Source organism: Mycolicibacterium arcueilense (assembly GCF_058536225.1).
Genome location: NZ_JBZTYL010000006.1, coordinates 1 through 111,421 on the forward strand (window position 1 = coordinate 1; position 111,421 = coordinate 111,421).

Here is a 111,421-nt window from a genome sequence, read left to right on the forward strand (position 1 = left end):
ATGTACCCGACGATAAATACGCAGTTCAACACGCATTGTGCGCCCACATTGTGTAGTTAACTACTGATAATCGGGGCAGGTGTTGCTTCATGTCGGCCGGGACGGCGCCGGGCGGCGCAGGCTCTCCGAGATCGCGGTGCTGCGCCGCGCGGCCCGGGGTGAGCTCGAGGTGGTGACGGCATGGGACGCCGACACCGGGTTGGGCTGCGGTGCAGAGATTCTCGATGCTCTGGTGGACCGGCGGGTATCGCCGTGACGGCGAGTGCACTGGCCTTGGCTGCCGCACTTCTGCTGTGGCCGGTCACGCCCCGCCGAGCTGCGGCGCTGCGGGCGGAGGCTCCTCGGCGGCGCGTTCGGGCAGCACCCATCGTCGTGGTGGTGGGAGTTGTTCTGGCCTGGCTGGTTTCGCCGCCGGTCGCGGTGGCCACGGCACTGGTATCGGGGACGGTCTTCGCACGCCGGCGGCGTCACCATGCATGGCGGCGGCAGCTGGAGGAATCGGCGTCACTGCAGGCCGCCTTGGACGTGTTGGTGGGTGAACTGCGTACCGGCGTCCATCCGGTGAGCGCCTTCGGCACTGCGGCCGGCGAGGTGTCGGGGGCAGTACGCGAGGGCATGGGCGCTGTCGCCGCCCGGGCCCGCCTGGGCGCCGATGTCGCGGCGGGCCTGGAGGATGTCGCGGCGACTTCGCAATTGCCGATGCACTGGGAACGGCTCGCGGTCTGCTGGCGACTGGCTCACACATACGGCCTTTCGATCGCCACGCTGATGCGCACCGCACAGCGCGACATCGTTGAGCGCGAACGGTTTTCCTCTCACGTCGAAGCGGCGATGGCGGGCCCCCGGGCGACGGCAGCGGTGCTGGCCGGGCTGCCGGTGGCCGGGATTGCACTGGGACAGTTGATCGGCGCGCAGCCCCTGGCGTTTCTGTGCGGGCCAGGGGCAGGCGGTTGGCTACTGGTGATCGGGGTCCTGCTGGCCTGCGCCGGACTGACGTGGTCGGACCGGATCACCGAACGGGCACTGAGATGAGTTGGGCAGCAGTATTTCTCGCTGTGGCACTGTTGGTCGGTGCAGATCCGGCGCGGGTGCGGTCGCGCGCCGCGCCCGCACCGCGTCTGCGGGCGGACCCGCGGCGGGTGCGCACCGATGATCCGCTCGCGGCAGCCTCGACGTTCGACCTGTTCTCCGCATGTCTGGCCGCAGGGATGGCGGTATCGACCGCGGCGGCGGCCGCCACCGCATCGGCCCCACCGTCACTGGCGCCGATGTTGCGGCGCGCGGCCGAGCTCCTGGCGCTCGGCGCGGATCCGGCCACGGCCTGGTCCGGTGGCAATGACGCGGTGCCGCAGGACAAGAACGCCGAGGCCCTGTTGCGGCTGGCCCGCCGCTCGGCGGCCTCGGGCAGCGCTCTGGCCGACGGCGTGGCCGAGCTGGCCGCTCAGTCTCGACACGATGCCACTGCCGCGGCCGACGCGGTGGCAGAACGGGCCTCGGTACTGGTCGCCGGACCGTTGGGGCTGTGTTATCTGCCGGCGTTCGTGTGCCTGGGTGTGATTCCTGTGGTCGCCGGCCTGGCCGGTGACGTACTGGGGTCAGGTTTGTTGTGAGTGCACATCGCAGAGGGAGGAAATATCATGGCGGGAAGCATGTTTCAGCGGGTGAATGCCAGGGCGGCACTGCTGATGCTCGACGAATCGGGGATGAGCACCGTCGAATACGCGATCGGCACGATCGCCGCCGCGGCGTTCGGAGCGATCCTGTACACCGTGGTCACGGGGGATTCGATCGTGAGCGCGCTGACGAACATCATCAGCCGGGCGCTGAATACCAACGTCTAGATGACCGGCTGGATGACCGGGGTGCGGTCACCGTCGAGGCGGCCTTTGCCATCGCATCACTGGTGGCTGTCCTGGTGTTGTGTGTCGGTGGCCTCGGTGCGGTGGGCATGCAGATCCGGTGTATCGACGCGGCCCGCGAAGCCGCCCGCCTGGCGGCCCGAGGTGAGGGCGATACGGCCACGGCCGCCGCTCGGCGTATCGCCCCGTCCGGCGCGGTGGTGCATCTCGGCCGCGACGGCGGTCTGGTGGTCGCCCGGGTCAGCGCCGCGACGGCACTGCCGGGGTTCACGGTGTCCGCCGAGGCAGCCGCGGTGCCCGAACCCGGAATCGGGTGAGCGCGGTTCGGCCACGCTGTTGGCCGCGGCGATGATCGCGATGGTGATCGCATTCGCGGCGGGTGGCGTCTACCTCGGTGCCGCCGTCACGGCCCGGCACCGGGCCCAGGCCACAGCGGATCTGGCCGCCCTCGGCGCTGCCGGCGCCGTGGTCTCCGGACCGGACGCGGCGTGCGCGCAGGCCACCCAGATTGCGGTACGACTGCGTTCGGCCCTGGGCGCTTGCCGGATCGACGGCCTCGACGTGGTGCTGGAGGTATCGGTCCCGGTGCGCCTCGGCCGATGGGGCGTCGGCCCGGCCCGCGCAGCCGCTCGTGCCGGACCGGTGGACACCGTCGCCTAGCCGAGGTTGCTTAGTCGAGCCGGTCGAGATCCGCTGCGGCGACCTCGTCGTCGGTCGGGAGCCGCAGGGCGATCAGGCCGGCGAACGTGTCCTCGTCGAGTTCGATCCGGTTGATCGTCATGTGGACCGGCTGCCAGCCGCCTTCTTCGGCGCGCATCCGCAGCACCGCCGTGGTGACACCGTCGGTGAAATCGGTGGTCATCCGGGCCATGTGCCGGGCGTCGGCCGGGTGGATGCGGGCCGGGCCGCCGTCGCGGTGACGCCAGTCGAAGAACGGTGCGGGCTCGTCGAGCCACTTCAACAACTTCCAGTCGTCGAGGCCGACCAGGGCCCGGTGTACACCGGGGCAGGCAAGTCCGTTGAGGATGCGCTGGGCCAGGTTGTCGACGGGTGTCACCGGGGTGTCGCGTTCGCTGCGCCAGTTCATGGCCCGGCAGACCATGCGGTCGGCGCCGTCGTCGTGCGGCTCCAGGGTCACCCGGGCCACGAATCCCACCGTGATGGTCTCCCCGCGATGGTCGGTGACATCCCAGGTGGTGCACAGGGTGTTGCCGACCACGGGCTTGACGGTCATGGCCAGCACCTTGGCCTCGCTGCCGTTGAGGTCCCGGGCGGGCAGATCGTCGGCGAACGTCCGGTCGTGGGTGGCTTCGGTTTCCGGGTTCATTCCGCTGTTGCGCAGCGATTCGGGGGTATCGGTGGCCACGCCTGCGGTGAGGTCCCAGATCAGCGGGCCGGGAACGGGCCGCTGGGGTGGGTCGACGTCGGTCGGCCCGATCCAGACGTGGACGCCGTGGATGTGTCCGTCGGACATCCGCACCACCTCGGTGCGGATTACGCGGTCATTCTTGGGTGTGATGCTGCTGAGACCCTGGCCGGCTTGGACGGTTTCCCTGATGGCGCTCTGAATTGCCATCAGATGCGGATTTCGTCGTAGAAACACACTGATCGGGACGAGGTTCTTCGTCTGCAGACCTCGCGCGACCACGGCAGGCTCGCTACCCAGTGTCTCCACGAGCAGCCAGTCGTGGGTCATGCGCGGCATTTTACCGGGGGTGTGGGTAGCTGCATTACGCCTGCGACGACGACGTGATCCGCAGGAGAAAACTGCGGATTACGGTCGCGGATACCCGAAGCCGGGTCTGTCGGGTTGCAAACATGAGTGAGTTCACGTAATTTGCCACTGCGCCCGGCCTCCGGGATTGGGAACGGATCGCGTTGTCCGACCGTTCGTCGCACCGTCTGTGTGTTCGGCGTGGCCGAATGCAGCCACGCAGTTGTAGATCCGCGTAGTCGGCCGTCGAGGGGTCGGTCGTCAACGCGGTCGGGGGTCCGCTGAGGACGTACTCAGCGCGCCGAGCACCAGGCGGAGCACTTGTATCGCGCCCGATTTGTCCAGCGGTTCGTTCCCGTTGCCGCATTTCGGTGACTGCACGCACGAGGGACAACCCTGCGGGCACTCACAAGCCTCGATGGCGTCGGCGGTCGCGCCCCACCACGTACTCAGATTGCGGAATCCGCGGTCGGCGAAACCCGCCCCGCCGGGATAGCCGTCGTAGACGAAGATCGACGGCAGGCCGTCCACCGGTCCGACGGCCGTCGAGACGCCGCCGATGTCGCCGCGGTCGCAACTGGCCACCAGTGGCAGCAGGCCGATCGCTGCGTGTTCGGCGGCATGCAGACTCCCAGGCATGGTCAGCAGATCAATGCCGTTGTCCTGTAACGCTTCCGGAGTGATCGTGCACATCACGGCCATGGTGTCCAGGGTGCTGGGTGGCATGTCGAGCTCGACGAAATCGATGACCTCACCGTCGATGCGGCGGCGCAGGTAGCCGACCACGGTGTTGGTCACCGACACCGGGACCAGGCCCACGGTGACCGGGCCGAACGTCCTGCGCTCGCCGGGACCGGTGACCGCGATGTCGGTGAGTTCCCTGGCGAACGTGCTGTAGCCGGGATCGGCGGGATGCACGAACGCCACACCGTCCTCGAAGGACAACGAGTCGACCAGAAAGGTCTCGCCCTGGTGCAGATATACCGCGCCAGGATGCAACGACGCCGCCGCCTGCCCGGCGCCGGTGCTGCCCAGCATCCTGCCGGTGTCCACCTCCAGGATCGCGATCTGGCCGCCGCTGGAGCCGCGGATGTCCACGGCCGGGTGCGGATCCACCCCGGGCGCGGGGAAATAGCCGCTGGGACGTTTTCGGAGCAGGCCGTCGTCGACCAGGGTTTCGGCCACCGCCTCGGCGTTCCACAACCGGACCTCGGCCGCAGTGAGCGGCAGCTCGGCTGCGGCGCAGAGCAACTGCGGGCCCAGCACGTGCGGATTCGTCGGGTCGATGACCACCCGCTCGATCGGCTTGTCCAAGAGTGCCGCGGGATGGTGCACCAGATAGGTGTCGAGGGGATCGTCGCGGGCGATCAACACGATCAGCGCGCCCTGCCCGCGCCGGCCGGACCGCCCGGCCTGCTGCCAGAACGAGGTGACGGTGCCGGGGAACCCCGCCATCACCACCGCATCGAGTCCGGCGATGTCGATACCGAGCTCCAGCGCGTTGGTGGTGGCCAGCCCGCGCAGCCGGCCGTCGGTCAGGGCGTGTTCCAGTTCGCGGCGGTCCTCGGCGAGAAAACCGGCCCGGTAGGACGCCACCTGATCGGCCAGCTCGGGTGCGGTGTCCTCCAACCGGGCCCGGGTTCCCAGCGCGGTGAGCTCGGCGCCGCGCCGGGACCGGACGAAGGTCAACGTGCGTGCGCCCTCGGACATCAGGTCCGCCATCACCCGGGCGGCCTCGGCGCCGGCCGAACGCCGCACCGGCGCGCCGTTCTCACCGGTGAGCTCGTCGAGCAGGGCCGGTTCCCACAACGCGATCGTGCGCGCGCCCTGCGGTGAGCCGTCCTCGGTCACCTCGGCCACCGTCTGCCCGATCAACTCCGCGGCAGTCTCGGCCGGTGACGCCGTCGTGGCACTCGCGAAGATCACCGTCGGTATAGAAGGCTCAGCGCCGTCGGCCGCATATCGTTCGCACAATCGCAACAGGCGCCTCAGTACCATCGCCACGTTGGAACCGAAAATGCCACGGTAGTAATGACACTCGTCGACCACGACGTACTTGAGGTGACGCAGGAACACCGCCCACCGGGCATGGTTGCGCAGCAGCGACAGATGGATCATGTCCGGATTGGAGAAAATCCATCTCGACCGTTCCCGGGCGAACCGGCGCACCTCGGTCGGGCTGTCACCGTCATACGGTGCCGGCGCCACGTCACGCAGAGCGGCGACGGTCTCCGTCAGGGTCTGTGCCGTACGCAGTTGGTCGTGCCCGAGCGCCTTCGTCGGGGACAGGTACAGCACCCGGGTCTGCCGGTCCTCGGCCAATGCCGACAGGATCGGTAGTTGGTAGGCCAAGGACTTACCCGATGCGGTGCCGGTGGAGACCACCACATGTCGGCCGGCGCGGGCCAGTTCGGCGGCGGCGAGCTGATGTGACCACGGTGCGGTGACGCCGCGGTCCTGCAAAGCCTGAACGACCTCCGGATGGGCCCATTGCGGCCATCGATCTGGTTTGCCGGGTCGTGCCGGTATATCCGCAACATGTCGTAGCGGATCTTCCCCGGATGGGGTGCCGTCGACAGCGCAAGCCAGCAGCTCACGGCCGAAATCCGACCCCTGATCCAGCACTGTCTGTCCTCCTACGATCTACCCCGCCGACAACCGCTCGGATTTGTAAACGAATTGTTCACCACGCGCCGAATACCGAGACTGTCGCAGCAGCCTCGAACATGGTTGACTGATCACGGTCGCAGCTTCTGTGTTTGTACTCGCACTCGCAGGATCGTCGTTGCGATCGCGGTTCCTGCGAGGGTTGTAGGTCGGGTCAGTTCCGGTCGACTCGCGCGTTGGTATGGCGGTCGGAACGGGCCCGGTGCACCGGAAGTAGGTGGACCGCACCCGGTTGAAAGAGAAGGAAAGAACAAAAGATGCCACAGGGAACTGTGAAGTGGTTCAACGCGGAGAAGGGCTTCGGCTTCATTGCTCCGGAGGACGGCTCTGCCGACGTGTTTGTCCACTACACGGAAATCCAGGGCAGCGGATTCCGCACCCTGGAGGAGAACCAGAAGGTTGAGTTCGAGGTCGGCCAGAGCCCCAAGGGGCCGCAGGCCACGGGTGTTCGGGCCATCTGAGCCAAACAAACCCAAAGAGACACCCCCGTGTGAGTCCAAAATCGGACACCGCGGGGGTGTTCTCGTTTTTGCAGCCTGCGCTGGCCTAGTGTCGGTTTGTGAGCCAGCTGTCCTTCTTCTCGGCTGAGTCGGTGCCGCCTGCGGTGGCCGACCTGACCGGGCTGCTTGCCGGGCCGGGACAGATCGTTCTGGCGGGCAACAGTGGTCGGCAGGCGGCCCGGTTCTCGGTGGTCGTCGCCGAGCTGTGGCGTGCCCAGGGCCTGGCCGACATGATCACCGAGGTCGGGCTGGTTCCGGAGATCTCCCGGACCGACGAGAACAACCCGCTGGTGCGTACGGCGCTGGATCCGCAGTTGATGCTGATCGCGGAGGAGTGGACCAGGGGCGCGGTCAAGACAGTGCCGCCCCGATGGCTGCCCGGCGCCCGCGAGTTGCGGGCCTGGACGCTGGCCGCGGGCACGCCCGAGGCCGACGACCGTTACCTGCTAGGGCTGGACCCGCATGCGCCCGACACCTACGCGGCGCTGGCAGCGGCCTTGATGCGGGTGGGAATCGCCCCGACCCTGATCGGGACCAGGGGCTCCCATCCGGCGCTGCGGATCAGTGGGCGCCGACGCCTGTCACGCCTGGTAGAGAATGTCGGGGAACCGCCCGGGGATACCTCCGCGTTGGCGCATTGGCCACGTATTTAATGATGCATACGCGGAGAGCCGGTTTGCGTAGGCTCGCGCGTAATGCGAAATTGTCAGTTGCCGGGCGTGGCGCGGCAACTATAGGAGTGGAGCGTAAGCACAGTTGGCTGGCGATAGCGGCAGCGGTAGCAAGGGGAATGTCCGGCGACTCGTGATTGTCGAGTCGCCGACGAAGGCGCGCAAAATCGCCGGCTACCTGGGCTCCAATTACGTGGTCGAATCCTCCCGCGGGCACATTCGTGACCTGCCGCGCAATGCCGCTGACGTGCCGGCCAAGTACAAATCCGAGCCGTGGGCGCGCCTCGGGGTCAATGTCGACGACAACTTCGAACCGCTCTACATCGTCAGCCCGGAGAAGAAGAGCACGGTCACCGAGCTCAAAGACCTGCTCAAGGGTGTCGACGAGCTCTACCTCGCAACGGACGGTGACCGCGAGGGTGAGGCGATCGCCTGGCATCTGCTGGAGACGCTGAAGCCCAAGGTGCCGGTCCGGCGGATGGTGTTCCACGAGATCACCGAACCCGCGATCCGGGCCGCCGCGGAAAACCCCCGCGACCTGGACATCGCGCTGGTCGACGCGCAGGAAACCCGCCGCATCCTCGACCGGCTCTACGGCTACGAAGTGTCGCCCGTGCTGTGGAAGAAGGTCGCGCCGAAGCTGTCGGCAGGCCGGGTGCAGTCGGTGGCCACGCGCATCATCGTGCAGCGTGAGCGGGAGCGCATGGCGTTCCGCAGCGCCGGGTACTGGGACGTCAGCGCCGAGTTGGACGCGTCGGTCTCCGACCCGCAGGCCACGCCGCCCAAGTTCACCGCCAAGCTCAACACCGTCGACGGCCGCCGCGTCGCCGCCGGTCGTGATTTCGACTCGCTGGGCCAGCTGAAGAAGCCCGACGAGGTGCTGGTGCTCGACGAGGCCAGCGCCGGGGCCCTGGCTGCCGGTCTGCGCGGCGCCCAGTTGGCCGTCAGCTCCGTCGAGCAGAAGCCGTACACGCGCAAGCCCTACGCGCCGTTCATGACCTCCACGCTGCAGCAGGAGGCCGCCCGCAAGCTGCGGTTCTCCTCGGAGCGCACCATGAGCATCGCGCAGCGGTTGTACGAGAACGGCTACATCACCTATATGCGTACCGACTCGACGACTTTGTCGGCCAGCGCCATTGATGCTGCGCGCAACCAGGCGCGGCAGCTCTACGGTGACGAGTACGTGCATCCGTCACCGCGGCAGTACACCCGCAAGGTCAAGAACGCCCAGGAGGCGCACGAGGCGATCCGCCCCTCCGGTGACGTGTTCCAGACCCCGGGGCAGCTGCACGCGCAGCTCGACACCGACGAGTTCCGGCTCTACGAGCTGATCTGGCAGCGCACCGTGGCCTCGCAGATGGCCGACGCGCGCGGCACCACGCTGTCGCTGCGGATTGCCGGGACGGCTGCGGGCGGCGAGCAGGTCGTCTTCAACGCGTCCGGCCGCACCATCACGTTCGCGGGCTTCCTGAAGGCCTACGTCGAGAGCCTCGACGAGCAGGCCGGCGGTGAGGCCGACGACGCCGAGAGCCGGCTGCCGAACCTGACCCAGGGTCAGCGCGTCGACGCCGCCGATCTGACCGCCGACGGGCACACCACCAGCCCGCCGGCCCGCTACACCGAGGCGTCGCTGATCAAGGCCCTCGAAGAACTCGGTATCGGCCGTCCGTCGACGTACAGCTCGATCATCAAGACCATCCAGGACCGCGGCTACGTGGTCAAAAAGGGCAGTGCGCTGGTCCCGTCGTGGGTCGCCTTCGCCGTCATCGGACTGCTGGAGCAGCACTTCGGCCGGCTGGTGGATTACGACTTCACCGCGGCCATGGAAGACGAGCTTGACGAGATCGCAAACGGCCAGGAACAACGCACCAACTGGCTGTCGAACTTCTACTTCGGCGGTGAGCACGGCGTCGAGGGATCGATCGCCCGCGCCGGTGGCCTCAAGCACCTCGTCGGCGGCAACCTCGAAGGCATCGACGCGCGAGAAGTCAACTCCATCAAGCTCTTCGATGACGACGAAGGTCGCGCGGTGGTGGTCCGGGTCGGTCGCAACGGACCGTACCTGGAGCGGATGATTGCCGATCCGGACAATCCGGGGGAGCTCAAGCCGCAGCGCGCCAACCTCAAAGATGAGCTGACGCCCGACGAGCTGACCCTCGAGTTGGCCGAGAAGGCTTTCGCCACACCGCAAGAGGGCCGCGTGCTGGGTGTCGACCCGGTGTCCGGACACGAGATCGTCGCCAAGGATGGACGATTCGGCCCCTACGTCACCGAGATTCTCCCGGAACCCCCCGAAGATCCCGATGCGGGAACGACGGCCAAGAAGGGCAAGAAGCCCACCGGACCCAAGCCGCGCACCGGATCTCTGTTGCGCACAATGGATCTGGAGACCGTGACGCTGGACGACGCGCTCAAGCTGCTGTCGTTGCCCCGGGTGGTCGGTGTCGACCCGTCGAACAACGAGGAGATCACCGCGCAGAACGGCCGCTACGGTCCGTATCTCAAGCGCGGCACCGACTCTCGTTCGCTGGCCACCGAGGAGCAGATGTTCACCATCACCCTCGAAGAGGCTCTCAAGATCTACGCCGAGCCGAAACGCCGTGGGCGCCAGGCCGCTGCGGCCCCGCCGCTGCGTGAGCTGGGCACCGACCCGGCCTCGGGTAAGCCGATGGTGATCAAGGACGGGCGATTCGGTCCGTACGTCACCGACGGTGAGACCAATGCCAGCCTGCGCAAGGGCGACGACGTCGCCTCGATCACCGACGAGCGTGCCTCGGAACTGCTGGCTGATCGCCGGGCCCGCGGTCCGGTGAAGAAGGCTGCCAAGAAGGCTCCGGCGAAGAAGGCTGCCGCCAAGAAAACCGCTGCCAAGAAGGCGCCGGCGAAGAAGGCCGCCGCCAAGAAGGCCTGACCTTCTCTAGCCGTTGTTGTGCAACGAGTGGCCAGTTATGTCACGCACTTCGCGAAAAGGCGTGCAATAACCGGCCATTCGGCGGTGGGGTGCGACTAGGTCGAGCTTCGCACGTCGTCGTCGGTGACGTTGCTTTCGGCTTCGCGCTCCAGATCCCGGGGCAGGACCAGGTTCATCGGGCGGGCCAGCTGGGTGGGCACGGTGCGTCCGCGCAGTTCGACGATCTCGCCGACATCCCAGCTCAGAGCCTCGGCGTCCAGGGCGCCGCTGACCGCGATCGCCGAGGCCAGCACATGGCCTTCCTCCAGTTTGGCGAGCTCGGTGAGGCGGGCGGCCTCGTTCACCGGGTCGCCGATCACGGTGTACTCGAACCGGGCCTGAGCACCGATGTGGCCGGCGATCGCGCGTCCGGCGGAGACACCGATACCGAACTCGGTGTCGGTGCCCAGCACGCTGAGCAACTCGTCGTGCAGTTCTCGGGATGCGGCCAGCGCACCGCCGGAGGCGTCGGGATGCTCGATCGGGGCGCCGAAGATGGCCAGGGCCGCGTCACCCTGGAACTTGTTGACGAACCCGCCGTGCCGGTTGACCGTGTCGACGATGACCCGGAAGAACTCGTTGAGCAGGTTGACCACGTCGCCGGCCGGGATCGTCGATGCCAGATGCGTCGACCCCACCAGGTCCACGAACAGCACCGCCACATCGCGTTCCTGGCCGCCCAGCTCGGTGCCGCGTTCCAGGGCGCGTCGGGCCACGTCCTCACCCACATAGCGGCCGAACAGGTCACGTAGGCGTTGCCGCTCGGCCAGCTCGCGCACCATGTCGTTGAACCCGGCCTGCAGCAGGCCCAGCTCGCTGGCGTCGTAGATCTGCATGTGCGCGTTGTAGTTTCCGCGCTGCACCTCGCCCAACGCCCAGCGCAGCTGGCGCAGCGGATCGGCGATCGACATCGCCACCAGCACGGTGCCGGACAGGCCGATCACCAGCGCGGCCACAGCCAACAGCAACAGCGGGGTGATCAGCCGATCTGCAGAGGCGGTCAGGATCGAGAACTTGCTGGCCACCAGCGCCAGGACGATGGCCAGGACGGGCACGCCCGTCGAGAGCACCCAGGTCAGCACCTGGCGCAGGATCACCCCGGGGGCGCGGAAGTTCTCCGGAACCCCGCCGCGCAGCGCGGCCACCGCGACCGGCCGCAGTACCCGCTCGGACTGCAGGTAGCCGATGATCGCCGTGGCCGTCGCCCCGAGGGCGGTGGCGACGAGAACCACGGGAGCCGACTTACTGGCCACCGGCCAGCTGGCCACGATGAACACGATGGAGCCCAGCAGCCAGTTCGTGACGCTGATCAGGGTGCGGTAGAAGGGCATCTTCAGCGCCCGTACGCGGGCCAACTCGGTGATGCCGGGGTCCGACTTCGACAGCAGGGTGTCGCGGCGCTGCCACCGGATCACCGGGATCAGCAGCCGCAGGGCCAGGTACGCGCCGACGGTGAACGACACGAACAGATACCCCAGGAAGATCGCCAGGTTGAGCACCGGCAGATCCTGGAGCTGGATGCGGTCCTCGGGAGGCAGACCGAACCGCAGGAAGCCGAGCACGAACAGCGCGCCGATGATGTCGGCCTGCAGCATGCCCAGCGTGAACACCGGCCACGGGGTACGCGCCACCCATCGGACGAATGCATTGATTCGCCTTACGGGTAAAGCCTGCGCGGTCACCCGTTCACCGTATCGGGCGCCGGGGACGTTGAGCGCCTGCTGTGACGTGGTTGTGTCGGCTTGACCACTACTGTTGGGGACGATGAGCGGGGTCTTTTCGCGGCTGGTGGGCCAGCATGCGGTGGAACAGGAGCTGGTGGCGGCCGCGTCGGCGGCCCGAGGTGATTCGCCACACAGTGGCATCACCGTCGGGACCATGACACATGCCTGGCTGATCACCGGCCCGCCTGGATCGGGGCGTTCGGTGGCCGCACTGTGCTTTGCGGCGGCCTTGCAGTGCACGTCACAAGGGACGCCGGGGTGCGGTGAATGCCGCGCCTGTACGACGACGATGGCCGGAACCCACGCCGATGTGCGCCGCATCGTGCCCGAGGGACTGTCGATTGCGGTCAAGGAGATGCGCGAGATCGTCCAGATCGCCTCGCGTCGGCCCGGAACCGGGCGCTGGCAGGTCGTGGTGATCGAGGATGCCGACCGGCTCACCGAGGGCGCGGCCAATGCCCTGCTCAAGGTGGTGGAGGAGCCGCCCGCGTCGACAGTGTTCCTGCTCTGTGCGCCGTCGGTGGACCCCGAGGACATCGCGATCACGCTGCGCTCCCGCTGCCGGCACGTGGCGCTGACCACGCCGTCGGTCGACGCCATCGCCGACGTGCTGATCTCCGGTGACGGGCTGCCCGAGGCGGACGCACGCTGGGCGGCGTCGGTCAGCGGCGGCCATGTGGGGCGGGCCCGGCGGTTGGCGACCGATCCCGAGGCCAGGGACCGTCGGAAAAGGGCGCTCGGGCTGGCCCGGGACGCTGCGACGCCGGCGCGGGCGTTCGCGGCGGCCGAGGAGATGGTGGCCGTCGCCGAGTCCGAGGCACTGGCGTTGACCGCGGGACGCAATGAGGCCGAGACCGAGGAGCTCAAGACGGCGCTGGGCGCCGGCGGGACCGGCAAGGGCACCGCCGCCACCACCCGGGGAACGGCCGGCGTGCTCAAGCAGCTGGAGAATCGGCAGAAGTCGCGACGGACGCGGGCTAATCGCGATGCGTTGGACCGGGCCCTGATCGACCTGGCCACCTACTTCCGCGATGCCCTGCTGGTGTCGTCGGGTGCCGGCGGCGTCACCGCGAACCACCCGGACATGGCCGAGAAAGTGGAGGCCATGGCCGCCCACGTGCCGCCGGACCGGCTGCTGCGCTGCATCGAGGCGGTGCTGGAATGCCGCGAGGCGCTGGCGATCAACGTCAAACCGAAGTTCGCCGTCGACGCCATGGTGGCTACCGTCGGGCAGGCGCTACGTGGGTGAGTTGGGTCCTGGGCGGCGTCTGCCGTAAAGTGGTGCCGCCCGGTTCGCCCGGGTGCGCCACCCTAGCTCAGTCGGTAGAGCAATTCACTCGTAATGAATAGGTCAGGGGTTCGATTCCCCTGGGTGGCTCCACGCGTGTTCGCCTGGGCTGCTGCACTCGCTAGTGCAGCAGCCCGATGGCAATGGTCATGCCGACAAATAGCACTAGTTGATACGCGCTATTGATCACGGTGAGCCGTGCCGGCTTCAACTCGAAAGCGTTGTGCTGTGCCAACGTAGACAGCGACAGCCCGAGCCAGGCCGCAGCTCCGACCGCCAGGGCGAGCCAGAGGGAATTACTGCCGAAGAACCCGAAGGTAATAGAGCAGGCGGCGGTGAGCGCGATCGCCGTCACGAGTAGCGACACCAGTAGAACGACGAAGGGGCGCTTGCCCACTCGCTCCGAGTCCTCCTTGGTCACCCCGGTCAGCTGTCGCCAGGCGCTGCCGACCAGGCCCCAATCGCTGTACCAGACCCACGCGATCGCCATTCCGACCGCGGTGGCCACGACTACTGCCAACCAACTGATGCTCAGCACCATTCGAAATCACCCCTCCTCGTCCGACATCCTCCCAACCTGATTGATAAAATCAAGTATGGTTGAAAATATCAATCAAACTGGAAAAGTTTCCCGCTCCTACGGGCAGTTCTGCGCTCTCGCTCGGTCGCTGGATGTTGTGGGTGACCGCTGGACGCTGCTGATCGTGCGGGAGTTGCTTCCCGGTGCGATGCGGTACGGCGAGCTGAAGGCCTCGCTCGCAGGGATCGCCACCAATCTCCTGGCGGAGCGGCTTCGCACCATGGAGACGAACGGAATCGTCGAACGACGCCTCGATGACACCGGGGTCGTCTACGGACTCACGCCCTGGGGTGCGGCGCTCCGCGAGCCGATGGAGGCGCTCGGAAGGTGGGGCGTTCCGCTGCTGGCGACGGGGCGTGGCGAAGATGAATTCCGGCCTCGCTGGCTCACCCTCGCCCTGCCTGCCCTACTTCTCGGCGTCACGGCCACCCCGGCCGTCGAACTCGGGATCGAGACCGACGGCTTTCTGATGACCTTGCGCATCGATGAGCACGGTCCGAGTGCCTTCGTCCCGAAGGAGCGGCCCGGCACGGTCCTCACCGCCTCGCCGGACAGCGTCGTAGGACTCGCCGTCGGCGCGATCACCGTGGACCAGGCCCTCGCCGACGGAGCTTTCCAGGGCGACGTGAAATTGCTGCATTCGGCGTTCCCGCCGGGCCGATAAGCTCACCGCTATGCGGCGGATGGTGGTGGGTGCGGCTCTCGCAGCAGCGGTTTCACTGACATCGCCGGTGGCCGGGGCCGGCCCGGGGCAGATCCCGGATCTCGGTGGTTACACCGCGGTGGATGTTCACCCCTACAACACGTACTACAACTACCCGACGACGAACGGCGCGCAGTTCGCCACCCCGGGCGGGTACCGCTGCCGAATTTCGTACACCGGCCGTGCCAATCCACCCATGAAGCAGGCCAGTTGCTGGGGTGAGCTGCCCGGTACCTCGAGCAACCTCGTCAACGTCTTCGCGGCCATGTCGGTCGATCCGGCGAGGTTTTCCACCGGCGATCTGGCGGGCATGGAGAAGTACACGGACTACAAGGAGCCGCGCGACCGCACGGTTGATCCAGCTGACTACAAGTTGCTTCCCGCGGGCAGCAAGCTCGTCTACCCCGACACCGGGACGTGTGCCGCCACCGAGGTGAGCACGGTGTGCGTGGTCGGCGACCACGGCTTCGAGCTGTCGGAGAAGGGCAGCCGGGTCTTCTAGTCCTTGGCCAGCGCTGCACGCGCCACGTTGCGGGCGGTGTTCGCAGCGGGGAATCCCGCGTAACCGCTGGCGTGGTAGATGACCTCGGCGATCTCGTCCTCGGTGAGGCCGTTTCGGAGGCCGATCCTGACGTGCGACTCGAACTCATCGGTGGCCCGCAGGGCGATCAAGATGCCCATCGTGACCAGGCTGCGGTCACGCCGGCTCAACCCGTCACGGCTCCACAACCGGCCGAAGACGTTGTCGACACCGATGGCCATCAGCTCATCGCCGAACCTGCCGTCCGGCTCGACGACGTCTGCCGGCAGATGCGGCACCATCTCCTGGAGGACCCGCAGACCCTGTTCGCGTACGTCAGTCATGCCTGCCAGCTTGGCACGGGCTCCGCATCACTCGTCGACCGATCGCATGACGAGCGTGTTCGACCCGTCGTGGAGGGGTGCCGCGAGATTCAGCGACGAGTCCATTGATCTCATCAGGGCAACGGGCTCAGTCGGGCTCGTGGATTGCTCCCATTGTCGGCAGGGCACGCCCACCAACTAACTGTCCGATGCGATCTGCATCGGGAAGGCGGTGCCATCACGCGCGATGGTCCCCGGGGAGCAAGGCGAGATTGCATTGACGGTGGGCGGGAAATTTGTCGGTGACGCAGAAACGATCTGTACGCGGTAGCCATCAGGGCCATATCCGAACTGGTTGGGCTTCCGGAACTCGTCGCGCTCGACCACTTTCCATCCCCAGCTGCTCCAGATCTCGCCAACCTTTCTCACGGTGGCGTCGTTGTCGGTTCCCGGGGGTGAGTGCAGTTCACCGATGGTGCTGAAATTCCTCGGAGCGGTGGGTGTGCTGTCGTTGTCGTCGCAGTACCCGGTTGAGCCAGCTGAACCGTATCGGGTGGCGTCTATGACGGTGCCTGCCGGCAGCCCGTGCAGGGTGCGCTTCAGGTAGCTCATGAGCGTGTCCTGGGCTTGTTGTTGCGATTGGGGCACAACAGCATTCACGGATGAACCTTCGGCGGTGCAGGCGGTGGGGGTCAGGCAGAGCCCGGTCATGATGGCGACGAGAATTCTAGTTTTCATCGGCGTACCACCAGTGTGTGGCGGATTTGAGATCAACTGATTGCCCGTCTACTCCCCAATTGCGGTAATGACGATGACCGGCGAATTCTCGGCTAGGTAGGCCTTAGATTTGATCCTGGTAGAGGTGAACGCCGCGTTGAGTTGCTCGCTGCCGAGCAGGCCGCCTTGTGGCAGAACTCCTCTCAGCGTTTCCCAGACATCGGGCTGGTTGGCGGTCGGAACGGCTCGATACCTCGTTTTCAGATCGTTCGCGACTGCCGGGCTGAGTTCGACGATGCTGTCGATCCAGTACAACGACGGCCCTGGGGCCTGCGGATCACCCATGTCTCCGCTAACCCACGAGGCGGTGACTGGTGACCCGAGCGCGGGGAAGCGTTTGGTCAATGGCTCCAGTTCGTGCCGGACCGGATTTGACGTGGTCTTGGCGGCAGGGGTGTTCACGGTGCCCTCCATCGGTTGCCGATCATGCGAACTGGGAAAACATGCTGTAAGCGCGAAGATGAGCAAGGTTAATGACAGGGCTGCGGCGCTGATCCTTTTCGCCCCAAAAGAATTCGTCACGGCAGTGTCACACCTCCGGTGTTGCGATTGTTATCGGGTACTCGAATTCCACCTGGGCTGCCTCTGCCGTCCACCCGGTCTTCCCGTCCCGGATTGAATTGGGGTGAGCTCCCTTGATCGGCTGTCGGCGCGCTCCCGAGTTCCCAGGTAACTGTCCGGGTGACTTCCCCGTGGGAATCGAACGGCTTGGCCCATCCCAGCTCGGTGAACCTACCGTTGTCGTTGTCGGACGCTCCGGTCCCAATGTCGGATTGACCGCGATTGAAGTTGTAGTGGTCTTCGGCGTGCACTGTCACCGTCATCGTGACCTTGTTGCCTTCGACCTTGACGTCCGCACTGCTCCATTGTTGGTATCCGCCAACTGCTTTCTGCCAATTTTCAGTGGTCGGGTAGTTCGCGGTCTGTGTCGCATCGCCGGTCATCGAGAATGACGTGTTGCCGCCCCGGATCAGTTCTTCAGCCCCACGTTGTGCTCGGCTGATCTGATCGTCGACGTTGGCGCGGATACCTGGGTCCTCACGGTAGGCCTCTTCGTAATCGAATTCGATTGGTTTTCCGTCGTTATCCCAATAGTGCCGATACATCTGAGTCGCGTCGTCGAGGTCGCTTCGCAGCAAACGGCCACCCGCAAGCTTTGCCTCCCATTCGGCTCGCTTCAGGTAATCACCGACCCCGGGCTCGGCGGAACCGTATTTGAAGTCTTCGTCCCAGGAGATGTCGGGTTTCGTAGGAGGTCCGATGACAAACTCAGGCCCGCCTGGCTCACCGGGTTTCGATCCAGGCTCGGCTGGCGCCTCGCCGCCGTCGGGGTCCTTCGAATCCTTGCCGTCCTTGTCCGGCCCGAGCTTCTGGTTCTGCAGCTCGTCGTACTGGTTCTTGATGTCGGTGATGCGAGAACCGATCTTGAGCATGTCTCCGTTGGCAGTGCTGACGGCGTTTTTGACCTGGGTGATGCCCTGATTGGCGATCGGTATCAGGCTGTTTTCGCGAGCCTGGGGGCTGAGCGAGCTGGGCAGTGAGTTCACGGCGCTGTCGACCCAGGACTTTGTGGTGTCGAGTTGAGTGCGACCGTTGGTGACGATGTTCGCGGCATTCGTGACCTCGGCAGCCATCTTTTTGTCGAGGTCGGCGAGTTTCTGGTAGACGGCTGCATGCTGTTTGTTGGCTGCGGCATAGGCCTCGGCGCCCTTTCCTTGCCAGCCATCGTGCTGGGCGGCCGATTCGACCATGCCCTTCATCCGCAGTAGCTGGGAGCTGCCGTCATGCTGGGAGCCGTCGACGGGCGTACCGACCCCGAAGGTTGCCCGCGCTTTGTTCCACGTGGAATAGAAGCCGTCAAGCGCGCTCACAAAACTCCCCCTCGACTGGATCCTGGCAGTCACCGGTCAGTATCTCAGCACTCATCGACCGCGATGCTCAGCCACCGAGAGCTGTGATCTCTTCGGGGATGTCGCCGACTGTTTCCGGATAGATGCTGGTCTTGATCCAGGTCCCATCGGGTTTCCGGTCGACGTGCGCAGTTCCGACATCGCTGGAGAGCAACCATAATTGGTCACTGGTGGACAGCCAGGTGATGCCGACGCCGTGACGGCTGCTGTAGGAGTTCGAGTCGCGGAACACCTCGGCGCCCGTTGCGTTGTCCCGGATCACTGCCACCCAGGTGTCGACACCGTTCTGATTCGGTCCCATGTCCACCGCCACCGCATACTGCCCGGACGGTGAGTCCTTCGGATGGTCCGGTCGCGCGAAGCGGTCGTCATGTGGACTCGGGCTGCCGAAGAGTCCACAACCAGCGAGCAGGCAGGCGACCAATGCTGTGATGGCTAGTTGGCGGATCACCGTGCTGACCACCTGTCTTCACTGTCCGCGAGCGATAACGTCGTACTCATCGCCGAACTGACGGATCGCGTCGTTGATGCGCGGCCACGGTGTCAGATACACCGTCAGCTGAGTGTCGTAGATGCTCCAGTCGGCCTCGGCGATGTCACTCGGGGGCAGAAGCCGTCCACCACTGAAGAACCCATCATTGATGTGAGGATCATCCGGGCGAGCGGTGAGCACTGCGACCTGATAAGCGAGTTCAGTCTGGGCATGCGCGGGTGTCGGGGGCGGCCTCTTCCCCGCCAGATGCGCTCCGGTGGCAACGAGACTGCGCAAGGTAGCGGCGCGAAGCAGGTCCGCTTGTTGTGCGGCCCCTCGGTCGGCCAACAACGGTTCGGCCACCGCGGCTTTGGCGAATGCGACCTCGTAGCCGTGCGCGCGCTCTGAGACCGCGTCGATCAAGACTTGGTTGGCGTCGTTGTCTTTGGTCATCGCGGCGAACAGGGCCGCAGTACGCCGCATCTGCGAACCCGGGCCGTCCAACGAGTCGAAGCCCTCGACTCCCGTCGCGTCGCCGACCATCGCGCCGACGTAAGGGCCGAGGCTGCGGGCAAAGGCTTGCCAAACAGGGGGATTGGCGGGGGTATTCGCAGGTTCGCCCTTGTTGTCGGCGATGAACGAAGCGATGGCGTGCGCCGTTTGGCCGGCGCGAGTGGCTGCGGTGCGATCGGTTGAATGCGCATCGCGCGGAATCCATACGAAGAGTTCGGCCGCACGTCGGCCGTTGTCGGGCCACTCCGCAGACGTGATGTCCCGCAGGAACTCCGGACCGTCGGCTCGGTTGACCCGGTCGGAGATTGTGGCGGGATCTGTGTCGGAGGGAAGTGTGGGTTCGGCGCGTGAATTACAGCCGACGAGTGCGAGGAGAGCCATGACCAATGTGAGCCCACAGATGTGTCGACACCACTCGCGGCGCAGCGTTGTCATCGCTGTCTGCCCACAGAACGCCCCCCCACCAGGATTTCGACAGTCAACCGTCAGTATCTCAGCAGCTGATCTACTTCGGTGCCAGGAATCCGACGGGTCCGGGGGAGATGCAGACCGACAGCGCGGCGGTGTTGGCCTGCACGGAAATGGACTGCCCGGCGCCGGGCAGTCGGACGAACACCCGGTTGAGGCCGGGCCGTACCGGCACTTTCACCTCAGGGCCTTCGGCGAGGGCCATGGTCAGGGAACCGTCGCTGTTGGCCAGATAGTTGATCTCGGCGGTCCAATCGGCCGGCAGCAGGGGCCCGTCGAGCGGCATGACGACGGGTTCGTCGGGCTGGACCAGGAAGCCGCACTTGGGTGCCGGGCCCTCGACGATGGTGCGCACCCACGTCACTTTCGCAGGCAACAGCGTCCCGGTCCGGTCGAACATTCGCAGATCGGTTGTCGCCGAGGCGAACTCGGGACGTGGCGAGGCCAGGGCGAACATGTGGCTGGCCAGGTTCTCCGGAGCGGCCACCCGCTGAAGGATCAGCGGATCGACCTCCTGGTCCAGCAGTGGTGCAACCGATGAGGTGGACGCCAGCGACGCGCGCGCATTGTTCAGATAGGCGGGCACCGGGTTGTCCTGCCACACCTTGAGGAAGGTGAACGTCGAATACAGGCTGCTCGCCACGAAAAGCACGGCAACACTGACACATACGGCAGTGCGCGCCGGTGATGCCGAAAGCAGGCGCGAGGATTCCCGGTTCGGCGCACAGAACCCCACCGCCGCCAACAGCGCCAGCACCACCACGAGGTCCGGCAGATAGCGCAGCGTCTGGGCCAGCTCCAAGGCGGTGAACCGCGACGAGCGCATCAGATAGATCGGGATCTGGCAGGCGACGGCGTAACCCAGGGCCACGACCAACACCGGCCAGATGCGGGTCTTGCGCACCAGCACCACCGCAACGGCGACAACGAGCACCACCCAGCCCAGCACCATCACCGAGACGGGTGGGGTGGCCCACGGTGAGGCGGGTGCCCAGCGTTGCCAGGACCACGGCCCACCCACGATCCCGGGCACGATGCCGTGGGTAAATGAGCGGCTCAGCAGGTCCCAGGTCATCCCCAGATCGAAGCTCCACCGCTTCTGGTCGACGACGAGAAGGTAAACCCCGATCCAGGCCACCAAGAGCGCCAGAGACCCGACCCACAGCTGAAGGCCGCGTCGCCAGACATCGCGCAGGCCGAAGGTCCCCGTGACGTACCCCAGGAGAGCGACGACCGCGAACGCCACGAACGGGATCACCGCGGCCTTCTCGAAGAACAACAACCCGCCAAGAAAGACGAGCACACCAACAACCGCGTGCCGGGAAGACCCGGTGCGCACCAGCAGCACGGCCTCACCGACCACCCAGGCCAGCGCTGCTTGCATCGGCAGTGTGTTCAGCCCCGCAGCCCACCACGCGAACCCGGGCAAGGCCAACGGGGTGAACAAGGCGAAGGTCAGTGGGATCAGCAGCACGGGCCGCCAGCCGAGGATCACCCACAGCGCCCGCAGCAGCGCCAGTGAGGCCAGGAGCTGCATCACTACCAGGCTCACCGCGGCCAGCACCCAGGAGAACGGGGCCAACCGGGTCACCGCGCCGGACACCAGGAACGCCGCGGGCATGACGTGGCCGTCGTGATCGTCGAACAGGTACGACGGGGACAGCAGATCCTGAGTGCCGGCCCGGCCGATCAGGATCAGATCGTCCCAGTAGAAATAGCCACCGAATGCGAGTACCGCCCGGACCACCAGGTGCAGCGCGATGAGCGCGGCGGCTGTACGGGCGACTTTGTTCACTCTTGTCGACTGTACGGTGGGCGAGTGCGAACACTAGTCACGGGTGCGGCAGGTTTCATCGGATCGACCCTGGTTGACCGACTGCTGGCGGACGGGCACAGCGTCGTCGGGCTGGACGACCTGAGCTCGGGGCGGGCAGAGAACCTGAGCAGCGCCGACAACAGCGACAACTTCGAGTTCGTCAAGGCCGACATCGTCGACGCCGACCTGCTGGGCCTGTTCAAGGACACCCAGCCCGAGGTGATCTTTCACCTGGGCGCCCAGATCTCGGTGAAGCGCTCGGTGGACGATCCGCAGCTGGACTCCACGGTGAATGTGGTGGGCGTGGTGCGGCTGGCCGAGGCGGCGCGGCAGTCCGGAGTGCGCAAGGTGGTGCACACGTCGTCGGGCGGCTCGGTGTACGGCACTCCGCCGTCGTATCCGACGAGCGAGGACACCCCGACGAATCCGGCGTCGCCGTACGCGGCGAGCAAGGTGGCCGGCGAGGTCTACTTCAACATGTTCCGCAATCTGTACAACCTGGACTGCTCACACATCGCGCCGGCCAACGTCTACGGCCCGCGGCAGGACCCGCACGGCGAGGCCGGAGTGGTGGCGATCTTCGCCCAGGCACTGCTGGCCGGGCGGCCCACCAAGATCTTCGGCGACGGCTCCGACACCCGCGATTACGTGTACGTAGACGACGTGGTCGACGCCTTCGTCAAGGCGTCCGGGCCGGACGGCGGCGGTCAGCGGTTCAACGTCGGCACCGGGGTCGAGACCTCGACCCGCGAGATGCACACCGCGATCGCGCTGGCCGTCGGTGCCGCGGACGACCCGGAGATGCACCCGCCGCGGCTCGGTGACCTGCGTCGTTCCCAGCTCGACATCACTCGGGCCCGGGACGTGCTGGGCTGGCGGCCGCAGGTCGATCTGGCGGCGGGTATCCCCAAGACGGTCGAATTCTTCCGGAGTAATTCTCACTAAAAGATTGTGAGTACTCACTTTCTCGTTTAGCGTTGCGTCATGTCCTACGACGTCATCGTTCGCAACGGCTTGTGGTTCGACGGCACCGGCGCCCCGCCGCAGGTCCGTTCGCTGGGGATTCGCGACGGGGTAGTGGTCACGGTGTCCGCCACCCCGCTCGACGAGACCGGTTGTCCCGACGTCATCAACGCCGGCGGTAAATGGGTGCTGCCCGGCTTCGTCGACGTGCACACCCACTACGACGCCGAGGTGCTGCTCGATCCGGGTCTGCGGGAATCGGTGCGCCACGGGGTGACCACCGTGCTGCTCGGCATGTGCTCGCTGTCGACGGTGTACGCCGACACCGAAGACGCCGCTGACCTGTTCAGTCGCGTCGAGGCGGTTCCGCGCCAGTTCGTGCTGGGTGCCTTGGAGCAGCACAAGACCTGGTCGGGCCCGGCCGAGTATGTGAAGGTCATCGACGAGTTGCCGCTGGGCCCGAATGTCGCATCGCTGCTGGGGCATTCGGATCTGCGGGCCTCGGTGCTCGGGCTGGACCGGGCCACCACCCGTGGTGTCACCCCGACCGACGCCGAACTGGAGACCATGGCGGCAAAGCTCGACGAGGCGCTCGAAGCGGGCATGCTCGGTCTGTCCGGAATGGACGCGGCGATCGACAAGCTCGACGGGGACCGGTTCCGGTCCCGCGCGTTGCCGTCGACGTTCGCAACCTGGCGTGAGCGTCGACGGCTGATCAAGGTGCTGCGCAAGCGCGGACGGATGCTGCAGAGCGCGCCGAGTACGGCGAAAGCCTATGAGGCACTGAACTTCTTCCTGGAGAGCAGCGGACTGTTCGGCCGCCGCAAGGGTGTCCGGATGAGCCTGCTGGTGTCGGCCGACGCCAAGTCCGCGCCCGTCGGGGTGCACGTGCTCGGGCCGGGCATCCGGCTGCTCAACCGGGTCCTGGGCGCCAAGGTCCGGTTCCAGCATCTGCCGGTGCCGTTCGAATTGTATTCGGACGGAATCGATCTGCCCGTGTTCGAGGAGTTCGGCGCCGGAACTGCCGCGCTGCATCTCAAGGATCAGTTCGAGCGCAACAAGCTGCTCGCCGACCCCGAGTACCGCCGCCGGTTCCGCAAGTCGTTCGACCGCCGGGTGCTCGGACCGACCCTGTGGCACCGCGACTTCCACGACGCCACAATCGTCGAATGCCCCGACCAGTCGCTGGTGGGCAAGAGCTTCGGGCAGATCGCCGACGAGCGCGGCATCCACCCGCTCGACGCGTTCCTCGACGTGCTGGTCGACAACGGTGAGCGCAACGTGCGCTGGACCACCATCGTGGCCAACAACCGGCCGAAGTACCTGGACAAGCTCGCCACGGATCCCTCGGTGCACATGGGTTTCTCGGATGCCGGTGCGCACCTGCGGAACATGGCGTTCTACAACTACCCGGTGAAGCTGCTCAAGCGGGTACGCGATGCTCAGCTGGCCGGTCGGCCGTTCATGACCACCGAGCATGCCGTGCACCGGCTTACCGGCGAGGTGGCCGACTGGTTCGGCGTCTCGGCCGGCACCCTGCGCCAAGGTGACCGGGCCGACTTCGTGGTGATCGACCCAGCCGGCCTCAACGAGACGGTCGAGGCTTATCACGAGGAGTCGGTGCCGTTCTACGGCGGGCTGAGCCGGATGGTGAACCGCAGCGACGACGCCATCATCGCCACCGCCGTCAACGGTGCCGTGGTATTCCGCAACGGTCAGTTCCGGGACGGCTACGGCGAATCGGTGAAGTCGGGCCGCTACCTGCGGGCCGGTGCTGAGCAACTGGACCGCGCACCCGTATAGAGATGGCCAGAACCCAGCAGCAGCGCCGCGAGGAAACCGTCGCACGGCTCCTCGACGCCGCCATCGACACCATCATCGAGGTCGGCTACGCCAAGGCCTCGGCGGCGGTGATCGCCAAGCGGGCCAAGGTTTCCGACGGCGCGCTGTTCCGGCATTTCCCGACGATGAGCGACTTCATGGCGGCCACGGCGCGGGAGGTCGCGCGCCGGCAGGTGGAGTTGGGCAGCAAGTTGGGTGCGGATATCGCCGCCGAGCAGCCGGCGCTGCCGGCGGCGCTGGCGATCCTGCGCGACATCGCGGGCAGTGAAACCAACACCGTGTGGCACGAACTGCTGATGGCGGCGCGCACCGACGAAAAGCTGCGGGGCCCGCTCCAGGCGGTGCTCACCGAGTACATCCACAACATCTACGAAACCGCCAAGCACGGGCCCGGCATGGACCAGATCCCCGAGGATGTTTTCGCCGTGCTGCTGACCATCGTGATCAACACGTTCGACGGCGCCGCCATGGTGCGCCGTGTGCTGCCGATGCCGGAACTCGAGGACGCCCGGATCGCCATGTTGGCGGAGTTTGCCCAGTTGCTAGCTTCCGGTCAGGTCGGCGGCGTCGCTACCGTCCCAGAACGGTGAGAGTCCCGTCCACGCCTGGGTGTCGCTGAAGGACAACAAGATCCGCGTGGCGTCGGTCAATGGATGGTCCTCGCCGACGATGATCGTGCAGTCCTTGACCAGCCGTCGGGCCCGCTGACCGGCCGAACCGAATTCGTGTCCGGCCCACAGACACCATGCGAGGTAGTAGCGCCACAGCAACGTCTGGTGTGCATCGATACCTGCGTCCCGGACGCACCGCGACAACGCCCTTTTCGCCGTCAGAACGCATTCGAGGGAATGAGCTTGCTCGGACTCTTCCTCGTCTGCGGCATCAGTCGCTCTGCTCTCAGCTTCGGCGCCGGGGCAGTGTGGCTCGTTGCTCTGCTCTTGGAACTCAACGCTGTAGGCGATATCGCGGGTCGCCTCCAGCAGGTCTTGCCACTCCATGCGTGCTGCGTCCCGCTTGCCCAGAGCCGATAGGGTCAATGGGTCTGCATCGCCTCGTCCGTGGGCGAGATCCTCGGCGAGGACCTCCCATTCCGAAATGCGATCCATTGTGTTGCCAGCTGCTTCCGGGGTCCACAGGGCTCGGGTATACCGGGCCGTCAACGTGGTGGGATCGTCGTGACCGAGCGCTTTTTCCAGCACCGGGATCAGGTCGTCGAGGTCGTTGAGGGTCTTCGCGGTAACCCCCATCGCCTCACCGTGCCAGCTCACCTGCGCCAGTCGCGCCGCCAGCGTTTCGGGATGGTGCTCACCGAGGAGGCGAGCCCGGTGCTGGTGCACTACCAGCGCCTCCATACTCGCCCCGTAGGGATCGCCGAGATCGCGACGAGCCAACGCCGCTCCGTATGCTGCGGCCAGCGTCAGCGGGTGGCGTGCGCCGAAGGCACGAGTGTCTGCACCGCACAGGTGGACCCATCGCAGCAGCCGATCGGCCGGATCTGTTGCGCTGTCGTCGATTGCGGCCAGGGTGTGCTGCGCCCACAACGTGTCGCGGTGCTCGGCACCGAGGACGCGCTCCATGGTCGGGAGCAGGTCACGCACGGCTTCGACGGCCCCGGCTTCGCCGAGGTCGTATCGCCAGCTGACCACGAGCCACGCCACAGCGAGCGTGTCCGGATGATCGTTGCCCAGGGTGGTACGTCGGGCTTCGTGAACCTCGATGGCATTGCGCAGCGCCCCGCGCAGATCGCCTGCGCTCTGGCGCTCGGCGGCAACAGCCAGCAGCGCGTTCAGCGATGCTGGGTCGTCGGTAGGGCGGGATGGCTCGTCATTCATCTGCTGAGGACGCCGGCACCCGCACGTTCTGCAGGGCCACGGCCCGCGCCAGCCGGGCGTAGCGCAGCTCGAGATCCTTGATGCGCAAATACGTCGACAGCGTGACGAAAACGAACGCGATGATGAGCATGTACTCCATCAGGTCCGTACCGCGGTCCACACCAAGCCAGTTCGCCACCACGGTGGTGTCGTCGGGGCGCAGGATCGCGTAGATGCCGGCTGCCACGAACAACACGAAACCGACCTTCACCCACGCCTTGGACCGCGCGCTGCGCCGTGACCCCAACAGGTACGCCAACAGCACCAGCACCGCGACGATCAGCAGTGCCTGAATCCAGTTCACCGGGACATCCTCCTGCGTAACAGCCCGTCGAAGACGATGTTCACCCCGTTGAGCAGTGGTTGCCCCTTCGACTTCGAGTAGTCGGTGTAGAGGATCTCGACCGGTTCCTCGACTACGCGCCAACGGTTTTCGTAGGCCAGTGAGATGAACTCGCCGGCGTGGCTCATGCCGTTCATCGTGAGGTTGAGTTCGTCGGCGACCAACTTGTTGAACACCCGCAGGCCGTTGTGCGCGTCGGTGAGCCCGAAGGCACGGCTCTGCGGGCTCAGGAATGCCGCCGCGCGCAGGATGATCCGTTTCAACGGCGGGGTGTGCGTCACCGCGTGGGCGTCCGGATTGGCGAACCGGGTGCCCACCACAAGATCGGCGCCGTCGGTGTCGAGCCGGTCGACCATCCGCACCACGTCCTTCACCTGGTGCTGACCGTCGGCATCGAACGTGGCGAACACCCGGGCTCCTGGCCGGCTGCGCGCGTACTCGACACCGGTCTGGATCGCCGCGCCCTGGCCGAGGTTCACCGGATGCGGGACGACGTGCGCGCCGGCCCGCACGGCCAGGTCGGCCGTGCCGTCGCGGCTCCCGTCGTCGACACACACCACGTTAGGGAAAACCGAGCGCACGTCCGAGATGACGTCGCCGATGATGCTCGCCTCATTGAAGGCGGGGATGATGATCCAAATGTCGTGAAAGCGCATGTCGATGGGCACCAAACTACACTGCGGTCCAATGTCGCGGCCGGAGCCGCTCCGCGATCAGCCAGCAGCCCTCCGCGCCAGCGCGCCCAGGTGAACCGCGATGCCCACCAGCGGTCCGCACAGCAGCGCGATGACGGTCCGGGTCTCCAGCCCGACCGGTAGTAGCAGCAGCGCGACGGCCGCGACCGTGGCGATGATCCAGCCCAGCGCGTAGGCCCGGTGCAGGGCGGCCGCGACGGTCGCGGCGCCGGTCAGCGTGAGCATGGCGATGGCGACAGCGGCGGCGGTCAGCCAGGCCAGCAGAGGTCCGCCGGCTCGGTACTCGTCGCCGAATCCCACCCTCAGCAGCCACGGCCCCAGCAGTCCCGCCGCGGCCACACCCACGGCACCCAGCGCGGCCACGGCGGCGGCAGGGGCCAGCAATGCCCGCAGCCGCTTGTCGCGTTGGTCGACGAAGTGTGCGATCAGGTTGCCCTGCATCGCGGTGAGCGGAACCAGCAGCGGTGCGCGCGTCAGCGTCACGGCCAGGATCACCACACCGCCGGCCGCGCCAAGGTCACCCGAGGTGGCCTTGAGCAGCACCGGGAACCCCATCACCAGGATCGCGCTGGCGCCGGCCGCAGCGATCGAGTGGGCGGCCCCGCGCAGGAACGTCGCCGGGCTGCCCGCGGTCAGCAGTCCGGCGGCCATCCGCGCCGCCGGTGCGGCGATCAGCATGATCAGCCAGGCCGCGGCTCCGGCCACGGTGGCCCACAGGAATCCGGCCAGTCCCCAGCCGAGCACGAACGTCGCCGCGGCGACCGCGACCCGGGTGCCGGCGTCGGTGACCATCAGGGCCCCGTACTCGGTCCACCGGTTCACCCCGGCGAGCATGCCGAGCAAGGTCGCGTGCAGGCAGAATCCGGCCAGCCCGACGCTGAGCAGCACCACGCTCAGCGCCCGGGACTCGGCGAATACGTGCGCGCTCCACAGCGGTGAACTGGCCGCGATCACCAGGGCCGCGACGATGCCGACCAGACCGGCGATCCGCATCGGATGGGTGGTGGGGCCCGCCGACGAGCGCTCGCGCGAGGAGCCGACCGGCACGCTGAGATCCCGATGTCGAGACGAGCGGACCTCGCGGGTGGCCTCTTGCAGTAGACCGTTGGCGGCTCCGGTCACCAGACCGAACGCACCCCAGAACACGCTGAAGATCGAGAAACCGGCCGGCTCGAGGTCGCGCGCGGCCAGGTACAGCACGGCGTAGCCGCACAGCGCGCTGATCGCCGTCGCCAGTCCGACGCGGGCGACGCTGCTGCGCGTTATGGGTCCAGTGGCGGGCGCGCCGCCGGCGTCGGTCACAGGTCAGGCAGCTCTTTCGAATACAGCCACGCCTGCCACAGCGGCTGCAGCGGCTCGTCGGTGTAGCCGGCCGCCAGCCCGGTGAAATCGTCGGTGAACGCCGTGCTGTGTCGGTGGCGGGCCGTCCAATCCCTCAGCAGCGCAAAGAAATTGCGGTCGCCGATCAGGGTGCGCAGCGCGTGCAGGGTCAGTGCGCCGCGTTTGTAGACCCGGTCGTCGAACATGTCCTCGGGCCCGGGGTCGGACAGCAGCAGGTCCTGGGGCTTGTCGCGCAGCCGTTCGTAGTAGTGCTCGGCCCACTCCGCGGCGGTGTGCCCGCCGCTGTGTTCGGACCACAGCCACTCGGCGTAGCAGGCGAATCCCTCGTGCAGCCAGATGTCGCGCCAGCGTCGCGCCGTCACCGAGTTGCCGAACCACTGGTGGGCCAGTTCGTGGGCGATCAGCCGTTCGGCGCCGCGGTGCCCGTCGCAGTGGTTGGCCCCGAAGATCGAGATGCCCTGGGCCTCCAGCGGGATCTCGAGATCGTCCTCGGTGACCACCACGGTGTAACCGCTGGCCAGCGGATAGGGGCCGAACATCTTGATGAAGAGCTTCATCATCTGCGGCTGGTCTTGGAAGTCGTGCTCGAAATTGCGGCGCAAGCGGGCGGGCAGCACCGCGTGCATCGGTACCGGTGTCTTGGTCAGCCGGTGGCTTTCGTACTGGCCGATCTGCAGGGTGATCAGGTAGGTCGATGTGGGTTCGGCCTGTTCGTAGGTCCACACGGTGTGCCCGGCGCGGGCTTTTCGGGAGATCAGCTCGCCGTTGGCCAGGGCGTAGTAGGGGCTGTCGGTGCTGATCTGGATCCGGTAACTGGCCTTCGAGCTCGGATGGTCGTCGCACGGGAACCAGGAGGCCGCCCCGTTGGGTTGGCCGGCCACCAGGGCGCCGTTCGACAGTTCCTCGAAACCGACGTCGCCCCAGAAGGATTCGATGGGTCGCGGGGTTCCGTTGTAGCGGATGACGACGGTCATCGCGGCGCCGGCCGGCAGCGGCGTGGGCAGCGTGATCGACAGCTTCCCGCCCGAACATCGGTACTGGACCGGGCGCCGGCCGTTCACCGAAACCCGCGACACCGTAAGGGCATCGGACAGGTCGAGGGTGAAGTTGCGCACCGCGGCCAAGGTCACCGCGGTGATGGTGACGGTCCCGGCCAGCCGGTTGATCGCGACCTTGTATTCCAGATCGAGTTCGTAGCGCGACACCCGGTACCCGAAGTTGCCGTTGCGCGGCAGATACGGGTCGATCACGGGTTGGGGTACCAACTTTTTTGCGGCTTTCTTCGATCGGGTCACGCGGCCGGGTCTTCTGTCTTCTTCGCAGTCTTGTCGGGGTTTTTCTCGGGGGCCTTGTCGCCCGCACGTTTCTTGCCGAACATGTTCCATGGTGCGATCGGGTTGCCCTGCCAGCGCGTCGACGGTGGCACCTCGTCGCCCCGCATCACCAGCGACCCCGGCCCGACGGTGGCGCCGGCGCCCAGGCGGGCCGCGGGCAACGCCACACAGTGCGGTCCCAGCGTCGAACCTTCTTCGAGCACAACGCTGTCCAACCGCATGATGCGATCGTGGAACAGGTGGGTCTGCACCACGCAGCCGCGGTTGACGGTGGACGCCGTGCCCAGCGCCACCAGATCGGCTTCGGGCAGCCAGTAGGTTTCGCACCACACGCCGCGCCCGATCGAGGCGCCCAGGCCGCGCAGCCACAGGTTCATCACCGGGGTGCCGCTGGCGGCCCGGGCGAACCAGGGTGCGGCGACGGTCTCGACGAAGGTGTCCGACACCTCGTTGCGCCAGACGAACGACGACCACAACGGATGCTCGACCGCGCGAATCCGGCCGACCACCAACCACTTTGCGACCACGGCGATGGTCCCGGCCACCAGGCCGGCGGCCAGCAGGACCAGGCCCCCGGTGAGTGCCGCCCACAGGAAACCGAACCGGATCGTCACGGCCTGCATCGCACCCAGAACCGCGATGCCGATCGCGAAGGTGACGATCACCGGGATCAGCCGGCAGGTTTCCACCGCCGAGCGCATGATCTTGAGCCGGGTCGAGGGGTGGAACGTGCGCAGCGCATCGGCGGCGGTGGCGTTGCGGCGCAACCGGACCGGGGGACTGCCCAGCCACGAGGAGCCGGCCTTGGCCTTGTGAGGTGTGGCCGACAGCACGGCCACCAGTCCGTCATTGGGCACCTTGCGACCCGGCTGTGTGATACCTGAATTGCCGAGGAAGGCGCGCTTGCCGATCGTCGCCTTGGCGACGTGGATCCAGCCGCCGCCCAGCTCGTAGGAGGCCACCATGGTGTCGTCGGCGAGGAACGCGCCGTCCTGCACCTCGGTGAACTTCGGGGTGAACAGGGCGGTCGAGATCTCGGTGTCCTTACCGACTTTCGCGCCGAGCAGGCGCAGCCACCACGGCGTGAGCAGGCTGGCGTAGATCGGGAAGAGGTAGTTGCGGGCGGCGTCCATCAGGCGCTCTGTGGTCCACAGTTGCCAGCCCACGCGGCTGCGCACGGGGTGGTAACCCTCGGACAGTCGCACAGAGAGGATGCGCACCCCGATCACGGTCAGCGCGGCGTAGGTCAGCAGTGCCACCACGGCGGCGGCCGGCGTCCAGGCCAGTGCGGGCAGCAGCGCGTCGGCCGGTGAGGCGGTGCCGTGTATGCCCCAGACGATCACCGCGAGGCCGGCGCCCAGGGCCAGCAGCGGCAGGCCGGCCAGCAGCAGCGAGGACACGCCGTACACCGCGACCCACAGCGGGGCGCGTCCCGGCCGGTGATCGGGCCACGGATGACGGGCCTTGCCCGATTTCACCGCGGGTGAGCCCTTCCAGAACTGCCCGTTCTTGACCTTGCCGGTCACCGCCGAGCCGGGCGCGACATCGGCGTTCTTACCGATGCTGGCCCCGGGCAACAGGGTGGTGCGCGCGCCGATCGTGGCGTCGTTGCCGATCGTCACGGGCCCGACGTGGAACAGGTCGCCGTCGATCCAGTGCCCGGTCAGGTCCACCTCGGGTTCGACCGAGGCGCGATGGCCGATCTTGAGCATGCCGGTCACCGGCGGTGCCGAGTGCATGTCGACACCCTTGCCGACGGTGTTGCCCAGGGCGCGGGCGTAGTAGACCATCCACGGTGCCCCGGCCAGGTTCTCGGCGCCGCTGGCATCGGCCAGTCGCTCGGCGATCCAGACCCGTAGATGGACCGGGCCGCCGCGGCGATAGGTGCCGGGCTCAAGCCCGCCGAGGAGCATCCGGGCGAACAGCACCGCGATGCCCATGCGGCCCAGCGGCGAGACGAACAGCAGGAACCCGGCCAGCACCCACCACCAGCTGAGTGGATGGGCCCATGACACGACTCCGGTCACCGCAGCGACGTTGTTCAGCAGTGCCAGCCAGACCACCCACTGCATTCCGGTGAGGGTGGCCAACGGCAGCGACAGTGCGACCTGTGCGGCCTGGGTCAGCAGCGGGGTCGGCTTGACTTCGCGGGACTGGATCTCCGGCGGCGGCTTGAGCTCGTCGAGATAGCCGGCCAGTGAACCGAGCCGCGGGTGGTCGTAGAGGTCGGCGACGGTCACCAACGGGTAGCGCTGGCGTAATGCGGCCACCAACTGTGCGGCGGACAGTGAGCCGCCGCCCAGCGCGATGAAGTCGGCCTCCGGTCCTTCGACCGCCGTACCGAGCACGTCGCGCCACAATCCGGCCAGCCAGCCCATGGTGCCGTCGAGTTCGGGGGAGTCCTGGTCGGCACCGCCGGGTGGTGGCCAGGGCAGTGCGTTGCGGTCCACCTTGCCCGACGTGCGGGTCGGGAGTTCGTCGAGTAGCACCAGGCGGGGCACCAGCGCGGCCGGCAGAGACTCGGACAGCGCCGCCCGGGCCGCGGCCAGGTCGAAATCGGGATCGGTACTGGCGATGTAGCCGACCAACAGCGGGGTGCCGCTGGCGGTCTTGCGGACCGCGGCCGCGCCGCCGCTCACGCCGGGCAGGTGCACCAGCGCGTTGTCGACCTCACCCAGTTCGATGCGGCGGCCGCCGACCTTCACCTGATCGTCGGCGCGGCCCTGGAAGTACAGGCCGTCGTTCTCCAGACGGACCAGGTCGCCACTGCGGTAGGCCCGGTTCCAGCCCAGCGTCGGCATCGGGGCGTACTTTTCGGCGTCCTTGTCGGGATCGAGGTAGCGGGCCAGGCCGACGCCGCCGATCACGAGCTCGCCGACCTCACCGATCGCCACCGGCAAGCTGTCCTTGTCCACCACCGCCAGGTCCCAGCCCGCCAGGGGCAGGCCGATGCTGACCGGGCCCTGGCCGTCGAGCTGCGCGGCGCAGGCCACCACGGTCGCCTCGGTGGGGCCGTAGGTGTTCCACACCTCGCGGCCGTCGACCGCCAGGCGGGCGGCCAGCTCAGGTGGGCAGGCCTCGCCGCCGAAGATCAACAACCGGACGGCTTCCAGCGCCTCGGCCGGCCACAGCGCCGCCAGCGTCGGCACCGTGGACACCACGGTGATGTCGCGGCTGACCAGCCATGGGCCCAGATCCATGCCGCTGCGCACCAATGACCGCGGGGCGGGTACCAGGCAGGCGCCGTGGCGCCAGGCCAGCCACATCTCCTCGCACGACGCGTCGAAGGCGACGGACAGCCCGGCCAGTACCCGGTCGCCGGGGCCAATGGGGTTGTCTTGTAGGAACATTCGTGCTTCGGCATCGACGAATGCCGCGGCGCTGCGATGGGTGACGGCCACCCCTTTCGGGGTGCCGGTCGAGCCCGAGGTGAAGATGATCCAGGCGTCGTCGCGCCCGAGTGGCTCGGCGGCGCGCCAGCCGCGCGACGATCCCGGCCCGCGGACCAGCCCGGCCTCGGTGATCACCCCGACCACATTGGCCTCACCGAACACCAGCTCGGCCCGTTCGTCGGGGTCGTCGGCGTCCACCGGGACGTAGGCGGCGCCGCAGGCCAGCACCGACAGGATCGCCACGTACAGCGCATAGCTGCCCGAGGGCATCCGGATCCCGAGCTTGTCGCCGCGGCCGATACCGCGCGCCGCCAACCAGGCCACGCTGTCGGCGACATCGGCGATCAGCTCGGAGTAGGTGAGTTGTACCGAGCCGTCGTCGAGGGCCGGTGCGTCGGGAAAACGCCTGGCGGTGTCGTTGAGGATGTCGACGAGTGTGCGTGGCTCGGGGGCCAGTGGGGATAGCACGTATTGCGGTGGAATCTCGTGTGCACTGGCGGCAGCTGTCACGAGTACAAACTACTAAGCCGGCGGCGACACGGCTCGCCGGTCGGTGCGGCGTGCCGGTTCGATTTCGATTCGTGGGGTCCGTCAGGCAGACTGGTCGGCGGAGGGGAGTATTCCTTCGCTGCGATGTCGTCATCACGTCGGTCGTCAAATGATCGATCGGTGTCGCGGGCCGGTGCGTGTAACCGGTGGAAGAGACCTCCGGCGTTTTGACGACCGGAGGATTCTTGATGCAGGTAACCCAGCTGGAATGGATCATCACCCTGGCGGTGACGATCGCCGTTCTGCTGTTCGACGTAGTCGTGATCGGGCGACGCCCCCACGAACCCACCACGCGGGAGACCGCGACATACCTGTCGATCTACATCGGTATGGCGGTCGCGTTCGGTGTGTGGGTCTGGTACTTCCACGGCAACCAGTTCGGGCTGGAGTTCTTCGCCGGGTGGCTCACCGAATACAGCCTGTCGGTCGACAACCTGTTCATCTTCTTGATCATCATGGCCAGCTTCAAGGTGCCGAGGATCTACCAGCAGCAGGCACTGCTGGTCGGCATCATCCTGGCGCTGATCTTCCGCGGCATCTTCATCGCGCTCGGCGCAGTCGCGATCAACGAGTTCTCCTGGGTGTTCTACATCTTCGGTGCGTTCCTGGTGTACACCGCGATCAACCTGGTCCGGGACACCAACCACGACGACGACGGCGACAACGGTGTGGTGCGGTTCGCCCGCAAGCACCTGCGCACCACCGACAAGTGGGATGGCTTGAAGCTGTGGGTGCACGAGAACGGGAAGCGGCTGATGACGCCGATGTTCCTGGTCATCGTCGCTCTGGGCACCACCGACCTGCTGTTCGCGCTGGACTCGATCCCGGCGATCTACGGGCTGACCCAGGAGCCCTACCTGGTGTTCACCGCCAACGTGTTCGCCCTGATGGGTCTGCGCCAGCTGTACTTCCTGCTCGGTGACCTGCTCAAGCGGCTCGTCTACCTGTCGCAGGGGTTGGCGTTCATCCTGGCCTTCATCGGCGTGAAGCTGGTGCTGCACGCGCTGCACGAGAACGAGTTGCCGTTCATCAACGGCGGCGAGCCGGTGCACGTCCCGGAGATCCCGACCCTGGCGAGTCTCGGTGTGATCATCGTGACGCTGGCCATCACCACGGTTGCGAGTCTGTACAAGACCCGGGTGCGAGACGCGCGGTAGTCCCTTGGATTCGGCCTGAACGTAACTCTGTGCAGGTGCGATATTTGCACTTAGCGTGGCCGGGGTGCGGATATTCGTGGCGGATGCCGAGGCGTGGACCGAACTGACCGACGGTGGGGCGCCGACGGCGCGAATCTCCGCGCCCGACCTGGCCAAGGCGCGCCGGATCCGGTCCGGCCTCAAGTCCGAGAACGACGATGTCTCGGTGATCCTCGATGTCACCGTCGCGGTGGCCGGTGATTACCGCTCGGCGCGCTGCAGCCTGACCGTGGCCGGTCCCGAGGCACAGGTGCGCTACATCGGGACGGTTGACGGCCTGGCCGGCCTGATCGCAGACATAGAGGCGGCCGAGGTGGCCGACGGGGTCACCCTGATCCCGGCCGGGCCTGATCAGGATCCGCGGGTGTTGGGCGACGACGTGCTGCGCCGGCTGGAGCTGCGCTCACAGGCGCGAGCCTCCTGATCCCGAGCCCGCAATCGTCCGACTGCCGGGGAATTGACGCGTACGTCTAGGTATTCTCAACAACGTCGTCACTAAAGCAGAGGTCAGCGCGACCGGGTGGCCTCAGTGAGTGAAGGACGTGACCCATGCGCGCGGAGCAGACCTATCCCTCAGCCACACTCGCCGGTCCCGCTCCAGGGCGGCGATTGTCTCTGTTGTTGGTCGAAGACGACCGTGGCGACGCTTTGTTGGTCGAAGAGCAGATCGCCGACGTGGCCGGCACCGCCGACATCGACCTGGCTTGGGTGCAGTCCATGTCGGCTGCCGAGCGGTCATTGATCGAGTCCCACCCCGACTGTGTTCTGCTCGACCTGAATCTTCCCGACGCCGACGGCATCGATGCACTGCACCGGTTGGGCAAGCTTGATCCGGCGGTCCCGATCATCGTGCTCACCGGACTGAACGACGAGCACTTCGGTGTCTCGGCGGTCGCTTCGGGCGCGCAGGACTATCTCGTGAAAGGCCGCGTCGACCCGGAGATGCTGCGGCGAGCTGTCATGTACTCCATCGAGCGCAAACGCGCCGAGCTGACCGCGGTGGACCTGCACGCGAGCCGACTGCGGGAACGGGAGAACGCGCGCCTGGAGCGTGGCCTGCTGCCGTCACCACTGCTGTTGGAAGAACCGGGCGTCGAGGTCGTCACGCACTCGCTGCCGAGCCGCCGTGAAGCCTTGCTGGGCGGTGATTTCTACGACATCGTCCAAACACCGGACCGGACGGTGCACGTGATGATGGGCGATGTGGCGGGACATGGACCGGATGAGGCCGCGTTGGGGGTGGCTCTGCGCATCGGTTGGCGTGCACTGACATTCGCGGGCCTACGGGGCAACGAGCGGATGCGTCAACTGGACCGCGTACTCACCACTGAGCGTCCAGGTCCGGGGATCTTTGCAACATTGCTCAGCGTGGCGCTCGATCCCGACAGCGGGGAGTACGACGTGGTGCGTGCCGGCCACCCCGGCCTGCTCGCGCATGGTCCCGACGCCGTGCAGTGGATCGAACCGGAGGCGGGTTCGGCGTTGGGTCTCGGCGCAAGGGAGTGGCCTGTCAACCGACTGGCACTGCCAGAACAGCATGGTCTGCTACTGCTCACCGACGGATTGTTCGAGGGACACGCCGGCCCCGGCGGAGCACGTCTGGGTGAAGAAGGATTGCTCGAACTGGCCAATTCGCTTGCGGCGCTGCCCGGCCGCGACTTCGTCGGCGCACTGGTCGCCGAGGTCGAATCCCGCGCGCGGCCGCACGGCGGTCTCAGCGATGACATCGCGATGATCAGAGTGGAGCGTTCGTCGGTATGAAGCTCACGGTGCAAGGTTGGCAGAACCTGCTGGTGTCGGTGATGTGTGTGATCGTCCTGACCGGTGCGATCGCAGGCATCGCGCTGGTGGCCCGAACCGACGCCGTATCGCGAGAGCTCATCGACAACATTCAGCCCGCCCGGGTGGCGGCGTATCAACTGCAGGCTGCCCTGCGGGACCAGGAGACGGCTGTGCGTGGATACGCGATTGCCGCGGATCCACGATTCCTTGAGCCGTACGGAGATGGGCAGGACGCGGAATCGGCTGCGGCAGCGGATATCCGCGGTTATCTGGCCGGCCACGACGGCCTGCTGGCCGATCTCGAATCGATCGAGACTGCGGCGGCGGCGTGGCGGGCCAACTATGCAGAGCCGCTCATCGCCGGCGTCGAGGTGGGTCGGCCCGCAGTTGTCGACCCCCGCGCCGCAGATGGCGGCAGGACTGCATTCGACGGACTGCGCGAACTCTTCGACGTGCAGAACGCCAACCTCAGTCAGGCCAGGCAGGCCAGCGTCGACGAGCTGGGCCACGTCCGGGCCTGGCGCAACGGCGTGGTGATCGCGATGATCGCGGCGTTCTTCACCATGGCGGTGTTGTTGACGGTGCTGGTGCGCAGTGCGGTCACGCGACCACTTGCGGCGCTGGCAGCCTCGTGCCGCCGGATCACCGAGGGCAACTTCGCGCAACGCATCGTCCCGCAGGGCCCCAAGGACATTCGGGCGATCGCCGCAGATGTCGAGGACATGCGACAGCGGGTCGTCGAAGAACTCGACGCGTCGCAATCCGCCAAGGACGCCCTCGATCAGCAGGCAGAGGAACTGCGCCGGTCCAATGCCGAACTGGAGCAGTTCGCGTACGTGGCATCGCATGATCTCCAGGAGCCGTTGCGCAAGGTCGCTTCGTTCTGTCAGCTGCTGGAGAAGCGCTACGGCGACAAACTGGACGAGCGGGGGACCGAGTACATCGGCTTCGCCGTCGACGGAGCCAAGCGCATGCAGGTACTGATCAACGATCTGCTGACGTTCTCGCGGGTGGGCCGGCTCAACGCCACCCATGCCGAGGTGAGCCTCGACGACGCACTCGACAGCGCGCTGAAGAACCTGGCCACCTCCGTCGGGGAGTCTGGTGCCGAGATCGAGCGGCCGGACGAGCCGTTGCCGCAGATAGACGGTGATCCCACACTCATGACCATGCTGTGGCAGAACCTGATCGGCAACGCGGTGAAGTTCCGTCGCGAGGGGGTTGTGCCCCGGATCGTCATCGACTGCCGGCCGGGTACCGGTGAACTGGCCGAGAACTGGGTATTCAGCGTTTCGGACAACGGGATCGGCATCGGCGAGGAGTTCGTGGACAAGGTGTTCGTCATATTTCAACGCCTGCACGGACGCGACGCCTTCAGCGGCACCGGCATCGGGCTCGCGTTGTGCAAGAAGATCGTCGAGCACCACGGCGGATCCATCTGGATCGACACGTCGTACTCGCCCGGGACCCGGTTCATGTTCACCCTACCCGTCACGCCCACGACCGTGCCCGACGTCGTGCCGGAAGCCCAGTTGGAAGGAAGTCCCAAGTGACCTCATCGGTCAACCGAGCCATTGACATCCTGTTGGTCGAAGACGATCCCGGTGACGAGCTCATCACTCGGGAAGCCTTCGAGCACAACAAGATCAAGAACAACCTGCACGTTGCCCGCGACGGCGAGGAAGGCCTGGACTTCTTGTATCGGCGCGGCGCCTTCGAAGGTGCGCCGCGCCCGGATCTGATCCTTCTCGATCTGAACCTGCCGAAATACGACGGACGGCAGTTGCTGGAGAAGATCAAGTCGGACGTCGAGCTGTGCCACATCCCGATCGTGGTGCTGACCACCTCGTCAGCCGAGGAGGACATCCTGCGCAGCTACAAGCTGCACGCCAACGCCTACGTCACCAAGCCTGTCGACCTGGACCAGTTCATGAGTGCGGTCCGTCAGATCGACGAGTTCTTCGTTCAGGTGGTGCGGTTGCCGCAGTTCTGACCGATCTGATCCCACTGCAGGCGAACTTCGGTGCCTGCGTGGTTCGAGTCGATGACCGCGCGGTCGGTGAGCGCGCGCATCAGCGGGATTCCCCGTCCGCGGGCCGGGTTCTTGTGATCGGTTTCGCCGATCCGCCACACGCCGTCGTCGCTGACGGTGACGGTGAGCACCGCCGCATCCTCGTCGTAGTCGGCGCTCACGTGCATCAACCCGGGCACCGGGGCATCGACGTAGGCGAACTCCGCGGCGTTGGCCAACGCCTCGTTGACGGCCAGCACCACATCGCTGGCTCTGGTGGGGTCGAGGGTGAGATGCGTGCTCAGCCAACTGGAGAACTCACGGCGTATCTGCGCCGCATCTTCCGGTGCGGCTCTGACATGCTTCGTGAACTGAGCTGACTGGCCTGCGTCTGTCATGTCGACCTGCTGGCTACCCCCGTGTGGCCGGTGTTATGCCTTTACTGCGGGCAGTGCTTCGTCGAGCGTCGCGAACAGATCGACGACCTCGGCGATCCCGACCAGCTTGAGCGGCCGGCTGGTGGCAGGCCCATCGGCAACCACGGCGAACCGGGTCGCGTCACCCAACTGTTCTCGTGCGGCCACCAGTACGCCCATGCCGGCCGAGGCCAAGAATTCCACGGCGCTCAGATCAACGACGACGGCCGAAGGTGAGCTCTTGGCGGCAGAGTTGATCGCTTCCTCGAGCTTGGGTGCGGTGAGCATGTCGACCGTTCCGGCCACTGCCACCACACTGACCTCACCGACGCGGCGCTCTTCCACCGAGCACGCTGCCGGGTCCGGTTGGCTGGTCATCCGGTTACCTCCGACGTATCTGTGGCATCCATGGCGACGACATCCAAGGAGGCGTCGACAAATACTAGCGGTGTCGTTGGGCCCCTCAAGCCAGGGCCTCGTAGAACAGGGTGAGATAGCGCGCGGTACGCGGCGATCCTTCGACGCCCGCACCCATCCTGTTCATCACATAGGCGAACGTGGCGCGGTGATCAGGATTGCAGGTCTCCCACGAACCGCCCCAGCCGCCCCAGAAGCAGATCTTGCCGTCCGGGACATAGGGCACGGTCTGCGTCTGCGGCAGGCCGAAGCCGAGGCCCCAGCGCAGCGGGTGGCCGAGCAGCACCAGGTCAGGGCTGTCAATGTGAGGCTCGAAGATCGATTCGACGGTCTCAGGGCGCAGCATCTTGACGCCGTTCACCGTGCCGCCCAATGAGACTGTCGAGAGAATCCTGGCCAACGACCGCGCATTGCCGTGACCGTTGACGGCACCGATGTCGGCGGCGCGCCACTCGGCAGTGTTGGCGATCGCCGGTGACGGCGCGCCCATCAGAGTTTTGATCGCGGTTTCGGACAGTTGGTCCAACGGCAGGTCCATCGGTTCGTCGGACGGGATGATCTCGGCGATGCGGTGGGCGTCCTCGGGGCGCGCACCGATCTGGAAGTCGGCGGCCAGTGGGCTCGCGATCTCGTCGCGGACGAACTCTTTGAGCGACTTACCGGTGACCCGGCGCAGCACCTCACCGATGAGGTGGCCATGCGTCAGCGCGTGGTAACCCGATGCGGTGCCAGGCTCCCACCACGGCGCCTGGGCGGCCAATGCCGCCGTCGATTTCTCCCAGTCGTAGATGTCCTCGATAGCGAACGGCTGTTCCCATCCTGACAGTCCCGAGCTGTGAGTCAACAGGTGGCGAAACTCGATGTCCTGCTTACCGTTTGCCGCGAACTCCGGCCAGTGATCGGCTACCCGTGCGTCGGCGGCGATCAGGTCGCGGTCGATGAGCATGAGCCCGGCCAGTGCCGTCACCGTCTTGGTGGATGACCAGACGTTGACGATGGTGTCCTCGGTCCAGGGCTTGGTCCGCGCGGCGTCGGCGGATCCGCCCCACATGTCGACGACGAGTTCACCGTCGATGTCGACCGCGATCGCGGCACCGGTTTCCTCCCCGCTGGCGAGCGCTTCGGACAGCGCGTCGCGGATCGAAGAGAAGCGGGCATCGCAGTGGCCATGTACGAGGTCGTCCATCGCGACATCATCGCCGGGCCATCCCCGCCACGGGTGCGTTTCACCGAACGGGAGTGACGAGCTCGCCCGACTGCAGGAACTTGTCCAGATTGGCCAGGACCAGTGCCTCCATGGCCGCCCGGGTTTCGACCGTGCCACTGCCGACATGGGGCAGCAGCACCACGTTGTCCAGTTTCGTCAACGCGTCGGGGACGTTCGGCTCGTCGGCGAACACGTCCAGGCCCGCGCCGGCCAGCCGGCCATGGGTCAGTGCCTCGACGAGGGCGTCCTGATCGACGACGGAGCCGCGGGCGATGTTGATCAGATAGCCGTCTGCTCCGAGCGCGTCGAGCACCTCTCGATTCACGAGGTGACGGGTGCCGGAGCCGCCGGCCGTGGCGACCACGAGCACCCTGACCCGGCGGGCCAGCTCGACCAGAGAATCGACGTAGGCGTACGGGCTGTCGGAGATCTGCCTGCGGTTGTGATAGCTGATCGCACAGCCGAATGCGCTGAGCCGGGTGGCGATGGCGCCACCGATCCGGCCCAGTCCCAGGATGCCGACCGAGGACCCTGAAACATGCTGTGTCAGTGGATAATTGCCTTCCGCTGACCAGCGGCCCGCCCGCAGGTAACGGTCGGCGGCCGAGAACTGCCGCATGGTGTCGATGAGCAGGCCCACCGCGGTGTCTGCCACGCAGTCGTCGAGCACGTCAGGGGTGTTGCTCACGCCGATACCCCGGGCCGTGGCGGCGTCCACGTCGATGTTGTCGTAGCCGACCCCGAAGTTCACCACGGCCTTCAGGTTCGGCAGTGCCGCCATCAGGTCCGGGTCCACCCGGGTGACGCCGGAGACGACGATCGCGGTGACCTCGGCCGCGTGTTCGGCCAGAAATGCCTCTCGTTGGTCACTATTGGGCAGGGCGTACGCCCGGTAGTCGGTGCGGAGAGTTTCCGCGAGTGAGGGCTTCAGTGGGCCGATCTGCAGGACGTGGTTCGCAGAAGGGGGCATGGCTGTCCTCGTTCGGTGCAGGTCTGGCAGTGAAATCGGCTCTGCTGCACCACGCTACGTCAGAGGTCGGGGTGAGGCCCGTTACCAGTTGTAGTAGCCGCCCTCAGGGCCGAGCATGCGTTCCAGTCGGGCCCGGTTGATGCGAGCCAACTCGTTGCGGACCACCTTGCGTTCGGTGTCGCGGTCATTGTGCAGTCGGTCGAGGATCCCGGCCATGGCCCGGTGCGCACAGCAGTCTTCGACGAACATCACGAAGCCAAACCCGAACCGCTCGGCGTAGTGCCGGACCTCGGAGTTGAGCTGTGCCATCACCTCGGGATCGTCGTCCCACACCGAGCACTGTTCGCACACCGACTTCAGGCTGCGGGGGCGCCGCCCGATGTGCGGATAGGCCTGCAGTACCCGGTCGATGGAATCCTCGCCGAGACTGAACAGCAGGGCATCGGCCTGCCGGAACAGCGCGGCATGGTCGGCGAACGGACGCCCGCCGGCCAGATCGGTCGCGAGCACCACGCTGTAGCAGCACTCGTACACGGCGTGCACCGCACGGCGCGTCGGCAATGCGTTGTACGCCTCAAGCCCCAGGCCCTGATGCATCAACACCTGGTCAAGCATGAAAGGCGCAGAGCACAGGGGCGTTACCCCGTGTTACAAGGAGGCTAACTCTCGGGAGATCAGGAGATCAGTGACCTTCGGTCTTGAACCGCTCGACCGAACGCTGCAACTCGGCCTCGGCCTCTTCGCGGCCCACCCAGTCGGCGGTCTTGACGAACTTGCCCGGCTCCAGGTCCTTGTAGTGCACGAAGAAGTGCTTGATCGCGTCGAGTTCGAACTGCGGCACGTCGCCGAGGTCCTGGATGTGGTCCCAGCGCGGGTCTCCGGCGGGCACGCACAGCAACTTGTCGTCGCCGCCGGCCTCGTCGGTCATCTTGAACATCGCGACCGGGCGGGCCTCGACGGTGCAGCCGGGGAACACCGACTCGGGCAGCAGCACCAGCGCATCCAGCGGATCGCCGTCCTCGCCGAGGGTGTCTTCGAAGAACCCGTAGTCGGCGGGGTAGCCGAATGCGGTGTAGAGGTAGCGGTCGAGCTTGACCCGGCCGGTTTCGTGGTCAACCTCGTACTTGTTGCGCGAACCCTTCGGGATCTCGATGACGACGTCGAACTTCACCGTCGTGGCTCCTTCGCATCTGCGGTCAGTCTTGGGTCGTCGGGCGACGACGCGGGTCAACCCTAATCGAGCGATAGTCTGGCCTAAACGGGTGGCTCGTCCCCACCACCGGCAGAGCAGGAGAAATATGCGGCCCACTCGGTGGCGGCAGTCCACCCATGTGGCGGTTGGCGTCGTGGTCTTGATGCTGGTCGCCGGTGTCGTCGCGCTTGCTGCCGTGCTCACCGGGCACCGTTCCAGTGATGCCGCGGCGGCCACACCTGCGCCTCCGCCTGCGACTGCGAGCCCGGGGATCGTCCCGGTGGACATGTCGGCGCCGAGCCCGACCGTGAGCGGTCTGGCCGCCGCGCTGGCCCCGGCTCTGGCCAACCCTGATCTCGGTCTGGTGACCGGCCGGATCACCGACGCCGAGACCGGCGCCGAATTGTGGGAGCAGAATTCCGGGGTGCCGATGCAGCCGGCGTCGGTCAACAAGGTGCTGACCACAGCCGCGGCGCTGCTCACGCTGGACCGTAACGCCCGGCTGGCCACCACGGTCCTGGCCGTCGACTCGCAGCCCGGCCTGGTGGTGCTCAAGGGCGGCGGGGACACCACGCTCTCGGCGGCGCCGGACGACACCGATACCTGGTACAAGGGTGCGGCCCGCATCAGCGACCTCGCCGAGCAGGTGCGCGGCAGCGGGATCACGGTCACCGCGGTGCGGGTGGACACCAGCGACTACAGCGGCCCGACCATGGCACCGGGATGGGATCCCGCCGACATCGAGGGCGGTGACATCGCACCGATGGAGCCGGTGATGCTCGACGGCGGGCGAATCCAGCCGACGACGGTGGAATCCAGGCGGTCGACCACACCGGCGCTCGACGCCGGGCGGGCCCTGGCCACCGCTCTGCGGGTGGACCCCGCGACGGTGACGGTGTTGCCCGCGGAGGTCTCGGGTGGCAGGCAGATCGCCGCGGTGCAGTCCGCGCCCCTGATCGAGCGCCTGCGCCAGATGATGAACGAGTCCGACAACGTGATGGCCGAGTCGATCGCCCGTGAGGTCGCCGCCCAACTGCACCGGCCGCAGAGTTTCGACGGCGGTGTCGACGCGGTGACGAGCCAACTCGAAGGCGTCGGCATCGACATGTCGGCCGCCAAGCTGGTCGATTCCAGCGGCCTGTCGACCGATGACCGGCTGACCGCCCGGATCCTCGACGAGGTGGTCAACCTCGCGGCAGGAAATACCGAACCGGCCATGCGGCCGCTGGTGGATCTGCTGCCCATCGCCGGGGGCAGCGGCACGCTGTCCAACCGTTACCTCGACACCGATGCCGGGCGTGATGCCGCGGGCTGGCTGCGGGCCAAGACCGGATCGCTGACCGGGACCAACGCGCTGGCCGGCATCGTCACCGACGACAACGGCCGGGTGCTGACCTTCGCGCTGATCTCCAACAACGCTGGGCCGACCGGACGCACCGCGATCGACGAGCTGGCCGCGGTGCTGCGGTCGTGCGGATGTGGCACGTGAGCGACCGGGTCCCCGTGACCGCGGGCCGCGCGGTCGACTGGGACTTCGCCGCGACGGTCGGGGCGAAGCTGGCCCGGCCGGCCCCGGCATCCACGGACTACACCCGCAATCAGGTGATCGAGCAGCTCTCGGAGAGTTCGAAGGCCGCCGAGCTGCCGGTGCGCGAGGTGACGGGTCTGATCGAGGGTGCGGAGGTGCCCGAGGCCCGGGTGGTGGACCGTCCCGAGTGGATCCGGGCGGCCACCCGTTCCATGCGGGTGATGACCACCGGGATCCAGCCGGGCGACGAAACTGACGACCACAAGCCGGGATTCATCACCGGACGGGTGACCGGGGCACAGACCGGCGCCGTGCTGGCGTTCATCTCGACGGGCATTCTCGGCCAGTACGATCCGTTCGGCCCCGATGGTGGCGAGCTGCTGCTGGTGTATCCCAACGTCATCGCGGTGGAACGCCAATTGCGGGTACCCCCAGCCGATTTCCGGTTGTGGGTGTGCCTGCACGAAGTCACCCACCGGGTGCAGTTCCGGGCCAATCCCTGGCTGGCCGACCACATGTCGCAGGCCCTGGCGGTGCTGACCCAGGATGCCGGCGAGGACGTCACCGAGATGGTGGGACGGCTCGCGGAGTTCGTCCGGAACCAGCGCAATGGTCAAGCGCCGGACCCGAATTCGACCGGTGTGCTGGGACTCATGCGTGCCGTGCAGGCCGAGCCTCAGCGCCGGGCACTGGATCAGTTGCTGGTGCTGGGCACGCTGCTGGAGGGGCACGCCGATCACGTGATGGATGCCGTCGGCCCGGCGGTGGTGCCCACGGTCTCGACCATTCGGCGTCGCTTCGATGAACGCAGGCAACGCAAACAGCCCCCGCTGCAGCGTCTCGTGCGCGCGCTTTTGGGCTTCGACGCCAAGATCAGCCAGTACACGCGGGGTAAGGCGTTCGTCGACCATGTGGTCACGACGGTCGGGATGGCGCGGTTCAACACCATCTGGTCGAGCCCCGACGCCCTGCCGCTGCCCGACGAGATCGACGAACCGCAGCGATGGATCGATCGGGTGCTGTAGCCGCACTGCGGCGGGCGGTGTCAGCCGCCGGCGAGCTGATCGACGGCGCGAGCTGGTGTGTGGCCCTGTCCGGAGGCTCGGATTCCCTGGCGCTGACCGCGGTTGCCGCAGAGTTGCGGCCCACCACTGCGCTGATCGTCGACCACCGGTTGCAGGCCCGATCGGATGTTGTCGCCGACACCGCCCGCCAGCAGGCGCTGAAACTGGGCTGTGTTGGGGCGCAGGTGCTTTCGGTCGACGTCGGCCGCGTCGGCGGCCCGGAGGCAGCTGCCCGTCAGGCGCGCTATGCGGCCCTGGAGGTGGCGCGCGACCACGCACCGGTGCTGCTCGGACACACCCTCGACGACCAGGCCGAGACGGTGCTGCTCGGGCTCGGCCGCGGATCGGGACCGCGCTCGATCGCCGGCATGCGTCCGCACGACCCGCCGTGGCACCGGCCACTGCTGGGGGTGCGGCGGGAACTGACCCGTGCGGCATGCGACGAACTCGGCCTCACCCCGTGGCAGGACCCGCACAATGCCGACCGGCGGTTCACCCGGGTGCGGTTGCGGCACGAGGTGCTGCCGCTGCTGGAGGACGTGCTCGGCGGCGGGGTGGCCGAGGCCCTGGCCCGCACCGCCACGGCGCTGCGGGAGGACACCGAGACGCTCGACGCCCTGGCCGGTGACGCGCTGGCGGCGGCGCGCACGGAGGCCGGCGGTCTGGACACGGCCCGGTTGTCGGCGTTGCCCGACGCGCTCCGGCGCCGGGTGATCCGGGCCTGGTTGCTGGCCGGTGACGCGTGTGATCTGACCGACACCCAGATCCGCGCGGTGGACCGACTGGTGACGGCCTGGCGTGGGCAGGGCGGGGTGGCCGTCGGTTCCGGGCTGCGCAAACAGCGGTTGTTCGCGGCGCGGCGGGCCGGCGTGCTGGTGATGCACACCGAACCCGTCTAGCGATCCGCGTTGGAATGCGGCCCCTTCACGTGGCACGCTGTTGCAGTGGCTGTCGACTCTGCCGAGCTGTATGCGGGAGACATCAAATCGGTGCTGTTGTCCGAGGAGCAGATCCGGACGCGCACCGTCGAACTCGCCGAGATGATCGCCGAGCAATACCGCGACAATTTGGGCAACGACGACCTGCTGTTGGTCACGGTGCTCAAGGGCGCGGTCATGTTCGTCACCGATCTGGCCCGGACCATCCCGCTGCCGACGCAGCTGGAGTTCATGGCGGTGAGCTCATACGGCTCGTCGACCTCGTCCTCGGGCGTCGTCCGGATTCTCAAGGATCTCGACCGCGACATCAACGACCGCGATGTGCTGATCGTCGAGGACATCATCGACTCGGGTCTGACCCTGTCCTGGTTGCTCCGCAACCTCGCCACCCGTCACCCGCGCTCGCTGCGAGTGTGCACGCTGCTCCGCAAGCCCGAGGCCGTCAAGACCGAACTCGACGTCGCCTACGTGGGCTTCGACATCCCCAACGAGTTCGTCGTCGGCTACGGACTGGACTTCGCCGAGCGCTACCGCGACCTGCCCTACATCGGCACTCTCGAACCGAAGGTGTACGAAACGCCGTAAGCCGGAGGCTTACAAAAAGCGGAAGTCCGGCGCACAATTCGGGGCATGGCTGATACCAGCACAGCCCTGCGGATCTGCCCCTTCTGCGAGGCCACCTGTGGCCTGACGCTCACGATCTCCGACGGCCGGGTGACCGGTGCCCGCGGTGACCGCGACGACGTCTTCAGCGCGGGATTCATCTGCCCGAAAGGCGCCAGTTTCGGCGAACTCGACAACGACCCGGACCGGTTGACACACCCGCTGGTCCGCCGTGACGGCGTCCTGACCCCGGCCACCTGGGACGTGGCCTACGCCGTCATCACCGAGCGCCTCGGCGCGGTGATCGCCGAGCACGGCGGCGCCTCTGTCGGGGTGTACCTCGGCAACCCGAACGCACACACCGTCGCCGGCAGCCTGTATGCGCCGCTGATCATCAAGGGCCTCGGCACCCGGCAGGTGTTCAGCGCCAGCACGCTGGATCAGATGCCCAAGCACGTCGCACTCGGTCTGATGTTCGGCAGCCCGGTCGCGTTCACCGTGCCCGATCTCGACCGCACCGACTACCTCGTGATCATCGGCGCGAATCCGATGGTGTCCAACGGCAGCCTGGCCACCGCGGCCGATTTCCCCGGCAAGCTGCGGGCGCTGCGCAAGCGCGGCGGCAAGCTCGTCGTCATCGACCCCGCCCGTACCCAGACGGCCAAACTCGCCGACCGGCACCTCGCCCCGCGGCCCGGGACCGACGCGGCGCTCCTGTTCGCGATCGTGCACGTGCTGTTCGAGGAGGATCGCGTCGATCTCGGTCGGCTCGCCGAGCACGTCACCGGTGTCGAGGAGGTCCGCACGCTGGCCGACGAGTTCTCGCCCGAGGCCGTGGAAGCGGCCTGCGGCGTGGACGCCGAGGAGATCCGGGACCTGGCCCGCGAACTCGCGGCAGCGCCGACCGCCGCCGTCTACGGTCGCATCGGCACGTCGACGGTCGAGTTCGGGACGATCGGCAGCTGGCTCGTCGACGTCATCAACGTCCTCACCGGGAACCTCGACCGCCCCGGCGGCGCGATGTTCGCGCTCGGGGCGGCGGCCCCGGCGCCGCGGCCACCGAAACCGGGCCGCGGTTTCCGTACCGGACGGTGGGCCAGCCGGGTCTCGGGGTATCCGGAAGTGCTCTCCGAACTGCCGGCCGCCGCACTCGCCGAGGAGATCGACACCGCGGGCGAGGGCCAGATCAAGGCGATGATCACCATCGCAGGCAACCCGGTGCTGTCCGCGCCGGACGGCGACCGCCTCGACAAGGCCCTCGACACCGTTGACTTCATGCTGAGCGTCGACCCCTACCTCAACGAGACCACGCGCCACGCCGACGTGATCCTGCCGCCGCCTCCGCCGTCGCAGAGCGCCCACTTCGACGTCGCGCTGAACAATCTCGCGGTACGCAACAACGTGCGGTACTCGTCGCCGGCGCTGCCGCTCGACGGCCGGCCGGACGAGCCCGAGATCCTGTCCCGGCTCGCCCTCATCCTCTACGGCATCGGCGCCGACGGTGATCCCGTCCTCGTCGACGCGCAGGTGATCACGACGACGCTGGCCAAGGAGGTCGCCAACCCCGATTCACCCGTGGCGGGGCGGAACGTCGACGAGCTCACCGCCATGCTGTACGACGGGCCCGGCTACGAACGGCGCCTGGACATGATGCTGCGGGTCGGGCCCTACGGCGACGCCTTCGGCGCCAAGCCCGACGGGCTCACCATGGAGCGGTTGAAGGCCAACCCACACGGCATCGACCTGGGGCCGCTGCAGCCGCGGATCCCCGAGATTCTCCGAACCCCAAGTGGGCGGATCGAACTCGCGCCCGAACCGATCGTCACCGACGTGGCACGCCTGCGTGGCGCGCTCGGCCGCTCGGCCGGTGGCTTCCTGTTGATCGGCCGGCGACACCTGCGGTCCAACAACAGCTGGATGCACAACCTCCCGGCGCTGTCCGGAGGCTCCAACCGATGCACCCTGCAGATCCACCCCGACGACGCGGCTGATCTGGGCCTCACCGACATCGCGGTGATCAAGGGGCCGGGCGGCGAGCTGCTGGCCCCGATCGAGGTGGACGACGGCATGCGCCGTGGTGTGGTCTCGCTGCCGCACGGCTGGGGTCATGACCGCAATGGCACCGGCCAGCGGCTCGCGGCCAGCCATCCCGGGGCCAACGTGAATCAGCTCAACGACGGCACCCATCTCGACCCACTGTCGGGCACCGCGGTGCTCAACGGGATTCCGGTCGACATCGCGCCGGCGGGCGGAGCCTGAGCGGGAAACTAGGTCAGCTCCCAGATCACCGTCACCGAGAAGTCCACCGTCTGCTGACCGGGTTCGAGTGGGACGGCCTGCATCGCGGCGCGGGGCATCGGAGTGGGCGAGGGCGGCGTCGAGCCACCCGACTGCTCGGAAATCGAGATCACCTTGCCCAGGTGCAGTCCGGACAACCCGGCGTACTGCTCGGCCCGGTTCTTGGCGTCGTCGAAGGCCCGGGCGCGGGCGTTGCGGACCAGGTCCGAGTCGTCCTCGATCGAGTAGTTCACCGAGTTGATGCGGGTGGCGTCGCCTCCGGTGCTCGCGATCAAAGCCAAGGTCTGCGAAGCCTTGGCGGTGTCGCGGATCTTGACCTTGATCGAGTTGCTGGCGCGGTAACCCGTGATCGTGCTGTCCGTGAATTGCGGTTGCACGCTGACCTGGGTGGTGCTGATGTCCTTGCGGTCGATACCCGATCCGACCAGCGCGTCGATCACGGCCTGCTGCCGCTGGCTGGACTGGTTGAGCGCCCCCGACACATCCGGGGCGGTGAACTCCATCGCCACATCGGCGGTCAGGGTGTCCGGTACGCCTTGGACCTGGCCGGATCCGACGACGGTCACCTGGCGGGCCCCGTCCGGCGCGCCCGCGGTGGGACCCGAGGTTGTATCGCACGCGCTGGCGCTGACGGCGATCAATCCCGCCGCGGCAACGCCGAGGACCCGTAATTTCGCATTCCCGGCGATCGGCATGACCGAACCCTACCGGGACATCACGGCGTCACCAGGACTTTGCAGTGCCGGTCCGGCGAGGCGAGTTCGTCGAATGCGGTTGCGACCCCGTCGAGGCCGACGGTCCCGGTGATCATCGGTGCGACGTCGATCTCGCCCTCGGCGATGGCGCGCAGCGAGGTCGCGAACTCGGCCGGGTCGTAGCCGAAGACGAACTGGATGTTGATCTGTTTGGTGATCGCGTAGAAGGGGTGCACCGTGTCGGGTTGCATGCAGACCCCGGCCACCACCAACCGGACGCCCGCGGGTGCGCGACGCAGCACGTCGTCGATGATTCCGGGGGCGCCGACCGCCTCGAACACCACTGCGGGCCGGCACTGATGAAATGGTGAATCCGCGGCCGGATCCAGTGTGGTGTGGGCGCCCATCGTGGCGGCGAGTTCACGCCGGGTAGGGGAGAAGTCCGACGCCACAATGGTTTCCACGCCCCGGAGTTTCAAGGCGGCGATGATCGCGATGCCGACGGGGCCGCACCCGACGACGAGTGCCGCCTCACCCGGTTCGATGCGCGACGCGTTGACCGCATGCAGGCCGACCGCCATCGGTTCGGTGAGCGCGGCGTGAGCGGCGCTCAGACCGTTGGGTACCGGGAGCAGCAGCGGTGTCGACAGCAGCATCTTCTCGGCGTAGCCGCCGACGGTGGTGTTGCTGTACACGATCGGTGAGATCCCGGCAGTGGAGATCAGCACCGGCACCGACGTCACCAGCGTCCCGGCGGCAGGAGCGTCGGCTCCCGGTCCTGCGTCGAGGATCTCGCCACTGAACTCGTGGCCCATGTAGACATCGCCGGCCAGGTCGATGTCCATGTCTGGCACGCCCTCCAGGTCGGCGCTCGCAGCCAGCATGTCGGCGCCGTGGGTGGCGAAATGCAGGTCGGACCCGCAGATCCCGCACGCCTTCACCTCGACCAGCACCTGCCCCGGGCCGGGCACCGGATCGGGTACGTCATCGCGGACGATCATCCGCCCGTCACGCAGGACCGCGGCGCGCATCAGTTCTTCTCCTCGGAGGTGTGTTCGGTGATTGCCTTGACGATCGCCTGCCCGGCGCGGCCCAGCAGTTGATCCCGCATGCCCTTGGCCCAGTCGTGCGACGCCCGCGCGGCCGTGAGTTGGCCTTTGAAGTGCGGGATCACCTCACGGGCGAACAGTTCGTAGGAGTGGAACGTGGCCGCCGGTGGCGCCCAGTCGTGGCCGAGGAGCAGGAGGGTGCCGAACCCGCCGGAACGGTCCAGCAGGTCCTGGATATAGGTGATCGCGTCGGCCGTGGTGCCGATGCAGCAATTGCCGCCTGCGGCATAGTTTTCCACGAACTCGTACGGGGAGCCCGTCCCCTCGACTTTCTCCGAAAGTGGCACGAAACCCGCTGCGCCGAAGTAGTTGGCGAAATCCTGCAGGCCGTACGTGCAGTCCTCGATGGCCTGCTCGCGGGTGTCGGCGAGGTGGATGATGCCGAGCACCCGCCAGTCTTTCCGGTCGGGTTCGGGCCGGCCGGATTTGGCAGCCTGATCGCGCACGGTGTCCCAGGTGGTCTCGATGGCCGCGTAGCCGCCGGGTACCGACATCGACAAGGACAGCAGGGACGTGCCCAACGCGCCGGCCAACCGTGGCCCGGACGGGGAAACCATTGCCGCGGTGGATATTTCCGGATACGGCCAGGTGTAGGGACGGATGTGCAGCGCGGCGTCTCGCAGGGTGAACCAGTCGGTCTTGCGGTCGATCCGTTCATCGGGCCCGGCGCGGAACAACGCCAGGATCGCCTCCAGGGATTCCTGCATCATCGGCCGCTGATCCATCGGGTCGATGCCCATCATGTAGGCATCCGACGGCAGCGCACCCGGACCTGTCCCGAACATCACCCGGCCGCGGGTGAGGTGGTCGAGCAACACCCAACGGTCGGCCACCATGAGCGGGTGGTGATACGGCAGGGAGACCACGCCGGTGCCCAACCGGATGTGCTTGGTCCGTTCGGCTGCGGCGGCGATGAACACCTCAGGGCAGGCGATGAGTTCGTAACCGCCGGAATGGTGTTCACCGAACCAGGCCTCGTCGTAGCCCAGCCGGTCCAGCGCCTCGACCCGATCCATGTCGTATTGCAGTGCGGTGGTGGGGGATTGGCCGACCGGGTGGAACGGCGTGATGAAGACGCCGAAATTCAACGGACTCATTTCAGACCCTCCAGGAACTCCAGCAGAACTTTGTTCACCTCATCGGGACGCTCCTGCTGCAGCCAGTGCCCGGCCCCGTCGATCAACACCTCGCGGTAGTCGCCGGTGGCCACGTCCCGCACCCGGTCGCGCGGGGTGAAGCCCAGCACCGGATCGGCGGTGCCGGCGACGAACAGCATCGGGACCGTGATGGTCTGGTGCGCGGTGGTTCCCGAATCAGGATCGGTGAGCTCCCAGTTCCGGTCGAAGTTGCGGTACCAGTTCAGTGGCCCGGTGAAGCCGGTCTCGGTGTAGGCCTGCACGTACCGCTCGAACTCGTCGGTGGTGATCCAGTCCGGCAGCGGCGGCAGTGGTCGATCCGACAGGCTGTCCGGGGGAGCGCTGATGCCTTCCATCGCGACCATGCGGCGCAGGGACTGACGGACGTCGGCGCCCAGTGCGGCGTCGGCGACGCCGGGCTCCTGGAAATACAGGATGTAGAAGAAGTTGTCTCCGACGATCTTGCGCCAGATCTGCGTCGGCGGCGCGGATGCCCGCGGGACCGGGGGCACGCTCAGCGCGGCCACCGCGGAGACCCGGTCCGGGAAGAACAACGGAAAGTTGGTGGCGACGGGCGAGCCCCAGTCGTGGCCGATCAGCACTGCCTTCTCGGCGCCGACCTCATCGAGCAACCCCGCGATGTCGGCGGTCAGCTCGGTGATGTTGTAGGCGTCGATCTCGTCGGGTCGCGACGAGCCACCGTAACCGCGCTGGTCGGGGGCCAGAACGTGGTAGCCGGCTGCGGCCAGAACCGGGATCTGATGACGCCACGAATACGCCAGCTCGGGAAACCCGTGGGCCAGCACCACCACCGGATTTCCGCGTTCACCCGCCTCGATCACCTTCAACGTCACGCCATTGGTATCGACTAACCGTTCGGTCGGTGTGAGCACGATCTCACCCAAGCACAGCGGTCCGTCGTCGGCTAGATACCGTCGGGAACTGCCGGACGTTGGTGTAGCGGTAGCCTAAAACTCTCAACTGCGCACGTTGGAAGGACCGGGCCGAACTCGGCCGAGTGATCGATGAACCGCAAAAATGTGATCCGTACGCTGACCGTCATCGCGGTCGTGCTGCTGCTGGGCTGGTCGTTTTTCTATTTCAGCGACGACACCCGTGGCTACAAACCCGTCGACACCTCGGTGGCGGTGGCCCAGATCGGTGCTGACAACGTCAAGAACGCCCAGATCGACGACCGCGAGCAACAGCTGCGGCTCGATCTGAAGAGCGGCAAAGAAGAGACCGAGAACAGCGACAAGGTCATCACGAAGTACCCGACCGGCTATGCGGTGAAGCTCGTCGATCAGCTCGATGCCAAGCACGTCAAGTTCGGAACCACCGTCAACCAGGGCAGCTTCCTCGGCTCGATGCTGATCTACATGCTGCCGCTGCTGCTGCTGGTCGGCCTGTTCGTGATGTTCTCCCGGATGCAGGGCGGCGGCCGGATGGGCTTCGGCTTCGGCAAGTCGAAGGCCAAGCAGCTGGGCAAGGACATGCCCAAGACCACGTTCGCCGACGTCGCAGGCGTCGACGAGGCGGTCGAAGAGCTCTACGAGATCAAGGACTTCCTGCAGAACCCGTCGCGCTATCAGGCGCTGGGCGCCAAGATCCCCAAGGGCGTGCTGCTCTACGGCCCGCCCGGAACCGGTAAGACCCTGCTGGCCCGCGCCGTCGCCGGCGAGGCCGGGGTGCCGTTCTTCACCATCTCCGGTTCGGACTTCGTCGAGATGTTCGTCGGTGTCGGTGCCTCCCGGGTCCGCGACATGTTCGAGCAGGCGAAGGCGAACAGCCCCTGCATCATCTTCGTCGACGAGATCGACGCGGTCGGTCGTCAGCGCGGAGCCGGCATGGGCGGCGGTCACGACGAGCGTGAGCAGACGCTGAACCAGTTGCTGGTCGAGATGGACGGCTTCGGGGATCGGCAGGGCGTCATCCTGATCGCCGCCACCAACCGGCCCGACATCCTCGACCCGGCCCTGCTGCGTCCCGGCCGTTTCGACCGTCAGATCCCGGTGTCCAATCCCGATCTGGCGGGCCGTCGCGCCGTGCTCAAGGTGCACTCGGCCGGCAAGCCGATCGCCCCTGACGCCGACCTCGACGGGCTGGCCAAGCGGACCGTCGGCATGTCCGGCGCCGATCTCGCCAACGTGATCAACGAGTCCGCGCTGCTGACCGCCCGCGAGAACGGGACCGTCATCACCGGTGCGGCGCTGGAAGAAGCCGTCGACCGCGTCGTGGGCGGCCCGCGCCGCAAGGGCCGCATCATCAGCGAGCAGGAAAAGAAGATCACCGCTTACCACGAGGGCGGGCACACCCTGGCCGCGTGGGCGATGCCCGACATCGAGCCGATCTACAAGGTCACCATCCTGGCCCGCGGGCGCACCGGCGGCCACGCCGTCGCGGTGCCCGAGGACGACAAGGGTCTGATGACCCGCTCGGAGATGATCGCCCGCCTGGTGTTCGCCATGGGTGGTCGCGCCGCCGAGGAGCTCGTCTTCCGCGAGCCCACCACGGGTGCGGTGTCCGACATCGAGCAGGCCACCAAGATCGCCCGAGCGATGGTCACCGAGTACGGCATGAGCTCCAAGCTGGGCGCGGTGCGCTACGGCACCGAGCACGGAGATCCGTTCCTGGGCCGCACCATGGGCACCCAGGCCGATTTCGGTCACGAGGTGGCCCGCGACATCGACGACGAGGTCCGCAAGCTCATCGAGGCCGCGCACACCGAGGCGTGGGAGATCCTCACCGAGTATCGCGACGTGCTCGACACACTGGCCGGTGAGCTCCTGGAGAAGGAGACGCTGCACCGCGCCGAGCTCGAGGCCATCTTCGGCGACGTGAAGAAGCGCCCACGCCTGACCATGTTCGACGACTTCGGTGGCCGGGTGCCTTCGGACAAGCCGCCGATCAAGACCCCGGGTGAGATCGCCATCGAGCGCGGCGAACCGTGGCCGCCGCCGGTGCCCGAGCCTGCGTTCAAGGCCGCGATCGCGGCCGCCACCCGTGAGGCCGAGCGGGCCAAGGAGACCAACGGTGCCGGTGCCAACGGTGCCCCGCCGAACGGGTCGAACCAGAACGGCTCCACTCAGCCCGATTACGGTGCACCGGCCGGTTGGCACGCCCCGGGCTGGCCGCCCCCGCCGTCACAGCCGGGATACCAGCCGCCGCAGCAACAGCAGCAGCAACCGGGCTACTGGTACCCGCCGCCGCATCCGTCGGGATGGCAACAGCCCCAGCCGTACCCGTACCAGCCTTATCCTCATCCCGGCCAGCCTGCTCCCAATGAGGAGGCGGGTCAGGATGGCGGTCATGAGCGGGCCGACCGGTCCAACCCGCCGGCCCACGGCTGATCCGAGAACGGAGGCTTCGATGTCGCAGTCGTTGCGCGAGCATCACAACAACACCGATACGGCCACGCGGGTGTTCGATCAACCGCGCGCCGAGGCGGCTGTACGTGAGCTGCTGATCGCCATCGGTGAGGACCCGGATCGTCAGGGTCTGCTGGATACCCCGGCCCGCGTGGCGCGTGCGTACAAAGAGCTGATGGCCGGGCTGTACACCGACCCGGACGCGGTGCTCAACACCACCTTTGACGAGGAGCACGACGAGCTCGTGCTGGTCAAGCAGATCCCGATGTACTCCACGTGTGAGCATCACCTGGTGTCGTTCCACGGGGTGGCCCACGTCGGGTACATCCCCGGGGTGGACGGCCGGGTGACCGGACTGTCGAAGATCGCGCGTCTGGTCGACCTGTACTCGAAGCGCCCGCAGGTGCAGGAGCGCCTGACCGCCCAGATCGCCGACGCGCTGATGCGCAAGCTCGATCCGCGCGGAGCCATCGTGGTGATCGAGGCCGAGCACCTCTGCATGGCCATGCGCGGGGTCCGCAAGCCGGGCGCGGTCACCACCACGTCGGCGGTACGGGGACAGTTCAAGACCGACAAGGCTTCTCGGGCCGAGGCGCTGGAACTGATCCTTCGGAAGTGAACCCACCCGAGCCGATGGACCTTCGCGGGAAGCGCGTGCAGGTCATGGGGGTGGTGAATGTCACCGACGATTCCTTCTCCGACGGCGGCATGTTCATCGACCGCGACCGCGCGGTCGAACACGGGCTGGCGCTGGCCGCGGCCGGCGCGGCGATCATCGACGTGGGTGGGGAATCGACCCGGCCCGGCGCGGTGCGCATCGACCCTGCGGTAGAGGCGGCCCGCGTCGCCCCCGTCATCGAAGCGCTTACCTCCCAAGGCATCACGGTCAGCATCGACACCATGCACGCCGATGTGGCGAGGGTTGCGCTGGAACACGGCGCGCACATCGTCAACGATGTGTCCGGCGGCCTGGCCGACCCGAACATGGCACCACTGCTCGCCGAGGCCGGGGTGCCGTGGATCCTGATGCACTGGCGTTCGGTCGGCGCCGAGCAGCCGCACCGCGCTCCGGGTTACGGCGATGTGGTGGCCGAGGTTCGGGCCGAACTGCTGTCCGCGGTAGATGCCGCGGTCGCGGCGGGCGTCGCCCCGGAGCGGCTGATCATCGACCCGGGGTTGGGATTCGCCAAGACCGCTCAGCACAATTGGGCCCTGTTGCATGCGTTGCCCGAATTCATCGCGACCGGGATCCCCGTGCTGGTCGGTGCGTCGCGCAAGCGCTTCCTCGGTGCCCTGCTGGCCGGGCCGGACGGAACCCTGCGGCCACCGGACGGCAGGGAGACCGCTACCGCGGTGATCTCGTTGCTGGCGGCCCAGCACGGAGCCTGGGGTGTTCGGGTACACGATGTGGTGGCTTCCGTCGACGCGCTCGCCGTATTGGAAGCCTGGGAATCTGGAGGTCAGGTTGGCTGATCGGATTGAGTTGCGCGGCTTACGGGTTCGCGGCAACCACGGTGTGTTCGACCATGAACGCCGCGACGGCCAGGAGTTCGTCGTCGACATCACGGCGTGGGTGGATCTGCGCCGGGCGGCGGCGACCGACGATCTCGCCGACACTCTCGATTACGGCGCACTGGCCCAGCGGGCCGCCGACATCGTCGCGGGCCCGCCGCGGAACCTGATCGAGACCGTCTCGGCCGAGATCGCCGACGCCATCATGGCCGACGAACGTCTGCACGCGGTCGAGGTTGTCGTGCACAAGCCGAGTGCCCCGATTCCGCTGACCTTCGACGATGTCGCGGTGGTGGCCCGCCGGTCACGCCGCGGAGGTGCCCAATGACATCCACCGTCCTTTCGATCGGATCGAACATCGGCGACCGGCTGGCCCGGTTGCAGTCGGTGGTCGACGGCCTGGGGAACGCGGTTCGCGCGGTGTCGCCGGTATTCGAGACCGACGCCTGGGGCGGAGTCGAACAGAGTCCGTTTCTGAATGCGGTACTGCTCGCCGAGGATCCGAGCCTCGATTGCCACGACTGGCTGCGGCGCGGCCAGCGGCTCGAGGAGGATGCGGACCGGGTCCGGGAGCAGAAGTGGGGCCCGCGCACCCTCGACGTCGACCTGGTCACCTGCCATGACGGTGACGTGGAAGTGCTGTCGCGCGACGAGGACCTGACGCTGCCGCACCCGTTGGCTCACCTGCGCGCCTTTGTCCTGATCCCGTGGTTGGCGGTGGACCCGGATGCCACGTTGACCGTCGTCGGCCGGTCCCGGCGGGTCGCACACCTGCTGGAGGAGGTCGACCCTGCCGAACGCGCCGGAGTCAGGCCCACCGATCTGGCGCTGGACTTTCGCACCGAGCCGGCGGGCGACTGATGGGTCCGACTCGCAAACGTGACCTGGCCGGCGCGGTGGCTGTCGTCGCCATCGTCGGTTACGTACTGGTCGGAGTGCTTTACCGGTGGTTCCCGCCGCTGACGATCTGGACGGGGCTCTCCCTGCTGGCGGTCGCGATCGCCGAGGCGGGCTGGGCGTTCTATGTGCGGGCCAAGATCAACGACGGACAGATCGGGGTCGGGGCGGGCCGACTGCATCCGCTCACCGTCGCCCGGTCCGTCGTCATCGCCAAAGCCTCGGCCTGGGTCGGCGCCATCGTGGCGGGCTGGTGGATCGGGGTGCTGGTGTACCTGTTGCCCCGGCGCGGCGATCTGAGAGTGGCCGGCGAGGACACACCCGGCGCGGTGGTGGCTGCGCTCAGTGCCGTGGCGCTGATCGTGGCGGCGGTGTGGCTACAGCACTGCTGCAAGTCTCCCGAGGAACCGCCGGACAACGGCGATACCGCCACCGAGTGAACGATTTCGGCCAGGTAGTTGGCCGAATCGCCGCAGCGGTCCCCGGGTTAGATGACCCGTGACGGGTACAGTCGGCGCATGACCGTTCTGCCCCGCGGCGGCCGGCCACGGCGCGGCGGCCGAAGGCCAGGCTGGCTGCTCTTAACGGTATTGCTGGTGCTCGCCATTCTGGCCAGTTCCGCATTGGTGTTCACCGATCGCGTCGAGTTGCTGAAACTCGCCGTCATCCTGGCCCTGTGGGCTGCCGTGGTTGCGGCCTTCGTCTCCGTCATCTACCGGCGCCAGAGCGACCTGGACCAGGCCAAGGCTCGTGATCTGAAGTTCGTCTACGACCTGCAACTGGATCGCGAGATCTCGGCACGGCGCGAGTACGAGCTGACCGTCGAGACCCAGTTGCGCCGGGAACTGGCCTCCGAGCTGCGCGCCCAGGCCGCCGATGAGGTTGCCGCGCTGCGCTCCGAGCTGGCCGCGTTGCGGGCCAACCTCGAGATCCTCTTCGACACGGAGCTGGTGGACCGACCGGCCATCGAGACCGACAAGAGCGCGGTGCGGACCGCCGGCCGGGTCACCGCCAGTCGCCTGGACATACCGGCGGTCGAGGTTACCGACATTCGTATGTCGCGCACGCAGGAAAGCCCGATCATCGATGTCCCGGCCGAACCGCATCCGCCGGAGAGCGACTGGGGAACCTCAGGTGGGGTGCATCGGCTGCCGTCGCGGCCGACCCCTGCCGGCGAACCGGCCCGCCGTCGCCGGCGGCAGCCCGAACCGGCTCGCCAGCAAGAACCCCCGCGCCAGGAACCCCCGCGCCAGGAACCTCAGCCTCAGCCGCGGCCAGAACCGCAACCGGTGTCTCGGCCGGAGCCCCGACCGGAGCCGCAACCCCAACCTCAACCCCAGGCGCGGCCGGAGCCCCAGCCGCGGCCGGAGCCGAAACCGCAGCCGGCCGCCCGCAGGCTGCCTGAGCCACCCTCGACCTGGGCGCCACCTCCACCCCCGCCGACGATGCCGCCGATGCAGCCGTCACCCACCATCGAAGCGCCGGAGCCGGAGCCGGAGCCGGAGCCCCCGAGCGCACCGCCTCCTCCGGCTGCCGAACCCGCGGCGACGGGCTGGCAACCGGCACCCGCCGAGGGGCAGTGGATTCCCGCGGGCGCGCCGGGCAGCAACTGGGCTGCGCCGGTGGGCCAGAACGGCGCCGCAACCGAGTACGTCGGCCGGCGGCGCGCCCCCGAATCGACCCCGGTGGCAACTCCAGCGCCCACGGCCGAACCAGCGCCGGCCCCCGAACCGGCACCCGAACCCGAACCGGCTCCGGCGCCCGCGATGTCACCGGGCCAGGCTCCCGAACCGCCCCGGGGCCGTCATTCAGCCGGAGCCGACCCCGGTCGGCCCGTGCCGGATCAGCCGTCGCCGGCCTTGGCCACCGAGTCTTCGCAACCACCCGAGCCGCCGCGTCGGGCGTCACGGCATCGCAGCGACGACGAGCCTGAGCCGCCGAACGGGCACCATGCCGACGGACAGTCGGTGAACGACCTGCTGGCACGGTTTCAGGCCGGTCGCTCCGAAGGCGGGCGTCGCAGGCGCCGCGAGGAGTGAGCTAGTCTCGTGACGACCGTCCGGTACCCGCAACGCGGGACTGGAACGTAGAACTATTTCAACCTGTGAGGTCGTCTGCGATGCAGCAGCCCCCTGCGAACGGGTGGTCCCCGCCTGAGGGATTGCGTCCGGCCAGGCTCAGCGTAGGCATCATTTCCGCTGGTCGGGTGGGCACTGCGCTGGGCTATGCGCTGGAACGCGTCGAGCATGTGGTGGTGGCGTGCAGCGCGATTTCCGAGGCGTCGCGGCTGCGGGCGCAGCGCCGGCTGCCCGAAACGTCGGTCCTGCCGGTTCCCGAGGTGGCCCAGCGGGCCGAACTGTTGCTGTTGACGGTGCCTGACGCCGAGCTTCCGTCTCTGGTGTCGGGCCTGGCCGCCACCGGTGCGGTGCGACCCGGCACGATCGTGGTGCACACGTCCGGTGCCAACGGGGTCACGGTGCTTGCCCCGCTGACCGAGCAGGGGTGCATCCCGCTTGCCATCCATCCGGCAATGACGTTCACGGGCTCGGATGAGGACATCGCACGACTGCCCGACACGTGCTTCGGGATCACCGCCGCCGATGAGGTGGGATACGCGATCGGCCAGTCGCTGGTGCTCGAAATCGGTGGTGAGCCCTTCCGGGTTCCCGAGCACGCCAGAACGCTGTACCACGCGGCACTGGCGCATGCCAGCAACCATCTGGTCACCCTGGTGCTCGATGCGGTCGACGCCTTGCGGGCCGCGTTGCGCGGCCAGGAGTTGCTCGGTCAGGAACTCGTCGACGATGCTCCCGGTGGCCTGCCCGAACGTGTGGTGGGCCCGCTGGCCCGGGCCGCGCTGGACAACGCGATGCAACGTGGCCAGGCCGCGTTGACCGGACCCGTGGCGCGCGGGGATGCCGCCGCGGTGACCGCACACCTGAATGCGCTGCGCGCACTGGATCCGCAACTGGCCCAGGCTTATCGGGCCGACTCACTGCGTACGGCCCAACGTGCCCACGCGCCTGCGGGCGTGCTCGCAGCCCTCCGGGAGACGATCCCGGAAACAGGTCCCGAAAACCGCCCTGAAACGAGTCACGGATGACCCCCAGCAACACGCCCAAGTTCGTCGCCGGCGAGCTGAACGTCTATTCGGCACCGGCCGATGTCGCCGCTGTCGCCCGCGCCCTGCGCGCCAGCGGGCGCCGGGTGACCCTCGTGCCCACCATGGGTGCGTTGCACGAAGGTCACCTGACTTTGATCAGGGCGGCCAAGCGGGTTCCCGGCGCGGTCGTCGTGGTGTCGATCTTCGTCAACCCGCTGCAGTTCGGGCCGAGCGAAGACCTCGACGCCTACCCGCGGACCCTCGATGAGGACCTGGCCGCACTGCGTACCGAGGGCGTCGAGATCGCTTTCACCCCAACAGGTTCGGATATGTATCCCAACGGCCCCCGCACCAGTGTGCAGCCCGGGACAGCCGGCGATGAACTCGAAGGCGCGTCGCGCCAGGGGCACTTCGCCGGTGTGCTGACCGTCGTGCTCAAGCTGCTCCAGATCGTCCGGCCGGACCGGGCCTTCTTCGGCGAGAAGGACTACCAGCAACTGGCACTGATCCGGCAGATGGTCACCGATCTCAACGTCGACATACAGATCGTCGGGGTGCCCATCGTCCGGGAATCCGACGGACTGGCGATGTCGTCGCGCAATCGGTACCTCGATCCCGACGAGCGGGAACAGGCCGGGGCGTTGTCGGCGGCCCTGTTGGCCGGCAAGTATGCGGCGGCAGGCGGGGCGTCGGCGGCGGTCGACGCGGCGCGGGCGGTGCTTGACGAGGTGCCCGCCATCGACGTCGACTATCTGGAGGTGCGTGACCCGATGCTGGGTCCCGCGCCGAGCGAAGGTCAGGCCCGGCTGCTGGTGGCCGCCCGGCTGGGCCGAACCCGACTGCTGGACAACATCTCTGTCGACATCGGAGCGTCGGCGGGAATCGACGGACATCCGCGCGTCGGCGACGGCGACAATCACGAACTGCCCTGGAGGAACTGATGCAGCGCACCATGCTGAAATCGAAGATTCACCGCGCCACGGTGACACAGGCCGACCTGCACTACGTCGGCTCGGTGACCATCGACGCCGACCTGATGGACGCCGCCGACCTGCTCGAAGGTGAGCAGGTGACGATCGTGGACATCGATAACGGCGCCCGCCTGGTCACGTACGCCATCACCGGCGAGCGTGGCACCGGCGTGATCGGGATCAACGGTGCCGCAGCGCATCTCATCCACCCGGGCGATCTGGTCATCCTGATCGCCTACGGCGTGATGGAGGATGCCGAGGCCCGCGCCTATCGGCCGCGGATCGTATTCGTCGACGCTGACAACAAGCAGATCGACCTCGGTGAGCACGGCCACGATCCGGCCTACGTCCCCGAAGACGTGTCCGAACTGATGTCGCCGCGCTGATGCTGCTCGCCATCGACGTCCGCAACACCCACACCATCGTCGGGCTGATCTCCGGTTCAGGGGATCACGCGAAAGTGGTGCAGCAGTGGCGGATCCGGACCGAATCCGAGGTGACTGCCGACGAGTTGGCGCTCACCCTCGACGGCCTGATCGGTGACGACTCCGAGCATCTGACCGGGGCCGCCGGACTGTCGACGGTGCCGTCGGTGCTGCACGAGGTGCGACTGATGCTCGAGCAGTACTGGCCGACGGTGCCGCATGTGTTGATCGAACCCGGTGTGCGTACGGGTATCCCGCTGTTGGTCGACAACCCCAAGGAAGTCGGCGCGGACCGGATCGTGAACTGCCTTGCCGCCTATCACAAGTACGGCACTGCGGCGATCATCGTCGATTTCGGCTCGTCGATCTGTGTCGACGTGGTGTCGGCCAAGGGGGAGTTCCTGGGTGGGGCGATCGCCCCCGGTGTTCAGGTGTCCTCGGATGCGGCCGCGGCCCGCTCGGCGGCACTGCGGCGGGTGGAGCTGACCCGACCGCGCTCGGTGATCGGCAAGAACACCGTCGAGTGCATGCAGGCCGGTGCGGTTTTCGGGTTCGCCGGACTGGTCGACGGGCTGGTCCACCGGATCCGCGAGGACGTCGACGGATTCGCCGGCGACGACGTCGCGGTGGTGGCCACCGGCTACACCGCGCCGCTGGTGTTGCCGGACCTGCGCACAGTCGAGCACTACGACCGCCACCTCACGCTCGACGGCCTGCGGTTGGTGTTCGAGCGCAACCGCGACAGTCAGCGTGGCCGGCTCAAGCCCGCCAGATGAGCAGAACCATTTCGTCTTTGTTGTGAGGTTGTGCACACCGGGTCCGCAGTCTGTCCCCGTCAGGGTGCGGATAGGCCCCGCCGGCCTGTCGGCATGCAATTAAGCGTTGGCGTGTTCATTTAAGCTGGCATTTTGTGAGCCCAGCCGATCGCGACGACGCGTCCCAGTCCCAGGCCGACCTTCCCGAGCAGTTCCGGATTCGTCAGGCCAAGCGGGAGCGGCTGCTGGCCGAGGGGCGCGAACCCTATCCGGTGACCGTTCCGCGTACCCACACTCTTGCTGAACTGCGCCGCGCCTATCCGGACCTGGCTGCCGATACCCAGACCGGCGCGACGGTCGGTGTCTCGGGCCGGGTGGTGTTCGCGCGCAATTCCGGCAAGTTGTGCTTCGCGACGCTGCAGGAGGGCGACGGTACGCAGCTGCAGGCGATGATCAGCCTGGCCCAGGTGGGCCAGGAGTCACTGGATGCCTGGAAGGCCGATGTGGATCTCGGCGACATCGTGTTCGTTCACGGCGAGGTGATCAGTTCCAAGCGCGGCGAACTCTCGGTGCTGGCCGACTCGTGGCAGATCGCGGCCAAGGCCTTGCGCCCGCTGCCCGTTGCTCACAAAGAGATGAGCGAAGAAGCGCGGGTCCGTCAGCGCTATGTGGATCTGATCGTGCGTCCGGAGGCGCGCAGCATCGCGCGTCAGCGGGTGGCGGTGGTGCGGGCAGTGCGATCGGCGCTGGAACGCCGGGACTTCCTCGAGGTCGAGACGCCCATGCTGCAGACGCTGGCCGGTGGGGCGGCGGCCCGGCCGTTCATTACCCACTCGAATGCGCTCGATGTCGATCTGTACCTGCGTATCGCGCCGGAACTGTTCCTCAAGCGGTGCATCGTCGGCGGATTTGACCGTGTTTTCGAGTTGAATCGGAACTTCCGTAACGAAGGTGTTGATTCCACGCACTCGCCGGAATTCTCGATGTTGGAGACATATCAGGCCTACGGCGACTACAACGATTCCGCGGTAACCACCCGGGAAATTATTCAAGAGGTTGCCGACGAGGCGATCGGAACCCGTCAAGTGCCATTGCCCGATGGCACTATCTACGATCTCGACGGGCAATGGGACACGTTGGAAATGTATCCTTCGTTGTCCGAGGCTCTGGGTGAGGAGATCACGCCAGAGACTTCAGTAGAGTACTTGTGGTCTATTGCCGATCGGCTCGAGGTGGAGATTCCGCGTGACCGCGGCTACGGACACGGGAAATTGGTCGAGGAACTCTGGGAACACACTGTCGGTGAGAAGCTGTGGGCGCCGACGTTCGTCCGTGACTTCCCGGTCGAGACTTCGCCGTTGACCCGTGCTCACCGCAGCATTCCGGGGGTGACCGAGAAATGGGACCTCTACATACGCCGTTTCGAGCTTGCCACCGGATATTCCGAACTCATCGACCCGGTAATCCAGCGGGAACGATTCGAGGCGCAGGCCCGTGCGGCCGCCGCCGGCGATGACGAAGCAATGGTTCTCGACGATGATTTCCTTGCTGCATTGGAGTACGCGATGCCGCCGACCACCGGCACCGGAATGGGTATCGATCGCTTGTTGATGGCGTTGACGGGGTTGTCTATTCGCGAGACGGTTTTGTTCCCGATTGTTCGTCGTCACGGTAACTGAGTCACGGAACTGAACTGCTCTGACCGACCCGTTGTTGGAAATATGCGTGTTTTGTGGCACATTGGGGCGCGGGTGCAGGATACTCAGGCGTAAGTCACCAATGCGTAAGCAGAAGGGTTCGGTGCGGGGTAATGGCTAAGAAAGTGACCGTCACGTTGGTCGACGATTTCGACGGCGAAGCCACCGCCGACGAGACGGTCGAATTCGGCCTCGACGGTGTCACCTACGAGATCGACCTTTCCTCCAAAAATGCCACCAAGCTCCGGAACGACCTGAAGCAGTGGGTGGAGGCCGGCCGCCGGGTCGGCGGGCGTCGGCGTGGACGGGCGGCAGGCCCGGCCCGTGGCCGCGGTGCCATCGACCGCGAGCAGAGCGCCGCCATTCGCGAATGGGCCCGTCGGAACGGCCACAACGTTTCGACGCGTGGCCGCATCCCCGCTGATGTCATCGACGCATTCCACGCCGCAACATAGACGACCGCAACGTAACCGATAGTTGCCAGCTCCGGACCGGTGAGAATTCCCGGTCCGGAGTTTTTCGCTAGTGGCGAACCCGAATCGAGCGGTTTTCGGAAACGAATCGTCTACCGGCGGCGTTGCTCATCTGCAGCACTCGATGTGGACAGCTTGTCCTGGGTCCAACCTCCGCACCCGGGACGGCCGCCCATTAGAGTGGACGGTAGGTACTACGTGCGGGCTACGAGAAAACCGATATAACGAAGCCGTACGCGGGTATCGCTACGCGATGGAGAGCAGGTAACCACCGATGTTTGAGAGATTTACCGACCGTGCCCGCAGGGTCGTCGTCCTGGCGCAAGAAGAAGCCCGGATGCTCAACCACAACTACATCGGGACCGAGCACATCCTGTTGGGTCTTATTCACGAGGGCGAGGGCGTAGCCGCCAAGTCGCTGGAGTCGTTGGGCATCTCGCTGGAAGGCGTGCGCAGCCAGGTCGAGGAGATCATCGGCCAGGGCCAGCAGGCACCGTCCGGTCACATCCCCTTCACGCCGCGCGCCAAGAAGGTGCTGGAGCTTTCCCTGCGTGAGGCGCTGCAGCTCGGCCACAACTACATCGGCACCGAGCACATTCTGCTCGGCCTGATTCGTGAGGGCGAAGGCGTCGCCGCGCAGGTGCTGGTCAAGCTCGGCGCCGAGTTGACGCGCGTGCGCCAGCAGGTCATCCAGCTGCTGAGCGGCTACCAGGGCAAGGAAGCCGCCGAGGCCGGCACCGGTGGCCGTGGTGGCGAGTCGGGCAACCCGTCGACCTCTCTGGTCCTCGACCAGTTCGGCCGCAACCTCACCGCCGCCGCCATGGAGGGCAAGCTCGATCCGGTCATCGGCCGCGAGAAGGAAATCGAGCGGGTCATGCAGGTGCTGAGCCGTCGCACCAAGAACAACCCGGTGCTGATCGGCGAGCCCGGCGTCGGCAAGACCGCCGTCGTCGAGGGGCTGGCGCAGGCCATCGTGCACGGCGAGGTCCCCGAGACGCTCAAGGACAAGCAGCTGTACACCCTCGACCTGGGGTCGCTGGTGGCAGGCAGCCGCTACCGCGGTGACTTCGAGGAACGCCTGAAGAAGGTCCTCAAGGAGATCAACACCCGCGGCGACATCATCCTGTTCATCGACGAGCTGCACACGCTCGTCGGTGCGGGTGCCGCCGAGGGCGCCATCGACGCGGCCTCGATCCTGAAGCCCAAGCTGGCCCGTGGCGAGCTGCAGACCATCGGCGCCACCACCCTCGACGAGTACCGCAAGTACATCGAGAAGGACGCTGCCCTGGAGCGCCGGTTCCAGCCGGTTCAGGTTGGTGAGCCGACGGTCGAGCACACCATCGAGATCCTCAAGGGTCTGCGGGACCGCTACGAGGCGCACCACCGCGTCTCGATCACCGACGGTGCGCTGGTGGCCGCGGCCACCCTGGCCGACCGCTACATCAACGACCGGTTCCTGCCGGACAAGGCGATCGACCTGATCGACGAGGCCGGCGCCCGGATGCGTATCCGCCGGATGACCGCTCCGCCAGACCTGCGCGAGTTCGACGAGAAGATCGCCGACGCCCGCCGGGAGAAGGAGTCCGCGATCGACGCGCAGGACTTCGAGAAGGCTGCGAGCCTGCGTGATCGGGAGAAGACCCTGGTCGCTCAGCGCGGTGAGCGTGAGAAGCAGTGGCGCTCAGGCGATCTCGACGTTGTCGCCGAGGTCGATGACGAGCAGATCGCCGAGGTGCTCGGCAACTGGACCGGCATCCCGGTGTTCAAGCTGACCGAGGCCGAGACCACGCGCCTGCTGCGCATGGAGGACGAGCTGCACAAGCGGATCATCGGCCAGGAGGACGCCGTCAAGGCCGTCTCCAAGGCGATCCGCCGTACCCGTGCCGGTCTGAAGGACCCGAAGCGCCCGTCCGGCTCGTTCATCTTCGCCGGTCCGTCCGGTGTCGGTAAGACCGAGCTGTCCAAGGCGCTGGCCAACTTCCTGTTCGGCGACGACGACGCGCTCATCCAGATCGACATGGGCGAGTTCCACGACCGCTTCACCGCGTCGCGGCTGTTCGGTGCCCCTCCGGGCTACGTCGGCTACGAGGAGGGCGGCCAGCTCACCGAGAAGGTGCGTCGCAAGCCGTTCTCGGTCGTGTTGTTCGACGAGATCGAGAAGGCTCACCAGGAGATCTACAACAGCCTGTTGCAGGTCCTGGAAGACGGTCGTCTCACCGACGGTCAGGGCCGCACGGTCGACTTCAAGAACACGGTGTTGATCTTCACCTCCAACCTGGGCACGTCCGACATCTCCAAGGCGGTCGGACTCGGCTTCAGCCAGGGCGGCGGCGAGAACAACTACGAGCGGATGAAGCAGAAGGTCAACGACGAGCTGAAGAAGCACTTCCGGCCGGAGTTCCTCAACCGCATCGATGACATCATCGTGTTCCACCAGCTGACGCAGGACGAGATCATCCAGATGGTCGACCTGATGATCGGCCGGGTCGGCAACCAGCTGAAGGCCAAGGACATGGAGATGCAGCTGACCGACAAGGCCAAGTCCCTGCTGGCCAAGCGTGGCTTCGATCCGGTGCTCGGTGCCCGCCCGCTGCGGCGCACCATCCAGCGCGAGATCGAGGACCAGCTCTCCGAGAAGATCCTGTTCGAGGAGCTCGGCCCGGGCCAGTTGGTGACGGTCGACGTCGAGGGCTGGGACGGCGAAGGCGCCGGGGAGGACGCGAAGTTCACGTTCTCCGGTGCGCCCAAGGCGGCCGGTTCCGACGGTCCGGATCTGGCCAAGGCCGCAGCGACGGCCGAATAAGGTCCAAGACGAAGAATGCCCCCGCCGCAAATGGCGGGGGCATTTTTCATACCTGTTTCACACCTGCCCTAGGGAGAACTCCTGCGCGGTAGTTAGGATGCTGCTGTAATCGACAGGCAAAGGAACTTGGTGAGAATCCAAGACGGCCGCGCCACTGTAAAAGTCAGACCCTGACCTGTCATGACACGGACTGGGACGCGAATTCCCGGAAAGGCACGTAGATGACTTCCACTGACGCACGCAAGGTGCATGCCCGGCCGATCGACCTGTCGGCGACCAAGGCGGTGCTCTGGCTGACCCTGTCGGCGTTCGTCGCCCTGCTGGCCCTCTACTTCGTCGGCATGGATCAGGGTGCGACGTCCGTGTTCGGCAACAACACCTACGTGCACGAGTTCGTGCACGATGCCCGCCACCTGCTCGGATTCCCCTGCCACTGACGCAGCGGAGAAACCGGACAAATGGAAAGACAACTCATCGGGCGCGGCATTCTGGCCGGCGCCCTAGCAGGCGTGCTCGCCTTCCTCTGGGCGAAGCTGCTGATCGAACCGGTCATCGGCCGGGCCATCGACTTCGAGAACGGTGTCGGCGCGGCGCATGAGGCCGCCGAACACGCACACGGTGCGGGCGGGCATTCCCACGGCGGCGAAGGCGCCGAGGTGTTCACCCGCGGCGTGCAATCCAACATCGGGATGGGTCTCGGCGTCCTGATCTTCAGCGTGGCGATGGGCGCGCTCCTGGCAGTCGTGTTCTGCGTGGCATACGGCCGGATCAGCCTCTCGGCGCGAGCACTGGCGGCGCTGACCGCCGGCGGCATGCTGGTCTCGTTGTGGATCGTCCCCGCGCTCAAGTACCCGCCCAACCCGCCGGCGGTGAGCCTCGACGAGACGATCAAGCAGCGGACCCTGTTGTACGTGCTGCTGGTGGTGCTGTCGGCCGCCCTGTTCGTCGGCTCGATCCTGCTCGCGCGTCGGCTCACGCCGAAGCTGGGGGTGTGGAATGCCTGCCTGATCGGTATCGCGGACTACGTGGTGTCGATGGCTGTGGTGTTCCTGATCCTGCCGGGCATCCATGAGACCCCGTCGGCGTTCCCCGGCGACGACCTCTACGAGTTCCGGCTGTACTCGCTGGGGACGCAGGTGGTGATCTGGGCGACCATCGGGTTGGTGTTCGGGGCGCTGGCGTCGAAGGTGCTCGGTGAGAAGAAGCAGTCCGTCAGCGCGTGACTTCGGTGATTCTCGGTGAGTGAGGTCGTCCGGCTGTCGTTGGTGTCGCATGCGATGACCGACGCCATGGCGGCCGGACGATTCCCCAACGACGAACCGCTGAACCAGTTGGGCCATCGGCAGGCCGACGCGACCGTCGATCTCGGCGTCGTCGACGCGGCCTACTGTGCGCCGGAGAAACGGGCCCGGCAGACCGCGGAACTGCTCGGCCTGCCGGCGGCGGTCGAACCTCAGCTTGCCGACCTGGACTTCGGGAGTTGGCGCGGGACCGTTCTGAGCGGCGTCCAGCCGGCGGACCTGGCGGTCTGGCTCACCGACCCGACCCGGGCTCCACACGGCGGCGAGTCGGTGGTCGATCTCGTCAAGCGGGTGCGCGGCTGGATGGACAGCCTGGCCTCGGCGCGGGGACGGCTGGTGGCCGTCACCCACCCCGCGGTGATCCGCGCGGCCATCCTGGTTGCGCTCGATGCGCCACCGAAATCGTTCTGGCGGATCGACATCGCACCGATGAGCCGCACCGTCATGAATTTCCGCGGTCAGGCCTGGACGCTGCGCACCCGCAGCGGTTGACCGGCTGCGCAGCAATCCAATCGCGGTCAGGTCACTGGGGGTCGAAACTGTTGATGCGCCATTGCCCGTCGACCTTCTTCATGCCAACCCGCACCGCGCTCTGACTGGTGGACGGGTCCGGGTTGGCCGCGCTGGTGCTGACTTGATTGACGAACACCAAAGCTGCTGCCGTGTCGGGGTTGTCGATGGAGATGACACCGGACTGCACGACGGTTGCAGTGGTATTGACGTGCTTCTGCCGCGCGGCGGGGATGACGGACGTTTCGGTGAAGTTCTTGTAGTAGTCGGCGAAGTCGCCGGTGGTGACGGCGAGCGCCGCGGCGACGTCCTGCTCGACGGTGTCGGACGAGTAGGACAGGATCTTCACGGTGTTGGTCGCCGCGGCGTCGGTGACGGCCTGCCGTAGATCGGCCTGATCTGCGAGGGCCACCGGTGCCGGGCGACTCTTCACGATCAGCTGGATGCCGCCGAGCGCCCCGAGCACTGCGATACCAACGGCCAACGCGGCGTTGATGATCCACAGAGCAGTCTGGCGGCCGGTCACGATGCGAACTCGACATTCGAGGCCTTGAAGGCCCCGTCGACTTTCTCGACGGTGACGATCAGCCGCCAATTTCGGGGAGCCTGGTCGCCGGAGTCGTTCTTGGGCTGCGCCGTCGCCGCGATGAGAACAACGGCGCTTTCGCCGTGGTGGTCGATGGACTTGAGTGCCACCGACTTGGTGCTCGCAGTCGTGGTCACGCCCGTGGCTTTCAATGTCTGGACGAAAGTGTCACGCGTTTTCGCGAATTGGTCGTGGAACGTTCCGGTCGCGTTGTCCAGGATCCAGTCGATGTCGGCCTCACTTGTCTGTGGACTGATGGACATCATCCGTTCGGTGAACCCCTTGGCGAAGTCGGCATACGGCTGCCACTGCGTCGAGGCAGCCGCCTGAGGTGTGGGGCGCGACCATTGCCAGGCGGTGAACCCGCCCGCGCCGGCCAGCAACACGAGAAGCACCACCATGACGGCCACTGCCGCGGCCGTCCCGCGAGGTGATGCAACCGGGACAGCGAATTGGGTTGGCACTCCGGTAGGGACGGCGAAGTGTGCCGGTGCCGCAGCCATCGGGGCGATCGCAGGCATGGTCACCTGCTGATGGATCGACTGCGGCGCACCGAAGGCGGCACCGGCGAGTGCCTGCGCAAAATCCGAGCATTTCGGATAGCGGTCGCCGGGCGACTTGGCCAACGCTCGCGCGAAAACGGGGTCCAGTCGGGCCAGCTCGGGCCGGAACTGGGACAACGGGGGTGGCGCTGCACTGAGGTGCTTGCCGATCACCACCGCAGGATTGGTGTCGACGAACGGCGGTGCGCCCGCCAAGAGGTGAAATACCGTGGCCGCCAAGGCGTATTGGTCGGTGCGGCCATCGAGCTGCGCGCCCAGCAACTGCTCGGGGGCGGCGTAGGCCACGGTGCCCACCGTGGTGTTGGTTGCGGTCAGTCCGCTGATGTCCCCGGTGCGGCGGGCAATGCCGAAATCGGCGAGCAGGATGCGTTGATCGGCGTGGTCGCTCTCTCCGAGCAGAATGTTGGCGGGCTTGACGTCGCGGTGCAACATCCCGTGGCCGTGCGCGTAGTCCAAGGCGGAGGCGACCGCGGTCGCGATCGCCGTCACCTGGACCAGCGGCAGACCCCCGGGATACGCCCGCGCCAGATTCGCGGCGTCCCGGCCGCGAACGTAATCCATCGAGATCCACAGTTGGCCGTCGGCCTCGCCACGGTCATGCAGGGCAACGATGTTGGGATGCCACAAACTCGAAGCCAGTTCGGCTTCTCGGGTGAACCGGTCGCGATAGCCGGGGTCCTGCGAGGCACTGGCCGGCAGAATCTTGACGGCCTCCTGGCGTGGCAGGCGCGGGTGCTCAACCAGATAAACCTCGCCCATCGCGCCGGAGCCCAGCGGCTGCACCACCGTGAACCCGGCGAAATTCGACCCCGTCTGCAGCGGCATGCAGCGGATCGTACCGAGCTAACCCACGGGTGCCATGGCGAATGCCCTCTTGGCGATCTGCAACAACCAGCCCGCGGCAGTGGGACTACGGAACTTCGGCCAGTTCAGCTGAAAACTGAACACCCACGGCTGCCCGGTGTAGTCCACCGCGTACCAGCTGAACGTCAGATCGCCGGGCAGGTTGCCGCCCTTGGCACCGATGTAGCGCCACTTGTCGGGATCCGGGTCGATGCCGGGCAGCGCGGAGAGGATGTCCTTCACCGGCGCGGCAGCACCGTAGGCCGAGGCCTGCAGCGCGGCATGTACCCGGCAGATGTCGGCCGCACTGGCGAACCACTCCAGCCCGTCGTTGGATGCGGGAGTGTGGGTGCGGTACGGATCCGGTTCGTAGGGACGGGCATTGGTCTGCTGGAGCAGCGCAACCCGGTCGGCGGGAGAGGCGGTCTTCCACTTGTCGCGGAGATTCGGCTCGCCCCAACCGACCGAGAACACCTCGTGCATGGTCGGGAACGGGGTCATGCTGGCCGGATCGTGGTGTCCCGCGGTCACCAGGGCGCGTTCCACCGCGGCCGGGCCCATCCGGCCGATCAGCAGATCGGTGGCCATGTTGTCGCTGGCCGAGATCATCTGTTGGGCGGCCGTCCGCACCGTGATCTGAGCGCCGGGGGGAAGCTTGTCCAGCCCGGCGGAGCCGAGCTTCTTGCCTTCCTTGGTGATCGTGAGGTGATCGTCCCAACTCAGCGTGCCGGCCTTGACCGCGTCCGAAACTGCAAGCAGTACATACAGTTTGAAGATCGACGCCAGGGGGAGTGACATGTCGGTGTTGGTGCCGGCGACCTGCTCGCACTTCCCGTTGTTCACTTTGGACACCCGGTAGGAGTACCGCGCACCCGACTTGGTCAGCTCGGTGTCGATGTCGGACCACTGTTCGATCTTCGGCGGCACCAGGGTGACGTCGAAGCGGTCGACCAGGCCGGCGTCGTTGGTCCTCAGCGCGATGTCCTGGGCCACGTTGTAGGACGTCAGCACATGCAACGTCGCCTGCGTCGCCCCGATGTCGACCGAGGTGACCTTGAACGGTCGATCCCACCAGATCGAGTCCATCTTGGTGCCCACCAGATCGACCTTTTCGGGGGCGGCCAGCGTGCGCACGCCGATGGGGCCGATCGGCCAGTCGGAGTTGAGCATGTCCATGGTCTGCTTGGCACGCAGACCAGGCGGGGTGATGGTGTCGATGTGTGCGCCGTAGGACACTTCTGCCGCCGGCGCGACGTTGGGCGAACAGCCACAAGCCAGGGCCGCGGCGACCGCTGTGATGGCCGTCAGGCCAACCGTGCGGCGCAGCGTCCGGCCGCGGCTACGCCTGGGCAGCGGGCCCTGCAACGTCCAGCACAACCTCGAACTCCAGCAGTGACGCGCCGGTCGCGACCGGGTTGGCGTGCTCGCCCTTGTGTGCCTCGGCAGCGCGGCCGGTGGCCCATGTCTGGAAGGCTTCCTCGGTTTCCCACTGCGTCACCACGAAGTAGCGCTCTTCGCCCTTGACCGGACGCAGCAGTTGGAAGCCCAGGAATCCAGGCTGGTTGTCGACGGAGTGTGCGCGGTTGGCGAAGCGCTTCTCCAGTTCCGGGCCGGCGTTGGGCGGGACCTCGATGGCGTTGATCTTCACGACGGGCATGGTGTTCAGGCTACCGTGGCTGCCCGGCAAGATAACGGGATGGTCACAGATCTACTCACCCACCGAGGAGGGCGCGGCGAGCCCATCGTGCTGGTACACGGCCTGATGGGTCGCGGCAGCACCTGGTCACGCCAATTGCCGTGGTTGAACGAGTTGGGTGAGGTCTACACCTACGACGCGCCATGGCACCGCGGGCGCGATGTGGTCGATCCCCATCCGATCAGCACCGAGCGTTTCGTAGCGGATCTCGGTGACGCCGTGGCGGGTCTGGGGCGGCCGGCGATGTTGGTAGGGCACTCCATGGGTGCGTTGCATTCCTGGTGCCTGGCCGCGGCTCGCCCGGAACTTGTCAAAGCCGTGGTGGTCGAGGACATGGCCCCCGATTTCCGGGGCCGCACCACCGGCCCGTGGGAACCGTGGGTGCACGCCCTCCCGGTCGAGTTCGCCTCGGCGCAGGAGGTTTACGACGAGTTCGGACCCGTCGCGGGTCAGTATTTCCTCGAGGCCTTCGACCGGACGGACACCGGTTGGCGGTTGCACGGGTACCCGCAGTGGTGGCTGGACATCGCCGCCCAGTGGGGAACACGGGACTACTGGCAGCAGTGGCGGGACGTAAGGGTGCCGACGTTGCTGATGGAGGCGGAGAATTCGGTGGCGCCGCCCGGGCAGATGCGTGAGATGGCCGAAATCGGCCAGGATGCAAGGTATCTGCACGTTCCCGGCGCGGGCCATCTGATCCACGACGATGCGCCCGAGGTGTACCGGGAGGCCGTGACCGCTTTCCTAACGACGCTCGCCTAGGGCCCCTGCGCTCGGCCACGACGGCTGGTGCTCGAAGCGGCTGCGGATCGCATCGAGATCGTGGTCCGCGCGGTAGGTCTCGTAGTCGGGCTGGTTGAGGTCGAACAGATCCAGGCGGAAACGCAGGACATTGCTGCGCCGTGCCGCCCAGCTCACCGCGGCGGCGACCGCGAAGGGTGAGATCAGGATGATCAGGGCGAGTGCAACAGTCATGGCAGTAATTGTTGTTAGGAAAATATACCGCCAACAGTGGCAGCGCTGACACCTTACGATAAAATGCTGCCATGCTGAGAAGCGTCTCCACGCTGGTGCTCGACGGCCTGGCGGTATTCGAGTTCGGGGTCATCTGCGAGGTCTTCGGGATCGATCGGTCCGCGGAAGGGGTGCCGAACTTCGACTTCAAGGTATGCGGGCCCGAGGCGGGCAAGCCGCTACGGACATCCGTCGGCGCCACGCTGACACCGGAATACGGGCTGGATGCACTTCAGGGCGCGGACCTGGTCGCGATTCCGGCTATCGGCGGCTCGGATTACCTGCCCGAGGCGCTGGAGGCTGTGCGTGCCGCCGCCGATGCGGGGTCGATCATCCTGACCGTGTGCTCGGGTGCGTTCCTGGCCGGCGCCGCGGGCCTGCTGGACGGGAGGCCGTGCACCACGCATTGGATGCACGCCGACGAGCTGGCGCGCAGGTATCCGACCGCGCGCGTGGATCGCAACGTGCTGTACGTCGACGACGGCAACCTGATCACCAGCGCGGGCACCGCGGCCGGTATCGATGCCTGCCTGCACCTGGTTCGCCGCGAGCTCGGTAGTGAGGTGACCAACAAGATCGCCCGGCGCATGGTCGTCCCGCCGCAGCGCGATGGCGGGCAGCGTCAGTTCATCGATCAGCCCATTCCCGTGAGGTGTTCGGAAAGTTTTGCGCCGCACCTGGATTGGATCATGGGTAATCTGGACAAGCCGCATACCGTGACGACGTTGGCCAGACGGTCCGCGATGTCCACCCGCACCTTCGCTCGCCGGTTCGTCGAAGAGACCGGCACCACGCCGATGCAGTGGATCACCGATCAGCGGGTGCTGTACGCGCGCCGGCTGCTCGAGGAGTCCGATCTGGATATCGACCGGATCGCCGGGCAGGCCGGGTTTGGCACCGCGACGCTGCTGCGTCATCACTTCCGGCGGGTCATCGGAGTGACGCCGTCGGACTATCGGCGCCAATTCTCCTGCAGTACAGACGAAGACGCCGTCATCGCGTGAGATGTCAGCCGTCGGGCTGGCACGACACGTTGACGTAGACCGTGGTGTGCTGGGACGGATCGATCCGGTACCCGTTGTCGTCGATGTTGGAGTCGGCCAGTCCGTGCACCCCGGTGACGCGGCAGTTCGACAGGCCGGTGTTGGCGTTGGAGTTGACCTGCACGTGATAGCCCCGGCTCTCCAGGTCGCGGACGGTGTCGGAAGCTGAGCCCGTGCCGGACGGTGCGGCGGTGGCCGGTGCTGCCAGGCCCAGGCCCAGGCCCATCGCCGTACATGCAAACGTCGCTAAGATTTTGCTTGACATAGATCCGTTCTATGTGAAGCAAAGCCCCAATGGTGTGCTGCGGCAGGCATTCATGCCGACCTCATGTATTTCCGCCTTCGCCGGCGAGAGCGAAAAGGCCGTCGTCGGTCTGCTCCACCAGGCCGTCCACCAGCAATGAGTCCAGCGCGCGGTCCCGTTGGGCGGTGTCGGTGAGCCAGGCCACGTCGAGTTGAGCCCGGGTCACCGGGGAACTGCTGGCGCGCAAGACATCCAGCAGCTTGCCGCGCACCTGGCGGTCGGTCCCGGCGTAACGCTGCACGCGCTTGATGACCGTCCCGGCGGGGTAACCCGCAGCGCGCCAACGGCATCGGCTCAACGGACAGCCGCCGCACTGCGGTGCGCGCGCGGTGCACACCACCGCGCCCAACTCCATGAGGGCGGCCGAGAAGACCGGTGCCGTCTCGTCGGGTGGCAGCAGTGCGGCCACGTCGTCCAGGTCGCGGGCCCGGGCGGGTGCGTCCGCCTGACCGTGCAGCACCCTGGTGACCACCCGGCGCACATTGGTGTCGACCACCGGGACGCCGGCCGAATAGGCGAAGCACGCGACGGCACGGGCCGTGTAGGCGCCGATGCCGGGCAGGGTCAGCAGCGTCTCGACGTCACTGGGTACCTCGTCGTCGTATTCGCCCGCGATCACCACGGCACACTCGTGCAGACGCTTGGCCCGCCGCGGATAACCGAGCTTGCCCCAGGCGCGCAGCACCTCGGCCGATCCGGCGGCCGCGGTGGCCGACGGTGTGGGCCACCGTTCGATCCAGGCCAGCCAGATGGGCTCGACGCGCGACACCGGCGTCTGCTGCAGCATGAATTCACTGACCAAGATCTGCCAGGCGGAAACGCCTGGTCGCCGCCAAGGCAGGTCGCGCTGGGCCGATTCATACCAACCTACTAATTCGCCCGGGTCGATGCTCATGGGCGGCTCATGCAGAATGGCTGATATGCCCAACTCGAATCCGGTATCCGCTTGGAAGGCACTCAAGGACGGTAACGCCCGCTTTGTTGCCGGCGAACCGCAGCATCCCAGCCAGGACATCGCCCGCCGGGCCAAGCTCGCGCACGGTCAGAAGCCGACGGCCGTCGTGTTCGGATGCGGTGACAGCCGCGTCGCCGCCGAGTTGCTGTTCGACCAGGGACTGGGCGACATGTTTGTGGTCCGTACCGCCGGCCATGTGCTGGACAACGCGGTGCTGGGTTCGATCGAGTACGCGGTGTCGATCCTGAACGTGCCGCTGATCGTGGTACTCGGCCACGACAGCTGCGGTGCGGTGAAGGCGGCCATCAATGCCCTCGACGAGGGGCAGGTGCCCGGCGGTTACGTGCGCGACATCGTCGAGCGGGTGACCCCGTCGATCCTGATGGGCCGCCATTCCGGTCTGACCCGCGTCGACGAGTTCGAGGCCTTCCACGTCAAGGAGACGGTCAACCAGCTGCAGATGCGGTCGGCCGCGATCTCCAACGGTCTCGCCGCAGGCACCCAGGCCATTGTCGGCGCCACCTACCACCTGTCCGACGGACACGTGGAACTGCGCAGCCATCTGGGCAACATCGGCGAAGCCTGAGAATTTCGCTGGCGCCCCGACACGCCGGGGCGCCTCGGGCAACTGGGTATGACCTGGGCTTACCGTGAAAGCCGTGTTGGATCTCGAACCTCATGGGCCACTGCCCTCGCAGATTTACTGGCGGCGCCGCGCGCTGGCCATCGGAATCGCGGTAGTCGTCGTGGGGATCATCGCCGCGATCGTCGCGGTGATCGTGACCAGTAGCTCCGGAGCCGAGACCAAGTCAGCCGACGAACCCACTGCCGCCGCTGCCCCGCCCACGCCGCTGCCGGGCGAGAATCCCGAGGTCAAGTCCCCGGTGGTGCCGCCGGCTCAGCACGCACCGCCCCCGACCGCCACGCCGACGGCGGCCGTCACACCGCCACCCCTGCTCAAGGAGGGCGACGACTGCCCGGATTCGACACTGGCGGTCAAGGGCATCACGAGCCAGCCGCAGTACGTCGTGGGCGAGCAGCCGAAGTTCACCATGGTCGTGACCAACATCGGTCTGGTGGCCTGCAAGCGTGACGTGGGTGCCGCGGTGCTGGCCGCCTACGTGTACGCGTTGGACAACAACCGGCTCTGGTCCAACCTGGACTGCGCACCGTCCAACGAGACGCTGGTGAAGACGTTCAACCCGGGGGAGCAGGTGACCACCGAGGTCACCTGGACGGGCATGAGCTCGGCGCCGCAGTGCCCGATGCCGCGTCAGCCGATCGGACCGGGCACCTACAACCTGATGGTGCAGCTGGGCAATCTCAGATCGGCGCCGGTGCCGTTCATCCTGGCTCAACCCAATCCGCAGCTGCCCGGACCGCCCGCCGAGGGCGCACCGCCGGCTGAGCCGGCCGCACCGGGCAACTGACTCAGGCCAGCCGGTCGGCGATGGTCGACTCGGCCAGCAGCGACAGACCCTCACGGATGTGCCGGGCCCACATCGACCCGATGCCGTCCACCGACTGAAGATCGTCGGCGCTCGCAGCCAGCAGCCCTTGCAGTGAGCCGAACGAGCGGACCAGCAGATCGACGTGGGCGAACTGCAGTCGCGGGATGCCGGCCATCGCGCGGTAGCCGCGTGAGCTCATCGCCGAGTCCTGTGCCTCCGACGTCGACGGGTATCCGAAAACCCTTGCCAGCGTGGTGAAGTCGAGCAACTCGCTGTCGGTCAGCGCGTCCAGCTCATCGAGTGTCGCGTGGACCTGTGCGGCTGTCGGCGGGTCCGGCAGGGCGTGGTAGTCCCGCACGATCAGCTCGCGTGCGGCCTCGTTGTCGCCGACGAGTTCGTCGAGCTGCAGTTTGAGCTGGCGCCCGTCGGTGCCGAGTTCGACGACGTCGGCGTCGATCTCCAGGCTGATCCGGCGCACCATCTCCAGCCGCTGAACCACGGTCATGACGTCACGCAGCGTGACGAAGTCCTCGATCTCGGCGGTGGACAGCTGCTTGCTGACCTCGTCGAGCCGGCCCTTGTAGCGCTCCAGTGTGTTGATGGTCTGGTTGGCCCGCGACAGGATGGTCGCCGAATCGGGCACCACGTGGCGCTCGCCGGCGACGTACACCGTCACGATGCTCATCGAATGGCTCACCGAGATCACCGGATAACCGGTCTGGATCGCGGTGCGCTCGGCCGAGCGGTGCCGGGTACCGGATTCGTCGGTGGGGATCGACGGGTCCGGCACCAACTGGACGTTGGCCCGCACGATGCGGCCGCCGTCGCTGGACAGCACCACCGCGCCGTCCATCTTGGACAGCTCACGCAGGCGGGTGGGCGCGTAGCGCACATCCAGGGCGAACCCGCCGTCGCAGATGGCTTCCACGCTGTCGTCGTAGCCGAGCACGATCAGAGCGCCCGTCTTGCCGCGCAGGATGCGTTCCAGGCCGTCACGGAGCGGCGTTCCGGGAGCCAGCCGGCCGAGGGTTTCCCGTAGCGTCGGCCGAGCCAGATGCACGACGGTGCGGCTGGTGCGAGCACCGGAGTTCACGGCCATCAATTCTCCTAGGGTCGGCCGCTATTGTCCGCGATGTTCCCGATTGCTGGCAATTGCGATCTCCCTGAGTGCCCGCAAGGCCGCCCCGATGTGGTCGACGGTGATGACACGCAGCCCAGCGGGTGCACTGGTGACTCCGGGCGGCACCACGGCAATCGTAAAACCCAGCCGGGCGGCCTCGGCCAGCCTGCGGTCCATGCCGGTGACCCGGCGCAGATCGCCGACGAGTCCTACCTCGCCGATCACCACCGCATTCATCGGTAGTGCGATATCGAGATAGGCCGAGGTGATGGCCAATGCCACGGCCAGGTCCGAGGACGGATCGGTCAGCCGCATGCCGCCGACGGTGGACACGTACAGGTCGTGGCCGCCGATCGGCAGCGCGCAGCGGGTCTGGAGCACCGCGCTGATCATCGCGGCGCGGGCGGAGTCGACACCGCTGACCGCGCGCCGCGGCGGGCCCACCGGTTGTACGGCCAGCGCCTGGACCTCACCGATCATCGGGCGCTTCCCGTCCAGGGTGACGGTGACAGCAGTGCCCGGAACTGCCGCCGGACGTTGGTCGAGGAACAGCCCGGACGGATCGCTTACACACTCGATTCCGTTGTCGTGCATCTGAAAACAGCCGACCTCGTCGGCAGCGCCGAACCGGTTCTTGACCCCGCGGACCATGCGCAGGCTCGACGTGTGATCACCTTCGAAATGCAGCACCACGTCGACCAGATGCTCCAGGGAACGCGGGCCTGCGATGGCGCCGTCCTTGGTCACGTGCCCGACCAGGATCATGGCCACCGCCGGGTCTCCGACCGCGGTTTTGGCGTAGCCGGTCAGCGCTGTGGTCACCGCACGCACCTGTGTCACCCCACCGGTCACCCCGTCGGCTTCGGTGGTGGACATGGTCTGCACCGAATCGACGATCACCAGGCTGGGTTTGACCTCTTCGATGTGGCCGAGCGCGATCTGGAGGTCGGATTCGCCTGCGAGATAGACGTTGTCGTGTGTGCAGCCGGTACGTTCGGCGCGCAGCCGGATCTGGCCCGCGGATTCCTCACCGGACAGGTAGAGCGCCCGACGGCCGGTGTGGGCCCAGCGGTTGGCGACCTCGAGGAGAAGGGTGGACTTGCCGACGCCGGGTTCCCCGGCCAGCAACGTGACCGAACCGGCCACCAGGCCGCCGCCCAGAACCCGGTCCAGTTCGGTGACACCGGTCGCGTAATGCCGGGTGATACCGGGGTCGATCGACGTGATCGGAACCGCGGGCGACGTCGGGGCCACCGAGCGGCGGACGGAACTGCCCACCGACGCGAGTGTCGCTACTTCGTCGACTGTTCCCCACGTGCCGCAATTGGCGCAGCGCCCCACCCATTTGGGAGTGGCATGCTGACATTCCGAACAGCGGTATTGCGAACGTATTTTCGAAGCGGCCACGCCGTGACAGTAACGGCAACCCCCGACATCAGCGGTTAGGCACGCGCCGGTCAGGGGCCCCGCGGGTCAGCGGTGGGTCAGGTCAGTGATGCCCGCCGGCTTCGCTGCCACCGGCGGCAGCTTCGCTCGGCTCTTCGCCGGCCGTGTTGCGCCGCGGTGCCTCGCCCGCCGAGATCGGCACGGCGACAGTGGTCTCGCCGTTCTCGAACTTGAAGGTGAAGTCGTAGAGCAGGCCGTTGGTGACCGGCTTGGTCAGCGTGACCTTGGCGGTGACGGCGTCAGCGGCCTCGGTCTTCTCCAGCGGCTTGGTCTGGCCGTCGGGCTCACCCACCACCAGGACGCCGCCTGCCGGGATGGTCTGATCCCCGGTCAGTGCCACGTCGCCGACGGGGGACTTGATCGAGACGAGCTTGTTGGCCTGCTCGGTGGATCCGTTGGCTGCGACGAACAGCAGCTCGGCTTCCGAGCCGGCCTCGACGTAGTCCTTCTGCTGCGGCGCACGCAGGTGCACGTTGCGCAGCGCGATCGCGCCGGACTGTGCGTTGACGCCATTGACGGCGGGCTCCTGGGTGGCCGTCTGGGAGACCTGGCCGGCGCTGCACCCGGTGAGAACGGCTGCGGTCAGGCCACATGCGGCAAGACCGGCCGAGGCACGCATTGCGAAGCGGTTCACTCAAGCCTCCTGAGCTGGGTCGGCGTACTTCGACTATGCACAGTAGTAGGTGGCGTCGGCGGGCGGAATGCGAGGGCTTGGCAAACGCCTCGCAACGGGGTCCGGCCACGGCCGCCCCGGGCGCGCAACGCCTTTGCGGGGGCAGCCGTTTCGAGCCCTCGGCTGGCCAGGTGATTGCACGCTTTCGTCACCATGTCAACCCCTGTTCTTCACCTGCATGGCCCCTGACCTGCATAGTTGGTGCGCGTGTGATCTGGGCCCGTGTTAGGATGGACTAGCGAAAGGGGCTCGAATCAGATGATTTTTAAGGTCGGAGACACCGTCGTCTATCCACACCACGGTGCTGCGTTGATCGAGGCGATCGAAACCCGGACTATCAAAGGCGAGCAGAAGGAATATCTCGTCCTGAAGGTTTCCCAAGGGGATCTGACCGTTCGAGTACCCGCAGACAACGCTGAGTATGTCGGTGTCCGCGACGTCGTGGGCCAGGAAGGTCTCGACAAGGTTTTCCAGGTGTTGCGGGCTCCGCACACCGAAGAGCCGACCAACTGGTCGCGCCGCTACAAGGCCAATCTCGAGAAGCTGGCCTCCGGTGACGTGAACAAGGTTGCCGAGGTTGTCCGGGATTTGTGGCGTCGCGATCAGGAACGCGGTCTTTCCGCGGGTGAGAAGCGAATGCTGGCCAAGGCCCGGCAGATTCTGGTCGGTGAGCTTGCGCTGGCCGAGAACACCGATGACGCCAAGGCGGAGACCATCCTCGACGAGGTTCTGGCCGCCGCGTCCTGACGCGTGGTGGCAACAACTGTCGCGGTCGTCCCGGCCGCCGGCTCAGGTGAGCGGCTAGGCGCGGGCAGACCCAAAGCGTTCGTCAAACTGGGGGACAAACCCCTGCTGGAGCACGCCCTCGATGGGCTGCTGGCCTCAGGGGTGATCGACAAGGTCGTGGTCGCGGTTCCACCCGCGCTCACCGACGAGGCCACCTTGGTCTTCGGGGCGCGCGCACAGATCGTGGCCGGGGGAGCGGATCGCACCGAATCGGTGGCGCTGGCCCTGGCAGCTGCCGGCGAACCGGATTTCGTCCTCGTGCACGACGCCGCCCGGGCGTTGACTCCCCCTTCGCTCGTCGCCCGGATCGTCGCGGCACTGGCCGACGGCCACGCCGCGGTTGTTCCCGGCCTCCCGTTGGCCGACACCATCAAGGCCGTCGACGCCAACGGCGCGGTGCTGGGCACGCCCGAGCGGGCCGGTCTGCGGGCCGTGCAGACCCCTCAGGGCTTCCACACCGATGTGCTGCGTCGGGCCTATCAACGTGCCGGTGCCGGTGTGGTCACCGATGACGCCTCGCTCGTCGAGCAGATCGGTACACCCGTACAGATCGTCGAGGGCGATCCGATGGCCTTCAAGATCACGACTCCGCTGGATCTGCTGCTCGCCGAGGCCGTCATGGCGCGTGGGGCATGTTGATCCCCAGAGTCGGGCTGGGAACCGACGTTCACCCGATCGAGCCGGGCCGGCCGTGTCGGCTGCTGTGCTTGGAATTCGAAGGCGCCGACGGCTGCGCCGGCCATTCCGACGGCGACGTCGCCGCGCACGCGTTGTGTGACGCGCTGCTCAGTGCGGCGGGCCTCGGCGACCTCGGCGGGGTCTTCGGCACCGACCGGCCGGAATGGCGGGGAGTCACCGGCGCCGACATGCTGCGCCACGTGCGCGGGCTGGTGCAGGAAGCGGGCTTCGCGATCGGCAATGCCACGGTGCAGGTCATCGGAAACCGACCCAAGATCGGGCCGCGCCGTGAGGAGGCCCAGGAGGTGCTCTCCGGTCTGATCGCAGCTCCGGTGTCGGTCTCAGCGACCACGACGGACGGGCTCGGTCTGACCGGTCGGGGTGAAGGTTTGGCCGCGATAGCCAGCGCTTTGGTGGTTCCGGCGGAATAGGCCGGTAAGCTGGCACGTCGTGACCGATCGCGCTCAAGCTGTCGGGTCGGCAACAGAGACCGGCCTGCGGCTGTACGACACCATGGCGGGTGCCGTACGGGATTTCGTACCGCTGCGGCCGGGGCACGCTTCGATCTACCTGTGCGGTGCCACCGTTCAGGGCTTACCGCACATCGGTCATGTCCGTAGCGGAGTCGCGTTCGATGTGCTGCGCCGGTGGCTGACCGCCAATGGATACGACGTTGCGTTCATCCGCAACGTCACCGACATCGACGACAAGATCCTCAACAAGGCGGCCGACGCAGGCCGGCCCTGGTGGGAGTGGGCCGCGACCTACGAGCGGGCGTTCAGCGCCGCGTATGACGCGCTGGGCGTGCTCCCGCCGTCGGCTGAGCCGCGGGCCACCGGCCACATCACCCAGATGGTCGAGCTCATCGACCGGCTGATCGAGAAGGGGCACGCGTACGCCCAGGGCGGCGACGTGTACTTCGCCGTCCAGAGCCAGGCAGACTACGGTGCGCTGTCCGGTCACCGGATCGACGATGTGCACCAGGGTGAGGGCGTGGCCACGGGCAAGCGCGATCAGCGCGACTTCACGCTGTGGAAGGGCGCCAAGCCGGGTGAGCCGTCGTGGCCGACGCCCTGGGGCCGGGGGCGTCCGGGCTGGCACACCGAGTGCGTCGCGATGTGCGAGGCCTACCTGGGCGAGGAATTCGACATCCACGCCGGCGGCATGGACCTGATCTTCCCCCACCACGAGAACGAGATCGCCCAGGCTCAGGCCGCGGGCGACGGGTTCGCCCGGTACTGGCTGCACAACGGCTGGGTCACCATGGGCGGCGAGAAGATGAGCAAGTCGCTGGGCAACGTGCTTTCGATTCCTGCTGTGCTGCAACGGGTTCGGGCTGCCGAGCTGCGCTACTACCTGGGCAGCGCGCATTATCGGTCCATGCTGGAGTTCTCCGAGAATGCGCTGCAGGACGCGGTGAAGGCCTACAGCGGCATCGAGGACTTCCTGCACCGGGTGCGCAACCGGGTCGGCGCGGTCGCCGTCGGCGACTGGACGCCGAAGTTCGCGGCCGCACTGAACGACGACCTCGCGGTGCCGATCGCACTGGCCGAGGTGCACGCCGCGCGGGCCGAGGGCAACCGCGCGCTGGATGCCGGTGACCACGACGGCGCGATGGCGCAGGCCACCTCGATCCGGGCGATGATGGGGATCCTCGGCTGCGATCCGCTCGACGAGCGCTGGGAATCCCGCGACGAGACGTCGGCGGCGCTGGCTGCGGTGGACGAGCTGGTGCAGTGGGCGCTGGCCGGCCGAGCTGAGGCCCGGGCCAATCGGGACTGGGCCGCGGCCGACGCCATCCGGGATCGACTCAAGGCGGCAGGCATCGAGGTCACCGACACCGCCGATGGTCCACAGTGGGCACTGGTGGACGGGAACGGAGCGTAGATGGCCGGGAATTCGCAGCGGCGCGGCGCAGTGCGCAAGCCGGGCACCAAGAAAGGGCCGACCGTCGGGTCCGGCGGCGTGCGTCGTCGCGGGCTCGAAGGCCGTGGCGCCACGCCGCGCGCCGATCAGCGCCCGCACCATCCGGCTGCCAAGAAGGCCGCCAAGGCGGCGCGTCAGGCACAGGGGCGGCACAAGAAGACCGACGACACCGAGTTGGTGCTCGGCCGCAACCCAGTGGTGGAGTGCCTGCGGGCCAAGGTTCCGGCCACCGCGCTGTACGTGGCGTTGGGCACCGAGGCCGACGAGCGTCTCACCGAATCTGTCCAGATCGCCGCGGACCGCGGTATCTCGATCCTCGAGGTGCAGCGCCACGATCTGGACCGGATGAGCTCCAACGGACTGCACCAGGGCCTGGCCCTGCAGGTGCCGCCGTACAACTACGCCCATCCCGACGATCTGTTGAAGGCCGCCCGGGACTCCGGGGAGCCCGCACTGATGGTGGCCCTGGACAACATTTCCGATCCCCGCAACCTGGGCGCCATCGTGCGTTCGGTGGCGGCGTTCGGCGGACAGGGCGTGGTGATCCCGCAGCGGCGGTCGGCTTCGGTGACCGCGGTGGCGTGGCGCACCAGCGCCGGGGCCGCGGCCCGTACTCCGGTGGCGCGCGCGACGAATCTGACTCGCACACTGAAGAGTTACGCCGATGCGGGTCTTCTGGTCGTCGGCCTCGATGCCGGCGGTGACACGACGCTGGACGAACTCGAGGGCACCGGGCCGATGGTCGTGGTGGTCGGCTCGGAGGGCAAGGGCCTTTCCCGGCTGGTCCGCGAGAACTGCGATGCGGTGGTGTCGATCCCGATGGCGGGGCCCACGGAGTCGCTGAACGCGTCGGTCGCGGCCGGTGTGGTGCTGGCCGAGATCGCCCGTCAGCGCCGAACCCTCTGATTTGACGTTCATTCTGCGGCTACGGCGCAGAAGTGCGAGTGTGCTCAGCCCTCACCGCAGAGTCAACACGGCCTAGGCCACGAAGACCCGCAGGCCGATCCACAGCGCCACCACACCGGCCACGAGGGTGAGCGGCACCGTCGCCAGCCCGACCCGGCTGAACTCGGTGAACCGAGCCGGCAGTCCTTCGCGATGAACAACATTGCGCCACAGTAGATTTGACAGCGATCCGACGTAGGTCAGGTTGGGGCCGACGTTGACCCCGATCAGCACGGCCAGCACCGCTGGCGGGCCGGCCCCGGCCACCAAGGGAAGCAGAACCAGCACCGCGGGCAGGTTGTTGACCAGATTGGCCAGCACGGCCGCCACCGCCGCCAGGCCCAACAGCGCGGGCAGCGAGTCGCCGACGGGGAGCACGCCACGCATGGCGTCGCCCAGGCCGTTGCGGACGACCGCGTCGACCACGACACCCAGGCACAGCACGAACGCCAGGAACGGCACATTGACGGCGCGTACGATCCCGCCGACGGTGCTGCGACGCTGAGCCAGACTGCGCACGCCGAGCACCACCGCCCCGGCCAGCGCCGCCCAGGCCGGGGACACATCCACCACCGAGGTGACGACGAAGCCCGCCAGCGTCAAACCCAGCACCACGAGCACGAACACCGGAATCTCGGGCGGCGGGGGAGTCACCTCGGCGGCCGGACGGCTCAGCTCGTAGCGGAAAAGCAGGCGCAGTACGACGAATTCGACCGCGATGGCGGCCAGCCAGGGCAGCGCCATCACCGCAGTGAACTGGGTGAAGGACAATCCGGCCACGGCGAAGGCCAACAGGTTGGTCAGGTTCGACACCGGAAACAGCAGCGACGCGGAGTTGGCCAGATGAGCGCTGGCATACGCATGCGGCCGCGGCGGTATCGCCAGAGTGCGTGCGGTGGCCAGCACCACCGGCGTCAACAGCACCACGGTCGCATCCAGGCTGAGCACGGCTGTCGTCATCGCCCCGATCAGGAAGACCCGGGTCAGCAACCGCCGGGAATCGCCCTTGCTGGCCCGGGCCATCAGCGTGCCCGCGGCGTGGAACAGGCCTTCGTCGTCACACAGATGGGCCAGCACCAATACGGCCGCCAGGAATCCGACCACCGGCAGCAGGCGATCGACCTCGGCCAGTGCGTCGTCCGGTGAGATCACGTCGGACACGATCAGCAGCCCGGCGGCCGGGATCGCCACGACGGCCTCGGGCCAGCCCTCCGGCCGCGCCAACGCGAACACCAGGACGACGGCCAGCGCGATGAGCGCGAGTATCAAGTGATCCACGGATCGGCGGGCTGCCACACGGTGGGCAGGTGCAGGCGCACACCGTCGCGTTCGGCCAGCCGGGTCAGCACCCGCATCGACACATCGAGGTCGTCGCCCGCGTACGGCAGCGCGCGCAGCGGCTCGTGCAGCGGGCGGAAGAAATCGTCCCAGTGGATCAGCACCACCCGCCGCGCCCCGACCGCGCGCACCGTTTCGGCCCAGTAGGTCTCGAAATACTGCTCGGACTGCAGCCCGAGCTGGCCGATCCCGAGGTAGACCACCTCGGCGCGTTGTCCCGTCAGGGCGCCCGGCACCGCCCCGGCGCTGCCGACGATCAGCAGCCGGTGGTCGCTGGGCCGATGGTGCACCAGGGTCGACCAGGCTTCTCCGCACTTGTACGCCGCGACCTTGACCGGCGGGACGACCGGTTCGGTGATGATGCCGGGGAATCGGTCCGGCGGGCAGTGTTCGGACTCGAAGAGCGTCACGTCATACGCACCGAGGGTGACGGCGTCGCCCGGAGTGACCGTGACGATCCGGTCGGGAGCCAGGCCACCCCCGACGCCGACCTGAGCGGTCGAAGTACCGCCCACCAGTTGGGCGCCGGTGCGCTCGGCGACGACGGCCGAATCCATGGCGTGGTCGAAGTGGCTGTGTACCGGCAGCACCGCTTCGAGCTTGTCGACGCCGAGGCGGGCCAGGCTGCCGTCGATGCGGGCCAGTGACGGCGCCAGCTTGCGCAGGACCACGTGCGGCAGTGTGGGTCGCGAGAAGAAGCCGTCGGTCAGTACTGCCGACGTGCCGTCATCCACGAGCAGCGTGCTGACCCCCGCCCAGGTGACGGTGACCGGGGATTGCGGTGTGGCCGACGGCGCGTCGAAGAACCGCGCATAGGGGGCCAGGTCAGGTCTGCCGGGCTTGAGCCGCATGGCTTCACCCTAGAACCAGGACCTATCCGTAGCGACGGCGGAACTTCTCCACCTGCCCCGCCGAGTCGAGATGCCGTGCGGTGCCGGTCCAGAACGGATGCGAGTCGTTGGTGACATCGACGACGATCAGCGGGTAGGTCTGGGTCCCGTCCGGGCCAGCCCACTCGATCGTGCGGTCACTGGTGGCCGTCGACCGGGTCAGGAACTGGGTGCCAGTGGCGGCGTCCTGGAACACCACGGGGTGATAGTCGGGGTGGATGTCGGGTTTCACTGGGATTCACCTTCTGTGTGGACGGATGCTGCGGGTTCGTCGATTCCGGGCTGACAGGGTTCTTCGTGCCAGTCCCCGAACGGGTCGGGGTAGTCGGCCCACTCCTCGGGTCGCGCCAGCTCGTCGTCGGTGAGCAGCGCACCGTGCAGCGCCTCGATGACGTCGCCGGGCCGCGCGCCGCAGACCAGGACGGTCAGCGAGATGTGGCGGTCGTCGAACTGGTGGTGCCAGTCGATGGCGGCCATCGCCAGGCGTTCGGGGTCGGTGTAGGCCAGCTCGGTGGAATCCATTGCCGCCAGCCATTTTCCGGCGTTACTGAAATGCATTCCACCGCCTGCGGATTCGATCCACATGACGTCGGCCGGCCGATTGGCGAGCCAGGCCCGGCCGCGGGTGCGCACCACGCCCTCGAGGAGGAGGTCGACGGCGTCGTGTAGGCGCATCGGGTGAAACGGTCGGCGCGCGGCGAATTCGACGATGATGACCTCGTCGTCGGGTTCCAACGGTGGTTCACCGGCCAGGAGTGGATCGTGCGGTGTCGGGGTACGCCCGCGCCGGCTGTTCGGCTCCAGATGTGCCAGGCCGAGTTCCACCTGGTCGGGACCCACGGTGATGCGGGCGCGGGGCGCGAGCCGGCGGAGCACCGACAGGGTAGTGGCCTCGGGCTCGTTGAGCACGAGCATGTCGGCGAACTCGGCCTGGCCGACGACCACCTGGGCGACCGTGCGTCCGTCGGGCAGTTCCTCGTCGCCGACGGACTGTTGCAGCCACACCGTGGCGTCCAGGCACGCGACCACCGCGTCGATGGTGACGTCGCGAGAGGCGGGTCCGTCGATATAGCCGGGTCCGACGTGGACCCGGATGGTGTTGATGGCCCAGCACACGGGCTCGGCCTCCAGCCAGGGCATCAACTGCACGACGATGCGTTCCACGTCGCCACGCCGGTGCAGGCGCCGCAACAGGATCAGCAGGTCGTCGCGAACTGTGCAGGACACGCAACCGTGGGCGAGCTCGAGGGCGAGTTCGGATGTCCCGCTGCCGTCGGACACCGTCCGCAGCACCACGTGTCCGTCAAAGGTGTGGCGCACGAGCACGGTTCCCGGCCTGCGGCCCAGTTCTTCTGCTACGCCGTCGCTGTCACCTTGACCGGCGATCAGCACCACTGGGGTTCGCACCGCACCTCCCGACACAGTTGTTGTTGAAAACGATTATCATTATCGTGAGGCTACCCCATCCGAAGGAGACCGATGTCTGCCCACTGCCAAGTCACCGGGCGCTCGCCCGGGTTCGGCAACACGGTGTCGCACTCGCACAAGCGCAGTCGCCGCCGCTGGAACCCCAATATCCAGACCAAGACCTACTACCTGCCGACCGAAGGGCGCCGGATCCGACTTCGGGTCAGCGCCAAGGGAATCAAGGTGATCGACCGCGACGGCATCGAGGCCGTGGTGGCCCGGCTGCGTAGCGCGGGGGAGAAGATCTGATGGCCAGCACCGACATCCGGCCGATCGTGAAGCTGAAGTCGACCGCGGGGACCGGGTACACGTACGTCACCCGCAAGAACCGCCGCAACGACCCGGACCGGATTGTGCTGCGCAAGTACGACCCGGTTATCCGCCGCCACGTCGAATTCCGTGAGGAGCGCTGATGGCCAAGCGATCCAAGATCGTCAAGAACGAGCAGCGCCGGAAACTCGTGGAGCACTATGCCGAACGGCGGGCCGAGCTCAAGGAGGCCATCCGCAGTCCGGAGAGCACGCGTGAGCAGAAGGCCGCGGCGGTCTCGGCCCTGCAACGTTTGCCGCGTGACTCAAGCCCGGTCCGGCTCCGCAACCGGGACGCGGTCGACGGGCGACCACGTGGTCATCTGCGCAAGTTCGGCCTGTCACGGGTCCGGGTGCGCGAACTGGCGCACCGCGGTGAACTGCCCGGCGTACGGAAGTCGAGTTGGTGATGGCGGCTAATTCTCGGAAGAGCACCAAGAAGCGACCGCCGGCCACCGATCTCAAGAAGCCGAGGCGCAATCAGCTGAAGGCCCTCGGGGTGACCGAGGTCGACTACAAGGACGTCCACCTGCTGCGCACGTTCATCAGCGAGCGGGGCAAGATCCGGTCCCGGCGCATCACCGGCCTCACTCCGCAGCAACAGCGCCAGGTCGCCACGGCGATCAAGAACGCCAGGGAGATGGCGCTGCTGCCGGTGGTCGGCCCGGCCTGACCTACCATCGACGGCGATAGGGCGACTGCGGATCGTGGAAGCCGGTGTGAATCCGGCGCGGTCCCGCCACTGTGATCGATCGACCAGTTTCCGCTGGTCGTCGAGAGCCAGATACGCACCGCAGTCGCCACCTCGCACGCACTGGGGCGGATCTCCCCGGAGAGGATGGGTACGCCCATGGCTGCTCGTTGGCTGACCGCCGGACTGGTATCGCTGCTACTGGTATCGGGGTGCGCCTCGACCGCGGCGCCCGACACCGCAGGCGGCGCCCCACCGGGATTCCCGGTCACCGTGGACAATTGCGGCGTCAGCTCGACCTATGAGCGTCCGCCTACTCGCGCTGTCGCGCTCAACCAGCATGCGATCGAGGTGCTGTTGGCGCTGGGCCTGGAGAATTCGATGGTCGGCACGTCCTATCTCGACGATCGGATCCTGCCGGAGTACCAGGCCGCCTACGACGGCGTTCCGGTACTCGCCAAGGAATATCCGTCCTACGAGTCGCTGCTGGCCACCGAACCCGATTTCGTCTACGGCGGCTGGGACAGCGCGTTCGACGAGAAGGAGGGCCGCGGCAGGCAACGGCTGAACGATGCCGGGGTCCACACCTACCTCAACATCGAGGACTGCCGGGACGAGGCCGTCACCATGTCCACAGTCGATGACGAAATACGGGGCATCGGAACAATCTTCGGCGTCACCGACCGAGCCGAGCAGCAGATCGAGAAGCTCCACGGCGAGCTGGCGCAGTCCGAGGCCAAACTACGCGGGGCCCAGCCGATACGCGTCGCCGTTTACGACAGTGGCGAGGCGACGGTGTTCACCTCGGGCGGCAAAGGCATCGGCAACCTGATGATCGAAGAGGCCGGCGGAGTCAACGTGTTCGCCGATGTCCCCAAGGTCTGGGGTGACGTGTCGTTCGAGCAGTTCGCCGAGCGCGCGCCCGAGGTCATCGTGATCTACGACTACGGGGATCAGCCGGTCGAGGACAAGAAGCGATTCCTCACCGAACATCCTCTGCTGCAGCATGTTCCCGCGGTCTCCCAGCAGCGGTTCGCCGTGCTTCCGCTGTCGTCGGTGGTCGTCGGTGTACGGGTTGGCCGGGCGGTGGAGTCGCTGGCGCGACAGCTGCACCCGGACCGGTTTGCGTGATGCCCTACCGGCTGGTCCTCGTGGCGCTGGCGGGGCTGCTGCTGACGACGATGACCGCCGGAGTGGCGATCGGTTCGGTCTCCATCCCGCCGGGGCAGGTGTGGGCCATCGTGTTGCACTCCGTGCATCCGGGCCTCGTCGAGCAGAGTTGGCCTGCGGTGCGGGAGTCCATCGTGCTCGACGCCCGGCTGCCCCGGGTCGTGTTGGGGGCGGTTGTGGGCGCCGGTCTGGCGGCGTGCGGCATGGCGTTACAGGCCGTGGTGCGCAACCCACTTGCCGATCCCATGCTGCTGGGTGTCTCCTCGGGAGCCTCGGTCGGTGCCGTCGCCGTGCTGGTGTTCGGTGCCGGCGCGTTGCAGGCACTGACCTTGCCGCTGGCGGCCTTCCTCGGGGCCTTCCTCGCGCTCGTCGCGGTCTACTTTCTGGCTCGCACGGGCGGGCGGATGACGACCGTGCGGCTGGTTCTGGCCGGTGTGGCGGTGGCCGAAGTACTGTCCGCGCTGGCGAGCCTGATGATCGTGACCTCTGACGATCCGCACAAGACACAGTCGGCGGTGCGATGGATGCTCGGCGGCCTGGGTGGCACCACCTGGCGCATGGTCTGGGTGCCCGCGCTGGCGGTGATCCTCGGCGTATTGGTGCTCCTGGCCTTCACCCGATCGCTGAACCTGCTCTACACCGGTGAGGAGGCGGCCGCCTCGCTCGGGCTCGATGTCCACCGGTTCCGGGCGGGGATGTTCGTCGTCGTGGCGCTGATGGTCGGCGCCATGGTCGCGGTCAGCGGCACGATCGGATTCGTCGGGCTGATCATGCCCCATGTGGTGCGGCTGCTGGTCGGGGCCGACCACCGCAAGGCGTTGCCGGCTGCGGCATTGCTGGGGGCGGCATTCCTGGTGGCGTGCGACATCGTGGCCAGGACCGTGGCCACCCCGGAGGAACTGCCCGTCGGGATTCTGACCGCACTGGTCGGCGGGCCGTTCTTCCTGTGGCTGATGCGACGAAAGGCCGGGGTGTGACGGTAGAAGTGGTGTTCGACGCGGTGTCGGTGTCGATGCGCGGCAAGCCGGTGGTCACCGATGTCTCGCTGGTGGTCGCCCCGGGTGAGGTGCTGGCCGTGGTCGGGCCGAACGGAGCGGGCAAGACGACGTTGCTGCGCACGCTGTACCGGGCTCTGCGGCCGAGTACCGGACGGGTGCTGGTCGACGGCGCCGACGTGTGGAAGATTCCGGGCAAGCAGGCCGCACGCCGGGTGGCGGCGGTATTGCAGGAAGCCACAGGCGATTTCGAACTCACGGTGTACGACATGGTCGCGATGGGCCGCACACCGTACAAGCGGTCTTTCGCGGCTGACAGCAGTGAGGACCGCGAGATCATCGGCGGGGCGTTGGCGGCACTGGACATCGCGGATCTGAGCGGCGCCGATTATGGCCGGCTGTCCGGCGGGCAGAAGCAACGGGTGCTCATCGCTCGCGCGCTGGCCCAGCGCACCGACGTCATCGTGCTCGACGAACCCACGAACCACCTCGATCTGCGTCACCAGCACGAGGCCCTGCGCCTGCTGCGGGACACGGGAGCGACGGTGATCGCCGCACTGCACGACCTGAATCTCGCTGCCGCGTATTGCGATCGGATCTGTGTGCTCGACGGCGGGGAGGTGGTGACGATCGGGACCCCGGTGGAGGTCCTCACCGTGGATTTGCTTGCCGACGTGTACGGGGTCGCGGCCCGGATCACCGTCGACGCAGGCAGGCCTCAGGTCGGCGTTGTGCCCATGGTGGTGGCGACATCGTGAACATCGGTACCCAACTCGGCGAAATCGCCTCGCTCGGAGGGTTCTTCGCGATCACCGTCGGTGGCGACCCGGCCGGCTGGGTTCCGGTGCAACGCTGCTACGACGACGGCTGCGTCAACCTCGTCGCGAAAACCTCAGCCGGATACCGCACGACCGATCTGCGTATCGGTGCCTCCCTGGTTCAGTTCAGCCACGCATCGCGGTTGTGGTCACCGCTGCTGGCCGGTGCGCTGAAGTACGGTGTGCTGCCCGAGCTGACCGACCTGCAGCGTCATGCCACCAGTACCCAGCTCCGGCTTCCGCTGGCTGTGGGCACACCCGTCGACGGCGCACTGGCAGGGCAGCTGTACCGGCTCGTGATCACCGAGCACCTTGAGCCGCTGGCTGCCGGGCTGAAGGTCAAGATGGCGCCGGGGCTGCTCTACGGCAATGCCGCCGCAGCTCTGGTGGCGGCCGCTCATGAGCTGGCCAGCGCCCGACCGGAATTACGTGACGACGTTCGGCACGTCACCGAATCATTGTTGATCACGGGCGAATTGGCCGGGACGGGTGACCTGACCGAGCTGACATTCCGCCGCCGCAGCTGCTGCCTCTACTACCGGGTGCCCGGCGGGTCCAACTGCGGGGACTGTGCACTGACGAGACCGCGGGTGGGCGTCAGTAGGCGTAAGGATGCTGGGGCGGATCGATGCGGGACGCGGTGAGCACGGTCATGGTCGGAATCGAGCTGCGGCTCGAATCACCTTGTCCCGCAGCGATCATCCCCTCCAGCTCGAACCAGGTGTTCTCCGGATAGCCCGTGACCTGGGCGGCTGCCGGCCCGGAGAGTCGAATGCTGGCGAGCTGAGCGTCGGCAGCGCAGCAGATGATCACCACCCTGGCCAGGTCGGTGCGATCGCCGACGCGCATGCTGAACCCGCTGACCGTGATCCGGCGGTCGTCGAGGGTGCCCGCGGAGTCCTGCGCGACGCGGATCAACACGTCGGGCAGAGACACCTCCGGTGCGACGCCATCGGGCAGCGGTGGAAAGGGACGCCGCAACACATCTGTGGACACCTCGGTCACTGTCGCCGCGTCCGGGCGTATCGCCGGCGGCACGACGAAGGCCAGCAGCGCGATCGGGATCAGCAGCAGCCAGGCGACGCCGCGGGAGTGCGGATGGTCGTGGGGTTCGTCGTTGTCGTGCCCCTCGCCGTCCCGGCCACCGTGCCGGATGTCGCGGACGATCGAAGACAGGGCCAACGCGATCAGCAGAACCGCGGTGGCAGCCAGGTACGGCAGCAGCGCCGGCTTGACGTAGCGGGTGAAGGTGCCGGTGACCGCGATGATCGCGGTGCTGACCCCGATCAGCAGCAGCAGTGCGTTCTCGGTCTCGCGGCTCACTGCGGCCCCAGGATCAGCAGACCGGTGGCGGTCGCGACCAGCGTCGCCACTACCAACGTCGCGGGCGCGAAACGAATCGCGAATGCCCGGCCGAACATTCCGGCCTGCATCGCGAACAGCTTGATATCGACGGCGGGCCCGACCACCAGGAACACCAGCCGCGGTAGCAGCGGCAGCATGGTCAGGCTGGCGGCGACGAAGGCATCGGCCTCCGAACACAACGCCAGCACGACCGCGAGCAGTGCCATGGTGATCACGCCGAGCGCCACCTGTCCGGCCAGATGCTCGTAGACCCACGCCGGAACCAGCACGTGCAGGGCGGCCGCGGCGGCCGCGCCGACGACAAGGTAGGAGGCTGCCGAAAGGAAGTCGTGCCTGGCCGCCTCGGTGAAGACGGTCCACCGCGAGCCCTCGCCGTGGTGCGGCTTGGGGAGGTGGCGGGTGATCCAGTTCGGCCTGCCGAACCGGGCCCAGAGTGCGCCCATGACGAGCGCGGTCAGCAGTGATGCTGCACACCTCGCGACCACCATCTGCGGATGTCCGGGGAAGGCGACGGCGGTCGCCACCAACACCACCGGGTTGATTGCCGGTGCCGCGAGCATGAACGTCAGTGCGGCCGCGCCGACCGCGCCACCGTCTCCGAAAAGGCGGCGCGCCACCGGTACTGAACCGCATTCGCAGCCGGGCAGCGCCGCACCGCTGACGCCCGCGGCCAGGATTGCCGTGCCGGTGCGTCGCGGCAGCCACCGGGCCAGCCGGTCGGGTGTCGCGAAGACTGCTATCAGCCCGCTGATCACCACCCCGAGCGCCAGAAACAGCAACGCCTGAACGAACACGCCGCAGAACACCGTGGCCGCCGTCGCCACGTGGGGGGTGCCTTCGACGAACCTCTGCAGGGTGTTTCCGGCCAGTGCCAACGCGATGATCCCGAAGACGAGGATCTGCATGGAACTCGGCCGCCACCGCGTCACCGCCGGGTTCGCCACCACGCGGCCATCATGCCAGGCAAATCTGTCAGCTGAACGCGGCCAAATTGACGCCTTCGGTGCTCAAACGTTCGCGCACCGCGGTGGCGATCGCCACCGCACCCGGTGAATCGCCGTGCACGCAAACAGATTCCACGGTGATCGGGATGGTGGTTCCGTCCACCGCGCTGACCTGGCCGGCGGCGACCATGCCCGCCACCCGCTCGGCGATCTCCAAGGGATCGTGCAGTACCGACCCAGGTTCGCGTCGTGACACCAGCGTGCCGTTGGGTTGGTAGGCGCGGTCGGCGAAGGCCTCGGCCACGGTGCGCAGACCGCGCTTTCGCGCCTCCTCGAAGAACACCGAACCCGACAGGCCCAGCACCGGTAGGCCGGCGTCGACGCCGTGTACCGCGGCTGCCACCGCGGCGGCCTGTTCGCGGTGGCTGACGATCGTGTTGTACAGCGCGCCATGGGGTTTCACGTAGGTGACGGTGGCGCCTACGGCGTGGGCGATGGCCTGTAGTGCACCGATCTGATAGATCACGTCGGCCGTCAGGTCCTCGGGGGTGACGTCGATGAAGCGTCGACCGAATCCGGCCAGGTCGCGGTAACTCACCTGGGCTCCGATCCGGACACCCCGTGCCGCAGCCTCACGACAGGTGCGCAGCAGCAGCGCCGGGTCTCCGGCGTGGAAACCACAGGCGACATTGGCACTTGTGACCAGGCCGAGCATGGCCTCGTCGTCGCCGAGTTCCCACGCGCCGAAGCCCTCGCCCAGATCGGCATTGAGGTCGACGGAGGCAGTCACGCGACCAGCCTAGGACGACACCGTGTCCGGCCAGCCGTTCTCCGACACGAATTCGGGTAGCGGGCGCGCAGAGGTCCAGTGCTCGATCTCCAGCACCGGCCGGTCCGGGAACTCGGGCACCGGGCCCAGACACAGGATCGCCACCGGTTCGGCGTCGTCAGGCATGCCCATCAACCGGGCCAGCGGCTCCGGCTCGAAGATTGACACCCAGCCCATGCCGAGGCCCTCGGCGCGGGCGGCCAGCCACATGTTCTGGATTGCGCAGGACACCGACGCCAGATCCATCTGGGGCAGAGTGCGGCGGCCGAAGATGTGCCGGTCGCGGTTCTCGCCGAGGGCGATGACGAACAGTTCGGCGCAGTCGAGGATGCCTTCGACCTTCAGGGCCAGGAATTCGTCTCCGCGGGCGCCGAGTGCGTCGGCGGTGTGGGCGCGTTCCTCGTCGACGAGGGCGTGGATCTTGCCGCGCAGCGCGTCGTCGGTGACGCGGATGAACCGCCACGGCTGCATCAGGCCGACGCTCGGGGCCGCGTGGGCGGCGTGCAACAGCCGGCTCAGCACCGCTGGTTCGACAGTGCTGCCGGGGACGAATCGACGCATGTCACGACGTTCGGCGATGGCCCGGTAGACGGCTCGGCGCTCGTCGGGGCTGAAGGCGTGCTCAGACACGGATCGAGCTTAGGCGGGCGGTTGAGAGAGGCGAACACCCGAGCTTATTGAAAATGAATTTCATTAATGATAAGAGTGTGTGGTGCTGACCAATACATCGAAGGTTCTCGCGTCCGTCGGAGCGTTGGCGGTGACACTCATCGGTTGCGCAGGCGGCGAACCGCCGCAGGCAGCGCATGATCCGGTAGCCGATCCGGTCGTGGTCACCTACGACGGCGGTTTGTACGTGTTGGACGGCAACAACCTTCAGGTCAGGTCCGACCTCCCGCTGGAGGGGTTTCTCCGGGTGAACCCGGCCGGTGACGACGCGCACGTGCTGGTGACGACCGACACGGGCTTTCGGCTGCTCGACGCATCGGCGGGCCGGCTGACGGACACCACCTTCATGGCCGACGAGCCCGGTCACGTTGTCGCACACGGTGAACACACCGTGTTGTTCGCCGACGGGTCGGGTCAGATCACCGTGCTGGACCCGCACAGTATCGCCGCGGCCACGCCGCGAATCAGGACCATGACGGCGCCGCAGGCGCATCACGGCGTCGCGGTGGTCCTCGACGACGGCAGTTGGGTGCGTAGTGAAGGCATCCACGACGAGCGCAACGGTGCCGTCGCTTTCGACGGCTCGGATCGAGAGATCGCCCGCACCAATGAGTGTCCCGGGCTTCACGGCGAAACCTTCGCCGGCGTCTCCACCGTGGTCTTCGGTTGCGAGAACGGCGCTTTGGTCTACTCCGACGGCGCCTTCACCAAGATTACCGCGCCGGGAACATATGGCCGCGTGGGAACGCTTCGCGGGCACGAGGATTCACCGTCGATACTCACCGACTACAAGGTCGACCCCGATGCCGACCTGGAGCGGCCCAACCAATTCGCCCTCATCGATACCGTGGGCAATCAGCTGCGTCTGGTGAACCTCCCTGAGTCGGTCAGCTATTCGTTCCGGTCTCTCGCCCGCGGCCCGCACGCCGAAGCGCTCATCCTGGCCACCGACGGCCGGCTCCACGTCGTCGACCCGGTGTCCGGGAACACCGTCAGGACCATCGCCGTGGTCGAGCCGTGGACCGAACCCGATGACTGGGAACAGCCCAGGCCGGGTGTCTTCGCTCGCGGCCACGACGTCTATGTCACCGACCCCACCACCAGGCAGGTGCACCTCGTCGACGTGGAGTCCGGCGAAGTGACCACGTCGGTGACGCTGGATCAGGCGCCGAATGAGCTCAGCGGCACGGTAGGCCACTCGCACTAGTCAGCGGGACCGGCCACGCATCAGAATGTCGGCATGCCAGTCGATGCCGATGAGGGCGGACGGTACTTCGCCGCGGATTACGAGACGACGCAGGAGCGGGAGCGTCTGCAGCGCCTCGAATCGATGAGCGACCGGACGACCATCCGGGCGCTCGACACCGTCGGCGTCGGGCCGGGCTGGCATTGCCTGGAGGTCGGCGCGGGCGGGGGGTCGGTGGCGCGTTGGCTCGCTGAGCGCGTCGGTCCGACCGGCCGTGTCGTCGCCGCCGACCTGGATCCAAGGTTCCTCGACGACCTGCCCGCGCTGGGCATCGAGGTGCGTAGCTGCGATATCACCCGTGACGAGATCGAGCCGGATACTTACGATCTCGTGCACTGTCGCGCCATGGTGATGCACATGGCCGACCCGCAGGCGGTGTTGCGCCGCATGGTGGCCGCGGTGCGGCCCGGGGGCTGGTTGGTGGTCGAGGAGCCTGATTACGGTACCGCGCAATCAATTACCCTCGACCACCCGGCGACTTCGGGTTTTCACTCCTATCTGCGCGCCCGCCGGGACTTCCTGGCCGCGTCGAAGGTGATGGAGTTGCACTACGGTGCGCGGCTGCCGGTGGACGTCGACGAGCTCGGGCTCGAGGCGACGGGCAACACGGCCACCTTCAGCGTCGAGCGGGGCGGGAGCGCCAAGTCGGCGTTTCTGGCGGAGAGCTTCGAGAAGGTCGACGACATCCTCGTCGCCAACGGGGCGTCCACCGAGTCGGAGCTGGCGGACTCGCGTCAGGCGATGACCGACCCCACCTTCGTCTACCGCTCGCCGGCGATGGTCTCGGCGTGGGGTCGCAAGCCGCTCAGTGCGAGTGGGTGACGTTCCAGGCCGGTAGCGGATCGGGATAGCCGACCCAGGCCTGCTGCCCCTCGGCCAGTTCGGCGTCGGTCAGCAGGGCTCCGGCGAGTAGTCGGTTGACCTTGTCCCGGTCGAGCTTGATTCCGATGAACACGATCTCCTGGCCCGGCGCGATCTCGGCGCCCGACCAATACTGCGCCGGCTCGATCGCCAGGTTGGGGCCGGCCTGCGACCAGATGGCGGCGATCGTCGGCCGGCTGGCGATCCAGCAGAAACCCTTGCTGCGCAACACCCTTGTCACCTGAGCGAGCGCGTCGCCGAGGCGCTGGGGGTGAAATGGCCGGTCGGAGCGGAAGGTCATCGAGCTGATGCCGTACTCCTCGGTTTCGGGTGCGTGCCCGTCGGCGATCTCCTCGTCCCAGCCCGGGGTCCGGGCGGCGGCCTCGGGATCGAACAGCCCGGTGCCCAGCACCTCGCCGATATCGACGACGCCGTGGTCGGTCCGGATCAGCTTGGCGGTCGGATTGAGCCGGCGCAGCAGCGTGTGGACGGTGTCGAGGATGGCCGGGCTCACCAGGTCGGTCTTGTTGAGCAGGATGACGTCGGCGAACTCCACCTGATCGGTGAGCAGGTCGGAGATGCTGCGGGCATCGCCCTCGCCTGCGGACAGGTCCCGATCGGCCAGGCCTTCACCGCGAACGACCTCGCTCAGGAACGTGGACGCGTCGACCACCGTCACCAGGGTGTCCAGCCGGGCGAGCTCGCCGAGCCGGAAGCCGTCCTCGAATTCCCAGCTGAAGGTGGCCGCCACGGGCATGGGTTCGGAGATTCCGGTCGACTCGATGACGAGCTGGTCGAAGCGGTTCTGGCGGGCCAGCGCGCCGACCGCCTCGACGAGATCCTCGCGCAGCGTGCAACAGATGCAGCCGTTGGTCAGCTCGACGAGCTTCTCCTCGGTGCGGTCGAGGTGCCCCTGCCCGGCGATGAGGGCGGCATCGATGTTGACCTCGCTCATGTCGTTGACGATCACCGCGACGCGTCTGCCCTCGCGGTTGGCCAGGATGTGGTTGAGCAGCGTGGTCTTCCCGGCGCCGAGAAAGCCGGACAGGACGGTGACGGGCAGCAGGTCGGACATCAGACTCCTTAATGAAAACGATTTTCAATAAATCATCATCCGGGCGTGCATCAGCTAATGCAAACGGTTATCGTTATCGCCGTGCTCCCGCCCCTGAATCTCCGCGCTCTGGCCACCGCGTTGTTGCTGGCCACGCCATTCGCCCTCGCCGCCTGCGGCTCCGAAGAAACCGAGCAGCCCGAGGCCGGTGGGAACTGCGTGACCACGCCGGTCAACGTGGTCGTCAGCGTCGACCAGTGGGGCGACATCGTGTCCGCCCTGGGCGGTGACTGCGTGAAGGTGACCACGGTGGTTTCCGGCTCGTCGGTCGATCCGCACGACTTCGAGCCCGCGCCCGCGGATGCGGCCAAATTCCAGGGCGCCCAGCTGGTCGTCATCAACGGTGGCCACTACGACGAGTGGGCGACCAAGCTCGCCCAGAGCACGGCACCGGATGCCATCGTGCTGCGCGCCGTCGGAGAGTCCGACGAGCCCTCGGCCAACCCGCACGCCTGGTACAACCCGGCCGCAGTGACCGGCGTCGCCGACGCGGTGACCGAGGAACTCAGCCAGATGGCGCCGCAGGCAAAGGATTACTTCGCGCAGCGCCGCACCGAGTTCACCACCTCGATGCAGCCCTACCAGCAGTTGATCACCGACATCAAGACCAAGGCGCCAGGCAAGCGCTACGCCGCCACCGAAGCGGTGTTCGACGACATGGCGGCCGCGGTCGGCATGGTCAACGTGACGCCCGCAGGCTTCCAGGCCGCCTCGTCCAACGAGACCGACCCGGCACCGGCCGACCTGGACGCGTTGCTGCGGCTGCTCGGCGATCACGGGGCCGATGTGCTGATCTACAACACCCAGACCGAGGGTTCGGTGCCCCAGCAGGTCCGTGCGGCTGCCGAGAGCGCCGGAATTCCGGTCGTGGATGTCACCGAAACGGTGGCGCCGGGAGCGGATACGTTCGAGGCTTGGCAGGTGAACCAACTGACCGCGCTCGCCAAGGCTCTCGGTGTCCAGCAATAGCACCGAGTCTCAACCTGCCCTCGTCTTCGACGACGTCAGTGCCGTGCGTGGGGGCCGCCTGATCTGGTCGGAGGGCACCTTCGAGATCCCGGCCGGTGGCATCGTCGCGCTGATCGGCTCCAACGGGTCGGGCAAGTCGACGATGCTGCAGGTCGTGTTGGGCCTGTTGCCGGCCGCCTCCGGTTCGGTGCGGGTTCTCGGTGGCGCGCCGGGTGAGCACAATGACCTCATCGGTTACGTCCCTCAGGATTACGCGGCAGGCGCGGGGGAGGCCATCCGGGCCCGCGGTGCGGTGACCCTCGGGCTCACCGGTGGACGTTGGGGTTTCACCCGCACCTCGGCGGCCGACCGGGCCCGGGTCGACGAGGCCCTCGAATGGGTCGAGGCCGCCGGATTCGCGACCATGCGGCTGTCGGAACTGTCGGGTGGGCAACGTCAGCGCATCGCCCTGGCCAATGCCCTTGTCGGACATCCGAAGATGCTCATCCTCGACGAGCCGTTGGCCGCGCTCGACCTGCGCAACCAACACGAGATCGTGCAGTTGCTGGCCAAGCTCAACAAGGACCTCGGGGTGACGATTCTCGTTGTCGCGCATGATCTCAACCCACTGCTGAGCGTGCTCGACAGCGCCATCTATCTGCTCGACGGGCATGCGCACCACGCCGCCATCGACGAGGTCGTGGATGCCGATCTGCTGACCCACCTTTACGGAACCCAGGTCCAGGTGGCCCACACCCCGCTGGGGCAGATGTACATGAGGAGCGTGTGATGTCGGCGGGTCTGCTGGCGCAGGGCACGTTCGCCCAAAGCACTCTGGCACTGGGCTATCAGCACAACTGGTGGCAGATCCTGACGTCGGCATTCATGCGCAACGCGTTGATCGGCGGCACGTTGGTGGCGCTGGCCGCCGGGCTGATCGGCTATTTCGTCATCGTGCGCAACACCGCGTTCGCCGCCCACGCGCTGGCGCACATCGGTCTGCCCGGCGCCACCGGTGCGGCGCTGCTCGGGCTCCCGGTGGGGTTGGGGCTGGGCGCCTTCTGCGTGGGCGGGGCACTGGTGATCGGGGCGCTCGGCAGCCGGGCTCACGACCGTGAGGTAGCCACCGGCACGGTGCTGGCCCTGGCCACCGGCTTCGGTCTGTTCTTCAACTCATTGGCCACCAAGAATTCGTCCACGCTGACCAACGTGCTGTTCGGCAACCTGCTGGCCATCACCCATCAGCAGCTGCTGATGTTCACCGCGCTGCTGGTGGTGCTGGCCGCCACGGTCGTATTCGTCTTCCGCCCACTGTTGTTCGCATCGGTCAACGCGCAGGTGGCCGAGGCCAAAGGGGTGCCGGTCCGCGCCTTGTCGGTGCTGTTCATGGTGCTGTTGGGGATCGCGGTCACGATGGCGGTGCTGGCCGTGGGCACGCTGCTGCTGTTCGCGCTCGTCGTCACCCCGGCCGCCACGGCAATCATGGTGACGGCCCGGCCGATTCTCGCGATGACGATCTCGACCGTGATCAGCGTGGTGTCGGTGTGGGCCGGGCTGGCGGTCTCGGCAATCTTCAACATGCCGCCGAGCTTCGTGATCGTCACGATTGCGTGCGGGATCTGGTTGGCGGTGTGGGCGGTTGACCGGGTGAGGAATTCGGCCATCGGCTAGCCTCAGAAAGCATGCCAAGGAGTCCCCACCCGCCGCGGCGGGCCACTCTGGCTTCGTTGGCCGCCGAACTGAAGGTTTCGCGTACCACGATCTCCAATGCCTACAACCGTCCGGACCAGTTGTCCGCCGAGCTCCGGGACCGGATCTTCGATGCGGCCAAACGGCTGGGCTATGCCGGGCCGGACCCGGTGGCCCGGTCCCTGCGGACGCGGAGAGCCGGCGCGGTCGGGCTGATCATCACCGAGCCGCTCAACTACTCGTTCAGTGATCCCGCTGCGCTGGATTTCGTTGCGGGGCTTGCCGAATCCTGCGAGGCGGCGGGTCAGGGGCTGCTATTGGTGGCCATCGGGCCCAACCGCAGTTTCGAGGACGGCTCGGCGGCCGTGCTCGCGGCGGGCGTCGACGGATTCGTGGTGTACTCGGCCTCCGACGACGATCCGTATCTACCGGTGGTGCGTCAACGGCAGTTGCCGGTCGTGGTGGTGGATCAGCCCAAGGACGTTCCCGGGGTGTCGCGGGTCAGCATCGACGATCGCGGCGGGATGCGGCGGCTGACCGAGCATGTGCTGGAACTGGGCCATCAACACATCGGCCTGCTGACCATGCGGCTGGGCCGGGACTGGCCGCACGAGAGCATGAAACCCGCACTGGCAGACCCGGATCGGGTGCTGTCCCCGCATTTCCATGTGCAGCGCGAACGGATCCACGGCGTCTACGACGCGATGACGGCCGCCGGCCTGGCGCCGGCCACGCTGACGGTGGTGGAGAGCTACGACCACCTGCCGACGTCCGGAGGAGCGGCCGCCGAGGTGGCGCTGGACGCCAATCCCCGGATCACCGCGCTGATGTGCACCGCCGACGTACTGGCCTTGTCGGCCATGGATTATCTGCGTTCCCGTGGCATCTATGTGCCGGGGCAGATGACGGTCACGGGGTTCGACGGGGTACCGGAGGCGTTGCGGCGCGGCCTGTCTACCGTGGTGCAGTCCAGTGTGGCCAAGGGCCGCCGGGCAGGCGAGTTGCTGCACAATCCGCCGCGGGACGGCCTGCCGGTGATCGATGTGCTCGAGACCGAGGTGGTGCGCGGCCGGACGTCGGGCCCGCCGGCCTAGGCTCCTGCGCCGTTCCTTTCGCCGAAACGGCATTCCGGCAGGCGCTTACTCGGCCTTTTCCGGCTGGAATGCCGTTTCGGCGGAGGTGCGCGCGTCGAGCAGGTACTTCAGTGCTGCCGCAACATCTTCGGGCTCGTCGACCCGGTAGGTGGCCAAGGTGTCGCCGGGCCCGACCTTGACGCCGACGTCGCCGTCGCGTAACCGGCGGAACGCCTTCTCGTCGGTGACGTCGTCGCCGAAGTAGATCACCACCGACGCCCCGTGGTCGTCGCGCAGGATGTCGATCGCCTCACCCTTGTCGGTGGTGATCACGGCGAACTCGAGGACGGCTTTGCCCTCAGTCAGCTCGGCATTCCAGGCCTTCGACGCCGCATGTGCCTGCACCAGCGCGGAGTCGGCGTCGGCGGGTTCGGCGTTGCGTACATGGAGTGCAACGCTGGCCGGTTTGAGTTCGACGGTCACCCCTGGCCTGCTGGCCGCAATCGCCTGCAGCTCACCGGCGATCGTGCCGAGGAGGGCGCGGTCGATGGGGTGGGTGAAGCCGGAGTCGAATTCGGCCCCGTGGCTGCCGACCAGGTGCACCGCCGCGGGCATACCCGACAGGTCCCGCAGCACCTCGAGGGCCCGTCCGGAGATCAGGGCGGTGGAGATGCCCGGAAGTTCGGACAGGGCGACAAGTGTCGTGGCGGCGTCACGCAGTGGGCGCGCGTCGGCCGGGTTGTTGACGATCGGGGCCAGGGTGCCGTCGAAATCAGAGGTGATCAGGAGCCGGTCGACGCGGGCCGCGGCCGTGAGAGCTCGGGTCAGGTCGGCGGGAAGGCTCACCCGCTAGATCTTAGGTTTGTCCTCGGCGCCGATCAGCAACCGGACCGCCAGGTCGAGTCGCTTGCTGACGTCGGTGGCCGAGGCCCGGCGGGTCAGCCAGGCCAGCAGGTTGGACAGCCACACGTCCGAGATGACCCGGGCGATGTGGTACTGGTCCTCGGTCGGCTCGCCGTCGCTCATCGCGCGGGCGAACATCGAGTCCATCAGCTTGCCGACATGATCGACCTCGCCTGCGGCCGAGGCGTCGGCGAAGACGAAGGCCCGCGTCATGGCCTCGGTGAGCAGCGGGTTGCGCTGCATGGCCCGGTTCAGCTTGCCGACCATGAAGCTCAGCCGCTGGTAGGGGGTGCCGCCGGCCAGTGCGGCGCGGTCGGTCTTGGCGTCGATGCGCTCGAACTCCCGGCCCAGCGCCGACACCAGCAGGTGGACCTTGGACGGGAAGTAGCGGTAGAGCGTGCCGACGGCGACATCGGCGCGTTCGGCGACGGCACGCATCTGGACGGCCTCGTAGCCGCCCTTGGAGGCGATGGCCAGGGTCGCATCCAGGATGCGCTTGCGGCGCTCCCGCTGAGCTTCGGAGCCGAGTTCGGATTCGGCGAGGACTGCCACGTTCATAACCTCACGCGGCCGGGTGTCAGACCCGGACGATTCGCTGCCTGTCTTCTGTGGTGCGCTGGACATGCGGTGTGTGGCCCCCTCTCGTCGCGTGCCCCGTCGAAAACGATACGCACGGCGATCTCCTTCTACACACCTCCGCGCCGTTAAACACACGGACGTGTCCTGCTGTGATGCGGGTCGACTTGACGGTCGAACACTGTCACCATTAGAACACGTTCTAGTGAGAAGCACGGACTTCTCGCGCTAGGGGCTAGGAGGTCCACCATGTCCGGCGCGTCTGCCACCATCACCGACGAGCAGTTTGCCGCCCGTGACCTGGTGCGTAGCTGGGCGGCCGCAGCTGCTACAGCTACCGCCGTCCGCGAGGCTGAACATGATGCCGATGCCTGGCGCCGGCCATTTCAGGGTCTCGCCGAACTAGGGATCTTCAGCGTGGCGGTCGCCGAGGAACAGGGCGGCGCCGGCGGCACGGTCGAGGATCTGTGCGCGATGGTCGACGAGGCCGCGGCGGCGCTGGTGCCCGGGCCGGTGGCCACCACGGCCCTCGCCACCCTGGTCGTCACCGACGAGGCAGTGCTGGAGGCGCTGGTGTCGGGTGAGCGCACGGCCGGTGCGGCCCTGAGTGCGGACCTGACGCTGTCCGGCGACAAGGTCTCGGGCACCGCTGAGTACGTCCTCGGTGCGGACGCCGCCGGGGTGTTGCTGCTGCCCGCCGGCGACCGCGTGGTGCTGGTCGACGCGGGTGCTGCCGGTGTGAGCGTCGAACTGCTCACCGCCACCGACTTCTCGCTGCCGCTGGCCCGGGTCGTGCTGGACGCGGCGCCCGCGCAGGTGCTCGATGTCTCGCGGCAGCGATTCGAAGACATCACCGCGGCTGTGCTGGCCGCCGAAGCCGCCGGGTTGGCCCGGTGGACCCTGCAGACCGCCACCGAGTACGCGAAGGTGCGCGAGCAGTTCGGCAAGCCGATCGGCAGCTTCCAGGCCGTCAAGCACATGTGTGCCGAGATGCTGTTGCGCTCGGAGCAGATTTCGGTTTCCGCCGCTGATGCGGCGCGTGCGGTCTCGGAGGCCGATGACTCCCAGCTGTCGATCGCCGCCGCGGTGGCGGCCGCCGCCGGTATCGACGCGGCCGAGGCCAACGCCAAGGACTGCATCCAGGTGCTCGGCGGTATCGGCATCACCTGGGAGCACGAGGCGCATCTGTATCTGCGTCGCGCATACGGGATTTCGCACGCGCTCGGTGGTCGGCGCCGGTGGATCCGCCGGGTATCGGCACTGACCCAGAAGGGTGTGCGTCGTGAACTCCGGATCGATCTGGAGTCGGTGGCCGGCCTGCGCCCCGAGATCAGCGCCGCGGTGTCCGAGGTGGCCGCACTACCGGTGGAAAAGCGTCAGGTGGCCCTGGCCGAGTCCGGCCTGCTGGCACCGCACTGGCCACGTCCATACGGCCGCAACGCATCTCCGGCCGAGCAGCTGCTGATCGACCAGGAACTCGCTGCGGCAGAGGTGGAGCGTCCGGATCTGGTGATCGGCTGGTGGGCGGTGCCGACCATCCTGGAGCACGGCAGCCCCGAGCAGATCGACCAGTTCGTGCCGGCCACGCTGCGTGGCGACCTGGCCTGGTGCCAGCTGTTCTCCGAGCCGGGCGCGGGCTCCGACCTGGCCGCCCTGCGTATGAAAGCCGTTCGCGCAGAAGGCCCCAACGGTGAGTCGGGCTGGAAGCTGACCGGTCAGAAGGTTTGGACCTCGGCGGCCCAGAAAGCGCACTGGGGCGTGTGCCTGGCGCGCACCGACGCCGACGCTCCGAAACACAAGGGCATCACCTACTTCCTGATCGACATGAAGACGCCGGGCATCGTGATCCGCCCGCTGCGCGAGATCACCGGTGACGAGCTGTTCAACGAGGTCTTCTTCGACGACGTGTTCGTTTCCGACGAGATGGTGGTGGGCACCGTCAACGACGGCTGGCGCCTGGCCCGCACCACCCTGGCCAACGAGCGCGTGGCCATGGCCGGCGGGACGGCACTGGGCAATCCGATGGAAGAACTGCTGCGCACGCTTGGGGCGCAGCCCGACGTGGATCCGGCCGACCTGGACCGCCTCGGTGGGTTGATCCTGACGGCCCAGGTGGGTTCACTGCTGGACCAGCGGATCGCGCAGTTGGCGGTCAGCGGCCAGGACACCGGCGCGCAGGCCAGCGCCCGCAAGCTGATCGGCGTGCGGTACCGGCAGACACTGGCCGAGTTCCGGCTGGAATTGTCCGACGGCGGCGGTGCGGTGCGTAACCGCGAGGTGCACGACTTCCTCAACACGCGCTGCCTGACCATCGCGGGCGGCACCGAGCAGATCCTGCTGACCGTCGCCGGTGAGCGGTTGCTCGGCCTGCCGCGCTAGCTAGCCTAGTGACGCCAATTCGTATCGATCAGTTTCGAACCGCATTGATTTGAACGCCCATTCGAACCGCTACTAGATTTCTCTCGTCTTAATCAGTTTGTGACCATGATGCCAGGCATAATTACTGATTTACCCGGCGTTACCGTCTGGCTTTCTGGTTTGATGTAGCGCGGCGAACGACTCTTTAGGAGTTCGTCGGCCATTATCCCAAGCCTCAAGTGCCTGCTCCGGAGAAATATAGGACGCAAAGAATAGAACTGAAAGATCCGGGCCTATTAAAACTGACCCCAACCCTCGAATGTCGCTGTATGTGCACATGATGTTGTCGCGAACTGCGTATGAATTAGCGGCGGCAACTTGGGGGTCCATATTGAGTAGTTGTGCCGCAAGCGCGACTTGTTCCTGCTTCACTTTTGAACCCCCATGTCCCACCGTGTAACGGGATGGCCAGGGAAATCCATGTTAGGTGGCCATCCGAGAATCTGACCGGTTTGTCCATCGACTGCATAGACTTTTGTTCCATCGTAGTACGCGTTGAACCAGTGCCCAGCCGCCCCGGCTCTGTCCACCCCGACAACCGTGTGGGCACCGGTTCCCTGGTTGATCAGGTACTGTTCGATTTCCGAAGGCGTAGCTGGCACTTGCCTCAATCCAGTCGCGGCTTGCATCTCGGGTACGGACAGCGTTCCGAGTCCGGCCGATGCGTCAGGCGTTATGCCCGCCAGCCTTTGGTCGACCGCGAGGGCGCATTGACCACAGTTAATTGCCCGCGCTGGGTCAAATGGATCAATCCCAGGGCCATGGTTAATTTCGGGAAGCCATTGACCAATATCGCCGACGGATGGGGGCAACCACGGGCCGATTGGCACGTCGTGCGTTAATCCGTCCGACGGTGCTGGATGGCCTACGTCGGGACTGTGAACCATCTCATGTGGTACTCCCGACGGCACAACGTCATCGAGAATGCGTGCTGCGGCGACCTCGCCACCGAAAGGGATAGTCGCTGCCGTGATTGTGGCGTCGAACCCTTTCTGCCCGAGCCAATATTCGGGATTGCTGCGAAATGCTTCGATCTCGGCGTCGATGCCCCTGACAGCGGTGCCGTACGGATCTGACAGGGTGTTTAGCGTCCCCGTCCCAAGGTCTTTCCAGGCGTTCTTGAAACTTTCGAATCCGTTTTGACCAGTGAGGCTATGGACGGAGTTTTCCATCGTGCGCCAGGCGTCGCCGAATCCGTCGCTGTAACTGGGTTTGGCCGGCGCCGGTCCTGCGGGGGGCGTGTACCCAGGGAGGTTGTCCAGCGCTGCTTTGACCCGCTGCGTTTCGGCAAGCATGGAGTCGACCCGCGACTCGAGCTCGTGGGGCGGGACGCCCTGTCCCTGCAAGAGCATTTTTGCCTGAGCCTTGAACTCTTCGATCTCTGCCGGGCTCAGTGGTTGCGTTGCAGCTCTGTCTTCGGGTAGCAGCATCGCTTCTAGCGAACCGGGTGTGCGCTTACCTGCAGCGGGAGGCTGAGCCTCCGGCTTCTTCGTCGCGTCCTCGACCGATTTCGGTACGGCGAACGGGCCGATCTGCCCCGGCGCCTGACCGACCGCAGGGTTCTTGTCGCCTGGTTCGTCCTTGGCTTCGTGTTGAACCGTGTGGTCGACGAACCGCACGTGATCGGGCGGACTGTCCTGCTCCTCGCCTTCACCTTCGAACTTGATCGCGTCCAATTCAACGGCTTTCGATCGCAGACGCTCCCCTACGTGGGTGTCGGCCTGTACGAGCCGGTTCGCGTACCAGCGGATGTCCTCGGCGTGCTCATTCGCGGAGGACATCCGGGCGCGCATGGAGAACACATCCACCCGTTTGGAATCGGTCACGGTCAAGTCCTCACCGACACTGAAGTCGTCGTCCTCGGCAGCATTGATCGCAGCAATCGCCTCGGACTGAGCGGTACCGATGTCACGGCGGCCGCTCTCCGCGAGGTCGGCAGCCTCATGCAGTACGCCGCCCTGGCGGCGAACCACGGCGCAATCAGCGGTCGCGCGGTCGAGGGCAGCGTCTTTGGCGTCGCCCTCCCACGTGGTTCCGCCCGGCGAGGAGATGTTCTGACGGTGCCGATTGAAGGCATCCTCGCTCGCGGTAGCAGCCTGCCGCCACGCCGCCGCCGCGGCTTCCAAATAAGAGGTGTCCCACTCCTGGATCTCCGACCGAGTGGGGAGAGGATCGGGCGACGCCGCAGGGCTCACACGGTCACCGTGGTGATGGCGTCGTGGCCGTCGGAGTCGGTGGTGCCATAGCGGACGCTGCTGACTGAAAGGGTGTCGGCCTGACGTGTCATCCGCGTTGACTGGCGACTCTGCAACGAAGCGAGCGCCGCGTTGACCGCGGCTACACCGGCCGCGCTGGGGTGCGCAGATGAGGGAGTGCGTACCTGAGCACTGCCAAGCAAATCTGCAGAGGTGAGGTCGCTGTCCGTAGCCGCGACGCGGAGACCCGCCGGATCGACCTCTAGTTCATTTGCCACGCCAATCCCCCAACCGGCCCACACGCTGATCACAACGCTACCGCACGGTGCCCACCAGACTGAACCATAGCCGTCTCGCTCACCTGCTCGCGGATGAAATTCGTTCGGTTAGGAGGACAAAGTTCCTGTGCGCTAATCCGTTGGCCTGTCGCCCCAGTCCGGTAAAGTCAGCCCGCTGACTATATGACCAGGCAAGTGGTGAGAGGGCGCGGTTGTGGTCCGGATCGATCCTCGGCTCGTCGAGGTGGCGAGTACGTCGCCCAACTTCGGCGCTCTGGCCGCCATCGAACCGTTGCTGGCAGTGTATGGCGCAGGTGCTGAGTCGTCGATCTACTCGGACCCTAACGGGGCCTTGGTGAAGTGCCGCCAGTTTGGTGAGGTTCTGGCCGAGCAGCTCATAGTCCGCACCCGCACGCTGTGTGACAGCGAACGCCAAGTCGATCGC

Annotated in this window: 116 protein-coding genes, 1 tRNA gene and 2 riboswitches (1 of these 119 cut by a window edge); of the genes, 68 read left to right on the top strand and 49 right to left on the bottom strand. The window is 67.0% G+C overall.

The window, feature by feature from the left end; translation table 11 throughout:
- The first annotated feature begins 79 nt into the window (after nucleotides 1-79).
- From AC4LGL_RS03025 to AC4LGL_RS03050, 6 genes are all read left to right on the top strand, one after another.
- Nucleotides 80-256 (top strand): hypothetical protein, encoded by a 177-nt coding sequence (locus tag AC4LGL_RS03025; RefSeq protein WP_064884020.1) that lies wholly within the window; start codon nucleotides 80-82, stop codon nucleotides 254-256.
- Nucleotides 253-1,032, top strand: coding sequence for a type II secretion system F family protein (locus AC4LGL_RS03030; protein ID WP_491837570.1), 780 nt, complete (start codon nucleotides 253-255; stop codon nucleotides 1,030-1,032). Before AC4LGL_RS03025 ends, AC4LGL_RS03030 begins: the two co-directional genes overlap by 4 nt.
- The gene (locus AC4LGL_RS03035) at nucleotides 1,029-1,610 is read left to right on the top strand and encodes a type II secretion system F family protein (protein ID WP_491837571.1); all 582 of its coding nucleotides are present in this window, start codon (nucleotides 1,029-1,031) and stop codon (nucleotides 1,608-1,610) included. Before AC4LGL_RS03030 ends, AC4LGL_RS03035 begins: the two co-directional genes overlap by 4 nt.
- 27 nt (nucleotides 1,611-1,637) lie before the next feature.
- A complete protein-coding gene (locus AC4LGL_RS03040; RefSeq protein ID WP_491837572.1) occupies nucleotides 1,638-1,841 on the top strand; it encodes a DUF4244 domain-containing protein in 204 nt (67 codons plus the stop codon).
- A gap of 62 nt (nucleotides 1,842-1,903) precedes the next feature.
- The gene (locus tag AC4LGL_RS03045) at nucleotides 1,904-2,176 is read left to right on the top strand and encodes a TadE family type IV pilus minor pilin (RefSeq protein ID WP_491837573.1); all 273 of its coding nucleotides are present in this window, start codon (nucleotides 1,904-1,906) and stop codon (nucleotides 2,174-2,176) included.
- A 40-nt stretch (nucleotides 2,177-2,216) separates the two neighbouring features.
- Entirely contained in the window at nucleotides 2,217-2,519 is a 303-nt protein-coding gene (locus AC4LGL_RS03050; protein ID WP_491837574.1) for an Rv3654c family TadE-like protein, read from the top strand.
- 10 nt (nucleotides 2,520-2,529) lie between these two features.
- Here the strand turns inward: AC4LGL_RS03050 and AC4LGL_RS03055 are convergent, their stop codons facing one another.
- Nucleotides 2,530-3,555 carry a PAS domain-containing protein gene (locus tag AC4LGL_RS03055; protein WP_491837575.1) on the bottom strand — a complete coding sequence of 342 codons (1,026 nt, stop codon included), beginning with the start codon at nucleotides 3,553-3,555 and terminating at the stop codon, nucleotides 2,530-2,532.
- A gap of 279 nt (nucleotides 3,556-3,834) precedes the next feature.
- Nucleotides 3,835-6,198 carry a DNA 3'-5' helicase SftH gene (locus tag AC4LGL_RS03060; protein ID WP_491837576.1) on the bottom strand — a complete coding sequence of 788 codons (2,364 nt, stop codon included), beginning with the start codon at nucleotides 6,196-6,198 and terminating at the stop codon, nucleotides 3,835-3,837.
- 299 nt (nucleotides 6,199-6,497) lie between these two features.
- On the opposite strand from AC4LGL_RS03060, the gene AC4LGL_RS03065 reads away from it, so the two are divergent.
- The 3 genes from AC4LGL_RS03065 (at nucleotide 6,498) to topA (ending at nucleotide 10,322) form a co-directional block, all read left to right on the top strand.
- Nucleotides 6,498-6,701 carry a cold-shock protein gene (locus AC4LGL_RS03065; protein ID WP_003882601.1) on the top strand — a complete coding sequence of 68 codons (204 nt, stop codon included), beginning with the start codon at nucleotides 6,498-6,500 and terminating at the stop codon, nucleotides 6,699-6,701.
- Between the two features lie 98 nt (nucleotides 6,702-6,799).
- Nucleotides 6,800-7,393, top strand: coding sequence for a hypothetical protein (locus AC4LGL_RS03070; RefSeq protein WP_491837577.1), 594 nt, complete (start codon nucleotides 6,800-6,802; stop codon nucleotides 7,391-7,393).
- 103 nt (nucleotides 7,394-7,496) lie between these two features.
- Nucleotides 7,497-10,322, top strand: coding sequence for a type I DNA topoisomerase (gene topA / locus AC4LGL_RS03075; protein ID WP_491837578.1), 2,826 nt, complete (start codon nucleotides 7,497-7,499; stop codon nucleotides 10,320-10,322).
- A 95-nt stretch (nucleotides 10,323-10,417) separates the two neighbouring features.
- Here the strand turns inward: topA and AC4LGL_RS03080 are convergent, their stop codons facing one another.
- Nucleotides 10,418-12,241, bottom strand: a complete 1,824-nt coding sequence (locus AC4LGL_RS03080; protein ID WP_491837579.1) for an adenylate/guanylate cyclase domain-containing protein — start codon at nucleotides 12,239-12,241, stop codon at nucleotides 10,418-10,420.
- Between AC4LGL_RS03080 and AC4LGL_RS03085 the strand changes: the two genes are divergently transcribed.
- The gene (locus tag AC4LGL_RS03085; RefSeq protein WP_491837580.1) at nucleotides 12,126-13,334 is read left to right on the top strand and encodes a DNA polymerase III subunit delta'; all 1,209 of its coding nucleotides are present in this window, start codon (nucleotides 12,126-12,128) and stop codon (nucleotides 13,332-13,334) included. The genes AC4LGL_RS03080 and AC4LGL_RS03085 overlap by 116 nt on opposite strands.
- A 56-nt stretch (nucleotides 13,335-13,390) precedes the next feature.
- A tRNA-Thr gene (locus AC4LGL_RS03090) sits at nucleotides 13,391-13,466 on the top strand.
- Between the two features lie 28 nt (nucleotides 13,467-13,494).
- Here AC4LGL_RS03090 and AC4LGL_RS03095 read toward each other — a convergent pair.
- Complete coding sequence (locus AC4LGL_RS03095) at nucleotides 13,495-13,914, bottom strand: DUF1761 domain-containing protein (protein WP_491837581.1); 420 nt, start codon at nucleotides 13,912-13,914, stop codon at nucleotides 13,495-13,497.
- 55 nt (nucleotides 13,915-13,969) lie between these two features.
- Here AC4LGL_RS03095 and AC4LGL_RS03100 point away from each other — a divergent pair, with 55 nt between their 5' ends.
- Together AC4LGL_RS03100 and AC4LGL_RS03105 are read left to right on the top strand one after the other, a co-directional pair.
- Nucleotides 13,970-14,617 carry a winged helix-turn-helix transcriptional regulator gene (locus tag AC4LGL_RS03100; protein WP_491837582.1) on the top strand — a complete coding sequence of 216 codons (648 nt, stop codon included), beginning with the start codon at nucleotides 13,970-13,972 and terminating at the stop codon, nucleotides 14,615-14,617.
- Between the two features lie 10 nt (nucleotides 14,618-14,627).
- The gene (locus AC4LGL_RS03105) at nucleotides 14,628-15,158 is read left to right on the top strand and encodes a hypothetical protein (RefSeq protein ID WP_491837583.1); all 531 of its coding nucleotides are present in this window, start codon (nucleotides 14,628-14,630) and stop codon (nucleotides 15,156-15,158) included.
- Here the strand turns inward: AC4LGL_RS03105 and AC4LGL_RS03110 are convergent.
- From AC4LGL_RS03110 to AC4LGL_RS03140, 7 genes are all read right to left on the bottom strand, one after another.
- A complete protein-coding gene (locus AC4LGL_RS03110; protein WP_491837584.1) occupies nucleotides 15,155-15,520 on the bottom strand; it encodes a carboxymuconolactone decarboxylase family protein in 366 nt (121 codons plus the stop codon). The two genes, AC4LGL_RS03105 and AC4LGL_RS03110, sit on opposite strands and share 4 nt — an antisense overlap.
- Before the next feature lie 177 nt (nucleotides 15,521-15,697).
- Nucleotides 15,698-16,210, bottom strand: coding sequence for a hypothetical protein (locus tag AC4LGL_RS03115; protein WP_491837585.1), 513 nt, complete (start codon nucleotides 16,208-16,210; stop codon nucleotides 15,698-15,700).
- Nucleotides 16,211-16,285: 75 nt separating this feature from the next.
- The gene (locus AC4LGL_RS03120; protein WP_491837586.1) at nucleotides 16,286-16,798 is read right to left on the bottom strand and encodes a hypothetical protein; all 513 of its coding nucleotides are present in this window, start codon (nucleotides 16,796-16,798) and stop codon (nucleotides 16,286-16,288) included.
- Nucleotides 16,795-18,180 (bottom strand): EspA/EspE family type VII secretion system effector, encoded by a 1,386-nt coding sequence (locus AC4LGL_RS03125; protein WP_491837587.1) that lies wholly within the window; start codon nucleotides 18,178-18,180, stop codon nucleotides 16,795-16,797. Before AC4LGL_RS03125 ends, AC4LGL_RS03120 begins: the two co-directional genes overlap by 4 nt.
- Nucleotides 18,181-18,214: 34 nt before the next feature.
- Nucleotides 18,215-18,649, bottom strand: a complete 435-nt coding sequence (locus AC4LGL_RS03130) for a hypothetical protein (protein ID WP_491837588.1) — start codon at nucleotides 18,647-18,649, stop codon at nucleotides 18,215-18,217.
- 6 nt (nucleotides 18,650-18,655) lie between these two features.
- On the bottom strand, nucleotides 18,656-19,552 hold the full coding sequence (locus AC4LGL_RS03135) for a hypothetical protein (protein ID WP_491837589.1): 897 nt from the start codon (nucleotides 19,550-19,552) through the stop codon (nucleotides 18,656-18,658).
- 124 nt (nucleotides 19,553-19,676) lie between these two features.
- The gene (locus tag AC4LGL_RS03140; protein WP_491837590.1) at nucleotides 19,677-21,434 is read right to left on the bottom strand and encodes a hypothetical protein; all 1,758 of its coding nucleotides are present in this window, start codon (nucleotides 21,432-21,434) and stop codon (nucleotides 19,677-19,679) included.
- A gap of 24 nt (nucleotides 21,435-21,458) precedes the next feature.
- Here AC4LGL_RS03140 and AC4LGL_RS03145 point away from each other — a divergent pair, with 24 nt between their 5' ends.
- The 3 genes from AC4LGL_RS03145 to AC4LGL_RS03155 are packed head-to-tail and all read left to right on the top strand — an operon-like array spanning nucleotide 21,459 to nucleotide 24,850.
- Nucleotides 21,459-22,400, top strand: coding sequence for a GDP-mannose 4,6-dehydratase (locus tag AC4LGL_RS03145; RefSeq protein WP_491837591.1), 942 nt, complete (start codon nucleotides 21,459-21,461; stop codon nucleotides 22,398-22,400).
- A gap of 39 nt (nucleotides 22,401-22,439) precedes the next feature.
- Nucleotides 22,440-24,221: an N-acyl-D-amino-acid deacylase family protein gene (locus AC4LGL_RS03150; RefSeq protein ID WP_491837592.1), complete on the top strand. Its 1,782-nt coding sequence runs from the start codon at nucleotides 22,440-22,442 to the stop codon at nucleotides 24,219-24,221.
- Between the two features lie 2 nt (nucleotides 24,222-24,223).
- On the top strand, nucleotides 24,224-24,850 hold the full coding sequence (locus AC4LGL_RS03155) for a TetR/AcrR family transcriptional regulator (RefSeq protein ID WP_491837593.1): 627 nt from the start codon (nucleotides 24,224-24,226) through the stop codon (nucleotides 24,848-24,850).
- On the opposite strand, the gene AC4LGL_RS03160 is transcribed toward AC4LGL_RS03155, so the two are convergent.
- Genes AC4LGL_RS03160 through AC4LGL_RS03185 form a run of 6 tightly spaced genes read right to left on the bottom strand, consistent with a single transcriptional unit; the run spans nucleotide 24,803 to nucleotide 33,746 of the window.
- A complete protein-coding gene (locus tag AC4LGL_RS03160) occupies nucleotides 24,803-26,092 on the bottom strand; it encodes a tetratricopeptide repeat-containing protein (RefSeq protein WP_491837594.1) in 1,290 nt (429 codons plus the stop codon). The genes AC4LGL_RS03155 and AC4LGL_RS03160 overlap by 48 nt on opposite strands.
- Nucleotides 26,085-26,435, bottom strand: a complete 351-nt coding sequence (locus AC4LGL_RS03165) for a DUF2304 domain-containing protein (RefSeq protein ID WP_491837595.1) — start codon at nucleotides 26,433-26,435, stop codon at nucleotides 26,085-26,087. The genes AC4LGL_RS03160 and AC4LGL_RS03165 overlap by 8 nt, the downstream gene beginning before the upstream one ends.
- Nucleotides 26,432-27,130, bottom strand: a complete 699-nt coding sequence (gene ppgS / locus AC4LGL_RS03170; protein ID WP_491837741.1) for a polyprenyl-phospho-N-acetylgalactosaminyl synthase PpgS — start codon at nucleotides 27,128-27,130, stop codon at nucleotides 26,432-26,434. Before ppgS ends, AC4LGL_RS03165 begins: the two co-directional genes overlap by 4 nt.
- Nucleotides 27,131-27,187: 57 nt before the next feature.
- Nucleotides 27,188-28,471 carry an MATE family efflux transporter gene (locus AC4LGL_RS03175; protein ID WP_491837596.1) on the bottom strand — a complete coding sequence of 428 codons (1,284 nt, stop codon included), beginning with the start codon at nucleotides 28,469-28,471 and terminating at the stop codon, nucleotides 27,188-27,190.
- Nucleotides 28,468-29,805, bottom strand: coding sequence for a M1 family metallopeptidase (locus tag AC4LGL_RS03180; protein WP_491837597.1), 1,338 nt, complete (start codon nucleotides 29,803-29,805; stop codon nucleotides 28,468-28,470). The genes AC4LGL_RS03175 and AC4LGL_RS03180 overlap by 4 nt, the downstream gene beginning before the upstream one ends.
- Nucleotides 29,802-33,746, bottom strand: a complete 3,945-nt coding sequence (locus tag AC4LGL_RS03185) for a Pls/PosA family non-ribosomal peptide synthetase (RefSeq protein ID WP_491837598.1) — start codon at nucleotides 33,744-33,746, stop codon at nucleotides 29,802-29,804. The genes AC4LGL_RS03180 and AC4LGL_RS03185 overlap by 4 nt, the downstream gene beginning before the upstream one ends.
- Nucleotides 33,747-33,973: 227 nt before the next feature.
- Between AC4LGL_RS03185 and AC4LGL_RS03190 the strand changes: the two genes are divergently transcribed.
- The 5 genes from AC4LGL_RS03190 (at nucleotide 33,974) to AC4LGL_RS03210 (ending at nucleotide 38,756) form a co-directional block, all read left to right on the top strand.
- Nucleotides 33,974-34,942 (top strand): TerC family protein, encoded by a 969-nt coding sequence (locus AC4LGL_RS03190; protein ID WP_135360391.1) that lies wholly within the window; start codon nucleotides 33,974-33,976, stop codon nucleotides 34,940-34,942.
- A gap of 55 nt (nucleotides 34,943-34,997) precedes the next feature.
- Nucleotides 34,998-35,405, top strand: a complete 408-nt coding sequence (locus AC4LGL_RS03195) for a hypothetical protein (RefSeq protein ID WP_491837599.1) — start codon at nucleotides 34,998-35,000, stop codon at nucleotides 35,403-35,405.
- Between the two features lie 125 nt (nucleotides 35,406-35,530).
- Nucleotides 35,531-36,742 carry a PP2C family protein-serine/threonine phosphatase gene (locus AC4LGL_RS03200; RefSeq protein WP_491837600.1) on the top strand — a complete coding sequence of 404 codons (1,212 nt, stop codon included), beginning with the start codon at nucleotides 35,531-35,533 and terminating at the stop codon, nucleotides 36,740-36,742.
- Entirely contained in the window at nucleotides 36,739-38,316 is a 1,578-nt protein-coding gene (locus AC4LGL_RS03205; RefSeq protein WP_491837601.1) for a sensor histidine kinase, read from the top strand. Before AC4LGL_RS03200 ends, AC4LGL_RS03205 begins: the two co-directional genes overlap by 4 nt.
- On the top strand, nucleotides 38,313-38,756 hold the full coding sequence (locus AC4LGL_RS03210; protein WP_036442566.1) for a response regulator: 444 nt from the start codon (nucleotides 38,313-38,315) through the stop codon (nucleotides 38,754-38,756). Before AC4LGL_RS03205 ends, AC4LGL_RS03210 begins: the two co-directional genes overlap by 4 nt.
- On the opposite strand, the gene AC4LGL_RS03215 is transcribed toward AC4LGL_RS03210, so the two are convergent.
- From AC4LGL_RS03215 to AC4LGL_RS03240, 6 genes are all read right to left on the bottom strand, one after another.
- A complete protein-coding gene (locus AC4LGL_RS03215; RefSeq protein WP_491837602.1) occupies nucleotides 38,729-39,172 on the bottom strand; it encodes an ATP-binding protein in 444 nt (147 codons plus the stop codon). The two genes, AC4LGL_RS03210 and AC4LGL_RS03215, sit on opposite strands and share 28 nt — an antisense overlap.
- A gap of 33 nt (nucleotides 39,173-39,205) precedes the next feature.
- Nucleotides 39,206-39,568, bottom strand: coding sequence for an STAS domain-containing protein (locus tag AC4LGL_RS03220; protein ID WP_491837603.1), 363 nt, complete (start codon nucleotides 39,566-39,568; stop codon nucleotides 39,206-39,208).
- 85 nt (nucleotides 39,569-39,653) lie between these two features.
- Complete coding sequence (locus AC4LGL_RS03225) at nucleotides 39,654-40,793, bottom strand: serine hydrolase domain-containing protein (RefSeq protein ID WP_491837604.1); 1,140 nt, start codon at nucleotides 40,791-40,793, stop codon at nucleotides 39,654-39,656.
- A gap of 40 nt (nucleotides 40,794-40,833) precedes the next feature.
- Entirely contained in the window at nucleotides 40,834-41,784 is a 951-nt protein-coding gene (locus tag AC4LGL_RS03230; RefSeq protein WP_491837605.1) for a 2-hydroxyacid dehydrogenase, read from the bottom strand.
- Nucleotides 41,785-41,865: 81 nt separating this feature from the next.
- Nucleotides 41,866-42,381 (bottom strand): 2-oxo-4-hydroxy-4-carboxy-5-ureidoimidazoline decarboxylase, encoded by a 516-nt coding sequence (locus AC4LGL_RS03235; RefSeq protein WP_491837742.1) that lies wholly within the window; start codon nucleotides 42,379-42,381, stop codon nucleotides 41,866-41,868.
- 85 nt (nucleotides 42,382-42,466) lie between these two features.
- Entirely contained in the window at nucleotides 42,467-42,955 is a 489-nt protein-coding gene (locus AC4LGL_RS03240) for an inorganic diphosphatase (RefSeq protein ID WP_064883966.1), read from the bottom strand.
- 127 nt (nucleotides 42,956-43,082) lie between these two features.
- On the opposite strand from AC4LGL_RS03240, the gene dacB reads away from it, so the two are divergent.
- From dacB to AC4LGL_RS03265, 5 genes are read left to right on the top strand one after another with little or no spacing between them, the layout of a single operon-like run.
- A complete protein-coding gene (gene dacB / locus AC4LGL_RS03245) occupies nucleotides 43,083-44,465 on the top strand; it encodes a D-alanyl-D-alanine carboxypeptidase/D-alanyl-D-alanine endopeptidase (RefSeq protein ID WP_491837606.1) in 1,383 nt (460 codons plus the stop codon).
- Entirely contained in the window at nucleotides 44,453-45,529 is a 1,077-nt protein-coding gene (locus AC4LGL_RS03250; RefSeq protein ID WP_491837607.1) for an Rv3626c family coenzyme F420 biosynthesis-associated protein, read from the top strand. The genes dacB and AC4LGL_RS03250 overlap by 13 nt, the downstream gene beginning before the upstream one ends.
- A complete protein-coding gene (gene tilS / locus AC4LGL_RS03255) occupies nucleotides 45,508-46,467 on the top strand; it encodes a tRNA lysidine(34) synthetase TilS (protein WP_491837608.1) in 960 nt (319 codons plus the stop codon). Before AC4LGL_RS03250 ends, tilS begins: the two co-directional genes overlap by 22 nt.
- Nucleotides 46,468-46,512: 45 nt before the next feature.
- The gene (hpt, locus tag AC4LGL_RS03260) at nucleotides 46,513-47,091 is read left to right on the top strand and encodes a hypoxanthine phosphoribosyltransferase (protein ID WP_170856359.1); all 579 of its coding nucleotides are present in this window, start codon (nucleotides 46,513-46,515) and stop codon (nucleotides 47,089-47,091) included.
- A 45-nt stretch (nucleotides 47,092-47,136) separates the two neighbouring features.
- Nucleotides 47,137-49,368 carry a molybdopterin-dependent oxidoreductase gene (locus AC4LGL_RS03265; protein WP_491837609.1) on the top strand — a complete coding sequence of 744 codons (2,232 nt, stop codon included), beginning with the start codon at nucleotides 47,137-47,139 and terminating at the stop codon, nucleotides 49,366-49,368.
- Between the two features lie 8 nt (nucleotides 49,369-49,376).
- Here the strand turns inward: AC4LGL_RS03265 and AC4LGL_RS03270 are convergent, their stop codons facing one another.
- Genes AC4LGL_RS03270 through AC4LGL_RS03285 form a run of 4 tightly spaced genes read right to left on the bottom strand, consistent with a single transcriptional unit; the run spans nucleotide 49,377 to nucleotide 53,240 of the window.
- Nucleotides 49,377-50,102, bottom strand: coding sequence for an SIMPL domain-containing protein (locus AC4LGL_RS03270; RefSeq protein WP_491837610.1), 726 nt, complete (start codon nucleotides 50,100-50,102; stop codon nucleotides 49,377-49,379).
- A 20-nt stretch (nucleotides 50,103-50,122) separates the two neighbouring features.
- The gene (locus tag AC4LGL_RS03275) at nucleotides 50,123-51,133 is read right to left on the bottom strand and encodes a zinc-binding dehydrogenase (RefSeq protein WP_491837611.1); all 1,011 of its coding nucleotides are present in this window, start codon (nucleotides 51,131-51,133) and stop codon (nucleotides 50,123-50,125) included.
- A complete protein-coding gene (locus tag AC4LGL_RS03280; RefSeq protein ID WP_491837612.1) occupies nucleotides 51,133-52,308 on the bottom strand; it encodes an LLM class flavin-dependent oxidoreductase in 1,176 nt (391 codons plus the stop codon). The genes AC4LGL_RS03275 and AC4LGL_RS03280 overlap by 1 nt, the downstream gene beginning before the upstream one ends.
- The gene (locus AC4LGL_RS03285; RefSeq protein ID WP_491837613.1) at nucleotides 52,305-53,240 is read right to left on the bottom strand and encodes an alpha/beta fold hydrolase; all 936 of its coding nucleotides are present in this window, start codon (nucleotides 53,238-53,240) and stop codon (nucleotides 52,305-52,307) included. The genes AC4LGL_RS03280 and AC4LGL_RS03285 overlap by 4 nt, the downstream gene beginning before the upstream one ends.
- Before the next feature lie 132 nt (nucleotides 53,241-53,372).
- Between AC4LGL_RS03285 and ftsH the strand changes: the two genes are divergently transcribed.
- The 17 genes from ftsH (at nucleotide 53,373) to AC4LGL_RS03370 (ending at nucleotide 70,144) form a co-directional block, all read left to right on the top strand.
- Nucleotides 53,373-55,697, top strand: a complete 2,325-nt coding sequence (gene ftsH, locus AC4LGL_RS03290; RefSeq protein WP_491837614.1) for an ATP-dependent zinc metalloprotease FtsH — start codon at nucleotides 53,373-53,375, stop codon at nucleotides 55,695-55,697.
- Between the two features lie 19 nt (nucleotides 55,698-55,716).
- Nucleotides 55,717-56,334, top strand: coding sequence for a GTP cyclohydrolase I FolE (gene folE / locus AC4LGL_RS03295; RefSeq protein ID WP_055118027.1), 618 nt, complete (start codon nucleotides 55,717-55,719; stop codon nucleotides 56,332-56,334).
- Between the two features lie 14 nt (nucleotides 56,335-56,348).
- A complete protein-coding gene (folP, locus tag AC4LGL_RS03300) occupies nucleotides 56,349-57,188 on the top strand; it encodes a dihydropteroate synthase (RefSeq protein ID WP_491837743.1) in 840 nt (279 codons plus the stop codon).
- Nucleotides 57,181-57,555 carry a dihydroneopterin aldolase gene (gene folB, locus AC4LGL_RS03305; protein WP_491837615.1) on the top strand — a complete coding sequence of 125 codons (375 nt, stop codon included), beginning with the start codon at nucleotides 57,181-57,183 and terminating at the stop codon, nucleotides 57,553-57,555. Before folP ends, folB begins: the two co-directional genes overlap by 8 nt.
- Nucleotides 57,552-58,088: a 2-amino-4-hydroxy-6-hydroxymethyldihydropteridine diphosphokinase gene (folK, locus tag AC4LGL_RS03310; protein WP_491837616.1), complete on the top strand. Its 537-nt coding sequence runs from the start codon at nucleotides 57,552-57,554 to the stop codon at nucleotides 58,086-58,088. Before folB ends, folK begins: the two co-directional genes overlap by 4 nt.
- Nucleotides 58,088-58,564 (top strand): DUF3180 domain-containing protein, encoded by a 477-nt coding sequence (locus tag AC4LGL_RS03315; RefSeq protein WP_418009540.1) that lies wholly within the window; start codon nucleotides 58,088-58,090, stop codon nucleotides 58,562-58,564. Before folK ends, AC4LGL_RS03315 begins: the two co-directional genes overlap by 1 nt.
- Nucleotides 58,565-58,642: 78 nt before the next feature.
- The gene (locus tag AC4LGL_RS03320) at nucleotides 58,643-60,163 is read left to right on the top strand and encodes a DUF6779 domain-containing protein (RefSeq protein WP_491837617.1); all 1,521 of its coding nucleotides are present in this window, start codon (nucleotides 58,643-58,645) and stop codon (nucleotides 60,161-60,163) included.
- An 80-nt stretch (nucleotides 60,164-60,243) separates the two neighbouring features.
- Complete coding sequence (locus AC4LGL_RS03325; protein ID WP_491837618.1) at nucleotides 60,244-61,227, top strand: Rossmann-like and DUF2520 domain-containing protein; 984 nt, start codon at nucleotides 60,244-60,246, stop codon at nucleotides 61,225-61,227.
- Nucleotides 61,224-62,168 (top strand): pantoate--beta-alanine ligase, encoded by a 945-nt coding sequence (gene panC, locus AC4LGL_RS03330; protein ID WP_491837619.1) that lies wholly within the window; start codon nucleotides 61,224-61,226, stop codon nucleotides 62,166-62,168. The genes AC4LGL_RS03325 and panC overlap by 4 nt, the downstream gene beginning before the upstream one ends.
- Nucleotides 62,168-62,584, top strand: a complete 417-nt coding sequence (panD, locus tag AC4LGL_RS03335; protein WP_491837620.1) for an aspartate 1-decarboxylase — start codon at nucleotides 62,168-62,170, stop codon at nucleotides 62,582-62,584. Before panC ends, panD begins: the two co-directional genes overlap by 1 nt.
- Nucleotides 62,584-63,399, top strand: coding sequence for a type III pantothenate kinase (locus AC4LGL_RS03340; protein WP_064883937.1), 816 nt, complete (start codon nucleotides 62,584-62,586; stop codon nucleotides 63,397-63,399). Before panD ends, AC4LGL_RS03340 begins: the two co-directional genes overlap by 1 nt.
- A gap of 134 nt (nucleotides 63,400-63,533) precedes the next feature.
- Entirely contained in the window at nucleotides 63,534-65,057 is a 1,524-nt protein-coding gene (gene lysS, locus AC4LGL_RS03345) for a lysine--tRNA ligase (RefSeq protein WP_491837621.1), read from the top strand.
- Between the two features lie 131 nt (nucleotides 65,058-65,188).
- Complete coding sequence (gene lsr2, locus AC4LGL_RS03350) at nucleotides 65,189-65,530, top strand: histone-like nucleoid-structuring protein Lsr2 (RefSeq protein WP_036442478.1); 342 nt, start codon at nucleotides 65,189-65,191, stop codon at nucleotides 65,528-65,530.
- Between the two features lie 292 nt (nucleotides 65,531-65,822).
- Complete coding sequence (gene clpC1 / locus AC4LGL_RS03355) at nucleotides 65,823-68,351, top strand: ATP-dependent protease ATP-binding subunit ClpC (RefSeq protein ID WP_491837622.1); 2,529 nt, start codon at nucleotides 65,823-65,825, stop codon at nucleotides 68,349-68,351.
- Nucleotides 68,352-68,429: 78 nt separating this feature from the next.
- Nucleotides 68,430-68,622, top strand: a riboswitch (cobalamin riboswitch).
- A complete protein-coding gene (locus AC4LGL_RS03360; RefSeq protein WP_491837623.1) occupies nucleotides 68,597-68,788 on the top strand; it encodes a CbtB domain-containing protein in 192 nt (63 codons plus the stop codon). (Overlaps the previous riboswitch by 26 nt.)
- A 21-nt stretch (nucleotides 68,789-68,809) precedes the next feature.
- Nucleotides 68,810-69,574 carry a CbtA family protein gene (locus tag AC4LGL_RS03365; protein ID WP_491837624.1) on the top strand — a complete coding sequence of 255 codons (765 nt, stop codon included), beginning with the start codon at nucleotides 68,810-68,812 and terminating at the stop codon, nucleotides 69,572-69,574.
- Nucleotides 69,575-69,589: 15 nt separating this feature from the next.
- Nucleotides 69,590-70,144 (top strand): histidine phosphatase family protein, encoded by a 555-nt coding sequence (locus AC4LGL_RS03370; RefSeq protein ID WP_491837625.1) that lies wholly within the window; start codon nucleotides 69,590-69,592, stop codon nucleotides 70,142-70,144.
- Between the two features lie 31 nt (nucleotides 70,145-70,175).
- Here the strand turns inward: AC4LGL_RS03370 and AC4LGL_RS03375 are convergent, their stop codons facing one another.
- The 4 genes from AC4LGL_RS03375 to AC4LGL_RS03390 are packed head-to-tail and all read right to left on the bottom strand — an operon-like array spanning nucleotide 70,176 to nucleotide 73,811.
- Nucleotides 70,176-70,688 (bottom strand): hypothetical protein, encoded by a 513-nt coding sequence (locus AC4LGL_RS03375; RefSeq protein ID WP_491837626.1) that lies wholly within the window; start codon nucleotides 70,686-70,688, stop codon nucleotides 70,176-70,178.
- Entirely contained in the window at nucleotides 70,685-72,136 is a 1,452-nt protein-coding gene (locus AC4LGL_RS03380) for a serine/threonine-protein kinase (RefSeq protein WP_491837627.1), read from the bottom strand. Before AC4LGL_RS03380 ends, AC4LGL_RS03375 begins: the two co-directional genes overlap by 4 nt.
- 18 nt (nucleotides 72,137-72,154) lie before the next feature.
- Nucleotides 72,155-73,519 (bottom strand): serine hydrolase, encoded by a 1,365-nt coding sequence (locus AC4LGL_RS03385; protein ID WP_491837628.1) that lies wholly within the window; start codon nucleotides 73,517-73,519, stop codon nucleotides 72,155-72,157.
- Nucleotides 73,494-73,811 (bottom strand): antibiotic biosynthesis monooxygenase family protein, encoded by a 318-nt coding sequence (locus AC4LGL_RS03390; protein WP_491837629.1) that lies wholly within the window; start codon nucleotides 73,809-73,811, stop codon nucleotides 73,494-73,496. Before AC4LGL_RS03390 ends, AC4LGL_RS03385 begins: the two co-directional genes overlap by 26 nt.
- A gap of 39 nt (nucleotides 73,812-73,850) precedes the next feature.
- Between AC4LGL_RS03390 and AC4LGL_RS03395 the strand changes: the two genes are divergently transcribed.
- Entirely contained in the window at nucleotides 73,851-74,612 is a 762-nt protein-coding gene (locus AC4LGL_RS03395) for an alpha/beta fold hydrolase (protein WP_491837630.1), read from the top strand.
- Here AC4LGL_RS03395 and AC4LGL_RS03400 read toward each other — a convergent pair.
- Nucleotides 74,595-74,825 carry a hypothetical protein gene (locus tag AC4LGL_RS03400; protein WP_491837631.1) on the bottom strand — a complete coding sequence of 77 codons (231 nt, stop codon included), beginning with the start codon at nucleotides 74,823-74,825 and terminating at the stop codon, nucleotides 74,595-74,597. The two genes, AC4LGL_RS03395 and AC4LGL_RS03400, sit on opposite strands and share 18 nt — an antisense overlap.
- 71 nt (nucleotides 74,826-74,896) lie before the next feature.
- Between AC4LGL_RS03400 and AC4LGL_RS03405 the strand changes: the two genes are divergently transcribed.
- Entirely contained in the window at nucleotides 74,897-75,868 is a 972-nt protein-coding gene (locus tag AC4LGL_RS03405; protein WP_491837632.1) for a helix-turn-helix domain-containing protein, read from the top strand.
- Nucleotides 75,869-75,872: 4 nt separating this feature from the next.
- Here the strand turns inward: AC4LGL_RS03405 and AC4LGL_RS03410 are convergent, their stop codons facing one another.
- Together AC4LGL_RS03410 and AC4LGL_RS03415 are read right to left on the bottom strand one after the other, a co-directional pair.
- Nucleotides 75,873-76,133 (bottom strand): hypothetical protein, encoded by a 261-nt coding sequence (locus AC4LGL_RS03410; protein ID WP_491837633.1) that lies wholly within the window; start codon nucleotides 76,131-76,133, stop codon nucleotides 75,873-75,875.
- 100 nt (nucleotides 76,134-76,233) lie between these two features.
- Nucleotides 76,234-77,106, bottom strand: a complete 873-nt coding sequence (locus AC4LGL_RS03415) for an HhH-GPD family protein (RefSeq protein WP_491837634.1) — start codon at nucleotides 77,104-77,106, stop codon at nucleotides 76,234-76,236.
- A 25-nt stretch (nucleotides 77,107-77,131) separates the two neighbouring features.
- Here AC4LGL_RS03415 and AC4LGL_RS03420 point away from each other — a divergent pair, with 25 nt between their 5' ends.
- Nucleotides 77,132-77,752, top strand: a complete 621-nt coding sequence (locus AC4LGL_RS03420; RefSeq protein ID WP_064883913.1) for a carbonic anhydrase — start codon at nucleotides 77,132-77,134, stop codon at nucleotides 77,750-77,752.
- Nucleotides 77,753-77,825: 73 nt separating this feature from the next.
- Entirely contained in the window at nucleotides 77,826-78,596 is a 771-nt protein-coding gene (locus AC4LGL_RS03425) for a hypothetical protein (protein ID WP_491837635.1), read from the top strand.
- A 1-nt stretch (nucleotide 78,597) separates the two neighbouring features.
- Here the strand turns inward: AC4LGL_RS03425 and disA are convergent, their stop codons facing one another.
- From disA to AC4LGL_RS03440, 3 genes are all read right to left on the bottom strand, one after another.
- Nucleotides 78,598-79,716, bottom strand: a complete 1,119-nt coding sequence (gene disA, locus AC4LGL_RS03430) for a DNA integrity scanning diadenylate cyclase DisA (protein WP_491837636.1) — start codon at nucleotides 79,714-79,716, stop codon at nucleotides 78,598-78,600.
- Nucleotides 79,717-79,737: 21 nt separating this feature from the next.
- The gene (gene radA, locus AC4LGL_RS03435) at nucleotides 79,738-81,144 is read right to left on the bottom strand and encodes a DNA repair protein RadA (protein ID WP_491837637.1); all 1,407 of its coding nucleotides are present in this window, start codon (nucleotides 81,142-81,144) and stop codon (nucleotides 79,738-79,740) included.
- Nucleotides 81,145-81,226: 82 nt separating this feature from the next.
- Nucleotides 81,227-81,817 (bottom strand): copper chaperone PCu(A)C domain-containing protein, encoded by a 591-nt coding sequence (locus AC4LGL_RS03440; protein ID WP_491837638.1) that lies wholly within the window; start codon nucleotides 81,815-81,817, stop codon nucleotides 81,227-81,229.
- Between the two features lie 297 nt (nucleotides 81,818-82,114).
- Here AC4LGL_RS03440 and carD point away from each other — a divergent pair, with 297 nt between their 5' ends.
- From carD to rlmB, 5 genes are read left to right on the top strand one after another with little or no spacing between them, the layout of a single operon-like run.
- Nucleotides 82,115-82,603: an RNA polymerase-binding transcription factor CarD gene (carD, locus tag AC4LGL_RS03445; protein ID WP_003882506.1), complete on the top strand. Its 489-nt coding sequence runs from the start codon at nucleotides 82,115-82,117 to the stop codon at nucleotides 82,601-82,603.
- 3 nt (nucleotides 82,604-82,606) lie between these two features.
- On the top strand, nucleotides 82,607-83,281 hold the full coding sequence (gene ispD / locus AC4LGL_RS03450) for a 2-C-methyl-D-erythritol 4-phosphate cytidylyltransferase (protein WP_491837639.1): 675 nt from the start codon (nucleotides 82,607-82,609) through the stop codon (nucleotides 83,279-83,281).
- Entirely contained in the window at nucleotides 83,275-83,751 is a 477-nt protein-coding gene (gene ispF, locus AC4LGL_RS03455) for a 2-C-methyl-D-erythritol 2,4-cyclodiphosphate synthase (protein ID WP_491837640.1), read from the top strand. Before ispD ends, ispF begins: the two co-directional genes overlap by 7 nt.
- Before the next feature lie 19 nt (nucleotides 83,752-83,770).
- Nucleotides 83,771-85,207, top strand: a complete 1,437-nt coding sequence (cysS, locus tag AC4LGL_RS03460; RefSeq protein WP_491837641.1) for a cysteine--tRNA ligase — start codon at nucleotides 83,771-83,773, stop codon at nucleotides 85,205-85,207.
- Nucleotides 85,208-86,152, top strand: coding sequence for a 23S rRNA (guanosine(2251)-2'-O)-methyltransferase RlmB (rlmB, locus tag AC4LGL_RS03465; protein ID WP_491837642.1), 945 nt, complete (start codon nucleotides 85,208-85,210; stop codon nucleotides 86,150-86,152).
- A gap of 72 nt (nucleotides 86,153-86,224) precedes the next feature.
- Here rlmB and AC4LGL_RS03470 read toward each other — a convergent pair whose 3' ends face one another.
- Genes AC4LGL_RS03470 through mrf form a run of 4 tightly spaced genes read right to left on the bottom strand, consistent with a single transcriptional unit; the run spans nucleotide 86,225 to nucleotide 89,826 of the window.
- Nucleotides 86,225-87,460, bottom strand: a complete 1,236-nt coding sequence (locus AC4LGL_RS03470; protein WP_491837744.1) for an SLC13 family permease — start codon at nucleotides 87,458-87,460, stop codon at nucleotides 86,225-86,227.
- On the bottom strand, nucleotides 87,457-88,380 hold the full coding sequence (locus AC4LGL_RS03475; protein WP_491837643.1) for an MBL fold metallo-hydrolase: 924 nt from the start codon (nucleotides 88,378-88,380) through the stop codon (nucleotides 87,457-87,459). Before AC4LGL_RS03475 ends, AC4LGL_RS03470 begins: the two co-directional genes overlap by 4 nt.
- A gap of 22 nt (nucleotides 88,381-88,402) precedes the next feature.
- The gene (locus AC4LGL_RS03480) at nucleotides 88,403-88,651 is read right to left on the bottom strand and encodes a type B 50S ribosomal protein L31 (protein WP_491837644.1); all 249 of its coding nucleotides are present in this window, start codon (nucleotides 88,649-88,651) and stop codon (nucleotides 88,403-88,405) included.
- Entirely contained in the window at nucleotides 88,648-89,826 is a 1,179-nt protein-coding gene (gene mrf / locus AC4LGL_RS03485) for a ribosome hibernation factor-recruiting GTPase MRF (protein WP_491837645.1), read from the bottom strand. Before mrf ends, AC4LGL_RS03480 begins: the two co-directional genes overlap by 4 nt.
- 72 nt (nucleotides 89,827-89,898) lie before the next feature.
- On the opposite strand from mrf, the gene rpmB reads away from it, so the two are divergent.
- The 8 genes from rpmB (at nucleotide 89,899) to AC4LGL_RS03525 (ending at nucleotide 94,512) form a co-directional block, all read left to right on the top strand.
- Entirely contained in the window at nucleotides 89,899-90,135 is a 237-nt protein-coding gene (rpmB, locus tag AC4LGL_RS03490; RefSeq protein ID WP_036442426.1) for a 50S ribosomal protein L28, read from the top strand.
- Nucleotides 90,135-90,299: a 50S ribosomal protein L33 gene (rpmG, locus tag AC4LGL_RS03495; RefSeq protein WP_036442423.1), complete on the top strand. Its 165-nt coding sequence runs from the start codon at nucleotides 90,135-90,137 to the stop codon at nucleotides 90,297-90,299. Before rpmB ends, rpmG begins: the two co-directional genes overlap by 1 nt.
- The gene (gene rpsN / locus AC4LGL_RS03500; RefSeq protein WP_491837646.1) at nucleotides 90,299-90,604 is read left to right on the top strand and encodes a 30S ribosomal protein S14; all 306 of its coding nucleotides are present in this window, start codon (nucleotides 90,299-90,301) and stop codon (nucleotides 90,602-90,604) included. Before rpmG ends, rpsN begins: the two co-directional genes overlap by 1 nt.
- Complete coding sequence (gene rpsR, locus AC4LGL_RS03505) at nucleotides 90,604-90,867, top strand: 30S ribosomal protein S18 (RefSeq protein ID WP_491837647.1); 264 nt, start codon at nucleotides 90,604-90,606, stop codon at nucleotides 90,865-90,867. Before rpsN ends, rpsR begins: the two co-directional genes overlap by 1 nt.
- An 11-nt stretch (nucleotides 90,868-90,878) precedes the next feature.
- Nucleotides 90,879-91,004: riboswitch (cobalamin riboswitch) on the top strand.
- Nucleotides 91,005-91,044: 40 nt separating this feature from the next.
- Nucleotides 91,045-92,016, top strand: a complete 972-nt coding sequence (locus AC4LGL_RS03510; RefSeq protein ID WP_491837648.1) for an ABC transporter substrate-binding protein — start codon at nucleotides 91,045-91,047, stop codon at nucleotides 92,014-92,016.
- Entirely contained in the window at nucleotides 92,016-93,032 is a 1,017-nt protein-coding gene (locus AC4LGL_RS03515; protein WP_491837649.1) for a FecCD family ABC transporter permease, read from the top strand. The genes AC4LGL_RS03510 and AC4LGL_RS03515 overlap by 1 nt, the downstream gene beginning before the upstream one ends.
- Nucleotides 93,029-93,808: an ABC transporter ATP-binding protein gene (locus AC4LGL_RS03520; protein WP_491837650.1), complete on the top strand. Its 780-nt coding sequence runs from the start codon at nucleotides 93,029-93,031 to the stop codon at nucleotides 93,806-93,808. Before AC4LGL_RS03515 ends, AC4LGL_RS03520 begins: the two co-directional genes overlap by 4 nt.
- Entirely contained in the window at nucleotides 93,805-94,512 is a 708-nt protein-coding gene (locus tag AC4LGL_RS03525) for a (2Fe-2S)-binding protein (protein ID WP_491837651.1), read from the top strand. Before AC4LGL_RS03520 ends, AC4LGL_RS03525 begins: the two co-directional genes overlap by 4 nt.
- On the opposite strand, the gene AC4LGL_RS03530 is transcribed toward AC4LGL_RS03525, so the two are convergent.
- The 4 genes from AC4LGL_RS03530 to bluB form a co-directional block, all read right to left on the bottom strand.
- Complete coding sequence (locus AC4LGL_RS03530; protein WP_491837652.1) at nucleotides 94,466-95,191, bottom strand: TIGR03943 family putative permease subunit; 726 nt, start codon at nucleotides 95,189-95,191, stop codon at nucleotides 94,466-94,468. The two genes, AC4LGL_RS03525 and AC4LGL_RS03530, sit on opposite strands and share 47 nt — an antisense overlap.
- Nucleotides 95,188-96,138 carry a permease gene (locus AC4LGL_RS03535; RefSeq protein WP_491837745.1) on the bottom strand — a complete coding sequence of 317 codons (951 nt, stop codon included), beginning with the start codon at nucleotides 96,136-96,138 and terminating at the stop codon, nucleotides 95,188-95,190. Before AC4LGL_RS03535 ends, AC4LGL_RS03530 begins: the two co-directional genes overlap by 4 nt.
- Before the next feature lie 67 nt (nucleotides 96,139-96,205).
- On the bottom strand, nucleotides 96,206-96,967 hold the full coding sequence (locus AC4LGL_RS03540) for a LamB/YcsF family protein (RefSeq protein ID WP_491837653.1): 762 nt from the start codon (nucleotides 96,965-96,967) through the stop codon (nucleotides 96,206-96,208).
- 9 nt (nucleotides 96,968-96,976) lie between these two features.
- The gene (bluB, locus tag AC4LGL_RS03545; protein ID WP_491837654.1) at nucleotides 96,977-97,636 is read right to left on the bottom strand and encodes a 5,6-dimethylbenzimidazole synthase; all 660 of its coding nucleotides are present in this window, start codon (nucleotides 97,634-97,636) and stop codon (nucleotides 96,977-96,979) included.
- Nucleotides 97,637-97,721: 85 nt separating this feature from the next.
- Here bluB and aztD point away from each other — a divergent pair, with 85 nt between their 5' ends.
- Together aztD and AC4LGL_RS03555 are read left to right on the top strand one after the other, a co-directional pair.
- Entirely contained in the window at nucleotides 97,722-98,882 is a 1,161-nt protein-coding gene (aztD, locus tag AC4LGL_RS03550) for a zinc metallochaperone AztD (protein ID WP_491837746.1), read from the top strand.
- Between the two features lie 33 nt (nucleotides 98,883-98,915).
- Nucleotides 98,916-99,743 carry a class I SAM-dependent methyltransferase gene (locus AC4LGL_RS03555; protein WP_491837655.1) on the top strand — a complete coding sequence of 276 codons (828 nt, stop codon included), beginning with the start codon at nucleotides 98,916-98,918 and terminating at the stop codon, nucleotides 99,741-99,743.
- On the opposite strand, the gene AC4LGL_RS03560 is transcribed toward AC4LGL_RS03555, so the two are convergent.
- Nucleotides 99,727-100,857: a GTP-binding protein gene (locus AC4LGL_RS03560; protein ID WP_491837656.1), complete on the bottom strand. Its 1,131-nt coding sequence runs from the start codon at nucleotides 100,855-100,857 to the stop codon at nucleotides 99,727-99,729. The two genes, AC4LGL_RS03555 and AC4LGL_RS03560, sit on opposite strands and share 17 nt — an antisense overlap.
- Before the next feature lie 57 nt (nucleotides 100,858-100,914).
- Here AC4LGL_RS03560 and AC4LGL_RS03565 point away from each other — a divergent pair, with 57 nt between their 5' ends.
- Genes AC4LGL_RS03565 through AC4LGL_RS03580 form a run of 4 tightly spaced genes read left to right on the top strand, consistent with a single transcriptional unit; the run spans nucleotide 100,915 to nucleotide 104,627 of the window.
- Complete coding sequence (locus AC4LGL_RS03565) at nucleotides 100,915-101,865, top strand: metal ABC transporter solute-binding protein, Zn/Mn family (RefSeq protein ID WP_491837747.1); 951 nt, start codon at nucleotides 100,915-100,917, stop codon at nucleotides 101,863-101,865.
- Complete coding sequence (locus tag AC4LGL_RS03570; RefSeq protein WP_491837657.1) at nucleotides 101,852-102,634, top strand: metal ABC transporter ATP-binding protein; 783 nt, start codon at nucleotides 101,852-101,854, stop codon at nucleotides 102,632-102,634. The genes AC4LGL_RS03565 and AC4LGL_RS03570 overlap by 14 nt, the downstream gene beginning before the upstream one ends.
- Nucleotides 102,634-103,515 carry a metal ABC transporter permease gene (locus tag AC4LGL_RS03575; protein WP_491837658.1) on the top strand — a complete coding sequence of 294 codons (882 nt, stop codon included), beginning with the start codon at nucleotides 102,634-102,636 and terminating at the stop codon, nucleotides 103,513-103,515. The genes AC4LGL_RS03570 and AC4LGL_RS03575 overlap by 1 nt, the downstream gene beginning before the upstream one ends.
- Nucleotides 103,516-103,526: 11 nt before the next feature.
- Nucleotides 103,527-104,627 carry an Rv3575c family transcriptional regulator gene (locus AC4LGL_RS03580; RefSeq protein ID WP_491837659.1) on the top strand — a complete coding sequence of 367 codons (1,101 nt, stop codon included), beginning with the start codon at nucleotides 103,527-103,529 and terminating at the stop codon, nucleotides 104,625-104,627.
- A gap of 45 nt (nucleotides 104,628-104,672) precedes the next feature.
- Here AC4LGL_RS03580 and otsB read toward each other — a convergent pair whose 3' ends face one another.
- Both otsB and kstR read right to left on the bottom strand, forming a co-directional pair.
- Nucleotides 104,673-105,452, bottom strand: coding sequence for a trehalose-phosphatase (otsB, locus tag AC4LGL_RS03585; RefSeq protein ID WP_491837660.1), 780 nt, complete (start codon nucleotides 105,450-105,452; stop codon nucleotides 104,673-104,675).
- Between the two features lie 3 nt (nucleotides 105,453-105,455).
- The gene (kstR, locus tag AC4LGL_RS03590; RefSeq protein ID WP_055117958.1) at nucleotides 105,456-106,133 is read right to left on the bottom strand and encodes a cholesterol catabolism transcriptional regulator KstR; all 678 of its coding nucleotides are present in this window, start codon (nucleotides 106,131-106,133) and stop codon (nucleotides 105,456-105,458) included.
- 201 nt (nucleotides 106,134-106,334) lie between these two features.
- Between kstR and AC4LGL_RS03595 the strand changes: the two genes are divergently transcribed.
- Nucleotides 106,335-108,464 carry an acyl-CoA dehydrogenase family protein gene (locus AC4LGL_RS03595; protein WP_491837661.1) on the top strand — a complete coding sequence of 710 codons (2,130 nt, stop codon included), beginning with the start codon at nucleotides 106,335-106,337 and terminating at the stop codon, nucleotides 108,462-108,464.
- Between the two features lie 407 nt (nucleotides 108,465-108,871).
- Here the strand turns inward: AC4LGL_RS03595 and AC4LGL_RS03600 are convergent, their stop codons facing one another.
- Entirely contained in the window at nucleotides 108,872-110,698 is a 1,827-nt protein-coding gene (locus tag AC4LGL_RS03600; RefSeq protein WP_491837662.1) for a toxin glutamine deamidase domain-containing protein, read from the bottom strand.
- A 492-nt stretch (nucleotides 110,699-111,190) separates the two neighbouring features.
- Between AC4LGL_RS03600 and AC4LGL_RS03605 the strand changes: the two genes are divergently transcribed.
- A protein-coding gene (locus AC4LGL_RS03605; RefSeq protein ID WP_491837663.1) for a type I restriction endonuclease subunit R crosses the window boundary here: on the top strand, nucleotides 111,191-111,421 show its beginning. Its footprint extends 3,300 nt past the window's final position; 231 of the gene's 3,531 nt are visible here — the first part of the coding sequence; it begins with the start codon at nucleotides 111,191-111,193; its stop codon lies beyond the right edge, outside the window.

Excerpts from the sequence above, each read along its gene's own strand:
- AC4LGL_RS03035 (WP_491837571.1), top strand. The coding sequence starts at position 1,029 with ATGAGTTGGGCAGCAGTATTTCTCGCTGTGGCACTGTTGGTCGGTGCA.
- AC4LGL_RS03040 (WP_491837572.1), top strand. The coding sequence starts at position 1,638 with ATGGCGGGAAGCATGTTTCAGCGGGTGAATGCCAGGGCGGCACTGCTG.
- AC4LGL_RS03050 (WP_491837574.1), top strand. The coding sequence starts at position 2,217 with ATGGTGATCGCATTCGCGGCGGGTGGCGTCTACCTCGGTGCCGCCGTC.
- AC4LGL_RS03055 (WP_491837575.1), bottom strand. The coding sequence starts at position 3,555 with ATGACCCACGACTGGCTGCTCGTGGAGACACTGGGTAGCGAGCCTGCC.
- AC4LGL_RS03065 (WP_003882601.1), top strand. The coding sequence starts at position 6,498 with ATGCCACAGGGAACTGTGAAGTGGTTCAACGCGGAGAAGGGCTTCGGC.
- AC4LGL_RS03085 (WP_491837580.1), top strand. The coding sequence starts at position 12,126 with ATGAGCGGGGTCTTTTCGCGGCTGGTGGGCCAGCATGCGGTGGAACAG.
- AC4LGL_RS03080 (WP_491837579.1), bottom strand. The coding sequence starts at position 12,241 with ATGGTCCCGACGGTGATGCCACTGTGTGGCGAATCACCTCGGGCCGCC.
- AC4LGL_RS03095 (WP_491837581.1), bottom strand. The coding sequence starts at position 13,914 with ATGGTGCTGAGCATCAGTTGGTTGGCAGTAGTCGTGGCCACCGCGGTC.
- AC4LGL_RS03100 (WP_491837582.1), top strand. The coding sequence starts at position 13,970 with ATGGTTGAAAATATCAATCAAACTGGAAAAGTTTCCCGCTCCTACGGG.
- AC4LGL_RS03105 (WP_491837583.1), top strand. The coding sequence starts at position 14,628 with ATGCGGCGGATGGTGGTGGGTGCGGCTCTCGCAGCAGCGGTTTCACTG.
- AC4LGL_RS03110 (WP_491837584.1), bottom strand. The coding sequence starts at position 15,520 with ATGACTGACGTACGCGAACAGGGTCTGCGGGTCCTCCAGGAGATGGTG.
- AC4LGL_RS03115 (WP_491837585.1), bottom strand. The coding sequence starts at position 16,210 with ATGACCGGGCTCTGCCTGACCCCCACCGCCTGCACCGCCGAAGGTTCA.
- AC4LGL_RS03135 (WP_491837589.1), bottom strand. The coding sequence starts at position 19,552 with ATGGCTCTCCTCGCACTCGTCGGCTGTAATTCACGCGCCGAACCCACA.
- AC4LGL_RS03150 (WP_491837592.1), top strand. The coding sequence starts at position 22,440 with ATGTCCTACGACGTCATCGTTCGCAACGGCTTGTGGTTCGACGGCACC.
- AC4LGL_RS03155 (WP_491837593.1), top strand. The coding sequence starts at position 24,224 with ATGGCCAGAACCCAGCAGCAGCGCCGCGAGGAAACCGTCGCACGGCTC.
- AC4LGL_RS03160 (WP_491837594.1), bottom strand. The coding sequence starts at position 26,092 with ATGAATGACGAGCCATCCCGCCCTACCGACGACCCAGCATCGCTGAAC.
- ppgS (WP_491837741.1), bottom strand. The coding sequence starts at position 27,130 with ATGCGCTTTCACGACATTTGGATCATCATCCCCGCCTTCAATGAGGCG.
- AC4LGL_RS03190 (WP_135360391.1), top strand. The coding sequence starts at position 33,974 with ATGCAGGTAACCCAGCTGGAATGGATCATCACCCTGGCGGTGACGATC.
- AC4LGL_RS03200 (WP_491837600.1), top strand. The coding sequence starts at position 35,531 with ATGCGCGCGGAGCAGACCTATCCCTCAGCCACACTCGCCGGTCCCGCT.
- AC4LGL_RS03205 (WP_491837601.1), top strand. The coding sequence starts at position 36,739 with ATGAAGCTCACGGTGCAAGGTTGGCAGAACCTGCTGGTGTCGGTGATG.
- AC4LGL_RS03215 (WP_491837602.1), bottom strand. The coding sequence starts at position 39,172 with ATGACAGACGCAGGCCAGTCAGCTCAGTTCACGAAGCATGTCAGAGCC.
- AC4LGL_RS03220 (WP_491837603.1), bottom strand. The coding sequence starts at position 39,568 with ATGACCAGCCAACCGGACCCGGCAGCGTGCTCGGTGGAAGAGCGCCGC.
- AC4LGL_RS03225 (WP_491837604.1), bottom strand. The coding sequence starts at position 40,793 with ATGGACGACCTCGTACATGGCCACTGCGATGCCCGCTTCTCTTCGATC.
- AC4LGL_RS03230 (WP_491837605.1), bottom strand. The coding sequence starts at position 41,784 with ATGCCCCCTTCTGCGAACCACGTCCTGCAGATCGGCCCACTGAAGCCC.
- AC4LGL_RS03235 (WP_491837742.1), bottom strand. The coding sequence starts at position 42,381 with ATGCATCAGGGCCTGGGGCTTGAGGCGTACAACGCATTGCCGACGCGC.
- dacB (WP_491837606.1), top strand. The coding sequence starts at position 43,083 with ATGCGGCCCACTCGGTGGCGGCAGTCCACCCATGTGGCGGTTGGCGTC.
- AC4LGL_RS03250 (WP_491837607.1), top strand. The coding sequence starts at position 44,453 with ATGTGGCACGTGAGCGACCGGGTCCCCGTGACCGCGGGCCGCGCGGTC.
- tilS (WP_491837608.1), top strand. The coding sequence starts at position 45,508 with ATGGATCGATCGGGTGCTGTAGCCGCACTGCGGCGGGCGGTGTCAGCC.
- AC4LGL_RS03265 (WP_491837609.1), top strand. The coding sequence starts at position 47,137 with ATGGCTGATACCAGCACAGCCCTGCGGATCTGCCCCTTCTGCGAGGCC.
- AC4LGL_RS03270 (WP_491837610.1), bottom strand. The coding sequence starts at position 50,102 with ATGCCGATCGCCGGGAATGCGAAATTACGGGTCCTCGGCGTTGCCGCG.
- AC4LGL_RS03275 (WP_491837611.1), bottom strand. The coding sequence starts at position 51,133 with ATGCGCGCCGCGGTCCTGCGTGACGGGCGGATGATCGTCCGCGATGAC.
- AC4LGL_RS03280 (WP_491837612.1), bottom strand. The coding sequence starts at position 52,308 with ATGAGTCCGTTGAATTTCGGCGTCTTCATCACGCCGTTCCACCCGGTC.
- ftsH (WP_491837614.1), top strand. The coding sequence starts at position 53,373 with ATGAACCGCAAAAATGTGATCCGTACGCTGACCGTCATCGCGGTCGTG.
- folE (WP_055118027.1), top strand. The coding sequence starts at position 55,717 with ATGTCGCAGTCGTTGCGCGAGCATCACAACAACACCGATACGGCCACG.
- folP (WP_491837743.1), top strand. The coding sequence starts at position 56,349 with ATGGACCTTCGCGGGAAGCGCGTGCAGGTCATGGGGGTGGTGAATGTC.
- folK (WP_491837616.1), top strand. The coding sequence starts at position 57,552 with ATGACATCCACCGTCCTTTCGATCGGATCGAACATCGGCGACCGGCTG.
- AC4LGL_RS03315 (WP_418009540.1), top strand. The coding sequence starts at position 58,088 with ATGGGTCCGACTCGCAAACGTGACCTGGCCGGCGCGGTGGCTGTCGTC.
- AC4LGL_RS03320 (WP_491837617.1), top strand. The coding sequence starts at position 58,643 with ATGACCGTTCTGCCCCGCGGCGGCCGGCCACGGCGCGGCGGCCGAAGG.
- AC4LGL_RS03325 (WP_491837618.1), top strand. The coding sequence starts at position 60,244 with ATGCAGCAGCCCCCTGCGAACGGGTGGTCCCCGCCTGAGGGATTGCGT.
- panC (WP_491837619.1), top strand. The coding sequence starts at position 61,224 with ATGACCCCCAGCAACACGCCCAAGTTCGTCGCCGGCGAGCTGAACGTC.
- panD (WP_491837620.1), top strand. The coding sequence starts at position 62,168 with ATGCAGCGCACCATGCTGAAATCGAAGATTCACCGCGCCACGGTGACA.
- AC4LGL_RS03340 (WP_064883937.1), top strand. The coding sequence starts at position 62,584 with ATGCTGCTCGCCATCGACGTCCGCAACACCCACACCATCGTCGGGCTG.
- lsr2 (WP_036442478.1), top strand. The coding sequence starts at position 65,189 with ATGGCTAAGAAAGTGACCGTCACGTTGGTCGACGATTTCGACGGCGAA.
- clpC1 (WP_491837622.1), top strand. The coding sequence starts at position 65,823 with ATGTTTGAGAGATTTACCGACCGTGCCCGCAGGGTCGTCGTCCTGGCG.
- AC4LGL_RS03365 (WP_491837624.1), top strand. The coding sequence starts at position 68,810 with ATGGAAAGACAACTCATCGGGCGCGGCATTCTGGCCGGCGCCCTAGCA.
- AC4LGL_RS03380 (WP_491837627.1), bottom strand. The coding sequence starts at position 72,136 with ATGCCGCTGCAGACGGGGTCGAATTTCGCCGGGTTCACGGTGGTGCAG.
- AC4LGL_RS03390 (WP_491837629.1), bottom strand. The coding sequence starts at position 73,811 with ATGCCCGTCGTGAAGATCAACGCCATCGAGGTCCCGCCCAACGCCGGC.
- AC4LGL_RS03395 (WP_491837630.1), top strand. The coding sequence starts at position 73,851 with ATGGTCACAGATCTACTCACCCACCGAGGAGGGCGCGGCGAGCCCATC.
- AC4LGL_RS03400 (WP_491837631.1), bottom strand. The coding sequence starts at position 74,825 with ATGACTGTTGCACTCGCCCTGATCATCCTGATCTCACCCTTCGCGGTC.
- AC4LGL_RS03405 (WP_491837632.1), top strand. The coding sequence starts at position 74,897 with ATGCTGAGAAGCGTCTCCACGCTGGTGCTCGACGGCCTGGCGGTATTC.
- AC4LGL_RS03410 (WP_491837633.1), bottom strand. The coding sequence starts at position 76,133 with ATGGGCCTGGGCCTGGGCCTGGCAGCACCGGCCACCGCCGCACCGTCC.
- AC4LGL_RS03415 (WP_491837634.1), bottom strand. The coding sequence starts at position 77,106 with ATGAGCATCGACCCGGGCGAATTAGTAGGTTGGTATGAATCGGCCCAG.
- AC4LGL_RS03420 (WP_064883913.1), top strand. The coding sequence starts at position 77,132 with ATGCCCAACTCGAATCCGGTATCCGCTTGGAAGGCACTCAAGGACGGT.
- disA (WP_491837636.1), bottom strand. The coding sequence starts at position 79,716 with ATGGCCGTGAACTCCGGTGCTCGCACCAGCCGCACCGTCGTGCATCTG.
- carD (WP_003882506.1), top strand. The coding sequence starts at position 82,115 with ATGATTTTTAAGGTCGGAGACACCGTCGTCTATCCACACCACGGTGCT.
- ispF (WP_491837640.1), top strand. The coding sequence starts at position 83,275 with ATGTTGATCCCCAGAGTCGGGCTGGGAACCGACGTTCACCCGATCGAG.
- rlmB (WP_491837642.1), top strand. The coding sequence starts at position 85,208 with ATGGCCGGGAATTCGCAGCGGCGCGGCGCAGTGCGCAAGCCGGGCACC.
- AC4LGL_RS03475 (WP_491837643.1), bottom strand. The coding sequence starts at position 88,380 with ATGCGGCTCAAGCCCGGCAGACCTGACCTGGCCCCCTATGCGCGGTTC.
- rpmB (WP_036442426.1), top strand. The coding sequence starts at position 89,899 with ATGTCTGCCCACTGCCAAGTCACCGGGCGCTCGCCCGGGTTCGGCAAC.
- rpmG (WP_036442423.1), top strand. The coding sequence starts at position 90,135 with ATGGCCAGCACCGACATCCGGCCGATCGTGAAGCTGAAGTCGACCGCG.
- rpsN (WP_491837646.1), top strand. The coding sequence starts at position 90,299 with ATGGCCAAGCGATCCAAGATCGTCAAGAACGAGCAGCGCCGGAAACTC.
- rpsR (WP_491837647.1), top strand. The coding sequence starts at position 90,604 with ATGGCGGCTAATTCTCGGAAGAGCACCAAGAAGCGACCGCCGGCCACC.
- AC4LGL_RS03510 (WP_491837648.1), top strand. The coding sequence starts at position 91,045 with ATGGCTGCTCGTTGGCTGACCGCCGGACTGGTATCGCTGCTACTGGTA.
- AC4LGL_RS03515 (WP_491837649.1), top strand. The coding sequence starts at position 92,016 with ATGCCCTACCGGCTGGTCCTCGTGGCGCTGGCGGGGCTGCTGCTGACG.
- AC4LGL_RS03535 (WP_491837745.1), bottom strand. The coding sequence starts at position 96,138 with ATGCAGATCCTCGTCTTCGGGATCATCGCGTTGGCACTGGCCGGAAAC.
- AC4LGL_RS03555 (WP_491837655.1), top strand. The coding sequence starts at position 98,916 with ATGCCAGTCGATGCCGATGAGGGCGGACGGTACTTCGCCGCGGATTAC.
- AC4LGL_RS03560 (WP_491837656.1), bottom strand. The coding sequence starts at position 100,857 with ATGTCCGACCTGCTGCCCGTCACCGTCCTGTCCGGCTTTCTCGGCGCC.
- AC4LGL_RS03565 (WP_491837747.1), top strand. The coding sequence starts at position 100,915 with ATGCAAACGGTTATCGTTATCGCCGTGCTCCCGCCCCTGAATCTCCGC.
- AC4LGL_RS03575 (WP_491837658.1), top strand. The coding sequence starts at position 102,634 with ATGTCGGCGGGTCTGCTGGCGCAGGGCACGTTCGCCCAAAGCACTCTG.
- AC4LGL_RS03580 (WP_491837659.1), top strand. The coding sequence starts at position 103,527 with ATGCCAAGGAGTCCCCACCCGCCGCGGCGGGCCACTCTGGCTTCGTTG.
- kstR (WP_055117958.1), bottom strand. The coding sequence starts at position 106,133 with ATGTCCAGCGCACCACAGAAGACAGGCAGCGAATCGTCCGGGTCTGAC.
- AC4LGL_RS03595 (WP_491837661.1), top strand. The coding sequence starts at position 106,335 with ATGTCCGGCGCGTCTGCCACCATCACCGACGAGCAGTTTGCCGCCCGT.